General features: G+C 65.1%; 112 protein-coding genes and 1 tRNA gene (2 of these 113 cut by a window edge). 71 read left to right on the top strand and 42 right to left on the bottom strand.

Translation table 11 applies throughout. The features are described 5' to 3' along the window. The 17 genes from MLD63_RS01730 to MLD63_RS01650 form a co-directional block, all read left to right on the top strand. A protein-coding gene (locus tag MLD63_RS01730; RefSeq protein WP_255328484.1) for a branched-chain amino acid ABC transporter permease crosses the window boundary here: on the top strand, positions 1-869 show its 3' portion. It extends 118 nt beyond the left edge of the window; only the last 869 of its 987 coding nucleotides appear in the window; its start codon lies off the left edge, out of view; it ends in the stop codon at positions 867-869. Positions 870-874: 5 nt separating this feature from the next. Then, positions 875-1951: a branched-chain amino acid ABC transporter permease gene (locus tag MLD63_RS01725; protein WP_255328110.1), complete on the top strand. Its 1077-nt coding sequence runs from the start codon at positions 875-877 to the stop codon at positions 1949-1951. A 49-nt stretch (positions 1952-2000) separates the two neighbouring features. Continuing rightward, positions 2001-3284 (top strand): ABC transporter substrate-binding protein, encoded by a 1284-nt coding sequence (locus MLD63_RS01720; protein WP_255328109.1) that lies wholly within the window; start codon positions 2001-2003, stop codon positions 3282-3284. Between the two features lie 61 nt (positions 3285-3345). After that, entirely contained in the window at positions 3346-4167 is an 822-nt protein-coding gene (locus MLD63_RS01715) for an ABC transporter ATP-binding protein (RefSeq protein WP_255328108.1), read from the top strand. Positions 4168-4183: 16 nt separating this feature from the next. Then, the gene (locus MLD63_RS01710; protein WP_255328107.1) at positions 4184-5407 is read left to right on the top strand and encodes a phenylacetate--CoA ligase family protein; all 1224 of its coding nucleotides are present in this window, start codon (positions 4184-4186) and stop codon (positions 5405-5407) included. Between the two features lie 88 nt (positions 5408-5495). Beyond that, positions 5496-6257 carry a flagellar motor protein MotB gene (locus MLD63_RS01705; RefSeq protein ID WP_255328106.1) on the top strand — a complete coding sequence of 254 codons (762 nt, stop codon included), beginning with the start codon at positions 5496-5498 and terminating at the stop codon, positions 6255-6257. Positions 6258-6342: 85 nt separating this feature from the next. Continuing rightward, complete coding sequence (locus MLD63_RS01700) at positions 6343-7659, top strand: flagellar hook protein FlgE (protein WP_255328105.1); 1317 nt, start codon at positions 6343-6345, stop codon at positions 7657-7659. Between the two features lie 41 nt (positions 7660-7700). Then, positions 7701-9149, top strand: a complete 1449-nt coding sequence (flgK, locus tag MLD63_RS01695) for a flagellar hook-associated protein FlgK (RefSeq protein ID WP_255328104.1) — start codon at positions 7701-7703, stop codon at positions 9147-9149. Positions 9150-9151: 2 nt separating this feature from the next. Next, on the top strand, positions 9152-10168 hold the full coding sequence (locus tag MLD63_RS01690) for a flagellin (RefSeq protein ID WP_255328103.1): 1017 nt from the start codon (positions 9152-9154) through the stop codon (positions 10166-10168). Next, positions 10165-11265 carry a flagellar basal body P-ring protein FlgI gene (locus tag MLD63_RS01685; protein WP_439957605.1) on the top strand — a complete coding sequence of 367 codons (1101 nt, stop codon included), beginning with the start codon at positions 10165-10167 and terminating at the stop codon, positions 11263-11265. The genes MLD63_RS01690 and MLD63_RS01685 overlap by 4 nt, the downstream gene beginning before the upstream one ends. A 378-nt stretch (positions 11266-11643) precedes the next feature. Beyond that, the gene (locus MLD63_RS01680; protein WP_255328102.1) at positions 11644-12924 is read left to right on the top strand and encodes an ABC transporter substrate-binding protein; all 1281 of its coding nucleotides are present in this window, start codon (positions 11644-11646) and stop codon (positions 12922-12924) included. A 133-nt stretch (positions 12925-13057) separates the two neighbouring features. Continuing rightward, positions 13058-14053, top strand: a complete 996-nt coding sequence (locus MLD63_RS01675) for a carbohydrate ABC transporter permease (protein ID WP_439957604.1) — start codon at positions 13058-13060, stop codon at positions 14051-14053. Further along, positions 14050-14883: a carbohydrate ABC transporter permease gene (locus tag MLD63_RS01670; RefSeq protein WP_255328101.1), complete on the top strand. Its 834-nt coding sequence runs from the start codon at positions 14050-14052 to the stop codon at positions 14881-14883. Before MLD63_RS01675 ends, MLD63_RS01670 begins: the two co-directional genes overlap by 4 nt. A 6-nt stretch (positions 14884-14889) precedes the next feature. Then, positions 14890-15894 carry an ABC transporter ATP-binding protein gene (locus MLD63_RS01665; RefSeq protein ID WP_255328100.1) on the top strand — a complete coding sequence of 335 codons (1005 nt, stop codon included), beginning with the start codon at positions 14890-14892 and terminating at the stop codon, positions 15892-15894. A 35-nt stretch (positions 15895-15929) separates the two neighbouring features. Then, positions 15930-16715 carry a ThuA domain-containing protein gene (locus tag MLD63_RS01660; RefSeq protein WP_255328099.1) on the top strand — a complete coding sequence of 262 codons (786 nt, stop codon included), beginning with the start codon at positions 15930-15932 and terminating at the stop codon, positions 16713-16715. Positions 16716-16720: 5 nt separating this feature from the next. After that, complete coding sequence (locus MLD63_RS01655; RefSeq protein ID WP_255328098.1) at positions 16721-17785, top strand: Gfo/Idh/MocA family protein; 1065 nt, start codon at positions 16721-16723, stop codon at positions 17783-17785. 15 nt (positions 17786-17800) lie between these two features. Further along, entirely contained in the window at positions 17801-18967 is a 1167-nt protein-coding gene (locus MLD63_RS01650; RefSeq protein WP_255328097.1) for a Gfo/Idh/MocA family protein, read from the top strand. Between the two features lie 18 nt (positions 18968-18985). On the opposite strand, the gene MLD63_RS01645 is transcribed toward MLD63_RS01650, so the two are convergent. After that, the gene (locus MLD63_RS01645; protein ID WP_255328096.1) at positions 18986-20659 is read right to left on the bottom strand and encodes an NAD+ synthase; all 1674 of its coding nucleotides are present in this window, start codon (positions 20657-20659) and stop codon (positions 18986-18988) included. Positions 20660-20784: 125 nt separating this feature from the next. Here MLD63_RS01645 and MLD63_RS01640 point away from each other — a divergent pair, with 125 nt between their 5' ends. Then, the gene (locus MLD63_RS01640) at positions 20785-22161 is read left to right on the top strand and encodes an MORN repeat-containing protein (protein WP_255328095.1); all 1377 of its coding nucleotides are present in this window, start codon (positions 20785-20787) and stop codon (positions 22159-22161) included. Here the strand turns inward: MLD63_RS01640 and dinB are convergent. Genes dinB through MLD63_RS01625 form a run of 3 tightly spaced genes read right to left on the bottom strand, consistent with a single transcriptional unit; the run spans position 22158 to position 25761 of the window. Continuing rightward, on the bottom strand, positions 22158-23282 hold the full coding sequence (gene dinB, locus MLD63_RS01635; RefSeq protein ID WP_255328094.1) for a DNA polymerase IV: 1125 nt from the start codon (positions 23280-23282) through the stop codon (positions 22158-22160). The two genes, MLD63_RS01640 and dinB, sit on opposite strands and share 4 nt — an antisense overlap. Then, positions 23279-24001, bottom strand: coding sequence for a CAF17-like 4Fe-4S cluster assembly/insertion protein YgfZ (ygfZ, locus tag MLD63_RS01630; protein WP_255328093.1), 723 nt, complete (start codon positions 23999-24001; stop codon positions 23279-23281). Before ygfZ ends, dinB begins: the two co-directional genes overlap by 4 nt. Then, positions 24001-25761: an ABC transporter ATP-binding protein gene (locus tag MLD63_RS01625; protein WP_255328092.1), complete on the bottom strand. Its 1761-nt coding sequence runs from the start codon at positions 25759-25761 to the stop codon at positions 24001-24003. The genes ygfZ and MLD63_RS01625 overlap by 1 nt, the downstream gene beginning before the upstream one ends. 128 nt (positions 25762-25889) lie before the next feature. Here MLD63_RS01625 and MLD63_RS01620 point away from each other — a divergent pair, with 128 nt between their 5' ends. The 3 genes from MLD63_RS01620 to MLD63_RS01610 all read left to right on the top strand — a co-directional run bounded on the left by MLD63_RS01620 (position 25890) and on the right by MLD63_RS01610 (position 28788). Next, positions 25890-27086, top strand: a complete 1197-nt coding sequence (locus MLD63_RS01620; protein WP_255328091.1) for a pyridoxal-phosphate-dependent aminotransferase family protein — start codon at positions 25890-25892, stop codon at positions 27084-27086. A gap of 135 nt (positions 27087-27221) precedes the next feature. Beyond that, positions 27222-27698 carry a hypothetical protein gene (locus MLD63_RS01615; protein ID WP_255328090.1) on the top strand — a complete coding sequence of 159 codons (477 nt, stop codon included), beginning with the start codon at positions 27222-27224 and terminating at the stop codon, positions 27696-27698. Between the two features lie 28 nt (positions 27699-27726). Beyond that, positions 27727-28788 (top strand): TAXI family TRAP transporter solute-binding subunit, encoded by a 1062-nt coding sequence (locus tag MLD63_RS01610; protein ID WP_255328089.1) that lies wholly within the window; start codon positions 27727-27729, stop codon positions 28786-28788. Between the two features lie 13 nt (positions 28789-28801). On the opposite strand, the gene copM is transcribed toward MLD63_RS01610, so the two are convergent. Together copM and MLD63_RS01600 are read right to left on the bottom strand one after the other, a co-directional pair. Beyond that, positions 28802-29230 (bottom strand): CopM family metallochaperone, encoded by a 429-nt coding sequence (gene copM, locus MLD63_RS01605; RefSeq protein WP_439957603.1) that lies wholly within the window; start codon positions 29228-29230, stop codon positions 28802-28804. A gap of 68 nt (positions 29231-29298) precedes the next feature. Further along, positions 29299-29865: an RsmD family RNA methyltransferase gene (locus tag MLD63_RS01600; protein ID WP_255328480.1), complete on the bottom strand. Its 567-nt coding sequence runs from the start codon at positions 29863-29865 to the stop codon at positions 29299-29301. Between the two features lie 75 nt (positions 29866-29940). Here MLD63_RS01600 and MLD63_RS01595 point away from each other — a divergent pair, with 75 nt between their 5' ends. After that, a complete protein-coding gene (locus MLD63_RS01595; RefSeq protein ID WP_255328088.1) occupies positions 29941-30426 on the top strand; it encodes a peroxiredoxin in 486 nt (161 codons plus the stop codon). Positions 30427-30444: 18 nt separating this feature from the next. Here the strand turns inward: MLD63_RS01595 and hrpB are convergent, their stop codons facing one another. Then, on the bottom strand, positions 30445-32844 hold the full coding sequence (gene hrpB, locus MLD63_RS01590) for an ATP-dependent helicase HrpB (protein ID WP_255328087.1): 2400 nt from the start codon (positions 32842-32844) through the stop codon (positions 30445-30447). Positions 32845-32939: 95 nt separating this feature from the next. Here hrpB and MLD63_RS01585 point away from each other — a divergent pair, with 95 nt between their 5' ends. Both MLD63_RS01585 and MLD63_RS01580 read left to right on the top strand, forming a co-directional pair. Continuing rightward, positions 32940-34310 (top strand): YcjX family GTP-binding protein, encoded by a 1371-nt coding sequence (locus MLD63_RS01585; RefSeq protein WP_255328479.1) that lies wholly within the window; start codon positions 32940-32942, stop codon positions 34308-34310. Beyond that, positions 34307-35452, top strand: coding sequence for a YcjF family protein (locus MLD63_RS01580; RefSeq protein WP_255328086.1), 1146 nt, complete (start codon positions 34307-34309; stop codon positions 35450-35452). The genes MLD63_RS01585 and MLD63_RS01580 overlap by 4 nt, the downstream gene beginning before the upstream one ends. Here the strand turns inward: MLD63_RS01580 and MLD63_RS01575 are convergent. Continuing rightward, positions 35449-37413: a M10 family metallopeptidase gene (locus MLD63_RS01575; protein ID WP_255328085.1), complete on the bottom strand. Its 1965-nt coding sequence runs from the start codon at positions 37411-37413 to the stop codon at positions 35449-35451. The two genes, MLD63_RS01580 and MLD63_RS01575, sit on opposite strands and share 4 nt — an antisense overlap. Positions 37414-37596: 183 nt before the next feature. On the opposite strand from MLD63_RS01575, the gene rfbC reads away from it, so the two are divergent. Genes rfbC through rfbA form a run of 4 tightly spaced genes read left to right on the top strand, consistent with a single transcriptional unit; the run spans position 37597 to position 40926 of the window. After that, on the top strand, positions 37597-38157 hold the full coding sequence (gene rfbC / locus MLD63_RS01570; RefSeq protein ID WP_255328478.1) for a dTDP-4-dehydrorhamnose 3,5-epimerase: 561 nt from the start codon (positions 37597-37599) through the stop codon (positions 38155-38157). Then, positions 38154-39191, top strand: a complete 1038-nt coding sequence (gene rfbB, locus MLD63_RS01565) for a dTDP-glucose 4,6-dehydratase (RefSeq protein ID WP_255328084.1) — start codon at positions 38154-38156, stop codon at positions 39189-39191. The genes rfbC and rfbB overlap by 4 nt, the downstream gene beginning before the upstream one ends. After that, positions 39191-40048 carry a dTDP-4-dehydrorhamnose reductase gene (rfbD, locus tag MLD63_RS01560; protein WP_255328082.1) on the top strand — a complete coding sequence of 286 codons (858 nt, stop codon included), beginning with the start codon at positions 39191-39193 and terminating at the stop codon, positions 40046-40048. The genes rfbB and rfbD overlap by 1 nt, the downstream gene beginning before the upstream one ends. Further along, positions 40045-40926: a glucose-1-phosphate thymidylyltransferase RfbA gene (rfbA, locus tag MLD63_RS01555; RefSeq protein ID WP_255328081.1), complete on the top strand. Its 882-nt coding sequence runs from the start codon at positions 40045-40047 to the stop codon at positions 40924-40926. Before rfbD ends, rfbA begins: the two co-directional genes overlap by 4 nt. Position 40927: 1 nt before the next feature. Here the strand turns inward: rfbA and MLD63_RS01550 are convergent, their stop codons facing one another. The 10 genes from MLD63_RS01550 to MLD63_RS01505 all read right to left on the bottom strand — a co-directional run bounded on the left by MLD63_RS01550 (position 40928) and on the right by MLD63_RS01505 (position 46545). Then, positions 40928-41860, bottom strand: coding sequence for a glycosyltransferase (locus MLD63_RS01550; RefSeq protein ID WP_255328080.1), 933 nt, complete (start codon positions 41858-41860; stop codon positions 40928-40930). Positions 41861-41937: 77 nt separating this feature from the next. After that, on the bottom strand, positions 41938-42501 hold the full coding sequence (locus tag MLD63_RS01545) for a flagellar basal body-associated FliL family protein (protein WP_255328079.1): 564 nt from the start codon (positions 42499-42501) through the stop codon (positions 41938-41940). A gap of 10 nt (positions 42502-42511) precedes the next feature. Continuing rightward, positions 42512-43237: a flagellar basal body L-ring protein FlgH gene (gene flgH / locus MLD63_RS01540; protein WP_255328078.1), complete on the bottom strand. Its 726-nt coding sequence runs from the start codon at positions 43235-43237 to the stop codon at positions 42512-42514. Between the two features lie 15 nt (positions 43238-43252). Then, a complete protein-coding gene (gene flgA / locus MLD63_RS01535) occupies positions 43253-43672 on the bottom strand; it encodes a flagellar basal body P-ring formation chaperone FlgA (RefSeq protein ID WP_255328077.1) in 420 nt (139 codons plus the stop codon). After that, entirely contained in the window at positions 43669-44454 is a 786-nt protein-coding gene (gene flgG / locus MLD63_RS01530) for a flagellar basal-body rod protein FlgG (protein WP_255328076.1), read from the bottom strand. The genes flgA and flgG overlap by 4 nt, the downstream gene beginning before the upstream one ends. Positions 44455-44466: 12 nt before the next feature. After that, complete coding sequence (locus MLD63_RS01525) at positions 44467-45183, bottom strand: flagellar hook-basal body complex protein (protein ID WP_255328075.1); 717 nt, start codon at positions 45181-45183, stop codon at positions 44467-44469. Positions 45184-45186: 3 nt separating this feature from the next. Beyond that, entirely contained in the window at positions 45187-45453 is a 267-nt protein-coding gene (locus tag MLD63_RS01520) for a flagellar biosynthetic protein FliQ (protein ID WP_255328073.1), read from the bottom strand. Positions 45454-45461: 8 nt separating this feature from the next. After that, positions 45462-45737 (bottom strand): flagellar hook-basal body complex protein FliE, encoded by a 276-nt coding sequence (gene fliE / locus MLD63_RS01515; RefSeq protein ID WP_255328072.1) that lies wholly within the window; start codon positions 45735-45737, stop codon positions 45462-45464. 11 nt (positions 45738-45748) lie between these two features. Further along, complete coding sequence (gene flgC, locus MLD63_RS01510) at positions 45749-46141, bottom strand: flagellar basal body rod protein FlgC (protein ID WP_255328071.1); 393 nt, start codon at positions 46139-46141, stop codon at positions 45749-45751. Between the two features lie 11 nt (positions 46142-46152). Continuing rightward, entirely contained in the window at positions 46153-46545 is a 393-nt protein-coding gene (locus MLD63_RS01505) for a FlgB family protein (RefSeq protein ID WP_255328070.1), read from the bottom strand. Positions 46546-46643: 98 nt separating this feature from the next. Here MLD63_RS01505 and MLD63_RS01500 point away from each other — a divergent pair, with 98 nt between their 5' ends. Next, positions 46644-48005: a FliI/YscN family ATPase gene (locus tag MLD63_RS01500; protein WP_255328069.1), complete on the top strand. Its 1362-nt coding sequence runs from the start codon at positions 46644-46646 to the stop codon at positions 48003-48005. 82 nt (positions 48006-48087) lie between these two features. Then, entirely contained in the window at positions 48088-48819 is a 732-nt protein-coding gene (locus MLD63_RS01495) for a Crp/Fnr family transcriptional regulator (protein WP_255328068.1), read from the top strand. A gap of 3 nt (positions 48820-48822) precedes the next feature. Here MLD63_RS01495 and MLD63_RS01490 read toward each other — a convergent pair whose 3' ends face one another. From MLD63_RS01490 to hutC, 3 genes are all read right to left on the bottom strand, one after another. Beyond that, positions 48823-49830: an extensin family protein gene (locus MLD63_RS01490; RefSeq protein ID WP_255328067.1), complete on the bottom strand. Its 1008-nt coding sequence runs from the start codon at positions 49828-49830 to the stop codon at positions 48823-48825. Further along, positions 49830-51257: a L,D-transpeptidase family protein gene (locus MLD63_RS01485; RefSeq protein WP_255328066.1), complete on the bottom strand. Its 1428-nt coding sequence runs from the start codon at positions 51255-51257 to the stop codon at positions 49830-49832. Before MLD63_RS01485 ends, MLD63_RS01490 begins: the two co-directional genes overlap by 1 nt. A 116-nt stretch (positions 51258-51373) precedes the next feature. Beyond that, positions 51374-52060, bottom strand: coding sequence for a histidine utilization transcriptional repressor HutC (gene hutC / locus MLD63_RS01480; protein WP_255328065.1), 687 nt, complete (start codon positions 52058-52060; stop codon positions 51374-51376). A 273-nt stretch (positions 52061-52333) separates the two neighbouring features. Between hutC and MLD63_RS01475 the strand changes: the two genes are divergently transcribed. The 5 genes from MLD63_RS01475 to MLD63_RS01455 all read left to right on the top strand — a co-directional run bounded on the left by MLD63_RS01475 (position 52334) and on the right by MLD63_RS01455 (position 57367). Continuing rightward, positions 52334-53548 (top strand): MFS transporter, encoded by a 1215-nt coding sequence (locus tag MLD63_RS01475; protein WP_255328064.1) that lies wholly within the window; start codon positions 52334-52336, stop codon positions 53546-53548. A 581-nt stretch (positions 53549-54129) separates the two neighbouring features. After that, positions 54130-54609: an ureidoglycolate lyase gene (locus MLD63_RS01470; RefSeq protein WP_255328063.1), complete on the top strand. Its 480-nt coding sequence runs from the start codon at positions 54130-54132 to the stop codon at positions 54607-54609. Next, positions 54606-55238, top strand: a complete 633-nt coding sequence (gene rnhB, locus MLD63_RS01465) for a ribonuclease HII (RefSeq protein ID WP_255328062.1) — start codon at positions 54606-54608, stop codon at positions 55236-55238. Before MLD63_RS01470 ends, rnhB begins: the two co-directional genes overlap by 4 nt. 85 nt (positions 55239-55323) lie before the next feature. Then, positions 55324-56442, top strand: a complete 1119-nt coding sequence (locus MLD63_RS01460) for a site-specific DNA-methyltransferase (protein ID WP_255328061.1) — start codon at positions 55324-55326, stop codon at positions 56440-56442. 442 nt (positions 56443-56884) lie between these two features. Next, complete coding sequence (locus tag MLD63_RS01455) at positions 56885-57367, top strand: hypothetical protein (protein ID WP_255328060.1); 483 nt, start codon at positions 56885-56887, stop codon at positions 57365-57367. 61 nt (positions 57368-57428) lie between these two features. On the opposite strand, the gene MLD63_RS01450 is transcribed toward MLD63_RS01455, so the two are convergent. The 3 genes from MLD63_RS01450 to efp form a co-directional block, all read right to left on the bottom strand. Continuing rightward, positions 57429-58565 (bottom strand): alkane 1-monooxygenase, encoded by a 1137-nt coding sequence (locus MLD63_RS01450; protein ID WP_255328059.1) that lies wholly within the window; start codon positions 58563-58565, stop codon positions 57429-57431. Positions 58566-58597: 32 nt separating this feature from the next. Next, a complete protein-coding gene (locus MLD63_RS01445; protein WP_255328058.1) occupies positions 58598-59527 on the bottom strand; it encodes a class I SAM-dependent methyltransferase in 930 nt (309 codons plus the stop codon). 89 nt (positions 59528-59616) lie between these two features. Then, positions 59617-60180, bottom strand: a complete 564-nt coding sequence (gene efp, locus MLD63_RS01440; protein ID WP_255328057.1) for an elongation factor P — start codon at positions 60178-60180, stop codon at positions 59617-59619. A 343-nt stretch (positions 60181-60523) separates the two neighbouring features. On the opposite strand from efp, the gene MLD63_RS01435 reads away from it, so the two are divergent. After that, positions 60524-60847, top strand: coding sequence for a DUF6280 family protein (locus tag MLD63_RS01435; RefSeq protein ID WP_255328056.1), 324 nt, complete (start codon positions 60524-60526; stop codon positions 60845-60847). An 83-nt stretch (positions 60848-60930) separates the two neighbouring features. Here the strand turns inward: MLD63_RS01435 and MLD63_RS01430 are convergent, their stop codons facing one another. Then, on the bottom strand, positions 60931-61338 hold the full coding sequence (locus MLD63_RS01430) for a metallopeptidase family protein (protein ID WP_255328055.1): 408 nt from the start codon (positions 61336-61338) through the stop codon (positions 60931-60933). A gap of 78 nt (positions 61339-61416) precedes the next feature. Here MLD63_RS01430 and gltX point away from each other — a divergent pair, with 78 nt between their 5' ends. The 17 genes from gltX (at position 61417) to MLD63_RS01345 (ending at position 79836) form a co-directional block, all read left to right on the top strand. After that, complete coding sequence (gltX, locus tag MLD63_RS01425) at positions 61417-62742, top strand: glutamate--tRNA ligase (protein ID WP_255328054.1); 1326 nt, start codon at positions 61417-61419, stop codon at positions 62740-62742. A 114-nt stretch (positions 62743-62856) separates the two neighbouring features. Beyond that, positions 62857-62933 (top strand) — tRNA-Met (locus MLD63_RS01420). Between the two features lie 148 nt (positions 62934-63081). Next, complete coding sequence (locus tag MLD63_RS01415; protein ID WP_255328053.1) at positions 63082-63522, top strand: hypothetical protein; 441 nt, start codon at positions 63082-63084, stop codon at positions 63520-63522. Positions 63523-63530: 8 nt separating this feature from the next. Next, positions 63531-66704 (top strand): hypothetical protein, encoded by a 3174-nt coding sequence (locus MLD63_RS01410; protein ID WP_255328052.1) that lies wholly within the window; start codon positions 63531-63533, stop codon positions 66702-66704. A gap of 2 nt (positions 66705-66706) precedes the next feature. Beyond that, the gene (locus MLD63_RS01405; protein WP_255328051.1) at positions 66707-69460 is read left to right on the top strand and encodes a hypothetical protein; all 2754 of its coding nucleotides are present in this window, start codon (positions 66707-66709) and stop codon (positions 69458-69460) included. 104 nt (positions 69461-69564) lie between these two features. Next, positions 69565-70227, top strand: coding sequence for a molybdenum cofactor guanylyltransferase MobA (mobA, locus tag MLD63_RS01400; RefSeq protein WP_439957602.1), 663 nt, complete (start codon positions 69565-69567; stop codon positions 70225-70227). Positions 70228-70255: 28 nt separating this feature from the next. After that, positions 70256-71110, top strand: a complete 855-nt coding sequence (locus MLD63_RS01395) for a fumarylacetoacetate hydrolase family protein (RefSeq protein WP_255328049.1) — start codon at positions 70256-70258, stop codon at positions 71108-71110. A gap of 113 nt (positions 71111-71223) precedes the next feature. Continuing rightward, positions 71224-72822: an ABC transporter substrate-binding protein gene (locus MLD63_RS01390; protein WP_255328048.1), complete on the top strand. Its 1599-nt coding sequence runs from the start codon at positions 71224-71226 to the stop codon at positions 72820-72822. 105 nt (positions 72823-72927) lie between these two features. After that, complete coding sequence (locus MLD63_RS01385; RefSeq protein ID WP_255328477.1) at positions 72928-73920, top strand: ABC transporter permease; 993 nt, start codon at positions 72928-72930, stop codon at positions 73918-73920. After that, entirely contained in the window at positions 73917-74840 is a 924-nt protein-coding gene (nikC, locus tag MLD63_RS01380; protein WP_255328047.1) for a nickel transporter permease, read from the top strand. The genes MLD63_RS01385 and nikC overlap by 4 nt, the downstream gene beginning before the upstream one ends. Continuing rightward, entirely contained in the window at positions 74837-75721 is an 885-nt protein-coding gene (locus MLD63_RS01375) for an ABC transporter ATP-binding protein (protein ID WP_255328046.1), read from the top strand. Before nikC ends, MLD63_RS01375 begins: the two co-directional genes overlap by 4 nt. Before the next feature lie 5 nt (positions 75722-75726). Next, the gene (locus tag MLD63_RS01370; RefSeq protein ID WP_255328045.1) at positions 75727-76479 is read left to right on the top strand and encodes an ABC transporter ATP-binding protein; all 753 of its coding nucleotides are present in this window, start codon (positions 75727-75729) and stop codon (positions 76477-76479) included. 157 nt (positions 76480-76636) lie between these two features. After that, positions 76637-76819: a hypothetical protein gene (locus MLD63_RS01365; protein ID WP_255328042.1), complete on the top strand. Its 183-nt coding sequence runs from the start codon at positions 76637-76639 to the stop codon at positions 76817-76819. A 259-nt stretch (positions 76820-77078) separates the two neighbouring features. Then, complete coding sequence (locus MLD63_RS01360) at positions 77079-77219, top strand: hypothetical protein (RefSeq protein WP_255328041.1); 141 nt, start codon at positions 77079-77081, stop codon at positions 77217-77219. Between the two features lie 233 nt (positions 77220-77452). Then, positions 77453-78511 carry an aldo/keto reductase gene (locus tag MLD63_RS01355; protein ID WP_255328040.1) on the top strand — a complete coding sequence of 353 codons (1059 nt, stop codon included), beginning with the start codon at positions 77453-77455 and terminating at the stop codon, positions 78509-78511. A 57-nt stretch (positions 78512-78568) separates the two neighbouring features. Next, positions 78569-79504, top strand: a complete 936-nt coding sequence (locus MLD63_RS01350; RefSeq protein WP_255328039.1) for a DnaJ C-terminal domain-containing protein — start codon at positions 78569-78571, stop codon at positions 79502-79504. Continuing rightward, complete coding sequence (locus MLD63_RS01345; RefSeq protein ID WP_255328038.1) at positions 79501-79836, top strand: hypothetical protein; 336 nt, start codon at positions 79501-79503, stop codon at positions 79834-79836. Before MLD63_RS01350 ends, MLD63_RS01345 begins: the two co-directional genes overlap by 4 nt. Positions 79837-79840: 4 nt before the next feature. Here the strand turns inward: MLD63_RS01345 and MLD63_RS01340 are convergent, their stop codons facing one another. From MLD63_RS01340 to ccmI, 3 genes are all read right to left on the bottom strand, one after another. After that, a complete protein-coding gene (locus tag MLD63_RS01340) occupies positions 79841-80077 on the bottom strand; it encodes a DUF1289 domain-containing protein (protein ID WP_255328037.1) in 237 nt (78 codons plus the stop codon). An 84-nt stretch (positions 80078-80161) separates the two neighbouring features. Next, positions 80162-80629 (bottom strand): Holliday junction resolvase RuvX, encoded by a 468-nt coding sequence (gene ruvX / locus MLD63_RS01335; protein ID WP_255328036.1) that lies wholly within the window; start codon positions 80627-80629, stop codon positions 80162-80164. Further along, the gene (ccmI, locus tag MLD63_RS01330) at positions 80626-81855 is read right to left on the bottom strand and encodes a c-type cytochrome biogenesis protein CcmI (RefSeq protein WP_255328035.1); all 1230 of its coding nucleotides are present in this window, start codon (positions 81853-81855) and stop codon (positions 80626-80628) included. Before ccmI ends, ruvX begins: the two co-directional genes overlap by 4 nt. Before the next feature lie 184 nt (positions 81856-82039). Here ccmI and MLD63_RS01325 point away from each other — a divergent pair, with 184 nt between their 5' ends. From MLD63_RS01325 to MLD63_RS01290, 8 genes are all read left to right on the top strand, one after another. Next, positions 82040-83305 (top strand): sarcosine oxidase subunit beta family protein, encoded by a 1266-nt coding sequence (locus MLD63_RS01325; protein WP_255328034.1) that lies wholly within the window; start codon positions 82040-82042, stop codon positions 83303-83305. Between the two features lie 93 nt (positions 83306-83398). Beyond that, positions 83399-83674, top strand: coding sequence for a hypothetical protein (locus tag MLD63_RS01320; RefSeq protein ID WP_255328033.1), 276 nt, complete (start codon positions 83399-83401; stop codon positions 83672-83674). A gap of 113 nt (positions 83675-83787) precedes the next feature. Continuing rightward, the gene (locus MLD63_RS01315; protein ID WP_255328032.1) at positions 83788-84123 is read left to right on the top strand and encodes a TfoX/Sxy family protein; all 336 of its coding nucleotides are present in this window, start codon (positions 83788-83790) and stop codon (positions 84121-84123) included. Positions 84124-84126: 3 nt separating this feature from the next. After that, positions 84127-84450 carry a sarcosine oxidase subunit delta gene (locus MLD63_RS01310; RefSeq protein ID WP_255328031.1) on the top strand — a complete coding sequence of 108 codons (324 nt, stop codon included), beginning with the start codon at positions 84127-84129 and terminating at the stop codon, positions 84448-84450. Further along, positions 84447-87377 (top strand): sarcosine oxidase subunit alpha family protein, encoded by a 2931-nt coding sequence (locus MLD63_RS01305; RefSeq protein ID WP_255328030.1) that lies wholly within the window; start codon positions 84447-84449, stop codon positions 87375-87377. Before MLD63_RS01310 ends, MLD63_RS01305 begins: the two co-directional genes overlap by 4 nt. Continuing rightward, the gene (locus MLD63_RS01300) at positions 87370-87900 is read left to right on the top strand and encodes a sarcosine oxidase subunit gamma (RefSeq protein WP_255328029.1); all 531 of its coding nucleotides are present in this window, start codon (positions 87370-87372) and stop codon (positions 87898-87900) included. The genes MLD63_RS01305 and MLD63_RS01300 overlap by 8 nt, the downstream gene beginning before the upstream one ends. Positions 87901-88009: 109 nt before the next feature. After that, complete coding sequence (locus tag MLD63_RS01295) at positions 88010-88609, top strand: superoxide dismutase (RefSeq protein WP_255328028.1); 600 nt, start codon at positions 88010-88012, stop codon at positions 88607-88609. A gap of 150 nt (positions 88610-88759) precedes the next feature. Then, a complete protein-coding gene (locus tag MLD63_RS01290) occupies positions 88760-89749 on the top strand; it encodes a metallophosphoesterase (protein WP_255328027.1) in 990 nt (329 codons plus the stop codon). An 18-nt stretch (positions 89750-89767) separates the two neighbouring features. Here MLD63_RS01290 and MLD63_RS01285 read toward each other — a convergent pair whose 3' ends face one another. Beyond that, positions 89768-90655, bottom strand: a complete 888-nt coding sequence (locus MLD63_RS01285; protein ID WP_255328026.1) for a calcium-binding protein — start codon at positions 90653-90655, stop codon at positions 89768-89770. Between the two features lie 137 nt (positions 90656-90792). Between MLD63_RS01285 and MLD63_RS01280 the strand changes: the two genes are divergently transcribed. The 3 genes from MLD63_RS01280 to der are packed head-to-tail and all read left to right on the top strand — an operon-like array spanning position 90793 to position 94385. Further along, complete coding sequence (locus tag MLD63_RS01280) at positions 90793-91509, top strand: tetratricopeptide repeat protein (protein WP_255328025.1); 717 nt, start codon at positions 90793-90795, stop codon at positions 91507-91509. 31 nt (positions 91510-91540) lie between these two features. Further along, a complete protein-coding gene (locus tag MLD63_RS01275) occupies positions 91541-92899 on the top strand; it encodes a PQQ-binding-like beta-propeller repeat protein (protein ID WP_255328024.1) in 1359 nt (452 codons plus the stop codon). A gap of 10 nt (positions 92900-92909) precedes the next feature. Further along, a complete protein-coding gene (gene der, locus MLD63_RS01270) occupies positions 92910-94385 on the top strand; it encodes a ribosome biogenesis GTPase Der (protein ID WP_255328023.1) in 1476 nt (491 codons plus the stop codon). 1 nt (position 94386) lies between these two features. Here der and MLD63_RS01265 read toward each other — a convergent pair whose 3' ends face one another. The 3 genes from MLD63_RS01265 to MLD63_RS01255 all read right to left on the bottom strand — a co-directional run bounded on the left by MLD63_RS01265 (position 94387) and on the right by MLD63_RS01255 (position 97124). Then, the gene (locus tag MLD63_RS01265; protein ID WP_255328022.1) at positions 94387-95214 is read right to left on the bottom strand and encodes a TspO-related membrane protein; all 828 of its coding nucleotides are present in this window, start codon (positions 95212-95214) and stop codon (positions 94387-94389) included. 76 nt (positions 95215-95290) lie between these two features. Then, positions 95291-96583, bottom strand: a complete 1293-nt coding sequence (serS, locus tag MLD63_RS01260) for a serine--tRNA ligase (protein ID WP_255328021.1) — start codon at positions 96581-96583, stop codon at positions 95291-95293. A 97-nt stretch (positions 96584-96680) separates the two neighbouring features. After that, positions 96681-97124 (bottom strand): thioredoxin domain-containing protein, encoded by a 444-nt coding sequence (locus tag MLD63_RS01255; protein WP_255328020.1) that lies wholly within the window; start codon positions 97122-97124, stop codon positions 96681-96683. A gap of 154 nt (positions 97125-97278) precedes the next feature. On the opposite strand from MLD63_RS01255, the gene meaB reads away from it, so the two are divergent. From meaB to MLD63_RS01235, 4 genes are all read left to right on the top strand, one after another. Next, entirely contained in the window at positions 97279-98241 is a 963-nt protein-coding gene (gene meaB, locus MLD63_RS01250) for a methylmalonyl Co-A mutase-associated GTPase MeaB (RefSeq protein WP_255328019.1), read from the top strand. Positions 98242-98308: 67 nt separating this feature from the next. Beyond that, positions 98309-99376 (top strand): bifunctional transcriptional activator/DNA repair enzyme AdaA, encoded by a 1068-nt coding sequence (locus MLD63_RS01245; protein WP_255328018.1) that lies wholly within the window; start codon positions 98309-98311, stop codon positions 99374-99376. 159 nt (positions 99377-99535) lie between these two features. Continuing rightward, positions 99536-99835: a 50S ribosomal protein L28 gene (gene rpmB / locus MLD63_RS01240; protein ID WP_255328017.1), complete on the top strand. Its 300-nt coding sequence runs from the start codon at positions 99536-99538 to the stop codon at positions 99833-99835. Between the two features lie 142 nt (positions 99836-99977). After that, a complete protein-coding gene (locus MLD63_RS01235; protein WP_255328016.1) occupies positions 99978-100457 on the top strand; it encodes a copper chaperone PCu(A)C in 480 nt (159 codons plus the stop codon). Between the two features lie 7 nt (positions 100458-100464). On the opposite strand, the gene MLD63_RS01230 is transcribed toward MLD63_RS01235, so the two are convergent. Continuing rightward, entirely contained in the window at positions 100465-101130 is a 666-nt protein-coding gene (locus MLD63_RS01230) for an arylesterase (protein WP_255328015.1), read from the bottom strand. 129 nt (positions 101131-101259) lie between these two features. Between MLD63_RS01230 and MLD63_RS01225 the strand changes: the two genes are divergently transcribed. The 3 genes from MLD63_RS01225 to yghX are packed head-to-tail and all read left to right on the top strand — an operon-like array spanning position 101260 to position 103844. Next, a complete protein-coding gene (locus tag MLD63_RS01225; RefSeq protein ID WP_255328014.1) occupies positions 101260-101838 on the top strand; it encodes a L,D-transpeptidase in 579 nt (192 codons plus the stop codon). Position 101839: 1 nt separating this feature from the next. Beyond that, positions 101840-102901, top strand: a complete 1062-nt coding sequence (mnmH, locus tag MLD63_RS01220) for a tRNA 2-selenouridine(34) synthase MnmH (RefSeq protein ID WP_255328013.1) — start codon at positions 101840-101842, stop codon at positions 102899-102901. 55 nt (positions 102902-102956) lie between these two features. Continuing rightward, positions 102957-103844 (top strand): YghX family hydrolase, encoded by an 888-nt coding sequence (gene yghX / locus MLD63_RS01215; RefSeq protein WP_255328476.1) that lies wholly within the window; start codon positions 102957-102959, stop codon positions 103842-103844. Here yghX and MLD63_RS01210 read toward each other — a convergent pair. The 9 genes from MLD63_RS01210 to MLD63_RS01170 form a co-directional block, all read right to left on the bottom strand. Continuing rightward, complete coding sequence (locus MLD63_RS01210) at positions 103841-104641, bottom strand: purine-nucleoside phosphorylase (protein ID WP_255328012.1); 801 nt, start codon at positions 104639-104641, stop codon at positions 103841-103843. The genes yghX and MLD63_RS01210 overlap by 4 nt on opposite strands. Then, complete coding sequence (locus MLD63_RS01205; RefSeq protein ID WP_255328475.1) at positions 104625-105593, bottom strand: ABC transporter permease; 969 nt, start codon at positions 105591-105593, stop codon at positions 104625-104627. The genes MLD63_RS01210 and MLD63_RS01205 overlap by 17 nt, the downstream gene beginning before the upstream one ends. Before the next feature lie 65 nt (positions 105594-105658). Next, positions 105659-106756 carry an ABC transporter permease gene (locus MLD63_RS01200; RefSeq protein WP_255328011.1) on the bottom strand — a complete coding sequence of 366 codons (1098 nt, stop codon included), beginning with the start codon at positions 106754-106756 and terminating at the stop codon, positions 105659-105661. Next, complete coding sequence (locus MLD63_RS01195) at positions 106756-108405, bottom strand: ABC transporter ATP-binding protein (protein ID WP_255328010.1); 1650 nt, start codon at positions 108403-108405, stop codon at positions 106756-106758. Before MLD63_RS01195 ends, MLD63_RS01200 begins: the two co-directional genes overlap by 1 nt. Continuing rightward, positions 108405-109394, bottom strand: coding sequence for a BMP family lipoprotein (locus MLD63_RS01190; protein ID WP_255328009.1), 990 nt, complete (start codon positions 109392-109394; stop codon positions 108405-108407). The genes MLD63_RS01195 and MLD63_RS01190 overlap by 1 nt, the downstream gene beginning before the upstream one ends. Positions 109395-109471: 77 nt before the next feature. Continuing rightward, positions 109472-109891 carry a GNAT family N-acetyltransferase gene (locus tag MLD63_RS01185; RefSeq protein WP_255328008.1) on the bottom strand — a complete coding sequence of 140 codons (420 nt, stop codon included), beginning with the start codon at positions 109889-109891 and terminating at the stop codon, positions 109472-109474. Beyond that, positions 109888-110475, bottom strand: a complete 588-nt coding sequence (gene tsaB / locus MLD63_RS01180; protein WP_255328007.1) for a tRNA (adenosine(37)-N6)-threonylcarbamoyltransferase complex dimerization subunit type 1 TsaB — start codon at positions 110473-110475, stop codon at positions 109888-109890. The genes MLD63_RS01185 and tsaB overlap by 4 nt, the downstream gene beginning before the upstream one ends. After that, entirely contained in the window at positions 110468-111031 is a 564-nt protein-coding gene (locus MLD63_RS01175) for a NifU family protein (RefSeq protein WP_255328006.1), read from the bottom strand. Before MLD63_RS01175 ends, tsaB begins: the two co-directional genes overlap by 8 nt. Positions 111032-111373: 342 nt before the next feature. Next, a protein-coding gene (locus tag MLD63_RS01170; protein ID WP_255328005.1) for an aldehyde dehydrogenase family protein crosses the window boundary here: on the bottom strand, positions 111374-112210 show its 3' portion. 606 nt of this gene lie beyond the right edge of the window; 837 of the gene's 1443 nt are visible here — the last part of the coding sequence; its start codon lies beyond the right edge, outside the window; it ends in the stop codon at positions 111374-111376.

Raw genomic sequence — 112210 nt, 5'->3', positions numbered from 1 at the left:
ACTATGCGCAGGGCGTGCTGGCGCTGTTCGCGGCCTTGACCCTGGTCGGGATCCAGCAGGGGCAGGTGCCCTTCGCGCATCTGATCAATGCAATCTTCGGCACGCATGTCGAAAGCTTCGGATGGACCCTGCCGTCTATCGCGGCGATCGCACTGACCGTTCTGGTGATGATCGGCCTCGCGATCCTGATCGAGACGCTGGTGCTGAAACACCTCGTCGGGCAGGAGCCGATCATCCTGTTCATGGCGACAATCGGGCTTGCCTATTTCCTGGAAGGCCTGGGCGACGTGATGTGGGGCGCGGACATCAAGACGCTGGACGTCGGCTTGCCGCAGGGTATTTCGGATTCGGTCGAGGCGGTAACGGCCGAATGGTTCGGCTACGGCTTCTTCATCGACCGGCTGGACATCTGGGCGACGATGATCGCGGCGCTGTTGGTCGCGGCTCTCGTCGCGTTCTCGCAATACACCAAGCAGGGTCGCGCGATGCGGGCGGTCGCTGACGACCATCAGGCAGCGCTGTCCGTCGGCATCTCGCTGCGCTTCATCTGGATCATGGTCTGGTCTATCGCAGGCTTCGTTGCGCTGGTCGCGGGGATCATGTGGGGCACCAAGTCGGGCGTGCAGTTCAGCCTGTCCCTGATCGCGCTGAAGGCGTTGCCGGTGCTGATGCTGGGCGGCTTCACCTCGATCCCCGGCGCCATCGTCGGCGGCCTGATCATCGGCGTGGGTGAAAAGCTGTTCGAGTTCTGGGTCGGCCCGCTGGTCGGCGGCGCGACGGAAAACTGGTTCGCCTACGTGCTGGCGCTGCTGTTCCTCGTCTTCAGGCCGCAGGGCCTGTTCGGCGAGAAGATCATCGAAAGGGTGTAAGCGTCATGATCTACCGCGAGGCAGGCGACTTCAAGACCGGCTACCGCGAGGATGGCCAGACCTTCCCGATCCGGCTGGACCGCTGGGCCTATTACGCGCTGATCGCGGTCGCGGTTCTGGTCGTGCCATTCGTGATCGACGATTACTGGGCCAGCGCGGTGATCCTGCCGTTCCTGATCTATTCGATCGCGGCCATCGGCCTGAACATCCTGACCGGCTATGCGGGGCAGGTGTCGCTGGGCACCGGGGGGTTCATGGCGGTCGGCGCCTATGCCGTCTACAAGCTGATGACCGCCTTCCCGGAGATCAGCATCGTCATCCACATCCTGCTTGCGGGCGGCATCACCGCGCTGGTGGGGATGCTGTTCGGCCTGCCGAGCCTGCGCATCAAGGGGTTCTATCTGGCGGTGGCGACGCTGGCTGCGCAATTCTTCCTCGTCTGGCTCTTCAACAAGGTGCCGTGGTTCTACAACTATTCTGCCTCGGGGCAGATCACCGCGCCGACCCGGACCGTGCTGGGCGAGGCAGTGACGGGCCCTGCCGCCAGCGCACCGGCCAAATATCTCATCTGCCTCGGCTTCGTCTTCGTTCTGGCCTGGCTGGCGCGCAACCTGACGCGCGGGACGCTGGGCCGGAAATGGATGGCGATCCGCGACATGGACATCGCGGCCGAGATCATCGGGGTGAACCCGCTGACCGCGAAGCTGTCGGCCTTTGCGGTGTCGTCCTTCTTCGTCGGCATCGCCGGCGCGCTGCTGTTCGCGGTTTATCTGGGCGCGGCCGAGGTCGGCGAGGCGTTCGGCATCAACAAGAGCTTTCTCGTCCTCTTCATGATCATCATCGGCGGACTTGGCAGCATCTTCGGCAGTTTCGCCGGCGCGGCCTTCCTGGTCCTGATGCCGGTGTTCCTGAAGAACCTGATGACCGGCGGGCTGGGCTGGCCGACCGATCTGGCCGCCCATGTCGAGCTGATGATCGTGGGCGCGATGATCGTGATCTTCCTGATCGCAGAGCCGCACGGGATCGCCCGCCTCTGGGCGCTGGCCAAGGAAAAGCTGCGACTTTGGCCGTTTCCACACTGACATCGAAGAACCGGGACACCGGCATCATTTTCTCTGGGAGGAGACCTGAATGAAACGACTGACCCTGACCGCCCTCGCTGCCGCCGTCGCGCTGACCGCGGCCCCGGCGAGCGCCGACCTGATCGTTCCGAACCTCAGTTACCGCACCGGCCCCTATGGCGCGAACGGCACCCAATATGCGGACGGTTTCAACGACTACTTCACGCTCTTGAACGAACGCGACGGCGGCATCGGCGGCGAGCTGATCCAGGTCCCGGAATGCGAGACCGCCTACAACACCGAGAAGGGCGTCGAATGCTACGAGGCGACCAAGGAGGGCGCGCTGGTCTTCAACCCGCTGTCCACCGGGATCACCTACCAGCTGATCCCCAAGGTCGGCGTGGACAAGAAGGTCCTCTACACCCCCGGCTACGGCCGCACCTCGGCCAAGAACGGCAAAGTCTTCGAATGGGTGTTCAACGCGCCCGCGAACTACTGGGACGGCGCATCCGTCGCGATCAAGTATCTGCTGGATGAAAACGGCGGCGACCTGTCGGGCAAGAAGATCGCGCTGGTCTATCACAACTCGGCCTACGGGAAGGAGCCGATCCGGACGTTGCAGGAACTGGCCGAGAAGCACGGCTTCACCCTGTCGGAAATCCCGATCGAGGCGCCGGGCCAGGAACAGAAAAGCCAATGGCTGCAGATCCGCCGCGACCAGCCCGACTACGTGCTGATGTGGGGCTGGGGCGTGATGAACCAGGTTGCCATCCAGGAGGCCGCCAACATCCGCTTCCCGATGGAAAACTTCATCGGCATCTGGTGGGCCGGGTCTGAAATCGACGTGACCCCGGCCGGCGCGGGCGCGAACGGCTACAAGTCGATGACCTTCAACGGCGTGGGCATGGACTATCCGCTTTATGACGACCTGAAGACTCACGTCATTGATCCCGGCAAGGCCAGCCAGGGCGGCGAGCATGTCGGCTCTGCGGTCTATTCCCGCGGGCTTTACGCCGCCGTCGTGATCGCCGAGGCGATTCGCAAGGCACAGGAGCTGGCCGGCACCTCGGCCATCACGCCCGAACAGCTGCGCGATGGATTTGAAAACCTCGACATGACCGACGAACGGCTGACCGAGATCGGCCTGCCCGACTTCGGCCCCGCCTTCCAGCTCAGCTGCGCGAACCACGGCGGCAACGGCATGGCGCGCGTCCAGCAATGGGATGCCGAGGCGAAGACCTGGAACCTGATCACCGAGTTCACCGAGCCTGACAACGAGGTTCTGGACCCGCTGATCGCCGAGGATTCCGAAGCCTATGCGCAGGAAGCGGGCGTCACGCCACGCGACTGCTGAGGACCGATCAGTCCGGCGGCGGCAGCGCCGTCGCCGGGTTCCCGCACCGCCGGAGCATCAGATGTTCGACGTCGAGAATAGCGAAACCCTGCTTGAAGTGAACAATATCGAGGTGATCTACAATCACGTGATCCTCGTCCTGAAGGGGGTCAGCCTGTCTGTGCCCAAGGGCGGTATCATCGCGCTGCTTGGCGGCAACGGCGCTGGAAAAACGACGACGCTGAAGGCGATTTCCAACCTGCTCGCGTCAGAGCGCGGTGCCGTCACCAAAGGCAGCATCACCTATCGCGGCGCGCGTGTGGCCGACCTGAACCCGGCCGCCCTGGTGAAGCGCGGCGTGATCCAGGTGATGGAGGGGCGGCACTGTTTCGAGCATCTCACGGTCGAGGAAAATCTGATGACCGGCGCCTATACGCGCGGCGACGGATCGGCGGCGATCAAGGCCGATCTGGAGATGGTCTATGGTTATTTCCCCCGGCTGCGCGAAAGGCGACGTTCGCAGGCCGGCTACACGTCGGGCGGCGAGCAGCAGATGATCGCGATCGGCCGCGCGCTGATGAGCCGGCCCGAGACGATCCTGCTCGACGAACCCAGCATGGGTCTTGCCCCGCAACTGGTCGAGCAGATCTTCGAGATCGTGAAGGCGGTGAATGAAGGCGAGGGCGTGACCTTCCTTCTGGCCGAACAGAACACCAACGTCGCGCTGCGCTTCGCCCATTACGGCTACATCCTGGAAAGCGGCCGCGTGGTGATGGATGGCCCGGCAGCGGCTTTGCGCGAAAACCCCGACGTGAAGGAGTTCTACCTCGGCATGTCGGACGAGGGTCGCAAGAGCTTTCGCGACGTGCGCAGCTACCGTCGCAGGAAAAGGTGGCTGTCGTGACGGAAAGGACCGCGCCATGACAGGCTATTACGACGAGCTTGAAACTCGCGACCCGGAAGAGCGGACCAAGGCGCTGGCGAGCGCGCTTCCGCAGGCGATCCGTGATGCGCGAAAGGCGCCGGCAATCGCCGACCTGCTGGGCGACATCGATGCAGAGGCGATCACCTCGGTCGCGGCGCTGGCGACCTTGCCCTTGATCCGCAAGGCCGAATTGTCCGCAGCGCAGCGGACGTCGCCTCCGTTCGGCGGTTTTACCACCCGGCCTGCGGCCGAGTTCGAGCATATCTTTCAAAGTCCCGGACCGATCTACGAACCTGGCCGATCGGGCGGCGACTGGTGGCGGATGGGCCGGTTCCTGCATGCGGCCGGCGTCGGCAGCGGCGATATCGTCCACAACTGTTTTTCCTATCATCTCACGCCCGCAGGCATGATGTTCGAAGCGGGCGCACGCGCCGTTCACGCGTCGGTTCTGCCTGCCGGCACTGGCCAGGTGGACCTGCAAGTCCGCGCTGCTGCCGATATTGGGACGACCGTCTACGCAGGCACGCCTGACTTCCTGAAGGTGATTCTGGATCGCGCCGACGAGTTGGACGTGACCTTGGGCTTCCGGCGTGCGGTCGTCGGCGGCGGCGCGTTGTTCCCGGCGCTTCGCAGGACCTATGCCGATCGCGGCATCACAACGTTGCAATGCTACGCCACCGCCGATCTGGGCAGCATCGCCTACGAGACCGACGCGATGGAGGGGATGATCGTCGACGAGGGCGTGGTGGTCGAGATCGTCCGACCCGGCACCGGCGACCCCGTGGGCGAGGGCGAGGTGGGCGAGGTCGTCGTGACCACGCTCAACGCCGACTACCCGCTGATCCGTTTCGCAACAGGCGACCTCTCAGCGGTGATGCCGGGGATCAGCCCTTGCGGACGGACCAACACGCGCATCCGCGGCTGGATGGGTCGCGCCGATCAGACGACCAAGATCAAGGGCATGTTCGTGCGCCCGGAACAGGTCGCCGCACTGGTCGCTCGTCACCCCGAGATCGCCCGGGCGCGTGTCATCGCCGATCGCGAGGACGACATGGACACGTTGCTCGTCCAGCTTGAATCGCCTGGTGGCGTGATCGATGCCTATGCCGCCTCGGTCGCCGATACGCTGAAGCTGCGCGGCCGGGTCGAGGTCGTGGCGCCCGGCAGCCTGCCCAATGATGGGCTGGTGATCGAGGATCGCCGCCGCTACGAGGCCTAATGTCTCGCATTTGAGCCGTTAACTTGTTCCATCCCCCCACCCATGGGATTTTCGACGTGGGTGTACTGAACTTGACCGGGGTGGCGCGATGCCTGCTGCACGTAACGGCGCGACTGCGCCGATCATCATCAAGCGGGTGACTGTAGCGGGCGGGGGCGGTCATCATGGCGGCGCCTGGAAAGTCGCCTATGCCGATTTCGTCACCGCGATGATGGCTTTCTTCCTCTTGATGTGGCTGTTGAACGCGACCACCGAAAAGCAGCGTCAGGGACTGGCGGACTATTTCGATCCGACCATCGTCCAGACGACGAACGGTGCCGGCGACGGGCTGGAAAACGGCAAGGGGGAGGCATCGTCCGATCTGCCGGGCGGTGCCGACGATACAAGCTTCGAGCAGATGGCGCAGAGCATCCAGGATCAGTTGACCGGCTCGGGCGCGGAATCGGCGCAACTGACAAACCTGCTGCGTCACGTCGTTACCCGAATGACGGACGAAGGACTGGTGATCGAACTGACCGACCTCACCGAAGCGCCTCTGTTTCACGAAGATACGGCACAGCCGCAGCCAGCGATGCGCGATCTGATGATCATCGTCGCCAGCGTGCTGGGCAACGTCCGTAACGACATCGCAATCTCGGGGCATGTCCGCGCCTATCCGGATGTGCTGCGCCAGTCGCCGGTCTGGCCGCTTTCCGACGCGCGCGCGCACACGGTGCGTAACCTGATGGAGGAAGCGGGTCTCGACGCGCGCCGGATCCAGCGTGTCACCGGCTATGCAGACCGGCGCAACCGGTCCCAAAACCCCATGGACCCGGCCAACAACCGGATAGAAGTGATTTTACTCAGGTGATGGCCCGGTATCGAGGCGCGTTAGGCGAATCTTAAACGGAATCGCGCATGGTCCTGGAAACGACCGATCTGAAGGATTGCCATCCATGTCCATGTCGACCGCCCTCAGTGCCGGGGTCTCCGGCCTGACCGCCAATGCCACCAAGCTCGCCTCGATCTCCGACAACATCGCGAATTCCGGGACCTATGGCTACAAGCGGGTCGAAACGGGGTTCGATGCGATGGTGCTGAACCAGGTCCGGACCGCGGGCATCTATTCAGCCGGCGGCGTCCGCACCAGTACAGCGCGCATCATCGAACAGCAGGGTGGTCTGGCGACGACGTCGCATCCGCTCGACCTGGCCATCGCCGGGCGGGGCATGCTGCCCGTCACCTCGGCGGTCGACTTCAATAATGGCAGAACTGACCTGCCGCTGATGATGACGCGGACAGGCGCCTTCCGCGCCGATGCTGCGGGCGTGCTTAGAACGGATAGCGGCCTGGTGCTGCTGGGCTGGCCCGCGCAATCGGACGGAAGCATTCCGATCATGCCGCGTGACGCAATGGGGGGGCTGGAGCCAGTCCAGATCAGCGTGAACCAGACCGCGGGCGATCCGACGCGGAACATCAATCTTGGCGTGAACCTTCCCGCTACGGAAACCGCCGTCGGCGCCTCCGGTGCGCCGCTGGATCTCAAGATCGAGTATTACGGCAATATCGGAACGTCCGACTCGCTCGACGTCACCTTCCTGCCGCAGCCGTCGACGACCGCCGGCATGTCGAACACCTGGATCATGCAGGTCCGCGATTCAGCCATGGACCCCGCTTCGAACCTCGTCGCCGAGGTCGAGATCGTCTTCGACGACTCGGCGTCGCTCGGCGGCAGCATCGCCTCGGTCACGCCGCTGGGCGCAGGCGCCTATGACGCCGCGACCGGGCTCCTGACCTTCAACGTCCAGGGTGGCCCGATGAGCGTGGATATGGGGCGCCCAGGCGCCCAGACCGGGTTGCGCCAGCTGGCCAGCAGCTTCTCGCCCACCAACATCACCAAGGACGGATCGCCGGTCGGCAATCTGAGTTCGATCGAGGTGGATGAAAACGGCATGGTCCGCGCGACCTACGACACCGGTTTCATCAAGACGCTCTACCAGATTCCCCTGATCGACGTTCCCAATCCGAATGGGCTCATCTCTCTGGATAATCAGGCGTTTCAGGTCTCGCCTACATCCGGTTCCTTCTTCCTGTGGGATGCGGGTGACGGACCGACCGGCAGCGTCGTCGGCTACGCGCGCGAGGAATCGACCACAGATGTCGCAAGCGAGCTGACCGACCTGATCGTGACGCAGCGGGCCTATTCGTCCAACGCCAAGGTCATCCAGACCGTGGACGAGATGCTGCAGGAAACCACCAACATCAAGCGCTAAGGCCACGCCGCGCCCACCATCCGAAGCCGAGGATCAGATCCATGAGCATCACACGCGCCCTCTCGAATGCCGTCAGCGGACTCACGATGAATGCGCGTGGGTCGGAAACGGTCGCAAACAACATCGCGAACGTGATGACCGAAGGCTACGGTCGACGGGAAATGGGATTATCCTCGCAAGGCTTCACCGGTGGGGTGCGCGTCGACGGGATCGCGCGCGTGGTCAATTCGGCGCTGGTCGGCGAGACGCGAAACGCGCTCGGGTCCCAAACCGAGGCCGAAGGTCGCGCGGCCTTTCTCAGCACGATGGAATCGCTCATCGGATTGACGGGTTCACCGGGCTCGCTGGGAAACGCGCTGGGCGATTTCCAGTCGGCACTGGTCTCGGCCTCGGCAAAGCCTGATGAGGAATTGCGCCTGGCCAAGGTTGTGGCCAGTGCCGACACCCTTGCACGTCGGCTTAACGCGATCGGTGACGGGATCCAGACGGCCCGGTCCGAAGCCGATCATCAGATCGCCAGCGATGTCGCCAATCTCAACGCCAATCTGACGCTCGTGGCCGACCTGAACACGCGGATCGCGAAACTGTCGGCCAGTGGTGTTGACGTCTCGGCTCTGCAGGATCAGCGCCAAAACGTGATCGACCGCATCGCACAGATCGTTCCGGTCCAGGAGGCCGAGCGCCAGGGCGGCAAGGTGGCGATCTTCACCCTGGGTGGTGCGGTCCTGCTCGACGGGACCGAGCCGGTGCGGATTGATTTTTCGCCGGCTGGTCAATTGACGGCAGGGATGAGCGTCGGCACGCCTCCGGTCGGGCGACTGGTCGTCGACGGCAAGGAACTCCCCACTGAACGGATGTCGCTCTTCGCCGGTGGCTCGCTTGCGGCAGGCTTCGCCATTCGCGACGATCTGGCCCCCCAGTTTCAGCGTGAGATCGACGCGGTGGCGCTGGACCTGCACGACCGGATGGCCGACCCCGGTATCGACCTGTCGCGCGCGCCCGGCCAGCCGAGCCTTTTCACCGATGGCGGCGTCGGCGCAACGCTCGGTGCCATCGATGGCCTTTCGTCGCGGCTTGCGTTGAGCGACGCTGTCGATCCGTCCGCGGGCGGCGATGTCTGGAAAATCCGCGCGGGCCTTGGCGCGACCGCGCCCGGCGCAAGCGGCGATGCTGCATTGCTGGACCGTATGTCAGGTGTTCTCAGCGCCAGCCGCGCCATGGCCGATGGTACAACCTTTGCAGGCGCTGCCCGACTGGACGGTTTTGTGTCCCGTGCCGAGGCGCAGATCGCCACCCGCCGGGTCAATGCCGATGCCGATCTGGCAGCCCGCAGCGCCCGCGCCGGCACGCTTTCGACGCGCCTGATGGCCGACGGCGTCGACTCCGATGCCGAACTCAGCCGTCTGCTGCAATACGAACAGGCCTATGCGGCCAACGCGAAGGTCATCCAGACCATCGACGACATGTTGAACGCGATCCTGAGGATGTGACCATGGTGATGCGCACGATCGGCGATCAGGCCCGGGCCTACACGCTGCAATCTTCGTCCAGCCGGCTGAAGACTACCCTCATTACGCTGACCGACGAACTGACGTCGGGTCGCGTCTCGGACGTGGCACAACGTCTGGGTGGCAATACACGCGCGCTATCGGGTATCGAGAGCCGTCTTCAGGCCGTCACGGCCTACCAGCAACTTGAGGGCGAGGTCGGCGCAATCGCTTCGGCGCTGCAGACGGTTCTCGCCGAGTTGCGCGACACTGCGGATCAGCAGGTGAGCCGACTGCTGCTGAACGGCAGCTGGGGCACTGACCTGACTTTCGCCGATCAGGCCGCCGAGGCCGCGGCGGACTTTCGCGGAGCGATCTCGCAACTGAATACCGAGGTCCAAGGTTCGCATATCCTGTCGGGAACCGAAACGGATCGGCCGCCGCTGATCGATGCACAGTCAATCCTGGACGAGCTGGCGCTGCAGACGGCCACGCTACCCAATGCGTCGGACATCCGCCAGGTCGTCAGCGACTGGTTTGATGCGCCGCCCGGTGGCGGTGGTTTCCTTGATTTCGCCTATCGCGGAAGCATCGGCACAAGCCGCGAGATCACCGTCGCCGAAACCGAGCGGCTGAGCTTCACGACCGATGCCAGCGATCCCGCGATCCGTGCAACGCTGAAAGGTCTGGCGCTGTCTGCGGTCTCGGCGCAGGGCGCCGTCGCGGGTCGCGCGACGGAACAGCGGGCATTGGCCGACGCTTCCGCGTCGATCCTCATCGACGCGAGCGCGCGCTTGACCAGCGTTCAGGGACGCGTCGGTTCGCTGCAGGAACGCCTTGAAGGGGCAGCGACCGGAAACGCCTCTGCCCGTGCCTCTCTCGAGACGGCGCGTAACAACATCGTTCTCGCTGATCCCTATACCACGGCAAGCGCGCTGAAAGAGGTCGAGGCGCAGATGCAGACGCTTTACGCCGTCACTGCCCGATTGTCCTCCCTGAAGCTTGTGGATTTTCTGCGATGAACCGACTGATCGCCCTTGTCGCACTATGCCTGATGCCGCTGATGGCTGCGGCGACCCCAGTCCGGATCAAGGATCTGGCCAATTTTGACGGCGTGCGGGGCAACGATCTGGTGGGCTATGGCCTTGTCGTCGGGCTCGACGGCACCGGCGACAGTTTCCGCAACGCCCCCTTCGCGGAAGACATGCTGGCCGGTCTGCTGGAACGGCTGGGCGTCAATGTCACCGAGGATGCGTTGCGATCGAAAAACGTCGCCGCGGTGATCGTCACCGCCGATCTTCCTCCCTTTGCGCGGTCGGGAAGCCGCGTCGATGTCAACGTCTCGACCATCGGCGACGCCAAGAGCCTGCTTGGCGGGACGCTGGTGATGACGCCGCTGAAGGCAGCGGATGGAAACATCTACGCCGTCGCCCAGGGGTCAATCATCTCGGGCGGGGTCGCCGTCAGCGGCGAGGCGTCGCGCGTCGTCGAGGGCGTGCCCACCGCGGGCACGATCCCTGTCGGCGCCCGGGTCGAGCGCGAGGTCGATTTCGACTTCGCGCAGATTCAGGACATCCGCATCGCGTTGCGCAACGCCGACTTTACCACCGCAGCTCGGATCGAGGACGCGATCAACCGGGAATTCGGTGCCGGCATCGCCAGCGCGCTGGACGGGGGAACCGTCAGCGTCGATTTCCAGCGCCTTGGCCAGGTCAATCCGGCTAGGGTCCTGGGTCGGATCGAGAACATCGTCGTTCAACCCGAGGATCGGGCCAAGGTGGTGATCGACCACAGGTCGGGAACGATCGTGATGGGCGAGCGGGTGCGCATTTCGCGCGTCGCGGTCTCGCAGGGCAATCTGACGCTGAAGGTTGCCGAAACCCCGATGGTGTCCCAGCCCAACCCCTTCGCCGAAGGCGAGACGGTGACGGTGCCCCGGACATTCGCCGAGATCACCGAAGAGCCGGGTCTCGGCTTTGCGGAAGTCTCGGGAGAAACATCCCTGACCGAGGTCGTGGCCGGGCTTAACGCTTTGGGCGTCCGTCCCCGTGACATGATCGACATCCTGAAGACGATCCATTCGGCCGGCGCATTGCACGCGGAACTGATCGTCGACTGACCGACAATCCAGCAAGTCGGCCAACGCATACAAACGGTGTGTCCACCGAGGCGCGGTGCATCACGTCGGTGACGGCGCATCTTGGATCCCTCAGCTTGGATGCTGCCCTGCGCGCTCTGCCGATGCGGCGAGTCATTCAATTCACCCGCACAGATATCTGCCAGACGGGAAGTCATTCAGGAAGTTCGGTCGCTTCATTGCGCAGGCCGGCTAAACGAATGTTGCGCCATGGGCGAACGCGCCATATAGATAAAGTGTTAACGCTATCACGGGGCTGGGCTTTACTGTCCGGCGGGCGGATGGTTGCGGCATCGGGGGGATGCACCGGCAAGGAAGAGGCCGGATCATCTGTCCCGACAAAACCAAGGGGGGAAATTAATGTCCAAACGGCTTTCTCAATCTCTGCGCGGCGCTGGCGTCCTCGCATTGATGACGGTGATGGGTGCGCCCGCATCTGCCGAAGAGATCAATTATGTGATCGGCTCGGTCGGCAACGCCGTCGAGGCGTTCAAGGAAACCGTCAAGCCGTGGGAAGAAGAGACCGGCCACACGGTCAGTATCGTGACGATGCCGTCTTCGACCTCGGATCAGTTCGCACAATATCGGCTTTGGCTGGCAGCGGGCACCTCTGACATCGACCTCTACCAGACGGATGTGATCTGGGCCCCGCAGCTTGCCGATCATTTCGTCGACCTGACCGAAGCGGCAAAGGACCTTGCGCCGCAGCATTTCGAATCGGTGATCGAAAGCCAGACCTCGGACGGCAAGCTGGTGGCGCTGCCGCTCTTCACCGATGCTCCGGCGCTTTATTACCGCAAGGACCTGCTGGAAAAGCATGGCAAGGAGGTTCCGACCACCTGGGCCGAACTGACGGCGACCGCGCAGGAAATTCAGGACGCCGAGCGTGCCGAGGGCGCGAATGATCTGTGGGGTTTCGTCTGGCAGGGTAACGCTTACGAAGGACTGACCTGTGACGCGCTGGAATGGGTGAAATCCTTCGGTGGTGGCCAGATCGTCGAGCCCGACGGCACCATTTCGATCAATAACCCGCAGGCGGTCGCGGCCTTGGAACAGGCAGCGGCCTGGGTCGGAACGATCTCGCCCGAGGGGGTCCTGTCCTACCAGGAAGAAGAGGCGCGCGGCGTCTGGCAGACCGGAAACGCGGTCTTCATGCGGAACTGGCCCTATGCCTACACGCTGAGCCAGGGTGACGATTCTGCCGTGAAGGGCAAGTTCGACGTGGCTCCATTGCCGATGGGCGATGGCGAGGGCGCGCAATCCGCGGCGACACTGGGCGGCTGGAACGTGGCCGTGTCGAAATACTCGACCAAACAGGACATCGCGATCGACCTCGCCCTGTTCCTCGCCAGTCCCGAAACGCAACGCACCCGGTCGCTTCTGGAATCCAAGCTGCCGACCGTCCCTGAACTCTACGAGGATCAGGAACTGATCGACAACATGCCCTTCCTGCCCGCCTGGAAGGAAGTCTTCGAGAATTCGGTCCCGCGTCCTTCGGCGCCCACCAAGGGCAAATACAACGAGGTCTCGGCCAAATTCTGGTCGGCGGTGCACGACACCCTGTCGGGTCGCGCGACCGCGGCGGAATCGCTGGAGATCCTCGAGATCGACCTTGAGGACATCAAGGGCGGCGGCTGGTAGGCCCCGACGACGCAGCCGGGTCGCGCACACGCGGCCCGGCGATCCGTTCCGGTCGATGACCGGGTGTCGAAAGGCCGGATCCGACCCCCGCGCATGATCGCGGGGCCAAGGATCGGCGGGAAGGGACAGGATCATGCCGGACATCAACCCCAACACGGCGCCCGCCCTGGCGACGCCGGCCGAGCCGCACAAGGGCTCGCCCAGTCTGCAGCGCCAGCGTCAGCGCGCCGCCTTCTGGTTCCTTGCGCCGATGCTCATCGCACTGTTCTGCGTCGCCGCCTGGCCGCTGATGCGGACGATCTACTTCTCGCTGACCGACGCGACGCTGAGCAATCTCTACGACGCCAAGTTCATCGGCTTTCAGAATTACCTGCAGGTCCGCGAACTCAGTTCCGGCCGCACCATCTATCGCGGCACGCTGGTCGATCCCGACTGGTGGAACGCGGTCTGGAACACGGTCCGATTCTCGGTCGTCTCGGTCGCGTTCGAGACGGTCTTCGGCCTGATCGTCGCGCTGGTCCTGAACGCGGAATTCAAGGGGCGCGGCTTCGTGCGCGCCGCGATCCTGATCCCGTGGGCGATCCCCACGATCGTCTCGGCCAAGATGTGGGGCTGGATGCTGAACGACCAGTTCGGGATCCTCAATGACATCCTGCTAAACCTCGGGCTGATCAGCCAGCGCATCGCCTGGACCGCGAGCACCGAGACCGCGATGAAGGCGGTGCTGATCGTCGATATCTGGAAGACGACACCCTTCATGGCGCTGCTGATCCTCGCCGGTCTTCAGATGGTCCCGCGCGACATGTACGAAGCGGCCAAGATCGACGGCATTCATCCCGTCAAGGTTTTTTTCAAGGTCACCCTTCCGCTGATCCGCCCCGCGCTGATGGTCGCGGTCATCTTCCGGATGCTGGATGCGCTGCGCATCTTCGACCTCGTCTACGTGCTCACGCCCAACTCCTCGGCCACCAAGACGATGTCAGTCATCAGCCGGGAAAACATGATCGATTTCGACAAGTTTGCCTATGGCGCCGCGCAATCGACGCTGCTTTTCGGGATCATCGCGGTCTTCGTCGCGGCCTATATCTGGATCGGCAAGGTCGATCTTTCCGGGGAGAAGAGCAGATGAGCAATCGGTCCCTTCTCAACACGATGGGTTTCTACGCGCTGGTCGTCATCATCGTCGTGTTCGCCTGCTTCCCGTTCTATTACGCGATCGTCACCAGCTTCGCGACCGGAACGCAGCTGTTCCAGGTCCAGTACTGGCCGCAGCAGCTTTCGTGGACGAACTACAATGCGGTGCTGGGCAACAGCACCTTCGTGCGCTCGCTCTTCAACTCGCTCTTCATCGCGTCGCTCACGGTCGGCTTCTCGCTGCTGCTGGCGGTCACCGCATCCTACGCGCTGGCGCGGGTGCGGTTCCGGGGGCGCGGTCTTCTCCTGATGACCATTCTCGCGGTGTCGATGTTCCCGCAGATCGCGGTGCTGGCGGGCCTGTTCGAGTTGATCCGCTTCCTCGGCATCTTCAACACGCCCTGGGCGATGATCCTGTCCTACGTGATCTTCACGCTGCCCTTCACGGTCTGGGTGCTGACCACCTTCATGCGCGATCTGCCGGTCGAGATCGAAGAGGCGGCGATCGTCGACGGCGCCACCCCTTGGGTCATCATCAGCCAGGTCTTTCTGCCGCTTCTGTGGCCGGCGCTGGTGACGACGGGGCTTCTGGCCTTCATCGGCGCCTGGAACGAATTCCTGTTCGCGCTGACCTTCACCTCGTCTGAAACGCAGCGCACGGTGCCTGTCGCCATCGCCTTGCTGTCGGGGGCGTCGCAGCAGGAAATCCCTTGGGGGCCGATCATGGCGGCCTCGGTCATCGTGACGGTCCCGCTGATCGTCCTCGTCCTCATCTTCCAGCGCAAGATTGTGGCGGGCCTGACCGCCGGCGGCGTGAAAGGATAAATCCAGATGGCAAAGATCGAACTGAACAACGTCACCAAGTCCTACGGCGCCGTCGATGTCATCAAGGGGATCGACCTGACGATCGAGAAGGGCGAGTTCATGGTCTTCGTCGGCCCGTCAGGCTGCGGCAAGTCCACGCTTTTGCGCCTGATCTCGGGACTGGAGGAGATCACCACCGGCGACATGATGTTCGACGGCCAGCGCGTGAACAACGTCGTGCCGTCCGAACGCGGGATCGCGATGGTATTCCAAAGCTACGCACTTTATCCGCACATGAAGGTCTACGACAACATGGCCTTCGGCATGAAGCTCGCGAAATCCGACAAGGGTGAGATCGACCGCCGGGTCCGCAACGCTGCAAAGATGCTGCAGATCGATCACCTGCTGGACCGCCTGCCGCGTCAGCTGTCCGGCGGGCAGCGCCAGCGGGTGGCGATCGGCCGCGCCATCGTGCGCGACCCGCGTGTGTTCCTGTTCGATGAACCGCTGTCAAACCTCGACGCTGCGCTGCGGGTTCAGACCCGGCTGGAAATCGCGAAGCTGCACCATGACATGAATGACGTGACGATGATCTACGTCACCCACGATCAGGTCGAGGCGATGACGCTGGCCGACCGGATCGCCGTGCTGCGCGACGGCAAGCTGATGCAGGTCGGCACCCCGGCCGAACTGTACGACAACCCGAACTCGATCTTCGTCGCGGGCTTCATCGGCAGCCCGAAAATGAACTTCATCACGGGCGAGAAGGCGCAGGCCGAGGGCGCGACCACCCTGGGCATCCGCGCCGAACACATCGATCTGGACGAAGGCGGGCCGTGGCAGGGCGAGGTCGTCCATGCCGAGGATCTGGGCTCGGACCATTATCTCTTCGTCGATATCGGCACCGATGAGCCGGTGATCGTTCGCCGGTCCGGAAAGTTGAACGTGCCGCTAGGGACACGCGTTGGTCTGCGGCCGCGACCGCAGGACCTGCATCGCTTCGGGCCCGACGAAAAACCGATCCGGCGCTAGAAGCGCTGGAAGAAAGAAAACCGAAAGGAAGATCCATGACCATTCGCGTCACCGTCTGGGGCGAAAACGTCCACGAACACAAAAGCGACGTCGTGAAGAAGGTCTATCCCGACCTGATGCACGGCACGATCGCGGCCGCCCTGAACCGAGAGAACGGGATCGAGGCGACGACCGCGACCCTGCAGGAACCCGAACACGGGCTGACCAAGGAAAGACTGGCGCAGACCGATGTTCTGACCTGGTGGGGTCATGCCGCGCATGGCGATGTCGATGACGCCATTGCCGAGCGTGTCTGCGAAGCCGTCTGGGGCGGCATGGGCATCATCTTCCTGCATTCGGCGCATTTTTCTAAACCGTTCAAGCGGTTGATGGGAACGCCCTGTAACCTCTACTGGCGCGAGGCCGGCGAGCGGGAGCGGATCTGGACGACAAGTCGTAACCACCCCATCGCTGCGGGTGTGCCCGAATCCTTCGAACTGGTTAACGAAGAGATGTATGGCGAGCCCTTCGGCGTGCCTGAACCGATGGAAACCGTGTTCATCGGCTGGTTCCAGGGTGGCGAGGTCTTCCGCTCTGGCCTGACCTGGCGGCGTGGCGCGGGCAACGTTTTCTACTTCCAGCCGGGCCACGAGACCTATCCCACCTATCACGACGCCAACATCCAGCGGGTGATCGCGAACGGTGTTCGCTGGGCCTACAACCCGGCCAAGCGCATCGACGATCCGACCGTGGCGCCGAACCGTCCGGTCGATCAAGCGCCCGAGAAGATCACCGAACGCGGCCCCAAACTGCACAAGGCAGGCGAACAGGGGCTGCGGTAACGGCGATGGCGCACGACGATCCGATCAGGCTGCTGGTGCTGGGCACCGGCGGCATGGCCAAGAACCACGTCATTCACTTCAAGACCATTCCCGGTGTCGAAGTGGTGGCGGGCGTGGACCGCAACCCCGCGCAATTGCAGACCTTCTGTGACACGCACGAGATCGAACAGCGGTTCACCACGCTGGACGAAGCGCTGGATTGGGGGCAGTTCGACGCCGTCAGCAACGTGACGCCGGACGCTGTCCATTACGCGACCACGATGCCGCTTCTGGCGGCAGGCAAGCATGTGCTATGCGAAAAGCCCCTGGCCACGAACGAGGCACATGCCCGCGAGATGGCGGACGCCGCGGCCCGCGCCGGCGTCGTCAACATGGTTCACCTGACCTATCGCAAGGTCGCCGCCCTTCAGGCTGCCGCGCAGATGGTCCGCGAAGGCGCGATCGGCGAGGTGCGCCATTTCGAAGCGAGTTACCTTCAAAGCTGGCTGACCCAGCCCAGCTGGGGTGAATGGCGGACCGAAGAGCAATGGCTGTGGCGCCTGTCCAGCGCCCACGGGTCCAAGGGCGTGCTGGGGGATGTCGGTATCCACATCCTCGATTTCACCACCTTCGTCGCCGGGCACAATGCCGCCGAAGTGTCGTGCCTGCTCAAGACCTATGACAAGGCACCGGACGGGCGGATCGGCGACTATGTTCTGGACGCGAACGACAGCGCGACGATGCAGCTGGTGCTCGATAACGGCGCGATCGGGACGATCGCAGCGACGCGCTTTGCCAGCGGCTATCACAACGACCTTCTGCTGCGTGTCCACGGCACGCTGGGCGGCGTCGAGGTTACGTTCCGCAACAGGGTCAGTCACCTGCGCGCCTGTCTGGGTGAGGATCTGGCACCGGCGATCTGGAAGGACATCGAGACGCCGACGCCACCCGAGGTCTATGACCATTTCATTGCGGCGATCCGCGGTCAGGGTCCGATGGAGCCCGATTTCGCCCGCGGCGCGGCCTTGCAAAGATGGCTGGATCTGGCCGAACAATCGGCGATGGATGACGGCCGCAAGCAGCGGATCTGACGGAGAGGACTCGACATGGCTGACACGAACCAAAATGCGGGCCGTCCGGCCCGTGTCCGGCTGGGCATGGTCGGCGGTGGCCAGGGTGCCTTCATCGGGGCGGTGCATCGAATCGCCGCGCGTATGGACGACCAGTTTCAGCTCGTAGCGGGCGCGTTCTCGTCCGATCCCGATCGCGGGGCGGCCTCGGCCGCCGAGCTTGGGGTCGATCCGTCCCGATCCTATGCCGACTTCGCCGAAATGGCGAAGCGCGAGGCACGTCGCAAGGACGGGATCGAGGCGGTGGCGATCGTCACGCCCAACCACATGCATGTCCCCGTCGCGCTGGAATTTCTGAAGCGTGGTATCCACGTCATCTGCGACAAGCCGCTATCCGCAAGCCTGAACGATGCGCGCAAGCTGGTGCGCGCCTCGAAGGGCAAGGATGCGCTGTTCGTGTTGACCCATAACTACACCGGTTACCCGATGATCCGGCAGGCCCGCGCGATGATCGAAGCGGGCGAACTGGGCGAGATCCGCGTGGTGCAGGTCGAATACGCGCAGGACTGGCTGGCCGAGCCGTTGGAAGAGACGCAGGCCGTCTGGCGCACCGATCCCGAAAAGACCGGTCTGGGCGGGGCAACCGGCGATATCGGCACCCATGCCTACAATCTGGCAAGCTATGTCACCGGCCTGCGCTGTGAGGCGCTGGCGGCCGATCTTCAAGCCTTCGTGCCGGGGCGGCGCGTCGATGACAACGGCCATGTGCTGATGCGGTTCGAAGGCGGCGCGCGCGGGATGCTGTGGTGCAGCCAGGTGGCTGCGGGGCAGGAAAACAACCTGCGCCTGCGCGTCTTCGGCACGCGCGCGGGCATCGAGTGGAGCCAAGAGGACCCGAACTACCTGAGGGTCGGCGCGCTCGGTCAGCCGCGCTATCGCCTGTCCCGCAATGGCGCGGCGACGGGTCCGGAAGCAGGTCGCGTCAGCCGTATCCCGGCGGGGCACCCGGAGGGCTATCTGGAGGCCTTTGCCAACATCTACGCCGAGGCCGCGCGCGCAATCATCGCCCATCGCGACGGTTCCGCGCCAGACGCGGCGGTGCATTTCCCGGGCCTGCAGGAGGGGCTGGAGGGGATGGGCTTCGTCGATGCCTGCGTGCGATCGTCCAAGCGCAACGCGGCCTGGATCAAGCCCGCGTTCTGATTGCCGCAGCCTTCGTGCTTACAGCCGGTCGCGCCAGCGGTTGACCAGGGGATAGCGCCGATCCAGCCAGAACGCCTTGGTCGAGATGCGCGGTCCGGGCGCGGCCTGATACCGCTTCCATTCGCTGCCATAGAGCAGCGTCTCGACCTTCTTGACGGTCTCTTCCTCGAAGCCCTGCGCGACCAGATCGCTCAGCGACTGATCCTTTTCGACCAGACCTTCGAGGATCGCGTCAAGAATGTCGTAAGGCGGAAGTGAATCCTCGTCCTTCTGATCCGGGCGCAGCTCGGCCGAGGGGGGCTTTGAGATGATCCGCGGCGGGATCACCTCACCTTTTGGACCCATCATCCAGTCGCGGTGATTTTCGTTCCGCCAACGGCAGGTCTGAAAGACCCGGGTCTTGTAGAGATCCTTGATCGGGTTATAGCCGCCCGCCATGTCGCCGTAGATCGTGGCATAGCCGACCGCGACCTCGGACTTGTTGCCGGTGGTCAGCAGCATTTCCCCGAACTTGTTCGAAATCGCCATCAGCATCAGGCCACGCAGGCGGGACTGGATGTTCTCTTCGGTCGTGTCGGGCTTGGTACCTTCCATCAGGTGCGCCAGCGCGTCGCCCACGGCATCGCGCGCGCCCTCGATATGCACCGTGTCCAGCCGCACGCCGAGCCGCTTTGCGCAATCGGTCGCATCGTCCAGGCTGCCCTGCGACGTGTATTCGCTGGGCAGCATCACGCAGCGCACGTTGTCCGGTCCGATCGCGTCGGCCGCGATGGTCGCGACCAGCGCGGAATCGATGCCGCCCGACATGCCCAGCAGCACGCGACTGATCCGCGATTTGCGCAGATATTCGCGCAGACCCAGCATCATCGCGTTGTAATCCTGTTCCCAGGCATCGGGCTGCGGTGCCATCTTGCCGGGTTCGCACCGCCAGCCGTCGTCCGTCAGCGTGAAGTCCAGATGCGCCAGTTCCTCGGTGAAGGGTGCAAGCTGCACGACCTTGTCACAACCGCCGGTCTCGCCCGGATTCAGCACGAAGCTGGCCCCATCGTAAAGCTGGTCGTCCTGACCGCCGACGAGGTTCACATAGACCAGCGGCAAGCCGGTCTCGACCACGCGGCTGACCATGTGGCCCATGCGCAGGTCCAGTTTTTCGCGATGATAGGGGCTGCCGTTGGGCACCAGCAGGATCTCTGCGCCTGTCTCGGCAAGCGTTTCGGCTACGTCGGCATACCAGCTGTCCTCACAGATGGGCGAGCCGATGCGCAGCGGCCCGATCCGGTATGGCCCGCTGATCGGACCGCGATCGAACAGCCGCATTTCATCGAAAAGCTGCTTGTAGGGCAGGTGATGTTTCAGCACCCGCGCGGCGATCTTGCCGTGCTGCAGGATGAAATAGGCGTTGTAGAGCTTGCCGCGGTTTCGCCACGGACCGCCGATGCCGATCGCGGGACCGTCGGCGCAGTCGCGCGCCAGTGCTTCGATGGCCGCCACCGCATCTTCGGTGAAGGCGGGCTTCACGACCAGATCCTGCGTCTGGTAGCCGGTGATGAACATCTCGGGCAGGGCCAGCATCTGCGCACCTGCCGTCTTCGCCTGTTCCCAGGCCTCACGGGCGCGGTCGGCATTGCCTGCTAGATCGCCGACCGTGGCGTTCAATTGGCCGATTGTCAGGCGGAAGGTGTCGGTGCTCATCGCGTCTCTCCGGGCAGGCATTCCCCAGGTCGTGATAGGCGATGGGGGCCGCAAGGAAAAGTCGGCTTTGCCTGCGCCTGCTGGCTGCGCTACACCCGTTCGACGGGAAGTGAAGGTTCGATGGAATGCTGAAGGCAGCGATGGCGGGGCTGGCACTGGCGGCGATCACGGCCGCGCCGCTCGCGGCGCAGACCAGTGTCACCAAGCGCTACGACGATGGCAGCGTCTATGAAGGCGACAGCCGCAACGGGCGCCAGCACGGGCGCGGCGTCTACACGATGCCGAACGGTTATCGCTACGAGGGTGATTGGGTCGAGGGCCGAATTCAGGGTCAGGGCGTCGCACAGTTCCCGGACGGATCAGTCTATGAAGGCCATTTCGCGGACGCGCTGCCCGACGGTCGGGGCAAGATCACCTATCCCGGCGGCGGCAGCTACGAAGGCGAATGGGTTGCCGGCAAGATCCAGGGCACGGGCGTCGCCACCTATGCCAACGGCGCGGTTTACGAAGGCGAATTCAAGGACGGCCAGCGCGACGGCCAGGGCCGGATCGTCGAGACCAGCGGCTATCGTTACGAGGGCCAGTGGCGCAACGGCGAGAAGGAAGGCACCGGCCGCATCACCTATCCCGACGGCGCGGTCTACGAAGGCTCGCTGTTGTCGGGAATGCGCGCGGGCAAGGGCAAGCTGACCATGCCTGACGGGATGGTCTATGACGGTATCTGGGCCGCTGACCGGATGGAGGGGACCGGCACGCTGACGGAGGCGTCCGGGATCAGCTATACCGGCCAGATGGTCGATGGCCGGCGCGAGGGGCAGGGGGTCGCCACCTACGCCAACGGCGATGTCTATGAGGGCCGGTTCAAGGATGACAAACGCGACGGGCAGGGCACGCTGACCCGCGCGGACGGCTATGTCTACAGCGGTGGATGGGTCGACGGCGTGAAGCAGGGCGAGGGTCGCGTGACCTATCCCGATGGCGCGGTCTATGAAGGCCAAATGCAGGCCGACAAGCCACACGGGCAGGGCCGCATCACCTACGCCGATGGTGCGACCTACGAGGGCGAGTGGACCGAGGGTCGGGTGACCGGGCAGGGCCGCGCCACCTATCCCAACGGGATCGTCTACGAGGGCGCCTTCGTCGATGCCAAGGCCCAGGGGCGGGGCACGATGACCTATCCCGACGGCATGGTCTATACGGGCGACTGGAAAGCCGACCGCCGCGACGGGCAGGGTCGCGCGACCTATCCGGATGGCGCGGTCTACGAGGGGGGCTATGTCGCCGACCTGCGGGAAGGTCAGGGCACCTATACCGGCGCGGACGGCTTTACCTATACCGGCGGCTGGAAAGCCGGCGAGATGGATGGCGAGGGCCGGGCCGAATTCCCCAATGGCGATGTCTATGAAGGTCGGTTCGAGGCGGGCACGCTCGCCGACGATGGCGCACCTGATCAGCCGCCCGCGCCGGTCGCTGATAACGGTCCCCCGCCGCCTGCGCCCTAATCCTCGGCGAACAGGTCCAGCTGCCCGTCCTTGCGGGCCGGCGCGGGCTCATTTCGCAGCAGTCCCGACAGCGTCACACCCAGCAGGCGCACCCCACGGGGGTCCGGCATCACAGTGGTCGCGAGATCGATCGCGATGCTCAGCAATTCCGCCTCCGACTCGACCGGGTGCGGCAAGCTGCGCGCGCGGGTCAGCGTGGTGAAATCGGCATAGCGGATTTTCAGCGTCACCGTTCGGCCCTGAGTTTCATGCCGAACGGCATGGCGCCAGACTTTCGCGGCCAGATCGGCAAGACGCTCGCCCGCCTCTTCAAGCGTCGTCAGGTTCTCGAAAAAGGTGTTCTCGGCACCGATCGACTTGCGGATTCGGTTCGGCTTGACCTGCCGATGGTCGATCCCGTTCGAGATCGTCCAGTACCAGCCGCCGGACTTGCCGAAACGCTCGCGCAGCACCGCTTCGCCCAACGCGCGCAGGTCGGCGCCTGTGCGGATGCCGTGGGATTCCAGCTTGCGCACCGTCGCGGGACCGATGCCGTGGAACTTGCCGACCGGCAGTCCGGCCACAAAGTCCGGGCCACGCGCCGGGGTGATGACGCAAAGTCCGTCGGGCTTGTTCTGGTCGGACGCGATCTTGGCCAGGAACTTGTTGTAGCTGACGCCGGCGCTGGCGGTCAGGCCGGTCTCTGCGCGGATCAGCGCGCGGATCTCCTCGGCCGCAGCGGTCGCCGTCTGCCCCGGCGCCAGATGATCGGTCAGGTCCAGATAGGCCTCGTCCAGCGACAAGGGCTCGATCAACGGGGTGAAGCGGGCGAAGATGGCGCGGATCTGCTGGCTGACCTCGCGATAGGTGTCGAAGCGCGATTTCACGAAGATCAGGTCGGGACACAGCCGGCGCGCGGTGACGGATGGCATGGCCGAGCGGACGCCGAAGCGCCGCGCCTCATAGCTCGCGGCGGCCACCACACCGCGCAGGGACGATCCGCCGACCGCGACCGGCTTGCCGCGCAATTCAGGATTGTCGCGCTGCTCGACCGAAGCGAAGAACGCATCCATGTCGATATGCACGATCTTGCGGATCCTCTCCGCGTCGGGGGCCGGATCGTCACCAGCCCCTTCTGTCATGGCACGTGGATCTCGGCCTCTCCGGCCGTCATTCCGGGGCCCACCCGATCGAAGCGCAGTTGCGCAATCGCCTGACCGCCGCTTTGCGTGTAGAGCGTTCCGATCTCACGCTCGTCCTTCAGGATTGGCGTGCCGACTGGCGCCGACCCCTGGATCAGGACCGTCCGCAGGCCCTTTCGCAATTCGGTCTTGTGCTTCATCCGCGCCGTGACCTCCTGCCCGACGAAGCAGCCCTTGCGGAAATCGACGCCGTGCAGCCGCTCGAACCCGGCTTCGAGGATGAAGGTGTCGTTCGGGATCAGCTCGATCCCCGATTGCGGGATGCAATGGGCGACGCGAATGGCGTCCCAATCGGTCCCGTCGTCGCCGCCCTGATCACCATAAAGCCGCCAGCCGAGCGCGTCGTGGCGCGTATCAATGACAGCGCCCTTGGGCAGGTCGCCGGTGCCGCGCATGACCTTCAGGTCGCTGCCTGCGACGTCGACCTTGCTGCGCAACTTGTACATCGACAAGCGCCGCAGCAGGTCATCGGCCAGCCCCGAATCCACGTCCAACAGCAGCGCGTCGCCCCGGGGCACGATCAGGAAATCGGCCAGATATTTGCCCTGCGGCGTCAGCAGCGCCGCATAGCAGGGCGCGTCGCCGATACGATTGGTGACCAGTCCCTGAAGGAACTCGACCCGCTCGGGTCCGGTCACTTGCAGGATCACCCGTTCCATCAATCTTCCCCGAATTGCAGTGCCACCAGCCGGGCGTAAGCCCCGCTTTGCTCCATAAGCTGGTCATGGCTGCCTTCTTCGACAACCCTGCCGCCTTCGATCACCACGATCCGGTCGGCCTTTCGGATGGTGGACAGCCGGTGCGCAATCACCAGCGTGGTGCGATCCTGCGAGACGGCGTCGATCGCCTCCTGCACCATTCGCTCGCTGGCGGCATCAAGCGCACTGGTCGCCTCGTCCAGCAGCAGGATCGGGGCGTCGCGCAGCACCGCGCGGGCAATGGCGACCCGCTGGCGCTGGCCGCCAGACAGCGACGATCCGCGCGGACCGGCGGGCGTATCCAGCCCGCGCCCCGAAGCGTCGGTAAATTCGTCCACCCGCGCGGCGATGACAGCGGCACGCAGAGCGGCCTGATCACCGTCGGGGCGGCCCATCAGGATATTGTCGCGTATGGTCTCGTCGAACAACGCCGCGTCCTGCGCCACGGTCGAAAACTGGTCGCGCAGCACGTCCAGCCGGTAATCCGCAACCGGAACGCCGCCCAGTGTGACCTGCCCCCGATCCGGGTCGATCATCCGCGTGATGACATTGAAGATCGTCGATTTGCCCGCGCCCGACGGTCCGACGAAGGCGGTCGTCTCGCCCGCCTTCGCGGTCAGGCTCAGCCCTTGCAGGACAGGCTGATCATCATAGGATAGCCATACGTCCTCCAGCCGGATTGTCGTGTCGGACGGCGGCTCTGACCGGGTGCCCGAATGGATCGTCGGTTGCGTGTCGAAGATCTGGTAGATCCGCTCGAGGCTCGCGGCGGCGATCTGCCAGGTGCCGGTCAGGACGCCCAGGCGGCGCAGCGGCTGGAAGGCCAGCGACAGCGCGGTGAAGAAGGACATGAAATCGCCGACCGTGCGCTCGCCCCGCGTCACCTCTGCCCCGCCAAGCGCCAGGACGCCGACGAAACCCAGCCCGGTGATGATGTCGATCAGGGCCGGGATCGTGGCGCCGGTCGCAGCCATCTTGACCTCGGCCCGGCGGATCCGCTCGACGATGGTGCCGAACCGGTCCATCTGCGCCTCTTCCATCCGGTTCAGCCGGACGGAACGGATGCCGTGAAGCACCTCGTCCAGCCGCGTCGCCCGCGCGCTCGCATTGCTGCGGGTCTGGCGCATCTTGCGTCGGATGTAGCGCTGAACCGCGATGGTGGGCAGGATCAGGATGGGCGCGCCGACGACCGCGGCCAGCGTCCACCAGGGGTCGATCACGATCGCCACCGTGAACAGCGAGACCAACGCCACCACGTCGCGGCCGGCGCCGGCGATCAACGTGGACCACATCCCCTGCACGGCGATGGTGTCGCCCTGCACCCGCTCGATCAGGGCGCCGGGCGGATTCTCCTGAAAGAACCGCTGGTCCAGCGTCAGGATGTGGCGCAGCAGGTCCGACTGCATCTTGGTCGAGACGGACAGCGATACATGGGTCAGCATGCTGCGGTTGATGACCAGCGTTGTCGCGCGGATCACGAACAGGCTGAAGATGACACCCCCGACCCACCAGATCGCATCGGTGTCGCCGCCAACGAAGACCCGGTCGAACAGTGGCTTCAGCATCCAGGACAGGACCGCGAGCGTCGAGCCCTCGATCATCATCAGTCCGAAGGCCACCGACATGCGGCGCCAGTGCGCGCGCAGATAATCGCGCCACATCCGGGCAAACAGGCCGGTGCGGTCGGTCTCGGCCGCAGGCTGGGGGACGGTCGCGTTCATCGCCCCGTTCTTCCGCCAGAACGGCCTGTTAGGCAAGGCCGGGCGGTCGTTCGAGGCCGTCTCGGACGACAGATTGACGCCCCCGGCACACAGGCCTACCCATCGGGCATCCCCTGACAGGAGCCATCATGAGCCTTGGTACCGGACGCCCGATCGTCGCAATTCCCGGACCGTCCCCCACGCCCGAGCGGGTGCTGGCGGCGATGCATCGTCCCAGCCCTGACATCTACGCAGCCGAACTGGGCGAGGTGAACCGGAAGCTGATGGACGGATTGAAGCGGCTGGCGGGCACGCGCGCTAATGTCGCGCCCTATATCGGCAACGGCCATGCCGCGTGGCAGGCGGCCAACGCCAACCTGTTTTCGCGCGGCGATCGGGCGCTGGTCATCGCCTCGGGCCATTTCGGGCGGTCCTGGGCCGAATATACCCGCGCCCAGGGCGTCGATGTCGATGTGCTGGATTTCGGCGAGGCGCCGCCCGACGCCAACCGGCTGGCTGATCGTCTTTCGCAGGATCGCGACGGTCGCATCACGGCGGTGATGGTGTGCCAGACCGATACGGCCAGCTCCGCCGTTGCGGACATCCCGGCACTGCGGGCGGCGATGGGCGACCACCCAGCGCTCTTGGTGGTCGATGCCATCGCTTCGCTGGGTTGCTCGCCCATGTTCATGGACGAATGGGGCGTGGACGTGCTGATCTCGGCCAGCCAGAAGGGGCTGATGTCGGTGCCGGGCACCTGCTTCGTCTGGTTCTCGGACCGGGCGGCGCGGCGCGGGAGAACCGACAATTTCGCGCCCTATTGGGACTGGACGATCCGGGCCAACGCGACCGAGTTGTGGCAGTTCTGGGGCGGCACCGCGCCGGTGCAACAGGTCTTCGGCCTGACCGAGGCGTTGGCGATGCTGGAAAAAGAAGGCCTGGAAGCCGTCTGGGCGCGCCACGCAAGGCTGGCACGGGCCACGTGGGCCGCCTTCGATGCCTGGGGCGCTAAGGGTGGCGCCGACGGCGCGCGCATCGCGATGAACGTGGCCGATCCGGATCGTCGCGCCCATTCCGTCACCGCGGCCCGGGTGCCCGGCGCAGATGCGCTGCGGGCATGGTTGTCGCGTGAGGCGGGCGTAGTTCTGGGTGTCGGGTTGGGTGCGGCTGACCCCGCCAACGCGCTGCGCGTTGCCCATATGGGGCACCTGAACACCGCCACGCATCTGGGGGTTCTGGCGTCGATGGACGCCGGCATGCAGGCGCTTGACCTGCCCCATGGCCCTGGTGCGGTCGAAGCTGCGGTGCAGGTCATCGCGCTGGAGAACGTGTCAAAGCTGGCGTGAATTTGCGGACATATAGAGCATATTTCGTCGGCGTGACTTGCTAGGAGACTGATAACAAAAGCAAACGCGACGCGTATGATTTGACATATTGGTTAACGCGCCTCATGCTTTCGTGAACGAGTCGCGAGTATTGCCTTGTTCAGGATATCGACAGCCACCGGCATCATCGCCGCCGCTATCCTTTCGCTTCCGCTGCACGCGCAGGCGCAGCAGGCGGACTCTCCTGAGCGCTCAGCGGACACCACGACAGCGCCTGATGATGAAAACGCGGCGCTGCGAGCGGAACTGGAAGCTGCACGCGCCGAACTTGAAGCGCTGAAACGGCAGGCGCCAGAGGGGGCGACGGCCGCGCCGATTTCCACGGATACAGCGCCTACGGACGCTGACGACATTCCTGCCATTGAACTTGCGGCGGGCGAGCCGCGCGATGCCGCGCTGGTCGCCGGCGTGGTGGCCGACGCACCCGGCGCCCCCACCGACCCGGTGCTGCGAACCCGTCTGCACGACCTGCTGGTGCAGGGCGTCTGTGCGCCAGACGCTCTGGCGCAGGTTCAAGATCCAATCAACCGCCAGACGCTTCTCGCGCTGATGACGCGACTGCCGAGATGCTGAACCGGCCGCCCCCACGGAGAATGCCGTCATGATCGCCCTGCCGATAGCGCGCGCCTGCGCCGTTCTCTTCGCTGCCCTCTCCTTTGTTGCGCCGCCCGGCAAAGCCGTCGCGCAAGAGGCGCAGATGAGCATCATGACCGGCTCGCCCAGCGGAACCTATATCCAGTTCGGCCGCGACCTCAGCGGGCTGATGGAAACCTGTGGTCAGACGATGGAGGTCGTTGAATCGGCCGGATCGCTGGAAAATTTCCTCGCCGTCAGGCAGCGACCCAACACCCAGTTCGGCATCGTGCAAAGCGACGTGCTGGAATACATGCGGACCTTCGCCGCCGAGGATCAGGCCATCGCCCGGGCGGTCGCCGGGGTCCGTATCGCCGTTCCGCTCTACGACGAAGAGCTCCATATCCTTGCCAAAGCCGACATCGAGACGCTGGGCGACCTGGCCGGAAAACGCGTGGCCATCGGGGTCGAGAACAGCGGCACGTACCTGACCTCGTCGCTGATCCTGTCGCTTGCCGGGATCGAGCCGGCCGAGCGCGTTCTGCTGAACCCCGCCGAAGCATTGCCGCAATTGCAGGATGGCCAGATCGACGCGCTGGTCTATGTCGCGGGTGCCCCCGCCACGCTGTTCCAGGACGAATCCATAGACGGCGACACCCTGCATCTTGTCCCGATCACCGATGAGGTCCTGCGGTCGGTCTACAGCTGGTCCACGATCCCGGAAGGCACCTACGCGTTCCAGACCGGCCCGCTCGACACCGTCGCGGTCAAGGCGGTGCTGATGACCTACGATTACCAGCCGCGGCGCAACGCTTACCACCGTAGTTCCTGCGCCGCGGTCTCGGAAATGTCGCACCAGATTCTGACACGGCTGGATCAGTTGAAGGAAAGCGGGCATCCGAAGTGGAAAAGCGTCGATCTGGCCGACGTGCCGCCCGGCTGGGATATCGGGCAATGCGTGAACGCGGGCATTGCCCCCGACTACGTCTCGAACTGCACACCGCCAGCGACAGCGACCACAACACCCGCGCCGGAGAGCGAGGCCAACAGCGCCTATCGACGTAACATCTGTGCGGTGATGGGCTGCTAGACGCGTCTCGCGGTCAGTTGGATGGCGCGTTGACCTTCAGCCATGCCTGCATCGTCGCGATCTCGGCTTCCTGCGCGGCGATGATCTCTTCGGCAAGTGCGCGCATGTCGGGGTCGTCGCCGTGATCCAGCAAGACGTTGGCCATGTCGATCGCGCCTTGATGGTGCGCGATCATGCCGCGCGCGAAGTCGACGTCGGGGTCGCCGCTCAACTCGATCGCCATGCCTTCATGCATCTTTTCCATGGCTGCCTTGAAGGCCTGGTCCGCATCGGACAACGCACGCGCCGGCGGCGCCCCATCACCGGCCGATGTTTCAGCAGGCGCGGCCATCGTGTGACCGGCGTGATCGGCTTGCTCGGTCGTCTGCGCATAAGCGCCGAAGGCTAACGCGAACAGGACCGGGCTCATCTGTGCGGCGCGGCGGGCGGTGTGCAACGGCATCGAAAACTCCTTCGAAGTCATGCTCGAAGAACGCCATGATGCCGCGCATCCGGCAAGCCCACGATCTCTCACGCTTGCGGCATCGTGGCCAGCGTCACCAGCGTGTCGGCGTATCGCCGCTGATCGGTCTGGATCAGCGGAGCGGGGATCGCGGGCGGGACCGAATCCTCCCACACGATGATGGCGCCCGGTGCGATCCAGCCACCCGCAAGCGCCGAGGCGATCGCCCGCTCGCCCAGACCCGTGCCGTAGGGCGGGTCGAGGAAGATCAGCGTGTAGGGTGCGGCGCGGTTGGTCCCCAAAGCACTGGCATCACGGCGCCACAGGTCGGTCACGCCCATCGCCCGCGCCTTGTCGATGTTTTCGCGGATCAGCGCCCGTGCCTTCACGCCGTCATCGACAAAGGCCACCCGCGCCGCCCCGCGCGACAAGGCCTCGAGGCCCAGGGCGCCGGTTCCCGCAAACAGGTCCAGCACACGCGCGCCGGGCACCGGGTCGCGTCCGCGTCCGTTTGTTAGCAAGTTGAAGATCGCCTCGCGCACGCGGTCGGTCGTGGGGCGCAGATGCGCCGCCGTATCGCCTGCCCCGACCTCGGCCAGTTTCAGTCCCCTCAGGTTGCCGCCCACGATCCGCATCACCATGTCCCGCTGGCCCAACTCGCGCGGCGACCCTATAGTCCGGCCCGGATCGTTTCAACGAAGGAGGTTCCGATGCCGATCGAGGCCGGAGACAAGCTGCCCGACGCCAATCTGCTGCGCGTGGGCGAAAAAGGTCCCGAACAAGTTTCGACCAGCGAATTCCAAAGCGGGCGCGTGGCGATCTTCGCCGTGCCCGGCGCCTTCACGGGCACCTGCACCAACGCGCACATGCCCAGCTTCGTGCGCACCGCGCAGGCGTTCCGCGACAAGGGCGTCAGCCGCATCGTCTGCGTGACCGTCAACGATCCCTTCGTCGCGAAGGCCTGGTCTGACGCGACCGGTGCGGGCGATGCCGGGATCGAGGTCCTTGCCGATGCCGATGGCTCGTTCACCCGCGCGATGGGGCAGAATTTCGACGCGCCGCTAGCGGGCCTTCACGGCCGGTCCAAGCGCTATGCGTTGCTGGCGAGCAATGGCACCGTCGACGTGATCAATGTCGAAGAGGGGCCTGGCCAGTGCAGCGTGTCAGCCGGGGAATCACTGCTGGAGCAGGTCTAAGAAAAGGCCGCGCGGGCCTCAGGTTCCGCGCGGCTTGGCCCGCAGGGTCGGATCGGCTTCGGTCGGGTCCTCTGGCCAGGGGTGGCGCGGATAGCGGCCGCGCATGTCCTTCCTGACATCGGCATAGGAATTCGCCCAGAAGCCCGGCAGATCCATCGTCACCTGAACCGGCCGATGTGCCGGGGACAGCAGCGTGATCCGCAAGGGCCGCCCGCCGACGACGGGATGGCGCGTGACGCCGAACATCTCCTGCAGGCGGACGTCGATCGAGGGGTCTTCGTGATCGTAGTCGATCGGCACCTTCCGCCCCAGCGGCGTGGTGAATTGCGCCGGCGCGTCCCGATCCAGCCGCTGCTGACCATCCCAGCCGATCAGGGTAAGCAATGGCTCGCTGAGATCCAGCGCGCGCAGATCCGCAAGCGTGCGAACGCGGCCCAGCCACGGCAACAGCCAGTCGCCGTCAGCCAGCAGGCTTTCATCGTCCACCGCCGGCATGTCCGGGACGAGCGCGATCCGCGCCCGCAGCCGCGCGGCGTCTTTCGTCCAACTTAGTCCATCCTGCCGAAGACCGTCCCACGCTGCGGCGGCAATCGCATCCTCCGGCGCGTCGGTCCAGGCGCGGTCTGACAGCACCAGCGCGCCAAGCCGTTCCTGTTCGCGCGCCTGAACACGACCCTCGCGGCGTGACCAGTCGCAGATCCTCAACGCCTTGAACCGGTCACCGTAAAGCGTGCGCAGATCGTCCTCGGACAGCGGTGCGGCCAGCCGGATCCGGGCTTCGCGGGCGTCACCGTCCAGATCGACGGCGACGATCAGCCTGTCGTTCGCCAACGGATCGCCCGCATCCAGGACAGCGCCCTTGCCGCCCGACAGCACGAAGCGTGGCGCCTCGCCCTTGCGGCGCAACCCGATCCGGTCGGGATAGGCCAGCGCGGCCGTTGGACCCGGATTCAACGGTTCGGCCTGGCCCGAAATCATGCGTCGCAAGCGCCTCGCCTCAGCCCGGATGCGATGCAGTGCTCCCGGATCGGCCTGTGCCGCGACCGTCTCGCCACGGATCGCGCGCAGTCGCAGCGTCAGGTCAGCGGATGCGCCCCGAAGCGGATCGCGGTCGGATAGAAGTGCTGCGAGGTCGGCTGCCTGCGGACCCGCGACGGCCAGCATATGCGCAAGCCGCGGATGAAGGGGCAGCGTGGCCAGCGACTTGCCGTGATCGGTGATCCGCCCATCATCGTCCAGCGCGCCGAGGTCACGCAGCAGCGCGCGCGCTTCCGCCAGCGGCGCTTCGGGCGGGGGCGTCAGGAAGGCGAGATCGCCGGGTGCGGCGCCCCAAGCGGCCAGTTCCAGCGCGAGGCCGGTCAGGTCGGCGACTGCGATCTCGGGCGGGGCGAAGGCGGGAAGCGCGCCTTCCTCGGCCCGCGCCCACAGGCGGTAGCATGTGCCCGGCGCGACCCGGCCCGCGCGGCCCCGGCGCTGATCCGCCTCTGCTCGGCTGACGCGTTCCGTGACCAGCCGCGACATGCCGCTGCCCGGATCGAACCGGGCGCGGCGCGCGCGGCCCGCATCGACCACCACCCGCACCTCGGGGATCGTGAGCGAGGTTTCCGCGATGGCCGTCGCCAGAACGATCCGCCGCACCGCGCCAGGCGGTGCCAGCGCCGCGCGCTGCGCCTTGGCATCGAGCGCGCCGTAAAGCGGCAGCACCTCGCAGCCGAGACCCTCCAGCATCCGAGCTATGCGCCGGATCTCTCCTTCACCCGGCAGGAAGGTGAGGATCGTGCCCTCTGCGGTCTCGTCCTCGGCCTGCCTGATCAGCGCCGTCGCTGCATCGAGCCAACGAGCGCCGGCGGGCAGCGGCCTTTCCAGCCAACGCGTCTCGACCGGAAAGGCCTGACCCTCGGACCGGATGATCGGCGCGTCGTCCAGCAGGGTCGCGACGGGCTGTGCATCCAGGGTCGCTGACATCACCAGCACCGCCAGATCGGGGCGCAGCGCGCCCCGCGCTTCCCAAACCAGTGCGAGGCCAAGATCGGCGTTCAGGCTACGTTCGTGGAACTCGTCGAAGATCACGCAAGAGGTTCCGTCCAGCGACGGATCGGACTGGATCATCCGCGTCAGGATGCCTTCGGTCACCACCTCGATCCGGCTGCCCGCGACGCTGTCCCCGCGCATCCGGTAGCCGATGCGCTGCCCAACGGGCTCACCCAGCCCTTCCGCCAGCCGCTCGGCAGCGGCGCGCGCGGCCAGCCTGCGCGGTTCCAGCATCAGGATCTTGCCCTCTGTCTGCCCTAGCAGCGCCAGCGGCACGCGCGTGGTCTTGCCCGCGCCCGGTGGGGCCACCAGGACCGCGCGCCCGCTGGCCGCAAGCGCATCGCACAGGGCGGGCAGGACCTCATCGATGGACAGGCGCTCGGGCATCTGCCGCTTATGTCAAGGCAGACCGGTGCCGGGAAGCCCTCTGTTCAAGGCTGCCCCCCGTGCCTATCTTCCCCGGACGCGAGGAAGGGAGCGGCATGGGACTGGGCAGCGATCTGATGCAGGGCATTGGCCTGTCGGACCCCGTCGTCCGACTGGGCGTTACCGGGCTGTCGCGCGCGGGCAAGACCGTGTTCATCACCAGCCTTGTCGCCAATCTGATGGATCGGGGCCGGATGCACGCGCTGCGCGCGGCTGCCGACGGCTCGATCGTTTCGGCCTGGCTGCAGCCGCAGCCCGACGATACCGTTCCGCGCTTCGATTACGAACGTCACCTTGCGGCGCTGACCGGTGCCGACCCGCACTGGCCCGAGGGCACGCGCCATGTCAGCCAGTTGCGCCTGTCGCTGCGGATTCGGCCGCGCGGATTGCTGGGTGGATTGCGCGGGATGCAGACACTGCATCTGGATATCGTCGATTATCCCGGCGAATGGCTGCTGGACCTGCGGCTGATGGACCGCGATTTCGCGCAATGGTCGGCCGAGACGCTGGACCAGATGCAGGGCCGACCGCTCGCCGACGACTATCAGGCGGAACTGGCCGCGATCGATGGCGCGGCGCGGTTTGACGAGCCGCAGGCGCAGCGCCTCGCCACCGCCTTTACCGCCCATCTGCGCGCTGCGCGCGACGCCGGCTGGTCGGATTGCACGCCGGGACGCTTCCTGTTGCCGGGCGAGATGGAGGGGTCGCCGGCACTGACCTTCGCGCCGCTGCCCGAAGATCTGTCGAAGGGTCCCATCGGACGAGAGTTCCGCCGCCGCTACGACGCCTATCGCTTGCGGGTGGTGAAGCCGTTCTTCCGCGATCATTTCGCCCGGATCGACCGGCAGGTGGTGCTGGTCGACGTCCTAGGCGCGATCCATCAGGGCCCGCAGGCGGTCGAGGACATGCGCCGCGCGATGGCCGATATTCTCGGTGCCTTCCGTCCGGGCCGCGCCGGCTGGCTGGCGCAGCTTCTGGGCACGCGCCGGGTGGAGCGGATCCTGTTCGCCGCGACCAAAGCCGATCACCTGAACCACGTCCAGCATCCGAAACTGGCCGCGATCCTGTCGGCGATGCTGCGCGAGGCGCGCGACCGCGCCGATTTTTCCGGTGCGCGGACCGAGGCGATGGCGATCGCCGCCTTGCGAACAACGACCGAGGACGTGATCCATCAGGATGGCGAGGATCTGCCGGCGGTGCGCGGCACGCTGATGGATGGGCGGCAGGCAGCCTTTTATGCGGGCGAACTGCCCGGCAATCCATCCGATCTGCTGCGTCCTGCCGCCGAAGGTTCGACCAACTGGCTGGACGGAGATTTCGCGGCGATGAACTTCGCCCCCGCTGCGGACACCGCCCGACCCGGCGACGGACCGCCCCATATCCGGCTGGACAAGGCCGCCGAATTTCTGATCGGGGACCGGCTGTGAGCGAGGATCGAAAGCGTCGCGGCCCTGTCGTACTGGATCTGGGCGATGGACCTGCGCGGACACCTCGCCCCGACCCGCGCCCCTTCGCAGGCGAGGAGCCGCCCCGAACCGAGGCGCCGAGGCGCGAGCGTGTGCAGAATGACGCCGGACCCAATCCCGCCGACGCGGCGCCGATCGACGATGGTGCAGGTCCGCTGCCGCGTCCCCGCACGATGGAGATGGTGCTGCGCCTGGCCGGTCGGGGACCATCAAGGCTGACCCGGTTCTTCATCAATACCGGCGTCGCGCTTTTCACCTTCCTTCTGTCGGTCGCGGCGCTGAACTTCATCAACAACCTGATCGCCCGCTATCCTCTGCTGGGATGGATCGGCGTGGCTTTGTTCGCGCTGTTCGCGATTGCCGCACTCGGCATGGCGATCCGTGAATACCGGGCCTGGGCGCGGTTCGGGGTGATCGATGCGATCCACCGCGATGCGGGCGCTGCCCTGGCCAAAAGTGATCTGACCGGGGCCAAGTCAGTGACCGACCGGATGCTGGCGCTCTATGGCAGGCGGACGGAAACGCAATGGGCGCGCGACCGCCTCGCCGAACGGCGTGGCGATGTCTTCGATGCCCAGACGCTTCTGGGTCTGGCTGAAACCGAGCTTCTGGCCCCGCTCGATCAGGAAGCCCGGCGCGAGATCGAGGCTGCGGCGCGCACCGTCGCCGCGGCGACCGCGTTGATCCCGCTGGCCTTGGCCGACGTGATGGCGGCCCTGGCGGCGAACCTGAGGATGATCCGACGCATGGCCGAGATCTATGGCGGGCGGGCAGGCGCCGTTGGTGGGTGGCGGCTTGCGCGGACCGTCATCACTCATCTTGTGGCGACGGGCGCCGTGGCAGCGGGCGATGACCTGATCCACACGGTGGCTGGTGGCGGGATGCTGGCCAAGGTCAGCCGTCGTTTCGGCGAGGGGGTCGTCAACGGTGCTCTGACCGCCCGCGTCGGCATCGCCGCGATGGAGGTCTGCCGGCCGTTGCCCTTCATCCATCAGCCGCGTCCCAAGGTCGGAAATCTGGTTAGCCGCGGTCTCGCTGGTCTGTTCGGCAGGACCGATGAGACGGACGGTCGCAACCCGCCGAAGGACGGCGCGCGCGACTAAAGCAGGAAATCCTGCGCCGTGATCGCGTCGACGTCGGACAGACACAGGCGCAGATTGGCGGTTCCGTCCCCGTTCGCATCGGCCAGAACGAACAGGTCCGCCCCCTCGGTTTCATAGCGCAGTTCCGCGCGATCTTCGCCGCTGAAAGCGGTCTGGCCACACCAGGTCAGCTCCATTGCGGTGAAATCCATCCGATCGGTCCCGCGCTGGAAATCGGCGATCGTGTCGGGCGCGGCCATACGGCTGTCGGACGCCGCGCGGAAGATGAAACGATCGGCACCCCCGCCCCCGATCAGCAGGTCGGCATCACCGCCGCCGTCGAGCGTATCGTTGCCGCGGCCGCCGTTGACCGTGTCTGCGCCGGCCCGTCCCCAAAGCCGATCGTTTTCCCAGCCGCCGCTCAGCCAGTCATCGCCGATCCCGCCATCGAGCCGGTCGTCATGCCGGTCGCCCATCAGGCTGTCGTTACCCGCGCCGCCCAGAAGAAGATCGTTGTGAAGACCGCCGTAAAGCGTGTCGTTTCCGTCCTCGCCGCGCAATGTGTCGGCGCCGTTGCCGCCGTTCAGGCGATCGTTCCCCGTGCCACCGTACCCGACATCGTTGCCACCGTAGAGGACCATCCGATCGTCGCCGACCCCCGAGAAGACGCGATCACGGTCGCCTGCGCCGATGATCGTGTCGTTACCATGGTTCCCCGCCAGCAGGTTCAGACCGCTGCCACCGTTTATCAGATCGTTGCCCGCGCCGCCGCTCAGCGTATCGTTGCCGGCACCGCCGATCAGCGTGTCCGACCCTTCCTGACCGTCGATCAGGTCGGCGCCGTCATGCCCGTTCAATCGATCAGCATCGGTGCCGCCCGCCATCGAGTCATTTCCGGCACCGCCCGACAGGGTGTCGCGACCCGCACCGCCCATCATTCGGTCGTTTCCAAGGCTGCCGATCAGCAGATCGTTGCCGGCATCGCCGGACAGCAGGTCATTGCCGTCGTCACCCAGCAGCGTGTCGTGCCCGCCGCCTCCGAACAGGCGGTCGTTGCCGACGCCGCCGCTCAGCGAATTGGCGACGATGTTGCCGATTACCGTATCATGACCCAGGCCCGCGCGGACATTCTCGATCACGGTTTCATAGGCGATACCCAGATTGCCGGTTTGGCCCAGTACGTCCGAAAAGCTTTGCGCTGCCAGAGAGATGCGCTGATCGAACCTGTCGCGAGACAGGTCCAGGGTGTCGATGCCGCCCTGATCATAGATCGTCATCATGATCGGGTCTTTCAGTGTTCCTGCGGTCAGCGCGCGCCCGATATAGCCGTGGATGCCGCCGGCATTGCTGTTCCAGCCGTAGGTGGTCGCGCCGTCGTTGACGCCGGTGGGTTTGCCGTAAAGCTGGTGGATCGCGACGATGTCCGCCGGCATCGGGGTGATTGCCCAGCCGTAAGACGCGCGCACGGCAGGCGCCTGCGTGGGTGCGAAGTAGGACATCACCGACATCTGCCAACTGTCGTTGTCGTAGAAGTTGTCGATGCCCCACGTGGCCTGGCCATTGTAGGGGCCTGCATGTCCTAGCCCCAAAGCGTGGCCCAGTTCATGGACCAGAGTCTGCATGTAGTAGCTGTCAAGCGTGCTGCCGTAATACAGCGACCAGTTCGACGCCATGGTGACGTCGGACCGGATCAGCGAACCATCGGCGCGATACTGGAAATCCGCGTGGCTGGACGAACCTTCCTTGTTCAGCGTGATCTGGGCCGCAGCCTCGTTCGCCACGGTGCGAAACTGGATCCCGCTGACCGAAGTCCAGGCCTCCAGCGCGATCCGGGCCAGCGTGCCCTCGACCCCCGGCAATGTGTTCGAAACGTTCAACGTGTCGCCCGCACCGATCCGCCAGAAGGGGGCGGTCATGCCAACATCCTGCCAGAAGCCCGTGGTCAGATAATCCGCGACCCGGGCGGTGCTCGCAATTGCCATGAAACGATTGTCCTTCGCCCGTCCTTCGCACCGCTACAACTAGAAGGATAGGACACGCCCGGCAACGCCTTCGACGGGGAAGGCGCGGGATGCCGCCGAGCTGCGTCGCCAGTGCCACGGGGGGTGACAGTGGCGGGCCGAATTCGTATATCGTGCCGGCCTGACCGAAGAGTGATCCCGAAGATGCAGATAGAAGCGACGGCGATACCCGACGTGGTCGTCATCACCCCGAAACGCCACGGCGATGCGCGCGGCTTCTTCTCGGAAAGCTGGAATCGCAAGGCGCTGAGCGAGGCGGGGGTGGAACTGCCTGAATTCGTTCAGGACAACCATTCGTTGTCGACCGCGGTCGGCACGCTGCGGGGCCTTCACTACCAGGCGCCGCCCCATGCGCAGGGCAAGCTGGTACGCTGTGGGCGTGGCGCGCTTTACGATGTCGCCGTCGATGCGCGCCGTGGCAGCCCGACATACGGGCAATGGGTCGGCGAGGAACTGAGCTTCGAGAACGGGCGCCAGCTGTGGGTGCCGGCGGGGTTCCTGCACGGTTTCGTGACGCGCGAGCCCGACACGGAAATCATCTACAAATGTACCGACCACTACAATCAGGCGGCTGACGGGGCGGTGCGCTGGGATTCGCTCGGCATCGACTGGGGCGTCGAGTCGCCTCAGCTTTCGGACAAGGACCGCAAAGCGCCGGCATTTGCCGAATGGACCTCTCCCTTCGATACCGGGGATGCCGCATGAAACTTCTGGTGACGGGCGGCGCGGGCTTCATCGGCTCTGCGGTGGTCAGGCTTGCGGTCGAACGCGGACATGAAGTGGTGAATGTCGACGCGCTGACCTATGCGGCGAACCTTCAGAACGTGGCGGGCGCGGCGGGAAGCAACCTCTACAGTTTCGAAGAATGCGACATCCGCAACCGTGAGGCGCTAGATCGGGTCTTTGCCTTGCACAAGCCCGACGCGGTGATGCATCTGGCCGCCGAAAGCCATGTTGATCGATCGATCGACGGCCCCGGCGCCTTCATAGAGACGAACATCACCGGCACCTACAACATGCTGGAAGCCGCCCGAGCCTACTGGGTCGAGGCCGGCAAGCCCGATCATTTCCGTTTCCACCACATCTCGACCGACGAAGTGTTCGGCAGCCTCGGCGAAACCGGAAAGTTCACCGAGGATACGCCCTACGATCCGCGCAGCCCCTATTCGGCCAGCAAAGCGGGCAGCGACCATCTTGTCCGCGCCTGGCACGAGACCTACGGCCTGCCGGTCGTTCTGACAAATTGCTCCAACAACTACGGCCCTTACCATTTCCCGGAAAAGCTGGTCCCGGTGGTGATCCTGAAGGCGCTGTCGGGTCAGCCAATTCCGGTTTATGGCGACGGCGGCAATGTCCGTGACTGGCTGTATGTCGAAGATCATGCCGACGCGTTGCTGCTGGTCCTGGGAAAGGGGCAGGTCGGCCGCAGCTACAATATCGGTGGCGAGAATGAGGCGACGAATATCGACCTTGTCCGCACGATCTGCGCCCACATGGACGATCTGCACCCCGAAGGCGCGCCACACGCCGATCTGATTTCCTTCGTCACGGATCGTCCCGGCCATGACAGGCGTTATGCGATCGACCCGACGCGCATCCGCGAGGAACTGGGCTGGCGGCCCTCGGTGACGGTCGAAGAAGGGCTGCGGCGCACAGTGGAATGGTATCTCGCGAACCGCGACTGGTGGCAGCCGCTGCTGGCGCGGGACGGCGTTGGAAAACGGTTGGGAGCGGGTTGATGCAAGGACTTCTGGTATTCGGCAAGACCGGGCAGGTGGCCCGCGAATTGCAGCGGCTGGCGCCCGACGCGGACTATGCCGACCGCGAGCGCGCGGATCTGGCACGGCCGATGGATTGCGCGGCGCTGATCCGCGACGTGAAGCCGCGTCTGGTCATCAATGCCGCGGCCTTCACTGCGGTCGACAAGGCCGAGGACGATGAAGAGACGGCCCGTCTCGCCAACACGGAATCGCCCGCCGCGATGGCCGAGGAATGTGCCGAACTGTCGATCCCGTTTCTGACCGTTTCGACCGACTACGTGTTCGACGGATCGGGCGACCGACCTTGGCGCGAGGACGACGAGACCGGACCGTTGGGCATCTACGGGTCCAGCAAGCGCGACGGCGAAGCGGCCGTGGCCGAGGCGGGCGGTCAATCCGCGATCCTGCGCACGTCCTGGGTTTTTTCGGCCCACGGTTCGAATTTCGTCAAGACGATGCTGCGACTCGGCGCGGAAAAGGACGGCATCAACGTCGTCGCCGACCAGATCGGTGGCCCGACGCCTGCCGCTGCGATCGCGCGGGCGTTGCTGACGATGGGCGAGCAGATGATCGGGGACAGCGACAAGCGCGGCCTCTACCACTTCGCCGGCGGCCCCGAGACAAGCTGGGCGGGTTTTGCACGCGAGATCTTCGCGCAGGCCGGTGTGTCGTGTGACGTCAACGAGATCCCTACTGCGGACTATCCTACGCCTGCGCAGCGACCGCTGAACTCGCGGCTGGATTGCAGCCGGATCGAGGCTGATTTCGGCATCGCACGCCCGGACTGGAATGCCGGTCTTGCCGACGTCCTCGCCGAATTGAAGGATAGCGAATGAGCAAGGGGACAGGGCGCAAGGGCATCATCCTTGCCGGCGGGTCGGGCACGCGGCTGTACCCGATCACGATGGGCGTCTCGAAGCAGCTTCTGCCCGTCTACGACAAGCCGATGATCTATTATCCGGTCTCGGTGCTGATGCTCGCGGGCATCCGCGACATCGCAATCATCACCACGCCCGAGGATCAGAGCCAGTTTCAGCGTCTGCTGGGCGATGGCTCGCAATGGGGTCTGCATTTCGAGTGGATCGTGCAGCCCTCGCCCGACGGGCTGGCGCAAGCCTACCTTCTGGCCGAGGATTTTCTGGCCGGGGCGCCGTCGGCGATGGTGCTGGGCGACAACATCTTCTTCGGCCACGGCCTGAGCGAGTTGCTTGCGGCGGCCGACGCGAAGCCCGATGGCGGGACCGTGTTCGGCTATCGCGTGGTCGACCCCGAACGCTATGGCGTGGTGGATTTCGCGGACGACGGCAAGGTCCGCGCGATCGTGGAAAAGCCGTCGGTTCCGCCCTCACAATACGCGGTGACCGGGCTTTATTTCCTGGACGGCACCGCCTCGCGCCGCGCGGCAGAGGTGCAACCGTCCGAGCGCGGCGAACTGGAGATCACCTCGCTTCTGGAAAGCTATCTCGGGGACGGATCGCTGACGGTCGAGCGGATGGGGCGCGGATTCGCGTGGCTGGACACCGGCACGCATGGCAGCCTGCTGGATGCCGGCAACTTCGTGCGGACGCTGGAAAAGCGGCAGGGTCTGCAGACGGGCTGTCCGGACGAGATCGCGTTCGAGCAAGGGTGGATCGACGCGGACCAGCTGCGCGCGCGGGCGAAGACCTTCGCCAAGAACGATTACGGCACCTATCTGCTGCGGTTGCTGGGCTGATTCAGCCGCGCTGACGCAGTCGGCCCGCTGCGGCGGCAAGGTAGAGGGCGGCTGTCCCTGCCGCTTCGTGACGATAGAGCCCGAGCTGCGCGAAGCCCGCGGCGGCTTTGGGTCCGGACGCCGCAAGCAGCGATTGGAGGTGGGCGGTGATGTCGCGCGCCTCGGGTGTCAGCAGGTCGTCCGCGCCCTGAAGCGCGTTCACATTGGCCCGCATCCAGCGGCCGAAATCGCCGTCGAACAGCATCCCGAGCCGCTTGACCTTCGCCCGCCAGGTATCGTTGCGACCCATCTCGTTGCCACCATGCTGCCTGTATAAAAGCACCGGCTGGTCGTCCTTGAGAATGCTGCCGCCCGAAGCGGCGATCAGCTGATAGGCCCACCAATCATGGGAAACGACATCCGCTCGCCGCGCCGCACCGGCACCTGCACGCAGGATCGCGGCCGCGGACGGACTGAAGACGCTGGTATTTCCCGCCGTGCAGGCCTGAACCAGAGCGTTCCGCAATCCGAACGGACGGGTGAACCGCGGCGATGGTCCAAGAGGCTTCAGGTCAGGGCCGGCGATGATCGTGCGCGCCGAATAATGCGCCGCGCCCGCCCCATGTGAGGCCAGCGCGGAAGCGGCACGAGCCAGCTTGTCCCTCAGCCAGACATCGTCCTGATCGCAGAAGGCGAGGGCACAGCCTTCGGGTGCGGCGTCGACCAGATGCAGGAAATTGGCCGTCGCGCCCGCCCGGGGACCGTCGATCCGCCGCACGCGGCCGCCGGGCTGTGAGGCGGCGAAGGCGTCGACGATCTTGCGGCTGTCGTCGTCCGAACCGTCATCGCCGACGATCAAGGACCAGTCCTGGTGATCCTGCGCAGCGATGCTGTCCAGCTGTGCCTGCATGTGGCGGGCGCCGTTGTAGACGGCCATCAGGATGACGATCGGCATGTGCGGCATCGAAGAACCCGTCCCGTGATCGGCTCTTCGTAGTCGTCCGGCACGGTCGAGGGCAATCCCCGCAGGGATCAGCCCTCTTTCCGGGCGATATCCTCGATCAGCACGGCGTCGACACCGTCGCCCCCGGCTGAACGCGCGGCTGCCAGAAGCGCGTCGCGCAGCTTTCTCAACTGACCTTCCGATGTGTAATTGCCGTCGAAACCACCGGTATTGGCGTGGATGATCAACTGGCGCAGCATCGCGTCGCGCAAGCGATGTTCCAAGGCTTCGACCCCGGACAGCGCCTCGCCCGGCGTCTCCAGTGTCAGCGTCAGGATCATGGTGTAGTCGGTGTTGCCGTTGCGCACGACGGGCACGAAGAACTGACTCGGGAAGTTGAACCAGGCGACGGCGCCGCTTCCGGCCTCGCCGTGTCCGCCACCATGCATATCCGCCTTCGCGGTCTTCACCGGTGCTGCAGCCGGCTCGGCGTCGTGGCCGCCTGCCTCTGCCTCGGTCGCATGACCTTCTGCCGTCACCTCACCATGACCCCCGTCAATCACGGTTTCATCGCCACGGAGCATCGCGCCGCCGGCCGAGCCGCCAAGGAAGGCGGCGACCGGCAGCACGAGGAACAGGATCTTTCCGATCATCGCGCCGACCTCAGAACGGCAACAGGATGTCGGCGACCTGCTGGCCGTAGCGCGGCTGCTGGACATCGGTGATCTGACCCCGGCCACCATAGGAAATTCGGGCGCCCGCGATGCGGTCATACTCGATCTCGTTCTGTCGGCTGACGTCCGAGGGACGCACGAAGCCCGATACGGTCAGTTCGCGAACCTCAAAATTGACCCGTACCTCCTGCGTGCCCTGGATGTGCAGGACGCCATTCGGTAGCCGATCCAGCACCGTCGCCGCGACGCGCAGCGTGACCTTGTCGCGCCGCGCGATGTTGCCGCTGCCCTTGAAGGTCGAAGAGGCGTCGGCCTCCATCAGTTCGGCCATGCTCGCGCCTTCGGGTAGCTTGCGGTCCAGGCGTTGCGGGATGCCCGCCATCGCCGGGATGCCGGCGTTTTCCTTCGCGTTCCGCGACCGGCCCGAAGAATTCGAAATCTCTGCGCGGTCGTCGATCTCGATCACCACCGTCAGGATGTCGCCGCGGCTGGTCGCGCGGCGATCGCCCACCAGAGAGCTTTGCGAGGTTTCCCACAGCGAAGCCGCGGCTTCGGGACGGGCGCTGTCGGGGATCAGGTTCAGCTCGGGATTGGTCATGGCGAGGAACTCCTCCGTTTCGCGCGGCGGCGTCATGTCGGGCGCGCGCCCGACATTGGCGGCACGCGAACAGGCACCGAGCGCAAGGCAGAGGCAAAGGATGTGTATGGGCTTCATGGGTGATCCGTTCGTTCAGTTCGGCACGGTGACGGTGCCGTCGGGGTTGACCTGTGCCTCGATCGTGCTGCGCGAGGCGGTGTTCATGACGCGAAGCCGGTCGCCGGCGGCACCTTCGCCAAGCGCGCGACCCTCGGCCTCGATCTGCAAAGGGCCGGCGCGATAGATCAGGCGCACGATCTGGTTGCGCGAGACCAGGACCGGCGCGCGCAGTTGCGCGGGCAGGACCCGGCGGCCTTCGTAGATGGTGACACGCGTCTGCAGACCGACCATCGCGACGGCTTCGGCCAGCGGCGCGGGGGTGCCGGCTTCGGCCACCAGATCCTCGGGCGCGATGACGGTGCCGGCAGGCAACGTGCGTGCAGCGGCGTATCCGCCCGCCTGCGCCACTCCCGGCAGCAGGCAGACTGCAATGAGTGCGATCATCCGCATCATCGCACCTGCACCGTGGCGCCCATCATCTGATCAGCGGCGGTGATGACCTTGGCGTTCAGCTCGTATCCGCGCTGCGCCTTGATCAGCTCGGTGATCTCACGAACCGCGTCGACCGAGCTGTCTTCCAGATAACCCTGACGCAGGGTGCCCAGCCCCTCGATCCCGGGCGTGTTCACCTGTGCAGGTCCCGAGGCAGGCGTTTCGAGGAACAGGTTCGAGCCGACCGCCTCCAGCCCCTTCTCGTTGGTGAAACCGGCGAGCGTGATCTGGCCCAGCATCTCGGGTTCGACCTGATCGGTGAAATAGGCATAGACCTCGCCCGATCCGTTGATCGAGATCGAACGCGCGTCGTCGGGAAGCGTGATCCCCGGCGCGACCGGGTAGCCGTCGGACGTCACGATCAGCCCGTCGGGCGAGCGTTTTAGCCCGCCGTCGCGGGTATAAGCTGAAATGCCGGATGGCAGTGCGACTTCGAGATAGCCGAAACCGTCGATCGCCACGTCCAGATCGCCGCCCGTATTGGCAAGCGAGCCCTGCGCGAGGTTGATGGTCACGGCGGTCGGGCGCACGCCAAGGCCAAGTTGCACGCCTGCGGGCACCACGGTTCCATCGGATGCCGTAAGGCTGCCCGGGCGTGTCGCCTGCTGGTAGTGCAGATCGGCGAATTCGGCGCGCCGGGCGTTGTAGCCGGTGGTCGACATGTTCGCGAGGTTGTTGGAAATCACCTCGACGCGGGTCTGCTGGGCGCTCATGCCGGTGGCGGCGATCTGAAGGGCTCTCATCGGGCGAACTCCTTAACGGCTCATGGAAGAGATGACCGAGCGGATCCGCTGATCCTCGCGGTCAAGGAAGGTCTGGCCCAGTTCGTAGGCGCGCTGGACCTCGATCATGCGGCTGATCTCGAAGACCGGATCGACGTTCGATTCTTCCAGGAAACCCTGACGGACGCGCGGATTCTCGATCGCCTCGGGCTGGGTCTCGAAGGCGAAGGTGGTGCCGCCGTCATGAGTGATCTGCTCGCCCGGCGGCTCGGCGAAGACGCCGACCTGAGCGATGGGCTGGCCTTCGGCCGACAAGGTTCCGTCCGGTCCTATCGAAATCGGACCCAGCCCTGCCGGCACCACGACCGGCGCACCGCCGCCATCCAGCAAGCGGTGGCCATCCGCGTTCATCAGCTCGCCCTCGGCCGACGGCATGAACGCACCCGCGCGGGTCAGTCGGTCGCCATCGGGTGTCGCGACCATGAAGAAGCCCTCGCCCTCGATGGCCAGATCGTAGGCGCCGTTGGTCTGGGACAGGACGCCCTGGTGCAGGTCGATCATCCGGCCGCGGGCATCGGCCATCGAGAGCGTGTCGCCACGACGATCAAGCGCGGTCAGATGTTCCGCGAAGATCACGCCCTCGCGCCGGTAACCGGTCGTGTTGGCGTTGGCGATGTTGTTGGCGACCACGCGCATCTCGCGCATCAGTCCGGACTGGCGCGTCAGCGACGCGTAGATGGCGTTGTCCATGGCTCAGCCTCCGGCGATCAGCGGAATGATCTGACCGGTGTAGAAATCGGCCAGGGCGGTGGTCATGAAGCTCATCGAGACCCAGAAGACGATCAGCATCAGCCCGATCTTTGGCACGAAGGTCAGCGTCATTTCCTGCACCGAGGTCAGCGCCTGGAAAAGACCGATGATCACGCCGGCAACCAGGGCGACGAACAGAAGCGGGGCCGAGATGCGCACCGAGATCATCAGCGCCTGGCGCAGCATGTCGAAGAGGACAGCTTCCTGCATCGCCCGCCTCAGACCGGCATCCGCAGGATTTCCTGGTAAGCTTCGACGACCTTGTCCCGGATCGAGACCACAGCTTCCAGCGCCAGCTTGGTTTCGGAGATCTGGGTGACCAGATCATGGGTCGCGGTGGCGCCAGTCATGGCTCCCGTGGAGACCTGGTCCGCCTGCGCCATGACCTTGGCGAACCCGTCCACCGCGGCACCCAGATCGGGGCCGCCCTCGGACGGGGCGACCGCACGGCGGGCGGTGGCATAGGCGTTGGCGGCATTTACCGATGTAATCATCTGAAATCCTTTCAGCGACGAAGCAGATCGATGAGCGCGCTGCCCATCTGGCGGGATTGTTCGAAGACGCGGAGATTGGCCTCATAGCTTCGCGCGGCTTCGCGTGAATCGGCGATCTCCATCACCAGATCGACGTTCGAGCCGAGGTAGTAGCCGGTCTCGTCGGCCATCGGATGACTGGGATCGTAAATCTGAGGCAGCGCGGTCTGGTCGAGCATCGTGCGAGAGACCTGAACGCCGCCGGTGGGGCGGCCGTATTCGACCTGGCTCTCGAAGGCGACCAGCTTGCGGCGATAGCCGGGCGTATCGACATTGGCGATGTTTTCGGAGACGCGGCGCAGGCGTTCGCTCTGCGCCTTCATGCCGGAAGCGGCAAGCTGGGTGGCGGTGACGGGGTCGCTCATCACGGTTCTCCTCAGGCCCGGCGGCCAAGGCTGGTGCGCAGGATGTCGAGCCCGTTGCGATAGACGGCGAGCGCGAGGTCCTGTTCGCGCTTCACATCGGCCATCTTCACCATCTCATCCTCGATCGAGACGGCATTGCCGTTGGGCGAGGCGCCGGTCGCGTCCTCGACGAACTGGGTGCGGGACACGACCCAGCCGGGATCGCTCATGTGGCGCGGGTCGGTCGCCCGCATCTGGAAGCGGGCGGGGTCGCTGCGATAGCTTTCGGTGAAGCCCCGAACATCGGCGGCCGCGTATCCGGGCGTGTCCGCATTCGCGATATTGCGCGCCACGATCCGCTGCCGCTCGGCCGCGTGGTTCGTCATGGCCTTGGCCATCCGCAGCGTTTCGATTCTGTCAAACATGAGGCTTCTCCTCCGTTTCGATAAACCCGGTCTTAACCTCGATTGGTTTAAAAACCGTTTCGTGGAACCGGGATTTCGCGGAGCAGGAGGTTCGGGATTTGGATAAAGTTGAATCAGTCACCCATCGTATCGGCCAAGTACGCTTCGCCAGCCATCATGGTGAGGTACAGACGATCCGTGCCGGCCTGATCAGCGTCAGCGGCCTGAACGCGCACGCATCGGTCGGCGATCGCGTCGCCATCGCGATGCCTTCGGGGACCGTCGGGGGCGAGATTGTGGGCCTGTCACAGCGCCACGCGCAGATCTTGCCCGAAGGCCATGTCGAGGGGCTGTCGATCGGGGCCGAGGTCACGCTGGAATATGCGCCAGCTATCGCGCCTTGCGATTTTTGGATCGGCCGGATCATAGACCCTCTGGGCCGCCCGCTGGACGGCAGACCCCTGCGGCAAGGCATCGTCAGACGGCCCTTCCGCCCCGACGCGCCGCCGGCAGTTCGCCGCAAGCGGTTGGGCGCGCGGCTCGATACGGGGTTTGCAGTCTTCGATACGATGCTGCCGCTGGTGCGCGGTCAGCGGATCGGCCTTTTCGCCGGCTCGGGCGTGGGCAAGTCGACGCTGCTGTCCGGCCTCGCACGCGGGGTTCAGGCGGATGTCGTGGTGATCGCGATGATCGGCGAACGGGGGCGCGAGCTTCGCGAATTCGTGGAGCGGACGCTGGGACCTGAGGGGATGGCTCGGGCGGTTGTGGTCGCCGCGACATCCGACCTGTCACCCTTGATTCGGCGTCGCTGTGCCTGGGCCGCGATGAGCGTGGCGGAGCATTTTCGCGACCAGGGCAAGCACGTCCTATTTCTCGCCGACTCGATCACCCGATTCGCCGAGGCTCATCGGGAAATTGCGCTCTCCGCAGGAGAGGCCGCCAGCTATCGCGGCTTTCCTCCCTCGGTCTCGAACCTGATCATGGCGCTTGCCGAACGCTCGGGGCCGGGGCTGGAGGGGACGGGGGATATCACCGGCATCTTCAGCGTTCTGGTAGCCGGATCGGACATGGACGAGCCGATTGCGGACATCCTGCGGGGCGTGCTGGATGGTCACGTGGTGCTGGACCGGACGATCGCCGAACGCGGACGTTTTCCGGCGATCGACGTCGTCCGCTCCGTCTCTCGCGCGTTGCCTCACGCGGCAAGCGAGGCCGAGAATGCGCTGATCGGTCGCGCGCGCGCCGCGATGGGTGCCTATGCCGAATCGGAGCTGATGATCCGTGCCGGTCTCTACGCGCCCGGCGCGGATCAGGCGCTGGACGAGGCGGTCCGACTGTGGCCGCATCTCGATACTTTTGTCAGCCGAAGGACCTCTGACGCCTCGGCGAGCTTCGCGGCCTTGGGTGATGCCTTGCGTGGCCTGCCGCAAACGGCCGCGACACGGCGCGCCGTTTCGACGAAGCAGGCGGCAAGTCATTGATCTAAGTTAGCCTCGCGGTTGTTGCCAGACAGCGGTATCTTTTGATTTAACAAGGCTCTGCCGCTGTCGGGTTGGGGGAAAAATGGCGATCAGCGAATACTTCATCCGCTATCTTCAGCGGCGTGACACGCTGTCGGACCGCGATCTCGCCCGACTTCGCGCGATGAAGACCGAACAGGTCAGCTACGCACCCGGCGAGACGATCGTCCCGATCAACCGTGTGACTGAACGCAGTTGCCTGATGCTGCGTGGCATGTCCGCGCGGTCGCATCCGCTGGCCGGGCGCCCCGAGGATCGGGTCATCACCGCATTGCACGTTCCCGGCGACTTCGTGGATCTGCACGGCTTCGTTCTGGCGGGATTGGAACATTCGGTCGTGGCTCTTGGTCCGGCCGAGGTTGAATTCGTCAGCCATGCGGAACTGGTCGAGGTGACCGAGAATTTTCCGCGTCTGACCCGGCTCTTGTGGATGGCGACGCTGATCGACGCCGCGGTGCATCGGCAGTGGTTGGTGGCTGCGGCATCGTTGCGATCCAGCGCGCATCTCGCTCATCTTCTGTGCGAGCTTTACACGCGGTTGAACCTGGTCGGGGCGGCAGACAAGCTGCGCTTCACCCTGCCGCTGCTGCAGCGCGAACTGGCTGACATCCTTGGCTATTCGCCGATCCACATCAACCGGGCCGTGCGTGATCTGCGCGATCGTCGTCTGATCCGATGGACCGGGACCGAGGTCGAGATCATCGACTGGCCCGGTCTGGTCAAGCTGGCGCGCTTCGATCCTTCCTATCTCGACATCGAGCGGGTCAATCGCTGAGCGTCATTCGCAAAGACGCCAACCGCCGTTCCGCGCCGCGATGTCCAGATGCAGATGATCGTCATGCGCCTCGTTGGAACCGGGGCCAAGGACGGTGGTGAAGAACAGGCAGGCGCTGCCGCGCACGGCGCGCTGGAACGCTTCCGCCATGTCGCCGCTTTCGGCGCGCGGGGTGACGACCAGCGGCTCGCCCTGCTCGAACGCAAAGGCCATGATGTCGATGGCGTTGCCAAGCGCATGCTCCGACAGTTTCGGTGCTTCCGCTCCGGTGCCGACGCGCCCGCGACAATCGTAGGTGCTGCCGAGCTGCAAGCCGGTCAGACGCGGCGAATCCGGCAGGCGGCGGGCGGCGGGCAGAACGAAGTCACGAGTCCATTCGGCCAGGGCGAGCGCCGTCTCGCAGCGCATCGGCGCGCCACCTTCCAGGGTGATGCCGCCGCGCAGCGTCTCGACCTGTAGTGGACGAGCGATGCCGCAGTCGCGGTCTTCGGGGTCAGTGATCGGTTCGATCTCCGTATACCCCACCCCCAGACGGTCGATCTTGCGCAAACAGGCAGCGTAGTCCGCGTCGCTTTCGCGCAACGTCGCGGGGATCGAGGGTGTCGCCGGCACCGAGCCGCCCTGAGCCAAGGCCAAGGGCGCTTCGGTCGGCAGCGTCAGCTGGGAGCCCAGCGACAAGGGCGACGGCTGGGCGGGCAAAGGGGGAACTGCCGGACTGTCATCGTCTGCCACCGGCTCTTCCGGCGTTTCCGGCGTTTCCGGCGCCGCGGGTGGTGGCGCCGCCTCGGACTCCTCTGGTCTGACGGGCGGTCTTGCGTCGTCGACACGGCTCGCGGGTGCTGCCTCGGGTGCGGGCGCGGAAACGGTGTCTGGCGCGGCTTCGGGCCGGTCCGGCAGCGGCTCTTCGACGGTCGGCGGTCGGTCTGCCGGCGGTTCCTGTGCGACGGCGGCGGTCAGGCCCAGTGCGCCGACGACAATCCAGACGACAAACGCGGGGGCCCGCGCGCGCATCAGTACTGAGCCTCGGGAACAGAGCCGTCGGGCAGATTGCGCAAGGCGTTGTTCAGCGCATCAAGCAGCGGGTCGTTCGTGAGATCGGCAGGGTCGGTATCGATCTCGGTCGTGTCCTCGATCACATTGCCTGCGGGGCCGACCGTCTGATCCGGCAGCGGGACGACACCGGGATTCGGTGTGCCTTCGCCGCCATCGGCGGGCAGGGGTGTGATGTTGCCGGGCAAGGGGACTGCGGTGACCGCGCCTGGATCGGGCAGCGAAGGGGTGTTCAGCGTTGCGTCTGCCAGCGTCCCATCATCGGCCGGCACGCCGGTCTCGGCCGCAGCCGTTGCGGCACTGGGCGCATAACCGGTCACGTCCGCGATGGTCACGCCGGGATTGAGGAATTCGACCCGTGTGACGCCAGGCTTGACCATCTTTGCCAGCTCCTGTGCGTCCCAGTTTGTCAGCCGCACGCAGCCGTTCGACTGGTTGCGGAACAATTGCGAGGGCGTCGGCGTGCCGTGGATCCCGTAGGTCGGCTTGCTGAGGTCGATCCACACAGAACCCACCGGACCGTTGGGCCCGGGTGGGATGGTCAGAACCTTGTCGTTTTCGCCCTGCTTGAAGTTGACGTTGGGGTTGTAGGTGTAGTTCGGATTGAACGCGGTGGTGACGACCACATGATCGCCCGTGGGCGAAGGCGTCGCGTCGGATCCGATGGTCGCTGGATAGTCGACCAGCATCTCTCCGTCGGCACTGTAGCCCGCAACGCGCCGCGTCGCTTTGTCCACGATGATGCGCGCGACCTCTCCCTTGAGGGGGGCCGAGGGGGCCATCACCTTGATCGTGACCCCCGGCGCCAGCGTCACGCCGGGATTCAGCACACCGATGAACTTTTCATCCATGTGGAACCGCTCGCCCAGCTTTTCGGCGATGCTGGTATAGCCCAATTCCTCCATCTGAGCCTTCTCGGCGTAGTCGACGGGTATGGAATCGACCAGTCCTTGCGCGTCGGCCTCGGTGATCGTGTAATCCTGCGTGACCGGGCTTGCCGCGTAGGGCAACAACAGATCCCAGACCTGCTGGTCCAAGCGGCCGTCCATCGGCAGGCGGGCGCGACGTTCGAACGCCATGATCGCGCTTTCGCTCATCCCGCCCTTGAAACCGTCCACGACGCCGGGCGACGTCCCGGAGCGGTCCAGCATGATCTGCACCTTGGCGGTCAGCGCCGACCGGCCTGACGGAAGGTCCTGTCCGGTGAAGGTCGCGGCCTCGATATCTGCCGCACTGAAGACCTCATCGATCGGCGCAGGTGCAGTCGTCGTCGCAGGCGCGGCTGCGGCGGGCACGGTGCCGATGGGAGCGATCGCCTGCGCAAGACCCGCAGCAGGCAGGAACGCCGGGCAAGCCGCGAAAACAAGGGAAAAGGTGCGCAGATTCATCGAACTCTCCGTCAGTCTTGACGTGAGAATCCCCGTTTCGGTGTGACGGCGCCAGCCCCATCGCGGCAGAGCCTGCTCACAATTCGGTCAGGTCGGCGGCGCAGTCGTGCAGCGGATCAGTCTTCGGACACCAGCCGATGACCGGGACCGTAGAATTGCCGCGCGAAAGACACCGGCACCAGATCGGACCAACTGATCCGCTCGATCGCGAGGACCGGGGTGCCGGGCCGCACGTCGAGGCTGCGGGCGCAATCGCCCGTCGCGCCTTCGGCGAGAATCGTGAACTGTCCCTGCGTCAGCGCGACGTTGCGGCCCAGCCATTCATGCGGTGGTTCGCGTTCAAGGTCACGCCGATCGATGTCGGGCAGGACGGCCGGGTTCAGCCAGACCACTTCGCAGCAATGGGTGCGGTTGTCGGCGAAGTGCTGGGTCTTGACGGACAGGACAGGGTCGCCCTGTCGAACCTGAAGCGCATCGGCGACGTGGCTAGGGGCGGGCAGCGTCTCGAACCGCGTCATCTCATAGCGGTAATGGGCCCCCATCGCCTGGATCTCGTGCCGGATGACTGACATTTCCAGCGTCGTGCGGCGCGACGGCGTCGTTGCGACGCGGGTCCCGACCTTGCGCCGGCGCTCGACGATGCCGCTGTCGGCCAGATCGCGAAGCGCGCGGTTGACGGTCGCGCGGGCGCAACCAAGCTCACGAGCAAGCTCATGCTCGGTCGGTATCAATCCACCTGGTGCCCATTCGCCGGACCTGATCCGCGCCAGAACCTCGGCGCGGACCGATTGCCAGGTGTTCATCCGCTTCCTTGCGGCATCGGCTTGAACACCACGAAGAGGGCGTGGGATCGCCTGTCCGTCAACTTTCACAATCGTCTCAATCGTTACAAACACATATATGCAAACTATATCGCCTGCGACAGGTTGGGAAAGCTGTCCTTAAAGTCAATTAAACCTGCCAATAGCGGGAAAACCGGCGCCGTTCCGCCGCTTCGGACGGGTTTTCTGAGCCATTCCCAATCTGCTTGATGACTGCTAGGTCCTTGGACATCGCAACGCGGTCGGGGGCTGCAGATGAGCGCCGGGGCAGGGCGGATCCAGGGGTCGACACCAAGCGCATCGGGCAGCGGGACGACCGCGTGGACGGTGCTGGCGGCAATCAGTCTTTGCCACCTGATCAACGACGTGATGCAATCGATGCTGGCCGCGATCTATCCGCTGCTGCAGATCGAATTCGCGCTGAGCTACAAACAGATCGGGCTTCTGACGCTGGCCTTCCAGCTGACGGCGGCGCTGCTTCAGCCGCTGATAGGGATGGCAACCGACCGCCGCCCGCAGCCGCGCTCGCTGGCTTTCGGCATGGGTATGACGATGCTGGGCGTGCTGCTGCTGGCACATGCCGGCAATTACGGCGCACTGCTGGCGGGGGCGATGTTGATCGGGCTGGGTTCAGCCGTCTTCCACCCCGAAAGTTCGCGCGTGGCTAGGATCGCCTCGGGCGGGCGTTTCGGGACCGCACAATCGGTGTTCCAGTTGGGCGGAAATCTGGGGCAGGCGTCGGGGCCGCTGCTCGCTGCGTTCATCGTCGTACCCTTCGGCCGTCCGGCCGTCACCTTCTTCGCCGCAGCGGCGGCCTTGGGCGCAGTGATGCTGTACCGTGTCGGGGCCTGGGCCGAAGGTCGCCGCCGCGCGACCAGCGTGTCGCACCGGACCGGCGCGACGCTGCCCCGGGGTGTCATCATCCGCACGATCGTCGTTCTCGCCGCGTTGGTTTTCACGAAGCAGGTCTACACCGCGGCGATGACCAGCTATTTCACCTTCTACGCGATCGAGACCTTCGGCCTTGGCCCCCAGGGTGGACAGATCATGCTGTTCCTCTTCCTCGCCGGCATGGCGATTGGGGTCATGGCGGGCGGGATCGTCGGCGACCGCATCGGCGCCCGTCGGGTGATCTGGGTGTCGATCCTCGGCGTGCTGCCCTTTTCGCTGGCGCTGCCGCATGTCGGGCTGATCGCCACGGGCGTGCTGGCTGTCGTGATCGGGATCATCCTCGCTTCGGCCCTGCCCGCGATTATCGTCTTCGCGCAGGAGCTTGTGCCGGGCCGCACCGGGCTGGTCGCGGGTCTGTTCTTCGGCTTCACCTTCGGCATGGGCGGAATTGCCGCCGCGATGTTGGGCGTTCTGGCCGATGCGCGCGGTATCGAGTTCGTGTTCCTTCTGTGCTCGTTCATGCCGGTGCTCGGCATCCTGACATGGTTCCTGCCGCGTGATGCGGCGACAGGCGGATGATTCCGTCGTCCCCGCCGGTCGGCGTGCAGAAATCCCCAACGCGGAAATTCTTTCATATCACCCCGGACTGGTGCGGCGAGGCTCGGGTCACGCAACTGTTCCGGCTGAATCGCCATTCATCGGCCTGGGGTCGCAGCCTGCCGTGTCTCGGGGGTCGCAAGCCAGTTCGGCGCCCTGAAGGGTGCGCCTGTCGGGCCACCGATCCTATGCGACAACAGGCGTGAGGGCGCGCGCAATGCGGTCCTGTGGCCACTGCCGGGGTTTCACGCGATCGGCCTTCCGGGCTTTGCGACCACCCAGATACCGGACCACACGTCGTGGGAGCACAAGGCGGACCGCCTGGTCTTTGGGAGGTCTATTATTCCGGCCGGTTTCCACCGTGAAAGCACTACATTCCGATCCAGCGCTTCGCGCCCGACCTGGCCGAGAAGCTCGATTGGGCACGGGCGCATCCCGACCGGTGTCAGGCCATGTCGCGGGCAGCGCGCGCCGAGATCGCGCTGCTGGCCGATCGCGATCTGCAGCGACAGATCATGACGCGGGTTCTCGACGGCATTCGGGAGGCGGTATAAGGTCGCGCCATGACCAACATCCGCGCCCTTCCGATCACACCCGAAGCCTTTCAGCCCTTTGGCGAGGTGCTGATGCCGAAGGCCGCGCCCGACAAGCTGATCAATGCGGGTCGATGCGAGCGGCACCACGCCTTGGCGACCGTCGAGCGCGGCGATGGCGAGGCGATCCTGTCGATCTTTCGCAGCGAAGCGATCAGCCTGCCTTACGATTGCACCCTGCTGGAACGGCATCCACTCGGTTCGCAGGCCTTCATGCCACTCGGCGCCGATCCCTGGCTGTCGGTGGTCGCGCATGACGATGACGGCCGTCCCGGCCAGCCGCTTGCCTTTCTGGTGCCGGCGGGCGTGGGCGTGAACCTGCGCGCGGGTGTGTGGCATGGCGTGCTGACGCCGCTCGACAACGCTGCCGATTTCCTGGTGGTGGATCGCGAGGGCGAGGGCGTGAACCTTGAGGAAGTCACCATCGCACCGGTGACGATCACCGCATGAACGGCCCCGACGGCAGTTTCGAGATGGCGGCCTTGGCCCGCGGTGCGCGGCGTGTTGCCGGCGTCGATGAGGTCGGGCGTGGTCCGCTGGCCGGACCGGTGACGGCTGCGGCGGTTGTGCTGGATTTGTCGAACCTGCCCGAGGGTCTGGACGACTCGAAAAAGCTGACCGCTGCGCGGCGCGAGGTCTTGGCCGACTGGGTGATGACACGCTGCGACTGGTCGGTCGCACATGTCCCGGTCGAGGATATCGACCGGCTGAACATCTACCACGCGGCGCATCTGGCGATGTGTCTCGCCATCGCCGGGCTGCGCACTCCGCCTTGTCACGTCCTTGTCGATGGCAATCGGGTCCCGCGCGATCTGCGTGTGTCGGCCGAGGCGGTGATCGGCGGCGATGCCCGCTGCCTGACGATCGCCGCAGCCTCTATCGTGGCCAAGGTGTTGCGCGATCGCATCATGGTGGATTTGGCGCAACAGCACCCCGGCTACGGTTGGGAAGTGAACGCAGGCTATCCGACGCCCGCCCATAAGCGGGCCCTGCTGGATTTCGGCCTGACCCCTCACCATAGGCGATCATTCAAGCCCGTCCACAACATCTTGTGTCGAGATGAAATCGCAAGTGCTTGATTCAATAAAGAAATTGACGGCGAATCCGCTCTGACTCATGATTTATCCACAGACCGGCACAAGACCGGCCAATGTGGGCAGAGTGATGACGACGACGAAGGACGAGCGGACGACGGTGCCGCTTCCGCTGAACCGGATCCTGGCCGGTGACTGCATCGAAGAAATGAGGGCGTTGCCGGAAGGCAGCATCGACCTGATCTTCGCCGATCCCCCTTACAACCTGCAGCTTCGTGGCGAATTGCATCGTCCCGACAACAGCCGGGTCGATGCGGTCGATGATCACTGGGACCAGTTCGCGGGTTTCGCGGCCTATGACACCTTCACCCGCGACTGGCTGGCGGCGGCGCGTCGGCTGCTGAAACCCGATGGGGCGATCTGGGTGATCGGGTCCTATCACAATATTTTCCGCGTCGGCGCCGAATTGCAGAACCAGGGGTTCTGGATCCTGAACGACGTGGTCTGGCGCAAGTCGAACCCGATGCCGAATTTCCGCGGCAAGCGTTTGACCAATGCGCATGAGACGATGATCTGGGCCGGCAAGTCCGAGAAGTCGAAATACACCTTCAACTACGAGGCGCTGAAGTCGCTGAACGAAGGCGTGCAGATGCGCTCGGACTGGGTGATCCCGCTTTGCACCGGCGGTGAGCGTCTGAAGGATGCGGCGGGGGAAAAGGCGCATCCGACCCAGAAGCCCGAAGCGCTGCTGCACCGCGTGCTGGTCGGCACGACCAACCCGGGCGACGTGGTGCTGGACCCGTTCTTCGGCACCGGCACGACGGGTGCGGTCGCGAAGATGTTGGGTCGTGATTTCATAGGGATAGAGCGCGAGGCGTCCTATCGCGAGGTTGCCGAGAAGCGATTGGCCAAGGTGCGCAAGTTCGACGCCGAAGGCCTGGCCACGACGCGGGCCAAGCGGGCCGAGCCGCGCGTCCCCTTCGGTCAGGTGATCGAGCGCGGGATGCTGCGTCCGGGCGAGGAACTGTATTCGCTGGGCAGCCGCCACAAGGCCAAGGTCCGCGCCGACGGCAGCCTGATCGGCAACGACGTGCGCGGTTCGATCCATCAGGTCGGCGCCGCGCTGGAAGGCGCGCCGTCCTGCAATGGCTGGACCTACTGGCACTTCAAGCGAGAGGGCAAGATGGTCCCGATCGACATCCTGCGCCAGCAGATCCGGGCCGAGATGGACGACACCCGCCCCAACTGAGATTTCCCGGTTCGCCAGAGTTCCGCAGCCCGCCGCGCGATGCCGCGGCGGCCGCCGGAACCGCCTTGCCCCGCCGTCCGATGGATGGCGGGGTTTTTTCGTTAACTTTTGGGACGCGCATCAAGCGCACGGTGGGTGCGCAACAGCGCAACACCGTAAGGCGTCACAAACCCAGCAAATGCTGGCTGGGACGCATCACAGCCCGTACACCGCGCGTACACAGGCTGTACACAACCTGTACACAGGCTGCGAACGTGCGGTTAGGGGGCTGTTAGGCATTGTTGCGTGTTTCGGACGGCGGCCTTGAGCCCAACTTGCGCCTGCTCTGCAGTTCAACGAATGTCGACCTTTGACAGATCAACGACACCGGCCGCATCAATATTTTGGGAGCAACGTCAAGATGGTAGAGATTGGCCCTCTAGCGCTGACAGTAGTGGTTGGGATGTCTGGCAGCTCGGCTGTTGCGCAAGACGGTCTGGGACAGGCATGGGTGGAGGCCATGAATGCCTGCGAAATGCTGATTTCCGATCAGTCATTCAGCGGTTTTCAAGGTTATACCAATTCGCAGTCGATCCTGAATGTCGAGCCTCGGCTCGAACGCGGCTTTCGCCACCCTGAATTTGAAGTGAATGCAAGCGCGATCTCCGACGGCTCCGAATGGTTCTTCTGCCAGGTCACGGGCGAAACCGAGGCTAATCAGTTCTCAACCTTAGGGACCATTATTGGAACACTCGCTGGTCAAATAACAAAACACGGCGATTATTCCCTAATGTTTGAAGATGAGAAGTATTTTCCGCCAGGCCGTATCATTTGCCGGGGCGGGGGGAAACTTACCTTGGTTTTTACACACTACGGTGAAGGAAAAGGCTTGAGAGTCGCTGCAACAAACATGCTACCAAACGGCGGAATTAGTCCCTGCAAGTAAGGGCAGACATTCGAAGTCGATTTCGAAACGGCAGCAAGGTGCGGAACGCAAACACGCCCCCTCACAGCGCCCCCCGCGGCATCGGTATTTCGCCGCTATTGTAGGGACCCCAATCCTCGATCTCGGGGTAGAATTGCCGTCGCCATGCCCGCACGCGGGGGTTCATCCGGCGGCGCCAGAGGGGCGGGGCCATGGCGAGGAAGGTCATTGCCGGATAGCCCAACGGCAGTTGCGGGGCCTCGTCCTCGGTATAGGTCTGCAACAACGGGTAGCGGCGGTCGGGCTTGACGTGATGGTCGGAATGGCGCTGCAGGTTGATCAAGAGCCAGTTCGTAGCGCGATGGGCCGCGTTCCAGGAATGGCGCGGCTTGATGTGTTCGTAGCGGCCTTCGCCCAGATGCTTTCGGGAAAGGCCGTAATGCTCGACGTAGTTGGTCAGCTCCAGCTGCCAGATGGCGACGAAGGCCTGCAGCAGGAACAGCGCGACACCCTGCCAGCCGCCGATCAGGGCGGCGGCGAGCAGCATCGCGGCTTGCAGCGCGGCGTAGCGCCAGAACGGGTTGCGCGGGTCGGTGGGGCGTCGTTTGGCCCGCGCCAGCAGGCCGCGTTCCGCGCGCCAGGCGCTGCGCGGTCCTTCCGTCAGGACCCGCAGGAAAAAGCGATGGAAGCCTTCATTGTAGCGGGCCGAAACGGCGTCGCGCGGCGTCGCGACCCAGGAATGATGCACCAGCAGATGCTCGCTGCGGAAATGGCTATAGAGGACTGAGGCCAGCAGCAGGTCACCGAGCCAGCGTTCCAGCGGCGTTTTCTGGTGCAGCAGTTCGTGGGCGTAGACCATGCCTATGGTGCCGGTCGCGACGCCGATGCCGAAGAAAAGCCCGAATTTTTCCCATCCCGACAGATGGCCGGGCAACGCGGCCGCCCACAATGCGGCGAGCAGAAGGACAAGCTGCACCGGCACCCAGATTATGGTGATGGCGCGGTGCCAGAACAGCGCCTGGGTCGAGACCTCGGTCGGAGGATTGGCCGTGCTTTCGCCCAGCACCGCGTCGAGACCGGTCACCAGATACCACGCGTAGAGCGGCATCAGGACCCACCACCAGCCGCCGAGCGTCATCGCGAGGATCGCAAGCGGGACCATGCCCAGCGACATCCAGAAGGGCAGCGCTGAGGGAACGGGGGAAGCGGATTCGCTCATCCCGCCAGTCTAGGTCCGCGCCCGTGGCCAGATCAATCCGCGGTTGCAATCCGGGCGGGGTCACGACGCTTGCCAGGCGCGCGCGGTGACGGGGCCTTGCGAAGGATCGCCACGAATTCGACTCGTCCTTCCGGCGTCTCATGCACCCGTTCGACCGCGAAGGGCGAATAGCCGGTTTCGTGCAGCGTCGAAAGGATCTCGGCGAAGCTTTGCGGGGTGAAACGCCAGGCGTGGGCGTCGATATATTCACCCTGATGATTGTCGAAATAATCGATCGCCGCGGCGATCCGCCGCGTCATGCCGGCGCGGTAGCCGGGATTTTCATGATCGCCCGCCCAGTGTCGCTTGACCTCATTATGGGTCGCAAGCGCCTTGTGGTTCAGGACGGAGGAGAGAGTGTGAAGACGATTGCCGCGTGCCGCGATCGCATCGGCGACAGAGCTTTGCGGGATGAAATGGTCGAAGCAATAGCGCTTGTCTGGTACGGCGAGGACATAGAGCCCGCCATCGTGAAGCAGGCGGCCGAGATCGGTCAGATGCGCGATCAGGTCGGGCTGGTGTTCGATGCAATGCGCCGAACAGGCGGCAGCGAAGCGGCCTTCGACCACCGAAAGGTCGCCGGTGGGCGATACGAAATCGATATGAGGGACGGTGCCGGTGCGCCGCGGGTTTTCAGCAGCCTTTTCGCGCAGGCCTGCCTGATCGAGCACGTCGAAATAGGCGACATGGGGACCCTGGACCATGGGGCGGTCGAAGGGCCCGATTTCCAGGATGGGCTGCAGCCCCTCGATCGCGCGCATCAACTGTCCGCGGCCGGCAGGGAATGCCACCGCCGGATGGCGGTAGCCTTGGGGACTTGCGGCATGTTTGGCAGCGGGGGCGGGCCGCGCCGGCGTCGGCAGGGCGCGGCGCAGGGCGCGTTTCACGGCGGTCGGGATCAGATCACGGGGCGATGGTGGCAAGGTGCTCCTCCTTCAACCTTGCCATCAAGACCCTGCCCGCCGTCGTCTTGCAAGCGGATCGCGTCGCGCGTCGGCGCGATTGCCGCCGTTCAGGCCCGTTCGCTGTATTCGAAGACTTCGGTGTTCACGATGATGTCTTCGCCTTCGCCGACGAAGGGCGGGATCATGATGCGTACGCCGTTGTCGAGGATCGCGGGCTTGTAGCTGTTGGCGGCGGTCTGGCCCTTCACCACAGGCTCGGTCTCGGTCACCTTGCAGGTCACTTTCTGCGGGATCGAGACGGACAGCGCTTCGTCGCCGTAATATTCGATCGTCGCCGTCATGCCGTCCTGCAGGAACGGGCGGCGGTCACCCAGCAGATCGGCGTCGAGTTCCGTCTGTTCGAAGGTTTCGCTGTCCATGAAGACCAGCTTGCCGTCGGTTTCGTACAGGAACTGCTGATCCTTCTGGTCCAGACGGACGCGCTCGACCTTGTCCTCGGACCGGAACCGCTCGTTCAGCTTGCGGCCGTCGCGGAGGTTCTTCAGCTCGACCTGCGCGAAGGCGCCGCCCTTGCCGGGCTTGACGTGGTTGACCTTGACCGCGGCCCAGAGACCGCTGTCGTGTTCCAGCACGTTGCCGGGACGGATTTCGTTGCCGTTGATCTTGGGCATGGGAAGCACCTTGAAGAAGAAGACGATACGCGGGCCCTGAGCGGGTTGACGCGTTTTCGCGCGCACCTATATCGGCAGGGCGTGATGCTGGCAACCGAAACGCTTTTGCGGCGTTGTCAAGAACCTGTGGCAAGGTGTCGCCGCGTCATTCGCAGCGGGAATACAAGCCTTTGGCGCAGGCCATGCAAGATTTGCATAGGTGGGTTGCGGCCAAGGTGATATCGAATCGGTCAAGCGATGGGCTATGCCGGGTGCCTCGCTTGTGTAGACGCCCGGCGTTCAGGCGACAGGCTCTCGACCTGCACCGATGCGGTCGATGAGGAAGCAGGACAGGATACGAGATATGCGCGATTTTGTTGATGGCTCGGCCTTCAATTTCGAACAGGGCCAGCGGTCCCGGAAGCTGTTTGCCGCCGTCGTTCTGGCGGCGCTGGATGATGCGATCGCAGACGATAAGAAGTACGGCAACGGCCCGGACCAGATCGCCCGCTGGGCACGCTCGCGCGATGGGCGCGAAGTGTTGTCCTGCGCGGGCATCGACCCGAACGAGCGGGTCGTGAAGGGGCTGATGGAGTTCGTGTCGAAGGGCGTGCGCACCTCGGTCGCGTTGTCGCGCGAGGAAAGCGAACGTCGCATGGCCGCCGAGGAAGAGGCGGAAGCCGCATAAGGTTTTGCGGCATGCGGATCAGGGCCGTCCTTCGGGGCGGCCTTTTCGTTTGCGGTGTCAGGCGGCCGCGTTCAGCCTGACCGTCATTCCCACCAGCGGTCGATGCGGGCGATCTGTTCGTCGGTCCAGCCGAAATGATGGGCCAGTTCGTGGATGACGATGTGCTTGACCAGATCGTCCAGCGCCACGTCCCCACGCGAGGCCCATTCATCGAGGATCGGGCGGCGGAACAGCCAGATGATGTCAGGCCCGGCAGGCTGGTCAACGACGGATTTTTCCGTCACGGGAATACCGTCGTAGAGGCCGGTCAGTTCGAACGGGTCGTCGATCTGAAGTTCGTCCAGGACCTCTTCGCCCGCGAAATCCTCGATCCGGATCGCCACGTCCTGAGCATGGCCGGCGAATTCGGCCGGCAGCGTCGCCAGCGCATCGCGCGCCATCGCCAGAAAGTCGTCATTGCCGGGCGCCTCGACGCCGTTCCAGTCGCTCATCGCACAATCCCCTGTCCTGACGCCTGATATGGACAAGAACCGGCGCCTGTGAAAGAGCAAGCGCATCAGGAGTGACCCATGACCACCACCCGTTTCGCACCCTCGCCCACGGGCAACATCCATGTCGGCAACCTGCGCACGGCGCTGTTCAACCATCTGATCGCAAAGAAGGCGGGGGGCACGTTCATCCTGCGTCTCGACGATACCGATCAGGCGCGCTCGAAAGAGGAATATGTCGACGGGATCAAGCGCGACCTGGAATGGCTGGGCCTGACCTGGGACCGTGTCGAGCGGCAATCGCTGCGCCTGGACCGCTATGCGGAAGCCGCCGACCAGTTGCGCGCGGCAGGGCGCCTGTACGAGGTCTTCGAGACGCCGACCGAACTGGACCTGAAGCGCAAGAAGCAGCTGAACATGGGCAAGCCGCCGGTCTATGACCGCACCGGGCTGTCGCTGTCGGATGACGACAAGGCGCGGCTGCGGGCAGAGGGGCGCGAAGGCTATTGGCGGTTCCGGCTGGACCATGAGCGGATCGAGTGGGCCGACGGGATTCTGGGCGACATCTCGATCGACGCGGCTTCCGTCAGCGATCCGGTGCTGATCCGCGCGGACGGACAGGTGCTGTACACGTTCGCCTCGTCCGTGGATGACGCCGACATGGGCGTAACCGACATTGTGCGCGGCGCCGATCACGTGACGAACACGGCGACCCAGATCCAGATCATTCAGGCATTGGGGGCGACCCCGCCGAATTTTGCCCATCATAGCCTGCTGACCGGCGCGCAGGGTGAGGAATTGTCGAAGCGTCTTGGCACGCTGTCGATCAAGGACCTGCGCGAGGCCGGGGTCGCGCCCGAGGCGCTGCTGTCGCTGATGGCGCGGCTCGGGTCGAGCCAGCCGGTCGCACTGCGCATGAGTGTGGACGAACTGGCCGAAGGCTTCGATCTGTCGCAGTTCGGTGCCTCGCCCACCAAGTTCGACGCCGAGGACCTGTGGCCGCTGACGCGCGAGCGGAACCAGCATCTGCCCTTGTCGGCGGTGCGCGATCGGGTCGCCGCTTTGGGTGTCCCCGACGATCAGGCGGAACGGTTCTGGTCGGTGGCACGCCAGAACATCACCAAGCTGGACGATCTGGGTGATTGGTGGCGGATCATGCACGAGGGCGCCGTGCCCGAGATTGAGCCCGAGGATGCCGATTTCATCGCGCAGGCGATGACGCTGCTGCCGCCACCGCCCTATACCGACGCAACGTGGGGCGAGTGGACCAGCAAGGTGAAAGAGGCGACCGGCCGCAAGGGCAAGGGGTTGTTCATGCCGCTGCGCAAGGCGCTGACCGGACAGGCGCACGGGCCTGAGATGGCCGAGCTGATGCCGCTGTTGCAGGTGGTCCGCGCGCGGGGCTGAGGCGGAAGTGCCGGTCCTTGGCAACGCGCGGAAGACCGCGGATGCGCAACCCGATTCGGCTTGACGCGACCGCAACCCCGCCTTACATCGCGCGGACCCGCGACGCGGTTCGGGGGCGGAGTAGCTCAGTTGGTTAGAGCAGCGGAATCATAATCCGCGTGTCGGGGGTTCAAGTCCCTCCTCCGCTACCACAAATCTCCCAATCCTGATGGTCCGACGCCGCGCGCCCAGCGCGCGTTGCTTGTCCGTCATGCGCAACCCGCGGTTCATCCGTGTAGGTTCAATCCCGGTCTCTCGCGCCGGTCCCGTCGGCGCCGCGTACGCTGACAGGAGGTTGGGATGATCCAGACCGTGCAGATCAACGGCAATTTCGACAGGCAGGACGGTACCAGCGCGGTGTCGGGGGAGCTGTTCTTCACGCTCAGCAAGCGCGATTTCGATGGCGCCACCATCGTTGAGCCAATCACCCAGGCGGTGACGCTGGATGCGGACGGCGCTTTTGCGGGCGTGACGATGTGGCCGAACGATCGAGGTCGAAGCAACAGTAGGTATATCGTCGAGTATCTGCCCGAGGGGGCGGCCCGACGCGAGCTTATCACCAAGACGATGTTCGTCCCCGAGGCGGGCGGGCCGCATGAACTGTCGGACCTGCTTCTGGCCGCAAATCTGGCGACGTCGCTGAACCTTGACCGGGTCGTGCGGATCAGTTCGTCGGACTACGATCAGCGGCTGAGCGCGGGGACCCTGACCGACGGTTTGTATCTGGTCGAAGGGGCCTGACGATGGGGATGGAAGGGTTCATCGGCCAGTTCCAGGCCGCCCATCTGGTCCGAAGCGGCCGGACCACCGAGGTGGATTTCCGCAGCATGGACGGGACCTCGATCCTGCGGCAGGCGCCCGGCCCGGTACTGGTGCCTGTAGTGGTGGCGCCGGTGGGCTGGTCGGGGATCGCCGCGCCCGGAGAGACGATCGAGATCATCGGCGGCCGCTATGACGGGACACCCGAGCCCAGCGTGACGATCGCCATCCAGCGCAAGGGCGGCAGCGAGGAGAGGCTGGAAGAGCCTTGGTTCGTGCTGCGCGCCAGCGATCTGGGTGCTTCGGTCACAATCATTGAGCGCGCCACGAACGAGCATGGTTCCGTCAGGACCGAGGCCGTTGTCGAGGTGGCGCGCCACGCGCCGACCGAGATCACGTTCTCTGGCCTTGTCGATGTCACCGTCGGCAGCGCGCTGCCGGTTCCGATCGCGCGCCTGTCCGCGGATGGGACGGCGCCGCTGGACTGGGCGATCACCGACGGCGGTGAGGGGATGGCGCTGGACCTGTCGGGCGAGACGCCGGTTCTGCGCCTGGTCGCAATGCCCACGGTCGGCGTGCATTCGGTCACCGTGACCGCGACGAATGCCGCCGGATCTGTCAGTGCAGACATGCAGCTTGAGGTGCTGGCCAGTGTTGGGGCGCCCCAGGCGATAACCCTCTCGGCGCTGACACGCGACATGACCCAGGATGAAGCCCTGCCGGTCGATCTGGCCGAACTGTCTTGCGAGGGTGGTGGAGAGGTCAGTTGGTCCGTGCCCTCGGGCGGCGAGCGGTTCGTTATCGACACGTCTGGCGAGACGCCCGTGCTGCGCCTCTTCAGCATGCCAGAGCCGGGCAGCCACGTGATCGAGATCGAGGCCTCCAACGACAGCGGCACGGCGAACGCGCAATTCGTCTTGAACCTGGGGGCGGGCGCGCTGCCGACCACCCAGATCACGCAGAACCCACCCGGCGCGACGCTGGTCAGCGATGCGCAGGTGCCCACGTTGCTGTCGATCCTGACCGCCGACGGAACCGCACCGGTGGCCTGGAGCCTGGTCACGGGCATCGAGTTTTGTGCGCTGCAGCCGAACGGGTCGCAGGCGCTGCTTCGGCTGATTGCCATGCCGCCTGTGGGAGAAAGCTCGGTGACGGTCCGGGCCGAAAACGCCACGGGTGCGACCGAGACCGCGTTTGCGCTGATGGTTCAGGCGCCCGTCGTCGCGCCGCACGATCTTCAGTTGAGCGCGCAGACTGTAACTGTGGATGGCGACGCGACGCTGCCTCGCATCCTCGCGACGCTGTCGGCGGCCGGAACCGCGCCCATGACCTGGTCGCTGGTCGACGCAGAACCCTATTTCGACATCGATCTGACCGGTGACGTGCCGACGCTGGTTCTTGTCGAGATGCCGGGGGAGGGACGCTATTCGGTCGAGGTAGAGGTCGCGAATGCCGCTGGACGCGAGCGGGCCATCCTGGACCTGACGATCGCCCCGCCGATGGTTGCGCCGGGCGTCGTCATGATGGAACCGGATCATGCGACCATCGGCGCCGGGCAGGCGCTGCCGGTGACGCTATCGGTGCTGGACACCGACGGGTCGGGCCCGATCGTCTGGACCGTCGCCGCGGGCGGTGATCACTGCGCGATCGCGACAGAGGACGGAGAGACGCGGCTGATGCTAATCTCGCGCCCCGCAAGCGGCGTGATCCCGGTCCAGGTCGAGGCGCGAAACAGCGCGGGTCTTGCGCGCGGGACCTTCACCCTGACCATGAGTGCGGACGTGACGGTGGCGCCCTCGGCTGTCGCGTTGTCGACCAATGCGCTTGTCGTGCAGACTTCGGACAGCCTGCCGCTCATGCTGGCGGAGGCCGAGGCGGATGGGACCGCGCCTCTGACCTGGCGGCTGATTGCGGGCGAGCCTTACGTTTCGCTTGACCTGGCAGGCGACAAGCCGACGCTTCGGTTGATCAGCATGCCCGCTGTGGGATCGACGACAATCCAAGTCGAGGCCTCGAACGGCGCTGGCGTCGCGACTGCTAGCTTTTCGCTGGAGGTGCGGGCGCCAAGTGAGGCGCTGGTCACGGTGAATCGCGGGATGGTCGTCGGCGCGACGCGTAACGCTGACGGAAGTGTTTCATTCGCGCTGTCCGGGACCGATCATGACGGCGATTATGTCATCGAGGCTGCCGCGATGCGCGACGGCCTGCCGTCCATCCTGGTCGCGCCGAGCGTCAGCGATGACGGATCGACTTGGGCGGTATCCGATGACGGGCTTTACGCATGGCCGGTGGACGACGAGGCCTCGCTGCTTGTGCAGTGGGAGGCTGAAGGAAAGAAGGTCGGTGCCGGTGCCAGTTTCACGCGACAGCCATTGCTGTCGGATGCGCGGATCACGGCGGTGATCCGCCTTGCGAACGTGGCGTCGGAGACAGCTCAGCGATCCGTGGCAGCCCGGATCGAGGTGCAGGCCCCGACCATTTTCCCGACCAGACCCATTGTCTATTCCAGCACCAGCGCCAGGGCGACATTGCCGGTTGTCGGACAGGCACAACCGCCTTCGCTTGTCATCGGTATCTGGGGTCGTGTCCTGAACATCGAGGCAAACGGCGACCCGCTTTGGGGGCCAGGGAACGGCGGCACGAATACCTATATCCGCTTCTTCAACAAGACGATGACGATGGCGACGTCGACAATCAACGGCGGGATCGTCAGCGGTCACGACGATTCAGCTTCGTTGGCGTCCTGCGTACCGGGCGATCGGTTCTTCATGCTGTTCGCGATCAAGCCCGGCCAAGCGTCACAGCTGTGCTTCTCCAAGAACGGAGAGGAATGGGTGCGACGGCAGAAATACGCGATTCCAGCCACGGCCACCATTCCGCTCAATATCCCGACGCTGAGACTGGAAGGCTGGAACTTCGTTCGTGATCGGATCGCCATCTGGGGACCGCAAACACTGCCGAATTTCGACGATGTTCTGGTGCGCAACGAACTGCTCGATCTTGGCGGGCGGCCCAAGGATCCGGGGCGCGCCGACGCGATCTTGGGCGTTCCCCTGCTGGATGACCGGGGAAATGCGGGAGAATTCAACTCCGGCTATCATGCCGGGCTCTGGAACAACGGCGCCTGGACCGTCTCGCGTCCCGCCGTCGATCATCAGGTGTAGCCATGACGATGCATGTGACGTCCATCGCCCCCGACACGACGGCGAACCTGGTGTTCGATCGGCGTGGCGAGGGTCATCAGGTCGAGCGCAATACCGCGACGATCGGCAGCTTCGGCAACATCGTCAATCCGGGCGGTTCGGGTATGCTTCGCATTGTCGCGCCGCGCTATACGACGAATCTGTCGATCAAGTCGGTCGCAGGCAATGTGCTGACTGGTGAGAACCTCAACTTCTTCGACAGCTGGGTCGCGGCCTTCTATGTCGGCGGATCACTGACAGCCCTGCGCAACGTCAATGACGAGCTGGTCGAGATCGGCACGACGACGATCACGGCGGCCACGTTGAAGAAGCGGTTCTCGCTCTATGAGGGTCAAGGGATTGCCGCGGGGCAGTCGAGCCTTGTCACGGGACCGGAAGGATGGGAGCAGCCGGGTGCCACGAAGTATTTCGTGCTTGCGTCGGTCGATGCGAGCGGCAAGCGCTCTGCCTGGTCCGCACCTGTGGCGTACCAGTTCGGCGCTTCACTGACCGGCTCGCCGACCCGGACTGGGACGCTGGTCAGCGTGTCGGGTATCGATAGCCGCACCGAAGACGGCACCCTGCCGGTACCGCAGAACGTGATCGCGACCGCGATCGATGGGGGCCGCAACGTTCGGATTACCTGGACCGCCCTTCCGGGTCACAGCGTCATCGTGGGGTGGGGCTGGCACAACGATGTGAACGTCGTCGATCTCGAAACTCTGACCGTGGCGGATAGCGGACTGATCGGGCCCGGCGATTTGGTCTGGTTCAAGAAGGTCTTCGATCACACGACCACCAAAGCAGTCTTGTCGCCGCGCATGTTCAACGTGGGTGCGACACTGAGCCGCTTTCATCCTGAAACCGGCTTCTTCAACGGATCGCATCCGCAGGGCGTGACCTATGCCTACATGAACGAGGGTGGAAAGGATTTCATTCGTCTGACCATCCCCTCGGGCGTCACCTACAGCATGGGTTTCCACGCACTCTCAGGAACGACGCAGGCATGGTATCACGTCCCCGAGGCTGGAAAGGCCTACGCGCTGAGGGCAGAAGTCAGGGTCAATACCGCGCGAAACGGCACGCTTTATTGCCGCGGAGCGGACGCCGATACCTTGTCGGTTCCGTTCTCGACCTCTTGGCAGGTTCTGTCGAGGCAGTTCGTCTACAGCACGACGCCGACATCCAGCGCCCCGCTTTATCAAAGCGTCGGTGCGACGGGACCGTGTCAGTTGGACATAGCCTCGTTTTCCTTCCACGACCCGATCGCCGGCCCGATGGAGCTAAGCCCGAGCGTCGAGAAGATGGCTGTCGACAGCGGCATCCTGAGCCTGCGGATGCATGCCACCTGCAAGACCCGTCCGTGGTCCTATAACATGGCCGAGCTGCTGGGACGTTTCGGGACGCGATCGACGGGCGGGAACAGTATTCCCCAGAGCTTCAACAACCTCAAGCGCGCGCGCGAGCAGAACGGGTTGTCGGGGCAGCTGAACCCCTGGATCCAGGTCGAGCCGCACATGTCCAACCGAGAGCTGCAGCTTCTCGCCGGTTACATGTGTGCAGCCTATGATCCTACGGCCCCGGCCAGCGCCTACAAGGACGGCGCCGAACTTCGCCATTCGCAGGGTCAGATTGAGCCGTGGCAGAACGTCTTCGAGCGCACGACGCTAGAAGTCGGCAACGAGCCGTGGAATCCGATCGGAGAGTTTTTCACTCTGCCCGCGGTGAACGGGAAATCGCCGGGGTGGGTGAATGGCAAGCTGCTTGACCGCTTCGCGGGCGCGATCATGGCGGCGCCGGGATACGATCCGACGCGCTGGAAGTTCTATCTGGGCGGTTGGCTGGTCAGCGAAGGCTGGAACCGCGATGGGATAGCTGCCTCGAAACATGCGGACTTCATCGGCGGCGCGGATTACAACGGTGGCTGGGACAGCGGCCTTACCGCAGCCCTGGATGCCGACGATCCGCAGGGTCTTTTCAACACGCTTGCCAATTCCAGCATCCCGCTACTGGGTGGAGTCACGCGCAAGCAGCGAATGCGTGGCATGTCGACCCTGTGCGCGTCACTGTCCGTCGGACGGGCGAAGCCGATCCAGCTGATGCATTACGAAAGCGGACCCGGATATGTCCTGAACGGACTGAATGGCGCCAGCGTGACACCGGCGCAGGCGGCGAGCCAGGAACGGCTGATGAAGTCGGTCGCCAGTGGGACTGCGACCCTAGACGCGTTTATGACCTGTGCAGCGGAGGGGGTCATGTCGAACGACTTCTTCACGCTTGAGGAGGGCGAATATTGGAAGGCCAAGGCGACGCCGATCAACGGTGGCGCCTATAACCCGCCGTTCATGTGGTTCAGCTTCATCAACCGGCATCTGGTCGGCAAGGTCCGTGCGATGGATCTGACCGAGGGCGAGCCGCTGGTCGATCCGGCGGGGATCAGGCGGGGCGAGGCATTCAGGGCCTATGCGGTCGATCGCGAGGACGGCAGCGTCGCCTATGTGCTGTGCAACCTCGATCCGTCGACAAGCCGCAGTATCAGGCTGAGGCGCGCTTCCGGTGCGGGTCGCTGGATGCGCTACAGCATGACGGGTGACGCAAAGGCGACGAACAACACCGCTGCGACGAAGGATGTGATTGCGATCATTGCGCAGGAAATGCCGGAAGGCTTCGGTCTTGTGCGGCTGGATGTGACCATTCCGCCCGGCAAGGCTGAGGTCTATATCGCGCCCCCGGCCTGATCCGGAATCCATTCAAGATACCAACCCCCGACGGGCCGATGGCTTGCCGGGGGTTTTTTCGTATGTGCCTTGCGCCAACGATACGCTCGGGCGAGGGTCCGGCCATGTCGGTTTCCTCACATTCTCTACGATCAGCGTCGTCGCGATTGGACGCTGTGCCGGGTGTGATCCTGGCGGGCGGACGGGCCAGCAGGATGGGGGGCGGTGACAAGGGCGAGCGTCTGATCGCCGGCGCGTCGCTGATGGAGCGCGTGATCGCGCGGCTTGGCCCGCAATGCGACGGGCTTGCGATCAACGCGAACGGCGAACCTGCGCGGCTGGCAGCCTATGGCTTGCCGCTGTTGCCTGACACGATCGCGGATCATCCGGGTCCGCTTGCGGGCGTGCTGGCGGGGCTTGACTGGGCGGCGCATCGGGGTGCGGACGCCGTCGTCACGGTCGCGGTCGATACGCCCTTTGTGCCCCGCGATCTCGTGGCAAGGCTGCAGGCTTCCGCTGGCGACGAGGGGCTGGCGCTGGCGGCCAGCCCGGGTGCGGATGGTGTGATCCGCCGGCACCCGACCTGCGGCCTGTGGCCCGTCGCCCTGCGCGAAGATTTGCGCGCAGCGGTGCAGGGCGGACTCGGCAAGATCGTGCTGTGGACCGACAGGTATGGGGCAGGGCGGGCCGAATGGCCCTCGACGCCGGTCGATCCGTTCTTCAATGTGAACACGCCCGAGGATCTGGCCGAGGCCGAGCGTCTCGCCGCCATCCTGGGCAAGATCTGACAAGACGCGACCCGGGGGGAAAGCCGCGATGAAATTCATGTCCTATGCCAAGGATCGCGCCCGCGGGCTTGCGGTCGAGACCGATGAAGGCTTTCGCGGCCTGCCCGTCAGCGACCCACGCTTTCCCGGCAATCTCAAGGTACTGATCGCCGAGGATCGCCTGACCGAGGGCGCCGAGATCCTGGCCGACGGTGCGCCGATCGATCCCGACGCGGTCACGGTTCTGCCGCCGATCCCCGACCCCGAGAAGATCCTGTGCATCGGGCTGAACTATCGTGACCATGCCGAAGAGGCGGGGATGGCGCTGCCTGAATATCCGGCGATGTTCACCCGCTTCAATTCAACGCTGATCGGTCACGGTCAGGGCCTTTTGCGCCCGCGCGAGTCCGAGCAATTCGACTATGAGGCCGAACTGGCAATCATCATCGGGAAGGGCGGTCGCCACATCGACGAAGATCGCGCGCTGAACCATGTGGCTGGCTACTCGATCTTCAACGATGCGAGCCTGCGTGATTATCAGATGCGGTCGGGCCAGTGGACGCCGGGCAAGAACTTCGATGCGACCGGCCCCTTCGGACCTTGTTTCGTCGCGGCCTCGGCACTTCCGCCGGGCTGCGCGGGGCTGCGGCTGCAGGCGCGATTGAATGGCGAAACCGTGCAGGATGGCAACGTGGACGATATGGTGTTCCCGCCTGCGCGCATCGTGTCGATCGCGTCCCAGATCATGACGCTGAAGCCCGGCGACGTCATCATCACAGGCACCCCCGCGGGTGTCGGAATGGGACGTAACCCGAAGCTGTGGATGAAGGCGGGCGACACCGTCGAGATCGAGATCGACGGCCTGGGCATCCTGCGCAATCCCGTGGCGGACGCGCCGGTCTGAAGACGGGTCCCAGGCTTCCCCTTGTCACCTTCGCTTGCATGCGACACTCTCGCGGCATGGACGCCCCGCGGGACAGGCGGGGAAGATCTGACACGCACAGGGAGCTTCCTTCGATGAACATGCAAACCAATCTGCGCGCGCTGCTGCTGGCATCGGCCGTGGCCTTCGCGCCTGCGGCCTATGCCGAGACGCCGGCCGACGCGCTGGTCGTTGCCGGCTCGATCAACGACATCATCACGCTCGATCCCGCTCAGGCGTTCGAGTTTTCCGGCAACGACGTCAACCAGAACACCTATGACCGGCTGGTCGATTTCGACCCGGCCGATCTGGACGCCGGTTTCCAGCCGAGCCTTGCCGAAAGTTGGGAGGCCAGCGAGGACGGCACCAGCATCACCTTCACCATGCGTGAGGGCGTGACCTTCCATTCGGGCAATCCGGTCCGTGCCGAGGATGCCGCCTGGTCGCTGCAGCGCGCGGTCAAGCTGGACAAGACCCCGGCCTTTATCCTGACACAGTTCGGCTTCACCCCGGACAATGTCGATGAAATGATCACCTTCGACGACACCACGCTGACGCTTCAGCTGGATGCGCCCTACGCGCAATCCTTCGTGCTGAACTGCCTTACCGCCAACATTGCGAGCGTGGTGGACAAGGAACTGGTCATGCAGAACGCCGAGGGCGACGATCTTGGCAACACCTGGCTTGCCACGAACGACGCGGGTTCGGGCCCTTACGTTCTGGCCGGCTGGCGCGCGAATGAAGTCGTGCAGCTGACCGCCTACGAGGATTATTTCCAGGGCGCACCCGCCATGAAGCGTGTGATCGTCCAGAACGTCGAGGAATCCAGCGCGCAGCGTCTGCAGCTTGAGCGTGGCGATATCGACGTGGCGCGTGACCTGTCGCCCACCGATGCCGACGCCGTCGCCGAGGCAGAGGGCGTGAAGATCGAAGAACAGCCGCGCGGCCGCATCCTCTACATGGGTCTGAACCAGAAGGACGAGCTTCTGTCCAACCCGGCCGTGATCGAGGCGATGAAATATCTCGTCGATTACGAAGGCATCACCTCGAGCATCCTCAAGGGTGAATTCGTCACCCATCAGTCGTTCCTGCCCAAAGGCTATCTGGGCGCGCTGGACGAGACGCCGTGGACCTACGACGTCGAGAAGGCCAAGCAGATCCTGGCCGACGCGGGGATCGAGGGTGGCGAAGTCACCACGATCGTGCGTGACCTTCGCGAATACACCGACGTCGCGCAGGCCCTGCAGGGATCGATGGCGGAAGCAGGGCTGACGCTGAACATCGAGCAGATGACCGGCGCGCAGGTGCTGGACGCCTATCGCGCGCGGGAAGTGCCGATCTTCCTGGGCGAATGGGGGCCGGACTATTCGGACCCGAACACCAACGCCGCGACCTTCGCGTATAACCCCGACAACAGCGACGAGGCGAACGCGACCGGTCTTCTGGCCTGGCGGAACGCCTACGAGGTTCCGGCCGAGATGAACGAGGCGACCCTGGCCGCGACGCAGGAACAGGACAGCGACGTTCGCGCGCAGATGTATCAGGACATTCAGCGTCAGTATCAGGCCGAAGCCCCGATCATCCCGCTGTTCCAGCGCATCGAACGGGCCGGCCTGCGCGAGAACGTGAACGGCTGGCAATCGGGCGGCGCGGTGACTTCGGTCATCTATCGCGGCGTCACCAAGGGCGAATAACCCTTGTCCGCGAGCGATATCGACGCAGCCGGGGGGCGGGAAACGCCGTCCCCCGGCGACCAGCGTCCCGCCGCCCCCTCGGCGACGCGCAGACGAGCCAAGCGGATCGGCGGGGTGATTCTGTCGCTTGCGCTGACGATGCTGGGACTGATGCTCGTCACCTTCATCATCGGTCGGGTCATGCCCATCGATCCGGTTCTGAAGGTAGTGGGCGAACGCGCGACGCAGGCGCAGTACGACGCGGCCTATCAGGCGATGGGTCTCGACGATCCGCTGATCGTGCAATTCCTGAACTACATCCGTGACGTCATCGAGGGCGATTTCGGTCGTTCGATCTCGACCGGGCAACTGGTCCTGAACGACATCAAGCGGGTATTCCCGGCGACGGTCGAACTGGCGACGCTGGGCACGCTGATCGGCGTCTTCGTGGGCGTGCCGCTTGGCGTCATCGCAGCCGCGAACCGCGGCGGCATCATCGATCAGGTCGCTCGCGTGCTGGCCATCGTCGGCTATTCGGTGCCGATCTTCTGGCTGGGCCTGATGGGCTTGCTGATCTTCTACGGCATTCTCGGCTGGGTCGGCGGGCCGGGTCGACAGGACATCATCTATACCGGGATGGTCCCGACCGTGACCGGCTTGCTGCTGGTCGATTGCCTCATCGCCGGGGACTGGGGCGCGTTCAAGGATGCGTTTTCGCACATCATCCTGCCCGCCTCGCTGCTGGGCTATTTCAGCCTCGCCTATATCAGCCGCATGACCCGCAGCTTCATGCTGGAACAGTTGTCGGCCGAATACGTCACCACCGCGCGAGTCAAGGGCCTGTCCGAGCGCGCCGTGATCTGGGGTCATGCGTTCCGCAACATCGCCATTCCGCTGGTCACGGTGATCGCGCTTTCCTTCGGCTCGCTTCTGGAAGGATCGGTCCTGACCGAGATCATCTTCTCATGGCCCGGCCTTGGGCAATACGTCACCAACGCGCTGCTGGCGGGCGACATGAACGCCGTGCTGGGCGGGACGATCGTGATCGGCACCTGCTTCGTCGCGCTGAACCTGCTCAGTGATCTGCTGTATCGCGTGCTGGACCCGAGGTCGTCATGAGCATCGCCGAAGAAACCCCGCAAAGCCGCCGCGACTGGCTGCTGTCGGATGCGCCGACGACCCGACGCCAGGCGCGGCTAGGCGCGATGTATCAGGGCTGGCTGACCTTTCGCGGCAACAAGCTTGCGATGTTCGGGCTGGTGATCCTGATCCTGCTGATCGCGATGGCGATCTTCGCGCCCTGGCTGTCACCGCAAAGCCCGTTCTCGCAGAACCTGACCGACCGGCTGCAGCCGCCTTCGGCCGCGCACTGGCTGGGAACCGACCATCTGGGGCGCGACATCCTGTCGCGGCTGATCCACGGGTCACGGATCACGCTGTTCATCGTGGGCACGGTGGCGTTGATCGCGCCGATCATTGGTCTGTTCATCGGCACCGTTGCGGGGTTCGCGGGCGGTTGGGTCGATCAGGTGCTGATGCGGATCACCGACATCTTTCTGGCCTTCCCCAAGCTGATCCTTGCGCTGGCCTTCGTCGCGGCGCTTGGCCCCAGCATCGGCAACGCGGTCCTCGCACTGGCGCTGACCGCCTGGCCACCCTATGCGCGCCTCGCGCGGGCCGAGACGCTGACCATCCGAAACGCCGATTTCATCGCCGCCGCGCGCCTTCAGGGCGCCGGCCCGCTGAGATTGCTGATCGGGCATATCTGGCCGCTCTGCATTTCCTCACTGATCGTGCGGGTCGCGCTGGACATGGCGGGGATCATCCTGTCGGCCGCCGGGCTGGGCTTTCTGGGCCTTGGCGCGCAGCCGCCGATGCCGGAATGGGGCGCGATGATTTCCGACGGACGGACCTACATTCTCGATTTCTGGTGGGTCGCGGCGATGCCGGGGATCGCGATCTTCGTCGTCAGCCTCGCTTTTAACCTGCTGGGTGACGGGCTGCGCGACGTTCTGGACCCGAAAGGCGCGAAGGAATGAGCGAGACACTGCTTTCCGTCCGCGACCTGCGTGTCGCCTTCCCGACCCGGCAGGGCGTGTTCGAGGCGGTACGCGGCGTCAGCTTTGATCTGGGTCGTGAACGGCTGGGCGTGGTTGGCGAGTCAGGCTCTGGCAAGTCGATGACCGGTCGCGCGATCCTGGGGCTGGTGCGGCCGCCCGGCAAGGTCACGGCGGACCGGCTGACGCTGGACGGCCAATCCATCCTGAACCTGCCCGAACGAAAGATGCGCGCGATCCGCGGCAGCCATATCAGCATGGTGATGCAGGATCCGAAGTTCAGCCTGAACCCGGTGGTGAAGATCGGGGACCAGATTATGGAGGCCTATCGCCTTCATGCCGGGCGCGGCAGCGGAAACGCCCGCGACAAGGCGCTGGAGATGCTGGCAGCGGTGCAGATCCGCGACCCCGAGCGGGTGATGGATGCCTATCCGCACGAGGTTTCGGGCGGAATGGGTCAGCGCATCATGATCGCGATGATGCTGGCGCCCGACCCGGAAATCCTGATCGCGGACGAGCCGACCTCGGCGCTGGACGTGTCCGTCAGGACGGAGGTTTTGAACATCATGGATCGCCTGGTGCGCGATCGCGGCATGGGCCTGATCTTCATCAGCCACGACCTGAACCTTGTCGCGCAGTTCTGCGATCGGGTGCTGATCATGTATGCCGGGCGGATCGTCGAGACGATCGAGGCGAAGAACCTTCACAACGCGCGGCACCCCTATACGCAGGGGTTGTTGAATTCGTTGCCCCGGCTGGACCAGCCGGTGAAACATCTGCCGGTGCTCGAGCGGCAGGATTCCTGGCGCGACGCGCCCCTGATCGATGAAAGCATGGAAACAGAATTGCCGGGGGGCCTGTGAGCGCGATGCTGACCGTCGAGGGGCTGGACGTCTGGTTCGGCTATCCGCCTGACCGGGTGGACGCGGTGCAAGACGCATCCTTCACCGTGGCCCAGGGCGAAAGTTTCGGGCTGGTGGGTGAATCCGGCTCGGGCAAATCCACGATCCTGCGCGCCATCGCCGGTCTGATCGACACGTGGTCCGGTCGTATCGTCGTTGACGATCAACAGGTTGAAGGCCGCAGGCGCGATCGCGCCTTTCACAAGACCGTGCAGATGGTCTTTCAGGACCCCTACGCCAGCCTGCATCCCCGCCATTCCGTCGATCGTGTGCTGTCTGAAACGCTGAAACTGCAGGGCATGGACGATATCGACCGTCGCGTGCAGCGTTTGCTCGACGATGTCGGGCTGGGGCGCGGCTTCCGGTTTCGCTATCCTCATCAGCTGTCGGGCGGGCAGCGCCAGCGCGTCGCCATCGCTCGTGCCCTTGCTGCCGAGCCCCGGCTGCTGCTGCTGGATGAACCCACCAGCGCGCTGGATGTCAGCGTGCAGGCCGAGATCCTGAACCTGATGACCGATCTGCGCGCCGAACATGGCCTGACCTACGTGATGGTCAGCCACGATCTTGCGGTCGTAGGGCACATGTGCGATCGGCTCGCCGTGATGCAAGGCGGACGAATCGTCGAGGTGATGAAGGTCGAGGATCTGCGACAGGGTGCGGCAAGCGAGGCGTATACGAAATCGCTGATCGAGGCCTCTGCCGGTTACGTGCGCGCCTGATATTCCCTATAAGTCTGGTCATCGTTAACCACACGCTTGCGTGTTATTGCGACGTAACGGCAACACGTGGAATTTGATTGCGTTCCGCTTTTACTTTTTAATAAAAAATTATATCGTTGCGAGGTTAACTGGTGACGAGATCAAAAGGTTCACGAGAATGACACAGCATTGGACCGACGCTCTGCGTCGCGGCCTCAACAACACCTCCGACAGCCCCAGAATCGATGCGGCAATGGACTGCCCGCCCTGCAGGGGCAGGGCGGAGATCGGTTTGCGTGATGGTGGATATCCGATCCAGCAGATGGGGCAGTCGAATTTCGACGACGTTCAGGCAGCGTAGCGCGGCTAGGTTCCATCGCGTCGCGCCTGCGGAATGATCTCGGGGTTTCGGTTAATCCGGAGATTGAATGATGTGGGGATGCGAGCTGTTTCCTAGGGTGCTCCGGAAGCCTGCCGCATTTGAAACAGAATGACGGTGAGTGCGCCGACACTCGGTGCGATCAGCATACCGCACCGGGTTTTGGCGTCGGCAGGCTGACAAGGTTTCGACGACGGCACCGGGCATCCAAGTCCGGCCGCCATTCCAGGGAAGTGACGCTATGACGAAGGCGAGACATCGTATTCCCGATCACGCCCGCAAGCCCGGCGGGGCGCGGATGGAACCGCACCCGTTCTACGGTCCGACCGTCGCGGCCGCGATCCTTGCCGCCTCGGCGCTGATCGCGCTGGCTGCGGGCTGAAAGACCGACCTGTCCGCCCGTATCGGCGGCACCGTGCAATCGCGATCTGCGCGATCCGCGAAGTCGGGCTTGGTGCTTCGATCCTTCCTCAACGTTCCTGACCTACCCTCCCTCGCTTGACGCCGTCTGCGTGCCGACGCAAGGTCGCGCGCGGCGTCCGGCCGACCCTTCGTGAAACGGTGTCGCCCGGGCCTGCCAGTTGATTCCGGTCCCCGAGCTACGAAGGACAATCCATGACACGAGTGAATCTCGGTGCCAGCGCGGTCGAGGTCAGTGCGATCTGCCTTGGCACGATGACCTACGGCAACCAGACGGACGAGGCGGGCGGACACGCCCAGATGGACCGCGCGCTGGATGCCGGCATCACGTTCATGGATTGCGCCGAGATGTATCCGGTGAACCCCGTGCGCCGCGAAACGGTGGGGCGGTCCGAGGAAATCATCGGCAATTGGCTTTCGCGCACAGGCAATCGCGACCGGGTCGAGATCGCGACCAAGATCACCGGTCCCAGCCAGGCGGTGAACGATATGGCCCCTTATGACGGGGTGGCCATAACCGAAGGCATCGAGAAATCGCTGCGTCGTCTGCAGACCGACCGCATCGACCTGTACCAGCTTCACTGGCCGGTTCGCGGATCCTACGCGTTCCGGCAGAACTGGACTTTCGACCCGTCCGGTCAGGATCGCGAAAAGACGCTGGATCACATGCGCGACGTTCTGGGTGCGCTGGATCGCGCCGTGAAGGACGGCAAGCTGCGCGCGGCAGGGCTGTCCAATGAAAGCGCATGGGGTCTGACCCGCTGGATCGACGTGGCCGATCAGGACGATCTGCCGCGGATGGCCGCGATCCAGAACGAATACTCCCTGCTCTACCGCCTCTACGACACCGACCTGGCCGAGGTCGCGGTGAACGAGGACGTGACGCTGCTCAGCTATTCGCCGCTGGCGGCAGGGCTGCTTACCGGCAAGTACCGTGATGGAGCAATGCCCGAAGGCAGCCGTGCATCCGTGGACAAGGCGGCGGGTGGTCTGGGCAACCTGGGCGGGCGCAAGACCAAGCGCGCGCTGGCTGCGACCGAGGCTTATCATGCGCTGGCGGCGGAACACGGGATCGACCCGGTTCACATGGCGATCGCGTGGCAGCGGACGCGGCCGTTCAAGGTCATCCCGATCATCGGCGCGACCACGCTGGATCAGCTCGATCACCTGATCAGCGGTCTCGACCTTCGGCTGGACGAGGATCCTGTGAAGTCGATCAACCGTCTGCACAAGGATCACGGGCAGCCCTATTGATGGAACGCGCCGCCGACCTATCTGGTTGATAAGCCAGCAACAGAAAGGCGTCAGTGAATGGCGGGCGATCCCTATGAGGCCCTTGGCCTGACCAAGTCCGCAAGCGATGCGGAGATCCGAAAGGCCTATCGCCGCATCGCCAAGGCGGATCATCCCGACCTGAACCCCGACCCCGCTGCCGCCGAGCGGTTCAAGGCCGCCTCTGTCGCCTATGATCTGCTGAAGGATGCGGAACGCCGCCGCCGTTTCGACGCGGGAGAGATCGACGCATCGGGACAGGAGCGTCCTCAACATCGGACTTATCGTCCCCATGCAGAAGCTGCGGGCAATCCCTACGCGCAAGGCTACGGCTTTGAAGGCGACCCAGACCTGTCCGACGTGTTCGAGGATCTGTTCGGCCGGCGCTCACAAGGGCGCACAGGCGGCTTTTCCGGCTTCGGTGGCAGTGCTGGTCGCGGCCAGCCTTTCGACATGCGCGGACAGGATCACCGATTTAACCTGCAGGTGGACTTTCTGACCGCGGCGCGCGGCGGCAAGACCCGGATCACGCTGCCGGATGGCGGTGATCTTGAAGTGACGATCCCCAAAGGGGCCGAGGATGGTCAGACGATCCGGTTGAAAGGCAAGGGTGGGCCAGGCAGCGGCCGTGCCGGTCCCGGCGACGCCTACCTGACCTTGTCGGTCGCGGATCACCCGACCTTCCGGCGCGAAGGCGACGATATCCTCGTGACGCTGCCGATCACGCTGGATGAGGCTGTGCTGGGCGGAAAGGTCGCGACGCCGACGATCGACGGTTCGGTCAACCTGACGATTCCCGCGGGCGCGACATCGGGCCAGCGTCTGCGCCTGCGCGGACGCGGGGTGAACGGCGGCGATCAGCAGGTCGAGCTGCGCGTCGCAATGCCATCCAAGGTTGACGATGAATTGCGCGCCTTCATGGAAACCTGGCGCACGACGCATGGCTATGATCCGCGCAAGGGAATGGCCCGATGACCCGCACCTATACAGAGGCAGAAACGATCGCTGCCATCGACGACCTGACGGGTGAGCGACTGGTGACTTTCGTCCGCGCCCGGATCGTGCAGCCGGTCCATGCCGAGGGCGGTCCCCGCTATCGCGAGGCAGATCTGGCCCGGTTGCAGCTGCTGTGCGATCTGGCCGAAAGCTATGACCTGCAGGACGAGCCCATGTCGCTGGTGATGTCGCTGATCGATCAGTTGAACACGATGCGGGGTGACATGCGCGCCTTGATCGAGGCTGTGGCGGCCGAACCCGATGAGGTCCGCACCCGCATCCATACGGTGATCCGGCAGCGTCGCGGTTGACCGCTTAAGGGTCGCGGCGTCCGTCGCGGCCGCCGCGGCGCTTCTTCAGTCGCGGCTTGCGGTCGGGGAGTTCGGCGATCACCGCGCGACGCGCATCGGCCGACATGCCCGACCAGCCCGCGATCTCTTCCAAGGTGCGATAGCAGCCGACGCAGATCCCTTCGTGCGGATGCATGACGCAGATATTGACGCAAGGGCTCTGCGGTTCCATGCGGGTCCAGACCGGGGCGGCATCGTTCATGCGGCGCACCATGGTGCCGCGCCGCGATACTTGCAAGCGGGCGTCGATCGGCCGAGGTGGCTCAGCATCGATACGGTGTCCGGATCAGCCGAGATAACGCAACCGGTCCAGCGCGCCTTGCAGGATCAGCCCCGCCGCGACCTGGTCGATCACTTCTGCCCGCCTGCGCCGTGAGGTGTCGCCTTCCAGCAGCGCGCGCTCTGCGGCGACGGTCGACAGACGCTCATCCCAGAACGAGATCGGCAGGGGCGTCATACGTTCAAGGTTGCGCGCGAATGCGCGGGTCGATTGCGCGCGGGGCCCTTCGGAGCCGTCCATGTTCAAGGGCAGGCCCAGCACCAGTCCCGCCAGATTACGCTCGGCGGCGATCGCCAGAAGGGCCGTGGCATCCAGCGTGAACTTGAGGCGCTTGATGGTTTTCAGGGGCGATGAAACCTGCCGCAGCCCATCGCTGACCGCGACGCCGATGGTCTTGGTCCCAAGATCCAGCCCCGCAATCGCACCGACCGCGGGGATGGCACGGGCGAAATCCTCCATCGCTGGGCAGATCATTCGGTGATCCCGGCCTGCTCGGCGGCTTCGCGGATCGGTGCGATGGCTTCGGGCGTACCGCCGAAACGCGCCTGAGCCTCTCCCCAGATCGCAGTCGCATGGTCGGTCCGACCCAGAATGCCCAGTGACGCAATCAGGCGCGCCCATTCCTCGGGGGCGCCGCCCTCTGTCGCAAGTCGCGATTCCAGTTGGGCGACCATGCCTTCTATCATCTGCTGGCGATCCTCGGGCGTCATATCCTCGGTCGCCGCCATCGCGTCGGCGGCGGGGCCGGGCAGGGCCGGCATGCCGCCGGTCGAATCGGGCATGGCGTAGTCAGGCTCACCTGCGAGCCAGGCGAGATCGGGAATGACCGCGCGGATCGGCGCGATCCAGGGTGCGTCGGGCGGACCCTCCTCCAGCAAGCGCGCCCAGATCGGGAAAGCGCGGTCGGGGCGTCCGTTCTGGACCTGGAGCATCCCCGCCATGTAACGGGCGCGGGCGTTACGCGCATCCTTCTGCAGCGCACGGGACAACATGTCTTCGGATTCAGGCGTGATGATCCCGCCCGCCTGATCGATCATCAGCGCAGCCAGCTGCGCCAGATCCTCGGCGCTGACCTGGTCGCCACGCAGCGCGACCAGACGTTCCTGCGCGTCACGGGCGGCTGCGAAATTGCCGATCCGCGCCTCGTTCTGCGCCAGCAATGTCAGCCCCTGCGGATCGTCGGGACGTTGCTGCACCGTCTCGCGAAGGCGGTCCATCAATGCCGCGAATTCGGGGTCAAGCTCTTCAGGCTCGGGCAGCTGCGCCGCTGCCTCCGCTTCTGCCTGCGTGGGCCGTGCGTCATAGGCTCGCTGCGCCGCCGACAGTCGTTCGGACAGCGGCAGGTCGGGAAAGCCGGGCGCGCCTTCGCGCCAGTAAAGCGCGACTGCACCCAGCAGGGCCAGCGCCACAGCCAGAGCAGGCACCACCAATCCGCCGTGTCTGGTCGATCCCGTCGTCTCGGCCATGCGCCGATCTGCATCCAGAACCTTGCGCCCGATCTCGATCCGCAGCCGCTCGGCTTCCTCGGGGGCGATCACGCCGCGCGCCAGGTCGTTCTCGACCTCGTTCAGCTGGTCGCGGTAGACGCGCAGGTCGTAGGCGGCCGCCGGCTCGCTGGAGGTCGCGGCGCGACGACGGAACGGCGCCAGCAGCGCCAGCGCGACGACGGCCAGCATGGCTGCGGCAAAGAACCAGAACATCGCATCTCCCTCGACCTGTGGTCGAAGTAACCGCTTTGCGGTGTCCTAGAAAGGCCCCACCGCTCAAACCCGCGCGAGTCATGTCGCATTCCGCATTGTTCTGCCGCTATGGGTCTTGAGCCGTTCTGACGGCGCGGCCATTCTGCGGCCGACGAGGGCAACCCCCGGGACAGATTGCACGACCATGGCTGACCATACCCCTTCCCGACGCTACTCCGCCTTTGCGATCGCGCGCGAGGCGCTGCGGATGCACACCGGCTGGAAACGCGCCTGGGCCAAGGCCACGCCCAAGGACCGCTACAAGGTCGTGGTCGTCGGCGCAGGGGGGCACGGTCTGGCGACGGCCTATTACCTTGGCAAGAATTTCGGCATCCGCGACGTCGCGATCATCGAGAAAGGGTGGCTGGGCGGCGGCAACACGGGCCGCAACACGACGATCATCCGCTCGAACTATCTGCAGGACCCGTCCGCCGCGATCTACGAGAAGTCGCGCAGCCTGTATGAAACGCTGAGCCAGGAGTTGAACTACAACATCATGTTCAGCCCGCGCGGCCTGATCATGCTGGCGCAGACCGAACATGAGGTGCGCGGCTACAAGCGCACGGCGCATGCGAATTACCTGCAAGGCGTGGCGACCGAGTGGATCGACCGCGATCGGGTCAAGAAGCTTTGCCCAATCATGAACATCGACGGGCCGCGCTATCCGGTTCTGGGCGGACTATATCAGGCCCGTGGCGGCACCGCGCGGCATGACGCCGTGGCCTGGGGCTACGCGCGCGCCTGTTCCGACATGGGCATGGACATCATCCAGAACTGCGAGGTGACCGGGATCGAGACGGTGGACGGTCATGTCACGTCGGTCAGCACCAGCAAGGGCAATATCGGCTGCGAGAAGCTGGCCTTGGTCGTTGCGGGACATTCCAGCCAACTGGCCGGTATGGCGGGCTTCCGCATGCCGATCGAAAGCGTCGCGCTGCAGGCGCTGGTGTCAGAGCCGATCAAACCCTGCATGGATGTGGTCGTCATGGCCAACACTGTTCACGGCTACCTGTCGCAATCCGACAAGGGCGAGATGGTGATCGGCGGCGGGACCGACGGTTTCAACAACTTCACCCAGCGGGGATCCTGGCACCATATCGAGGAAACCGTTCGCGCGCTGGTCGAGACCTTCCCGATGCTGTCGCGCCTGAAGATGCTGCGGCAATGGGGCGGGATCGTGGACATGACCGGCGACCGCTCGCCGATCCTGTCGACCACGCCGGTCGGCGGCATCTTCGTCAATTGCGGTTGGGGCACGGGCGGATTCAAGGCGATCCCCGGGTCCGGTTGGGCGATGGCGGAACTGATCGCCAAGGGCACGCCCGGTCCGCTTTCGGCGGAATTCGGCCTGAACCGCTTCCGCGAAGGACGGTTCATCGACGAATCCGTCGCCGCTGGCGTCGCGCACTAAGGGGGCGGCGGTGATGATTTTGAATTTGCATGGAACTTTCCGCGCGGCATGGAAATTGGTGGGTCGGATGATCCAGCCAATCAGGGAAACACCATGGCAAACGGGAACAACAACAACGGCCTCTACTTCATCGTCGGCGGCATCGTCGTCGTGGTGGCGTTGCTCTTCTGGTTCATGTCGGGCGATCCCGACATGGCGGATGGCGACACCACCAACGTCACGGTCGAAGGAACGGCTGACGGCGCGGCGGATGCCGCGGAAGACGCAGCCGATGCGGCGGGCGACGCTGCAGCGGATGCAGCCGATGCAGCAGGCGATGCGGCTGACGCCGCTGGCGACGCAGCGACGCAGCCCGCTCCGGCCAACTAAGACAAGCTTACGGCTATCGGCGCGCGGGTCGCGCCGAGTGTCCGACCATCACGACCAAGTCCGGGATGCGGCGTTGACCGCGTCCCGGACGTTTCATGTTCGGGGGGCAACCTATGGCAGCTGATCCCGGCTCGGTTGTCCTGATGCGCGATGACCTGTGCCATCTGGGCGATTTCTCCGAGAAGGCGATGTTCGGCGGCATGGGGTTCATGCGTGACGGGCACATGCTGGCCGGCGTTATGTCGGACGGCGGGATGATGTATCGCGTCGGCAAGCCCCGTGAGTCCGAGGCGCTCAGGCTGCCGGGTGTCGGCCCGATGCAAAGCGGCGCACGACGCATGGGCGGTTTTGTCGTCATCAGCGGATCGCAGCTCGCTGACGACGACCTGCGCCGACGCTTGCTGGATCTGGCGCTGACCAACGCCACCGAACTACCCCTGAAGGACTAGTCCATGCTGATCCTGACCTGCCCTTATTGCGGCGTCCGCGCCGAGGAAACGGAACTTGCCCCCGGCGGCGAGGCGCATCTGAAGCGCATCGGTCCCGACGGCAGCGACGAAGCCTTCGAATCCTACCTGTTCGACCGCACCAACACCAAGGGCGTGCAGCTTGAACGGTGGCGCCACGCCTATGGCTGCGGCAAGTGGTTTCTGGCCGCGCGCGACACCGTGACGATGCAGGTCTACGGCACCTATGAGGCGCAGGCCTTCGGCCCGAACGAGGATGTTCAGGCCACCGTCCGCGTCCGCCACCCCGACTGGAGCTACAAGCTATGAGCGAAACGGGCCCTTTCCGCCTGCCACAGGGCGGGCGGCTGATCGACCGCGCCTATCCGCTGGAGTTTCGCTTCGACGGGCGCCCGCTGCGCGGGCTCAGGGGCGATACGCTTGCATCGGCCTTGATGGGGTCTGGCGTGATGCTGATGGGCCGGTCCTTCAAGTACCATCGCCCGCGCGGCCCTATCGCCTCGGGCGCCGAAGAGCCGAATGCGCTGCTGGGCCTGGGACAGGGCGGTCGGTTCGAGCCGAACCAGCGCGCCACAACGACCCAGCTTGAGCAGGGGATGCGGCTGACCGGGCAGAACGCCTGGCCGTCGCTGTCGGTCGATGTCGGCGCGGTCAATTCCTGGCTCTACCGCCTGTTTCCGGCGGGCTTCTACTACAAGACCTTCATTCTCCCCCGCGCGGCGTGGAAACACCTGTTCGAGCCTGTGATCCGACGCAGCGCGGGTCTTGGCCGGGCACCGAAGGACGTCGATCCCGACCGCTACGAACAGGCCTATGATTTTGCCGAGGTCGTGGTTGTGGGCGGCGGCATCGCCGGCCTGCAGGCAGCGCGTGACGCCGCCGAGGCTGGTGGGCGCGTGCTGGTTCTGGAACAGGATCCGCATTGGGGCGGGCGGACCCCGGTCGATCACGGTCCGGCGGGGCAGGGCGCCATCGATGCGCTGCTGACGGATCTGCGCGGGCGTGACAACGTCACCATGCGTCGCAAGACGATGGCGACGGGTCTATACGATCACGGCTATCTGCTGGCGCGCGAGGCGCTGGCCGACCACGATCCCAATCAGGGCATCCCACGGCAGCGGTTGTGGCGCATCCGCGCCGGCCGCATCGTCACCGCGACCGGCGCGCTGGAACGGCCGCTGTCCTTTGCGATGAACGACGTGCCCGGCGTGATGCTGGCCAGCGCGGTCCGTGATTACATCGTGAACCACGGCGTGGCGCCGGGCCACCGCATTGTCCTCGTGACCAACAATGACGACGCCTATCGCACGGCGCTTGCCGCGCAGGAGGCAGGGCTGGACGTCCCTGCGATCCTCGATGCGCGGCCAGCAGCGGATGGTCCCTTGCCCAAGATGGCGCGTGACCGGGGTATCCGGGTCATGACCGGGACGGGCATCGCCAAGGTCAAGGGTTCGCGCGCGGTGGAGGGGATCGTCACCTGTGCGCAGGCCGGGCAGGGGCAGCCGATCGAGACGATCGATTGCGATGCGGTCGCGATGTCGGGCGGCTGGTCGCCGGTCGTGCATCTGTGGTCCCACTGCGGCGGCAAGCTGACCTGGGATGACGCACAGGCGCTGTTCCGCCCCGATCCGGCGCGGCCGCCGCTGGGCGCCGACGGCGAGGGCAACGTCACTGCCGTCGGCGCCGCCTATGGTGATCTGCGCTGCGCGGGCGAGCTGGAGCGCGACGAAGCCGCGATGCAGCCGGTCTGGGTGATGCCCGCGCAGGCGACCCGCAAGGCGCGCTACAAGATGTGGCTCGATTTCCAGAACGACGTGAAGGTATCCGACATCGAGCTGGCTGCGCAGGAAGGCTATGAGTCGGTCGAACACACCAAGCGCTACACCACCCTTGGGATGGCCACCGATCAGGGCAAGGTCAGCAACATCAACGGTCTTGCTGTGTTGTCGGGCGCGCTGAACCAGCCGATCCCGGCGACAGGGACGACCACGTTCCGCCCGCCTTACACACCGCTGACGCTGGCCACGATCGCCGCCGATGCTCGTGGTGACGCCTTCCAGCCGCTGCGCAAGACGGCGATCGACGGCTGGCACGTGCTGAACGGCGCGAAATGGGAGCCGGTCGGCCAATGGCGCCGGGCCTACTGCTACCTGCGGGGCGGCGAGGATGCCCATGCCGCCGTCGCACGCGAGATCAAGGCGGTTCGCGGCGGTGTCGGCACGCTCGACGCATCGACGCTGGGCAAGATCATCGTGAAGGGCCCCGACGCGGGCAAGTTCCTCGACATGATCTATACCGGCGTGATGTCCTCGCTGCCGGTCGGCAAGTGCCGTTATGGTCTGATGTGTTCGGAAAACGGTTTCCTGATGGATGACGGCGTCGCCGTGCGCCTGTCCGAGGACACCTGGCTTTGCCACACGACCACCGGCGGCGCCGAGCGCATTCATGCCCATATGGAAGACTGGCTGCAATGCGAATGGTGGGAATGGAAGGTCTATACCGCCAACGTGACCGAACAATGGGCGCAGGTCGCCGTTGTCGGCCCGAAGGCGCGGACGCTCCTGGAACGGCTGGGCGGGATGGATGTCTCGGACGACGCGCTGCCCTTCATGGGCTGGGCCGAGGGTGAGATCGCGGGCATTCCCGCACGCATCTACCGGATCAGTTTCTCGGGCGAGTTGTCGTTCGAGGTCTCGGTCCCGGCGAACCGGGGTCTGGAATTGTGGGAAGCGCTGCACAAGGCCGGCGCCGATCTGGGCGTCACGCCCTATGGGACCGAGGCGATGCACATCATGCGCGCCGAAAAGGGCTTCATCATGATCGGGGATGAAACCGACGGCACGGTGATCCCGCAGGATCTGGGCCTTGGATGGGCGATCAGCAAGAAGAAGCCGGACTACATCGGCAAGCGCGCACAGATGCGCAGCCACATGACCGACCCGGATCGCTGGCAACTGGTCGGGCTGGAAAGTCTGGACGACCGGATGATCCCGGACGGCGCCTATGCGGTCGCCGAAGGCACGAACGCGAACGGCCAGCGTAACGTGCAGGGACGCGTCACCTCGACCTACTATTCGCCGACGTTGGGCCGCCCCATCGCGATGGGTTTGGTCCGTCACGGACCGTCACGGATGGGCGAGGAGCTGGATTTCCCGCTATCCAACGGTCCGGCGGTTCGCGCGAAGATCGTCGAGCCGGTGTTCTACGACAAGGAAGGGGCGCGTCTGAATGGCTGAAACCTTGGCAACGATCCGGCGGGCGGCGCCCTGCGCGATGATCTCGATCCGCGCCGATCTGGGTCGCGCAGGCGATGCGCTGGCCGAGGCGACTGGGCTTGCGATGCCAGAACAGGTTCGCATCGTGACAGATGGCAGCCGTGCTCTGGGCTGGATGTCGCCCGACGAATTGCTGCTGATCGGGCCGCTGGATGCGCGCAACGAGATGCGCGACGCCTGCGATCAGGCGTTGGCGGGCGAGCATGGGCTGGTTCTCGACGTGTCGGACATGCGCGTCATGTTCGCCATCGAAGGTCCGCGCGCGGATGACGTGATCCGCAAGCTGTGCCCCGTCGATCTGGACGCCATGCCGCAGGATGGGATGCGTCGCACCCGCGCCGCGCAGGTGGGGGTCGCGATCTGGCGCGAAGGGGACGGCGGGGGTCGCGGATGGCGGCTGATCTGCTTTCGATCGGTCGCCGATTATGTCGAAACGATCTTGCGAAACGCTGCGATTCCCGGTGCTCATCTGGCGCCGCGCTAGGGTCTGACGTTTCCTTTTCCGTTTGGAACCATGGGGCTGGCCTTGCGTTGGTCGGGCAACGCGGGGCATTGTCCCCGCCGACGACCCGTCATCATTGAAAGGACAGGACATGGCTTTCACGCTTCCCGATCTTCCCTATGCCCACGACGCTCTTGAAAGCGCGGGCATGTCGAAAGAGACGCTGGAGTATCACCACGACAAGCACCACAAGGCCTATGTCGACAAGCTGAACGAGCTGGTGGCCGGGACCGAGTGGGAAGGCAAGTCGCTGGAAGAGATCGTCAAGGGTACCTACAAGAAGGACGCCGTCGCGCAGTCGGGCATCTTCAACAATGCCAGCCAGCACTGGAACCACAGCCAGTTCTGGGAAATGATGAGCCCGGAAGGTGGCGAAATGCCGTCCGAGGTCGAGAAGGCCCTGACCGACAGCTTCGGCTCGGTCGACGAGTTCAAGAAGAAGTTCAGCGAAGCCGGCGCGGGCCAGTTCGGTTCGGGCTGGGCTTGGCTGGTCAAGAACAGCGATGGCTCGCTGGAAGTCACGAAGACCGAAAACGGCGTGAATCCTCTCTGCTCGGGTCAGACCGCGCTTCTGGGCTGCGACGTGTGGGAGCATTCCTATTACATCGACTTCCGCAACGCGCGCCCGAAATACCTCGAGAACTTCCTCAACAAGCTGGTGAACTGGCAAAACGTGGCATCACGGATGTGATCGCCAGAGGATGATACGCAAAGGCCCGCCAATCCGGCGGGCCTTTCGCTTGCAGCCCCGGCACACGGCGACCTAGGGTGACTGTCTGGAAAGAACGCCGTGCGATCGCTTGTCGTATCAAGTTTATCGGTTCAGGTATCGGAGTTTCTGATGCGTCTCAAACCCCTCCATCTCGGTATGGCGGCTCTGGCCGGCTTCGGGGCGTACTCCCTGTGGTGGGAACCGGCGATGATGATGAACGTCGCCCGCTACAGGGTCGGGCTGGAAGAATGGCGCGGGCGAAAACCGATGCGCCTGGTCATCATCAGCGACCTTCACGCCGGTTGGCCGCACATCTCGCTGAACCGTGTCAGCCGGATCGTGGATCGCGCCAATGCGCTGAAACCGGACGTGGCGATCCTGTTGGGCGATTATTCGGCTGCGCACCCCTTCACCTGGGGTCATACCGGCAAGCGAGAGATCATTCAGCGTCTGAAGGCGTTCACCGCGCCCCACGGGACCTACAGCGTCATCGGCAACCATGACTGGTGGCAGGATGCCAAGGCCCAGTTGAGCCGTCACGGTCCTGTCGAGGCCGAACGCGAACTTCGTGTGGTCGGCATTCCGGTGCTGAACAACCGATCCGTCAGGATCGGTGATGAAAAGACCGGCTTCTGGCTGGCCGGTGTGGATGAGCAGCGTCCGTTCGATGAAGGCCCCGATGGTGAGGGTATGGACGATCTGGAAGCCGCGCTGAACGAAGTCACCGATGACGCGCCGATCGTGCTTTTGGCCCATGAACCCGATCTGTTCGACCATCTCGGCAAGGCATCACGCCGCGTTTCCCTGACTATCTCGGGCCATACGCATGGCGGGCAGATCCGTGTCAGGGGTAGTGCCCCGCTGATCATGGCCAGCGACAACGAAAAGTGGTCGCACGGTCGGTATGACGACGAGGACGGACGGGCGCTGATCGTCTCGGCCGGGATCGGTTGCTCGGTCCTGCCGATGCGGCTTGGCGTGCCGCCCGAGCTGACCGTGATCGAGTTGTGCGAACCTGATCCCGAAACCGAAGAAGAGGCCGATGAGGCCGAGGAAGAGTTCGAAGAACTGGAGTCCGAAGGAAAGCTTCCGACCGGCCCCGGTGGCTTGGGCGACTGAAGCGCGGCGTCTCTAAGTTCAGAGGTCGTCCACCACGCGCCGCAGATCAATCAGGGCAGGATCCGTGACGCCCTCGACGCGCGCAACGGGCACGTCGTCGGCGAGGATTGTGGTATAGCCGCCAGCGGCGTTCCCGATTGCGCGCAGTTCCGGCGCGACGAGACCACCTGACGCCGAATCGAAGCTCGACCGCACATAGACCACCACGGCGTCATCGCCGGGCGTGTAGTCGGTGATCATCGCAGGATCGCCCGGCTGCAGCACGCGGTGATCGACCGCGAAAAGATCCGCACCCTCGCCACCCGTCGCCGTGTCTTCGGCCGAGATCCACAGCGTGTCGTCGCCCATCCCGCCCAACAGGGTATCGCCGCGATCTTCCAGCGACTCGCTCAGGCTGGACGGGGCTGCGCGCGACTGGCCCAGACCCGACAGCACATCGTTGCCCGCCCCGCCGATGATCCTGTCGGCACCGGTTCCGCCGGCAAGCGAGTCGTCGCCGGCCTCGCCCAGGATCACGTCGTTATCCTCTCCGCCGTCGATGACATCCTCTCCTGCACCGGCGCGCAGCGAATCGGCACCGTTCGCGCCGGAGATGGTGTCGTCCCCTTCGCCGCCCAGAACGTAATCCGCCTGGTCGCTGCCGTTCACCCGGTCATCGCCATCCAGTCCGGCAATGGCACTCGCCGTGCCAGGGTCGGCCGTCAGCGCGTCATCGCCGGTTGTGCCGATCCGCTCTTCGCCAAACCGAGACGGGTCATAGCCCGGCGCATCCTCGAACGGTTCGGGATCGGCCTCTGGTTCAGGCGCGACGGACGATTCATCGTCATTGCTGCCGATCAGCGCCATCAGCGCTGCGCTGCCAAGCGCCAGCCACAAAAGCGGCGCCTGGATCGTCAATTGGTCCATCGTCCAGTCCCTGCGCGAACCGGCATGTCCCAAAACCTCACCCATCATGACCTTAGCGAATCTGCCGCGGCATTGGCAAACCCCGGATTGGCCGTGTAAGAAGCGGCGCGACAGGATCAGGACAGGCGGCAATCTCCGTGGCCAACCAGAACGACAGTTTCATCGACGAAGTCACCGAAGAACTGCGCCGCGACCGGCTTTATGGCGCGTTTCGCCGTTACGGCTGGATCGGGATCGCCCTGATCGTGCTGATCGTCGGTGGCGCGGCTTGGCGGGAGTGGAGCCTGTCGCGCCAGACCAGCGATGCACGCCAGTTCGGTGACGCGGTGCTGGCCGCAGAACAAAGCGCCGGTCCGGTCGATGCGTTGTCCGAGCTTGCCGAGAATTCGGACAGCGGGCATGCGGTCATCGCCGGGCTTCTGGCAGCCGGCGCTGCGGCCGAGATCGGCGAGGATCAGCGCGCCGCCGAGCGGCTGCAGGAGGTCGCGGCGACCGCCGGAGAGGATGATCGGATCGCGCGTGACCTGGCGCGTCTGAAACTGGTCCTGGCCCAGGGTGACGCAATGAATCCGGCCGATCGCGATGCGGCCTTGGCGGAACTGGCGCAGCCGGGTGCCCCGTTCGAGCTGCTGGCACTGGAACAGCAGGCGGTGGCGCTGATCGGGGCAGGCCGTGTCCAGGATGCCGTGACCCTGATCCGCCAGATCCAGCAGAAGGACGGTTTGACGCCAAGCTTGCGCCGCCGGCTTTCCGAGATGATGATCGCCCTCGGGCAGGACGAGACGCCGGACGATTCAGAGGCGGCGACCGCCGGTGCGGAAGCAGTGCAGCTTCCCGACGCACCGGTCGAATAGAACCCTGCAAAGCAGCCGTGACGGCGCGACCATGAAACGAGGGAACGGCACGATGAGCTTTCTGTCCGCCGCAACGATCCGCGCGATGCTGGGCGCGGCTGCCCTGATAACGGTTGCCGCTTGCGGCGAACGCGGTGTGATCCTGCCCGGCGAGCGGCTCGATCCGCTGGCCGTGACCTCCCCTGAGGGTCCGGCGATCGAAATGCCGGTTCCGGTCGCGGCGACGGCGATCGGACTGCCTGCGCCGCGCGGAAATGCCGAATGGACACATCGCGGCGGCAACGCGGCCCATCTTGCAGGGCACGTGGCCCTTGGTGCCGGCACGAGCCGGATCTGGAGCGCGAATATCGGCCAGGGCGCGGATCGCCGCCACCGGATCGTCGCCGATCCGGTCGTCGCGGCCGGTCTGATCTTCACGCTGGACAGCCGCTCGCGTGTGACGGCAACGGCGCCGAATGGCGGACAGGTCTGGACAGCCGATCTGACGCCGCCCAGCGACAGCCGTGACAGCGCCTCGGGTGGCGGTCTCGCAGCCGAGGGCGGACGGCTTTTCGCGACCACGGGCTTCGGCGAACTGGTGGCGCTGGACATCCGCACTGGGGGCGTCCTGTGGCGCCAGCGCGTTGACGCCCCGGTCGGCGGCGGCCCGGCGGTCGAAAACGGCGTGGTCTACGTCGCGGCGAGAAACGCGGTCGGCTGGGCCGTCCGGGCCGAAGACGGTCGCGTTCTGTGGCAGACATCGGGCAACACCTCGACCGCGGGCGTGATGGGCGTTTCGGTCCCCGCCGTTTCGGGAAGCACAGTGGTCTTCCCGTTCAATTCGGGCCAGATGCTCGCCGCCGATACCCAGTCGGGCGGGACCATCTTCAGCGCACAGGTCGCGGGCACACGCACGGGTCGCGCCATCGCCGCGATCCGTGACCTGACGGGCGATCCGGTGATTGCGGGTGACACGCTTTACGGGGGTTCTTCCTCGGGACGGATCTCGGCCTTCGACATGGGCACCGGGGCGGAGCTTTGGTCGGCACGTGAAGGCGCGAACTCGCCGGTCGTCCCCGTGGGCGGGTCGATCTTCGCCGTCAACGATCAGTCCGAACTGGTCCGTATCGATGCCGCGACCGGCGGGCTGATCTGGCGGATGCCGCTGCCCTATTTCACCGATCAACGGGTCCGGCGTCAGGACAGCATCCACGCCCAATATGGTCCGGTCCTGGCTGGCGGGCGACTCTTCGTCGCGGGCTCTGACGGTCAGTTGCGGGCCTTCGATCCGTCATCGGGTGCGATGGTCGCGCAGGCGGCGATCCCGGGCGGCGCCGCCGCTGCACCCGTCGTCGCTGGCCAGACGCTGTACGTCGTCAGCCGCGCCGGCCAGCTTCACGCTTATCGGTGAGACTGCGCTGATGAGCTTCACTCTGGCCATTGTTGGCCGTCCCAATGTCGGCAAGTCGACGCTGTTCAATCGTCTGGTCGGCAAGCGTCTTGCGCTGGTCGATGACCAGCCGGGCGTCACTCGCGACCTGCGCGAAGGCGCGGCGCGGTTGGGCGACCTGCGCTTCGTGGTGATCGACAGCGCGGGCCTGGAAATGGCCGAGGATGACAGCCTTCAGGGCCGGATGCGCCGCCTGACCGAACGCGCCGTGGACGAGGCCGACATCTGCCTGTTCGTGATCGATGCGCGTGCAGGCGTGACGGCTGCCGACGAATATTTCGCCGACATTCTGCGCAAGCGCGCGCGCCACGTCATCGTCGCCGCCAACAAGGCCGAGGGTCGCGCGGGCGAGGCGGGCGCGCTGGAAGCCTATGCCCTTGGTCTTGGAGAGCCGCTTCGGATCAGCGCGGAGCATGGCGAGGGGATGGACGACCTTTACCGGGTGCTGGTCCCCTTGTCCGACGAGGTCGAGGCGGCGCGGCCCGCGCCAATCGAGCCGGTGACGGATGTCGACGTCGGCGAGGAACCGGCCGAGGGTGAGGAGGCCGACTGGCGTCCATCGGCTGACCGACCGCTGCAGCTTGCGGTCATCGGGCGGCCCAATGCGGGGAAGTCGACGCTGATCAACAAGATCATCGGCGAGGATCGGCTGCTGACCGGACCGGAAGCGGGCATCACCCGAGACTCGATCAGCGTGACTGCTGATTTCATGGGTACGCCCATGCGGATCTTCGACACCGCCGGCATGCGCAAGCGCGCCAAGGTCACCGACAAGGTGGAAAAGCTTTCCGTTGCGGACGGGCTGCGCGCGGTCCGGTTTGCCGAGGTCGTCGTGGTGCTGCTGGACGTGGCGATCCCGTTTGAGCAACAGGACCTTCGCATCGCCGATTTCGCCGAGACCGAGGGTCGTGCCGTCGTGGTGGCCGCGAACAAGTGGGATCTGGAAGACGACAAGCCCGAAAAGCTGAAGACGTTGCGCGAAAGCTTCGAGCGGTTGCTGCCGCAGTTGAAGGGCGCGCCGATGGTCACGGTCTCGGCCAAGACCGGCAAGGGGCTAGACAGGTTGCACGCGGCGATCCTGAAAGCGCACGAGGTCTGGAACCGGCGCGTTTCGACCGCGCGGCTGAACCGCTGGCTGGGGGTGATGACCGAAAGCCATCCACCGCCCGCGCCGGGCGGGCGCCGGATCCGGCTGCGATACATGACGCAAGTCAAGACGCGGCCGCCAAGCTTCGTTGTCAAATCGACGCATACCGACAAGCTGCCGGAGAGCTATCTGCGCTATCTGGTGAACGGTTTGCGCGCTGACTTTGACATGCCGGGCACGCCGATCCGGTTGATGCTGCGCGATCAGGGCGAAGCGAACCCCTATCGCCGCAAGGCCCAGAAGATCAGCCAGTCAGGCGCATTGGCCAAGCACAAGAACCGTCAGAAGCCCAAGAGCTGAGCTAACTGGCGGCGCGCACCAGCATCACGATCATCGCGGTGATGCCCAGAACGGCAGCGTTCGCGACCATCGGGTCGCTTGCCATGGCTGAAATGGACAGTCCGACCAGCGCCCAGATCAAGGCGATCGAGAAGCTGGTAGCGCGTCCAAGCTGCGCCTGAACGATGATCCCGACACCCGCGCAAAGCACCATCGCGATCACAGCCGCCAGACCCGGCGTCACGCCTAGGTCCGTCGTCAGCAGCGAGGCGAAGGACGCATAGGTTACGGCGGTCGCCCATCCCGCGAAGATCGCGAAGGATCGATGATAGCGCAGGCGCTGTCCCTCGCGCTGACCCCTGATGACCGCGGTCAATGCCGCCAGCATCATGGCGGTGGTCAGCACGAAACCCGCCAGAGGTTGGCTCATCGAAACCCAGGGCCAGAGTGCGGCCGCGATCAGGGCCGCGGCGATCGGCGCAAGCTCCACTGGTCGCAGGTCTTCGGGTTTTGCCGCGGGCGGCCGCGCCCAAGGCGCTTTCTGCAGTGAACCATCAAGGCGGTGAGGGACCATGCGCGCGCGCATGACCAGGCTGCCCGCATAGATCGACAGTCCGCCCCAGACCGCGATGAGAAGCGCCCAGAGGACGATGTTGTCCGGCCGGATGAAGGCCTTTGCGGCATTATGCGACCATCCGACGTCCAGCGTCGCTGCGCTGGTCTGCGACAGTGACATGGCGAAGGGTCCGGCGAGCCCGACCGTGTCAACCTGTGCGACCATTCCGGCAGGGGTGAGAGTATGGACAAGGCTGCTGACGAAAAAGGCCGCCAGCGCACTCAGCGTCGTCATCACACTCACACGGGTCATTCCCGAGAACGCGCGAGCTTCGCGTTAGTTGCTCGCGGTTCAGCCTATGTTTGGGCGATCACGACAATGTACCATCGGCGCCAAGCCGCGTTGCGCCCCGCAGATAAGGGTGTAGTGCAGCGGGCAGATCGACCGAGCCATCAACCTGCTGACCGTTTTCCAGCACCGCGATCAAGGCACGTCCGACGGCAAGCCCCGACCCGTTCAGCGTATGGACGAATTCGGGCCGTCCGCCGCCTTCCGGGCGATAGCGCGCGTTCATCCGCCGCGCCTGGTAATCGCCGCAATAGCTGACACTGGAAATCTCGCGATAGCGGTCCTGACCGGGCAGCCAGACCTCCAGATCATGGGTGATCCGCGCGCCCGCCCCCATGTCACCAGAGCACAGTACAACGGTCCGGTAGGGCAGGCCGAGCGCTTCCAGCACCGCCTCCGCGCAGCGGGTCATGCGCTCGTGTTCGGCAAGGCCGGACTCGGCGTCGGTGATCGAGACCATCTCGACCTTCTCGAACTGATGCTGACGCAGCATGCCGGCGGTGTCCCGCCCGGCGCTGCCCGCTTCGGACCGGAAGCACTGACTGTGCGCGGTCATCCGCCGCGGCAGGCTGGCATGGTCCAGCAGCTCTCCGTGGACCGTGTTGGTCAACGTGACCTCTGATGTGGGGATCAGCCAGTAACCTTCGCGGGTCTGATAGCTATCCTCGCCGAACTTGGGCAGCTGCCCGGTCCCGACCATCATCTCTTCCAGAACCAGCACGGGGGTCCAGGTTTCCTGCAGGCCGTGTTTTTCGACATGCAGGTCCAGCATGAACTGCGCCAGCGCGCGGTGGATGCGCGCGACGCCACCCTTCAGCACGACGAAACGGCTGCCTGACAGCTTGGCGGCGGTTTCGAAATCCATGCCGGATTTGACGCCGCCGATCTCATAATGCTCGACCGGTGCGAAGTTGAAGCGGCGCGGCTCACCCCAGCTTCGGATCTCCTGATTGTCATCCTCGTCCTTGCCGTCGGGGACGCGGTCCAGCGGCAGGTTGGGAATGCCCATCAGCAGGTCGCGCAACTGATTGTCCAGCGCCGCGGCTTCCGCCTGCATCCGCGCAATGTCGGCCTTTGTTTCGGAGACCAACGCGCGCAGCCGCTCGAATTCGGCGTCATCGCCGCGCGCCTTCGCGGCGCCGACTTCCTTGCTCGCGCGGTTCTGTTCTGCCTGCGCGGTTTCCGCGGCTGCGATCTGCGCCCGTCGCTTTTCGTCCAGCGCCAGGATTTGGGGCGAGACGGGCGCCAGGCCGCGTCGGGCGAGCGCGGCATCAAAGGCCTGAGGATCGTCGCGGATCGTGCGGATGTCGTGCATGGGCGGGCCTCTTGGATCTGTCAGGCCACCGCATAGACCATGCGCGCGGGCCGGGGAAGAGAGGCGGACGGGGACGAACAGGCGCTCGCTGCGGTGATCAGTCGATAACGGCGGTCCCGGCGCCGGGCCCGCGCGACCGATCAAGGTCCGAGAAGGTTTCGCGCAGAACAGGGTAGAAATAGGCCTCTCCGACATAGCCGTCGATGCGGCCGACCTCGATCCCGTGATCCAGCAGGATGAAGGTGGGCGTGATGACGGGGCGCGGACCAATCGCCAAACCGTCCGGCCAGGGACCGTCGATATCGACGCGCAGCAGCGGCGCGGCGCGGCCTTCCTCGGACGCGGCATAGCCGGGGCCGATCTCTTGATCCCAGCGGGCGCAATAGACGCAGCCCCGCTGCTCGACCATCAGCAACCGCACTGGCGCAGCCTGCCAGTCAACTTCGTGCTCGCTTACGATCGGGGTTGTCGCCTGCCCGGTCCCCACCGTCGCGATCCCCAGCATCATAGCCAGTCTAAGTGCCACCAAGATGCGCCGCATCCAGTCCCGAGCCTCGTGTTGTGCTTGTCTCAGCGTAAGCACGCGCCTCGCGACCCGCAAGCAGGGCGGACCGCTTCGCTTGCCCTTGCGGGATCGCGCTTCTATCCATGAATGACGGCATGCGCTGGCAACTGCCGCAGGGTCGCGGGGCGGAATGGACGATCTTCTGGAACGACTGGCCGGGGGCGACCGGCGCGCCCTTTCCCGCGCGATCACGCTGATCGAATCGACACGGGCCGACCATCGCGAACGTGCGGTTTCGCTGTTGTCGAACCTGCCCGACCGGCAGGCGCTGCGCATCGGGCTTTCGGGAACACCCGGCGTCGGAAAGTCCACCTTCATCGAGGCGTTCGGAACGATGCTGACCGAAGCCGGGCTGCGGGTTGCGGTGCTGGCGGTCGATCCGTCCTCGACCCGGTCGGGCGGCTCGATCTTGGGCGACAAGACCCGGATGGAGCGGCTGTCGCGCGATCCAAACGCGTTCATTCGCCCTTCTCCGTCCAGTGCGGAACTGGGCGGCGTCGCCCGTCGCACGCGTGAGGCGGTGCGACTGTGCGAGGCGGCGGGCTTCGACGTGGTGCTGATCGAGACGGTCGGCGTCGGCCAGTCCGAGACCCTGGTGGCCGAGATGTGCGACCTGTTCGTGCTGCTGCTGGCGCCCGCGGGCGGGGACGAGTTGCAGGGCGTCAAGCGGGGCATCATGGAGATGGCCGATCTGGTCCTGGTCAACAAGGCTGACGGCGATCTGCTGGGGCCTGCACGTCGGACCGTCGCCGACTACGCCGGCGCGCTGCGGTTGTTGAGAAAGCGTCCGCAGGATCCTGACGGTTTTCCCAAAGCGTTGCCAGTGTCCGCGGTGTCCGGCGCGGGGCTGGCAGACGCCTGGCAGCAGATGCAGGATCTGGCCGACTGGCGCCGGCAGCAGGGCCATTTCGACCGGACACGCGCTGCGCAGGCGCGCCATTGGTTCGAGGCCGAGGTTCGGGCAGGTCTGCTGGCGCAGCTTGCATCGGGCGAGGCGCGTCGCAGGATGGATCAATTGGGTGAGGCGGTGGCCGAAGGTCGTGCCGCGCCGGGCGAGGCCGCCGCCGAGATGCTGGCCGCGTTGAGGGGCTGAGGCTTCCTGGAATAGACGCCCGATTCTGCGGCGCATGGCGGCCGCGATCGGCTTAGGGTGATGGCAGATGACCAAGGATGACGCCATGCTTGATATGCCAGACCCCGGCGCGCTTTACGCCGCGCTGACCGCCCGTGATGCCGCTTATGAGGGTCGTGCCTATGTCGGTGTGACCACAACCGGCATCTTCTGCCGCCTGACATGCCCGGCCCGCAAGCCGCGCCCCGAAAACTGCCGCTGGTTCACATCGCCTGCAGAGGCGGCGGCCGAGGGCTTTCGCCCCTGCCTTCGCTGCCACCCGACCGGTCCCGAGGCCGAGGGCCATCAGACCGTCGCGTCCCTGATCGCCGCGCTGAAAGCCAATCCAGACCGGCGGTGGAGCGAGGCCGATCTGGTCGCGATGGGGCATGACCCCTCGACCATCCGGCGTGCGTTCAAGCGGCATTTCGGGCAGACGTTTCTCGACATCGCGCGCAATATGCGCTTGCGCCAGGGGGTGAAGGGCATGACGGCAGGCCAGTCGGTGATCGATTCGCAACTGGATGCCGGCTTCGAATCCGCATCCGGCTTTCGTGAAGCTTTCGGAAGGCTGTTCGGTCATCCGCCGCAGCAGATGCGCGGCGCAGCCGACTTGCGCGCCGACTGGATCGACACGCCGCTGGGGGGCATGATCGCAATCGCTGATGCCCACACGCTGCACCTGCTGGAATTCATCGACCGCAAGGCGCTGCCCCAGGGACTCAGGCGGCTCTCGGGATTTGTCGGCGGGCGTATCGGTCTGGGTCGGACATCCGTGACCGACCGCACCGAGACGCAGTTGGCCGAATTCTTCGATGGGAACCGCCCACGCTTCGATCTGGACCTGCAGTTGCGCGGCACGGACTTCCAGCGCCGCGTCTGGCAGGGTCTGCGAGCGATTCCGGCCGGAGAGACGCGCAGCTATGCCGAACTGGCGCGTGACATCGGCAGCCCGACATCGATCCGCGCGGTGGCGAATTCCAACGCGAACAACCGTATCGCCATCGTCATACCGTGCCACCGTGTCATCGGTGCGGACGGGACGCTGACCGGCTATGCGGGCGGGCTGTGGCGCAAGCAGCGGCTGATCGAGATCGAACGGTCCTATGTCGCCTGAGGGCAGTTTTTGCCGATGTCCTGCCCGGGTTGGGCTTGACGGCATCCGTTCGAGCCAGTAATCACCCGCGAACGAATTTCGGGCGCTGCCTCGCGGCGCCTTTTCATATTGGGCGAAGCGGCCTCCGAATCGCCTGACCCGGAAACGAAGGAAACGAACATGTCGCGCGTTTGCGAACTGACCGGCAAGGGCCCGATGTCTGGCAACAACGTCAGCCACGCCAACAACAAGACCCGTCGCCGTTTTCTGCCGAACCTGAACGACGTCACGCTGACCTCGGAGAAGATGGGCCGCACGTACGCGCTGCGCATCTCGGCCGCGGCACTGCGCACGGTCGATCATCGTGGTGGTCTGGACGCGTTCCTGGCGAAGGCCAAGGACACCGACTTGTCGGCCCGCGCGCTGAAGATCAAGCGCGAGATCGCCAAGAAGGACGGCCCGGCCGAACTGCAGGCCTGAGCTGCTTTCCCTGACGGGACGTATGCACCCCGCCGATCTCGGCGGGGTTTTTGCGTTCGGGGCCGTCGGGTTCGGCAAATTTGAATGGCAGAGCCAAGGCACCCGCGCGATAGAGACGGGGCAATGCAAGAAGGACACGACTATGAAGACATTGACGCTTGCCTCCACCCTTGTCCTGCTTCCGCTTTCCGCGATGGCTCATGACGTAATGGCGGTGAAGGACGCCTACGCCCGCAGCGCAAATCCGATGACCGGCGGCGTGTTCATGCTTCTCGACAACCATCGCGAGGTCGATTGCACGCTGTCCGGCGTTTCCTCGGACGCGGCCGAGCGAGTCGAACTGCACAGCAACGAGGACGTGGACGGCGTCATGTCGATGCGTGAGATCGAGGAGGGCATCTTGATCCCTGCGGGCGAGACGCACGCGCTGGAACGCGGCGGCGACCACGTCATGCTGATGGGCCTCAAGGCGCCGATGGAAGATGGTGCGACGGTCGCCCTGACGCTGGACTTCGGCGATTGCGGCACGGTGGATGTCGAGGTGCCGGTCGACAATCAACGCGAACCGCAGCAGGCGGCCGACGGTGATGCAGCCGTTCCTGACGGCCACGCGGGTCACTGACGGCCGATTAGGCCCGCTGACCGATCCGCGCGATCAGGGCCTGAACCTGCGGTCCAAGATGTGGAACCAGCAGCCCGACGCCCTTGGCCGACGGATGAATCCCGTCGGCAAGCAAATAGTCGCCCCGCATCGGGCGTGGCAACTGCGCCAGGGGCGCGTAAAGATCGGGTAGCAGCAAGGTTCCGTGACGCTGGGCCAGTCGCGGCCATATCGCAGCCCAGCGGCGCCGCCAGTCCTGCCTTCGACCCGGCGCGTGGATCCCGACCAGCAGCACCGGCCGCCCCCCGGCTCCGGCAGTGGACAGGATGGAGTCGAGATTGGCCTCGGCCCGCTCGGGCTCCCATCCCAGCAGCATGTCATTGCCGCCCAATTCGACGATAACGGCGTCCGCGCCCCCGCGCAGCGCCAGCCCGATCCGCACGCGACCGCCCAGCGTCGTGTCGCCCGACAGGCCGCGGTTGACGATGGTCGCGGGTGTGCCCTGCGCCGCGAGCCAGTTCTGCAACTGGGGGACCAGCCCGTAACCCTTGGCCAAACCGTAGCCCGCGGTCAGGCTGTCGCCGAACGCGACGATCCGCGGCGATGCGCTTTGCGCCCTCGCGGTTAGCGGCAGCAGGGCGGCCCCCGCGATCAGGGCGCGGCGGCTGATGGTCGTGAGGGGACGCTTGCTCATCCACCCTGCCTGTGGCGATCGCGCCGCGCGATCAAGCGAAAACCCCGTGAATGACGCCGGATTGAGTTGTCGCGCGCCGTATGGGACATTAACTGCAAGATAAAACGAGCATTCACAGGAACCTTGCCAATGAACCGCCGTCAGATGATCTCGCTGGCTTTGCCGCTGATCGCCGCACCGTCGCTGGTGCTGGCGCAGGCAACGCCGCCCGCTCCGCAGACCGCCGAAACCGCGGCCCGCGACCCCTATGCCCCGACCGAGGTCGCCATCCGCGAAGGGTTCGAGGTCGGCAGCATCATCGTGGTCAGCCAGGACTTCTTCCTCTACCACGTCATCGCGCCGGGTCGGGCGATCCGCTACGGCGTCGCGGTCGGCAAGGATGAACTGGTGTGGAAAGGCCGCGCGACCATCGGCCGCAAGACCGAATGGCCCAGCTGGACGCCTACGGCCGACATGATCAAGCGCAACCCGACCGCCTACAAGAAGTATGAGGACGGGATGCCCGGTGGTCCGCAGAACCCGCTGGGGGCGCGGGCGCTGTATCTTTACAACGCCAACGGCCAGGACACCGCGATCCGCATCCATGGCACCACCGAACCTGGCAGCATCGGCCGCGCGGTCAGCAATGGCTGCCTGCGGATGCGCAACGAGGCTGTGATGAGCCTTTACGATCAGGTCCCGGTCGGCACGCCGGTCTACGTCTACTGATTTGACATTGCGTCTTGCGCGCGTCGCGGACCCCGCCCTGGCGGGGTTCGACGACATCATCGATGTGCGTTCCCCGTCGGAGTTCGCGGAAGATCACCTGCCCGGCGCGATCAATCTGCCGGTCCTGGACGATGCAGAGCGGGCAGAGATCGGGCGCATCTACAAGCAGGTATCGCCCTTCGATGCGCGCAAGAAGGGCGCGGCGCTGGTCGCCGCGAACGCCGCGCGGCACATTGCGGGTCCGCTTGCCGATCGTGACGGCAGTTGGCGCGCGCTGGTCTATTGCTGGCGTGGCGGTCAGCGTTCGGGCAGTTTCGCCACGATCCTGTCGCAGATCGGCTGGCGGATCGAGCGGATCGAAGGCGGCTACAAATCTTGGCGTTCGCTGGTCGTGGAGCGCGTTCAGGCTCAGCCGGTCGAGGCGCCCTTCATCGTCATCGACGGCAATACCGGCAGCGCCAAGACCGCGATCCTGCATCGGCTTGCCGCGCGCGGACATCAGGTGATCGATCTTGAAGGGCTGGCCAACCATCGGGGCAGCCTGTTCGGCGCGATGGCGGGTGGCCAGCCGGCACAGCGAATGTTCGAGGGGCGGTTGGCCTTTGCGCTGGAAGAGCTGGACCCGTCTCGGCCGTTGCTGGTCGAAGCTGAAAGCAGCCGCATTGGCGATTTGAACCTGCCCAAGATGATGTGGCAGGCGATCTGCGCCGCGCCGCGTCTGCGGCTGGAGGTGCCGGTGGCCGCGCGCGCCGCCTATTCGGCGCGCGATTATGGCGATGTCGTGGCCGAACCCCGACGGCTCGCCGGTATCATCGCCTCGCTTGCCGCAGTCCAGCCGAAAGAGCGGATCGCCGACTGGCAGGCCCAGGCAGAGGCGGGCGAATGGGCCGCGCTGGCCGAGGGCTTGATGCGCGATCATTACGATCCGCGTTATCGCAAGCATCGCTCGCGCTACGCTGACATGGAGCGGGCGGTGGTCGCGCTGGACGATCTGAGCGATCTCGATGCGGCGGCAGAGCGCGTCGAAACGGCGCTTGCCCGGATCGACCTCTCCCGATCGTGAAGCGGTCTCGCGTTCTTCGCGCTTAATCTGATCCCGCACAGGATGGGAGAGCATGATGACGCGGATGACGGCGAAGGATTTCGATCAGGGCCTGCTGGAGCTTTACGATTTCTACGCGCACGGTCGGATCACCAAGCGCGAGTTTCTAGATCGGGCTGGCAAGTACGCGGTCGGCGGTGTGACCGCGCTCGCGCTGCTTGACATGCTGAGCCCGAACTACGCCCTGGCCGAGCAGGTCAGCTTCAACGATGAGAGCATCCTGCCGGAATACATCACCTATGACAGCCCGAACGGCACCGGCGAGGTGCGGGGCTATCTGGTCCGCCCGGCGGGGGTCGAGGGTCCGCTGCCCGCGGTTCTGGTGATCCATGAGAACCGGGGCCTGAACCCCTATATCGAGGATGTCGCGCGCCGGGTCGCCAAGGCGGGTTTCATGGCGCTGGCGCCGGACGGGCTGACCTCGGTCGGCGGTTACCCCGGCAACGATGCCGAGGGGCGCGAGCTTCAGCAGCAGGTCGATCCCGAAAAACTGATGAACGACTTCTTCGCCGGTGCAGAGCATCTGATGGCGCGCGAGGATTCGACCGGCAAGGTCGGCTGCGTCGGCTTCTGCTATGGCGGCGGGGTCTGTAATGCGCTGGCGGTGGCCTATCCCGAACTGGCCGCTTCGGTCCCGTTCTACGGTCGGCAGGCGTCAGCAGAGGATGCGTCGAAGATCAAGGCGCCGCTGCTGCTGCACTACGCCGAACTGGATGAGCGGATCAACGAGGGCTGGCCGGCCTATGAGGCCGCGCTGAAGGAAGCGGGCGTGACCTACGAGGCCTACGTCTATCCGGGCGTGAACCACGGCTTCCACAACGATTCCACCCCGCGCTACGATCAGGAAGCGGCTGAACTCGCCTGGCAGCGCACGATCGACTGGTTCAACAAGTATCTGACCTAGGCGTCTCGCAGGAAGCGGCGCAGCACCCGTTCCAGTTTGGCCGCACCAAGGGGGGCCATCGCCTTGGTGTGGTCGTGGCTGATCGCCTCGTCCGACAGGCCCGCGCCCATGTTCGTGATGACGGAAATCGCTGCGCAGCGCAGCCCAATGAAACGGCCGAGGATGATTTCGGGCACGGTGGACATGCCCACCGCATCGCCGCCGATGATCTGCGCCATGCGGATCTCGGCCGGGGTCTCGAAGCTGGGGCCGGAGAACCAGCAATAAACGCCTTCAGGCAGGTCGATGCCCTCGGACTGCGCGGCGTCCTTTAGTCCGGCGCGCAGGTCGGGATCATGGGCGTCGGTCATCGGTTGGAAGCGGGCGTCCGTCTTCTCGCCGATCAACGGGTTCGCGCCCGACAGGTTGATGTGGTCCGACAGCATCATCAGCGAGCCGAGTGGCATCGTCTGGCGAAGCGAACCGGCGGCGTTGGTGAGGATGAGGCGCTGGCATCCGAGTCCCGCCAACACCTCCAGCGGAAACCGCATCGCATCGGCGCGCCCGGATTCGTAATAATGTGACCGCCCTCCGAAGACCGCGACGCGCTTACCTTCCAACCGACCGATCACCAGTTCCGAGACATGACCAGAGACACCCGCATGGGGAAAGCCCGGCAGGTTGTCATAGGGGATCGCCACGCCCTCGACCGTGCCCGACAGGTGCCCCAGGCCGGAACCGAGGATCAGCCCGAATTCCGGCGCCTCCTCCCCCGCGCGGTCGCGGATCAGCGCGAGTGCCTCAGCGTTCTTTGACATAAGGCTCTCCGCCCGCACGCGGCGGGATCGCGCGGCCGACGAAGCCTGCGAGAATGATGACGGTCAGGATGTAGGGCAGCGCGTTCATGAACATCGACGGGATGGTGATGAAGCCCAGATCGAGATTCGGATACTGATTCGCGATGGCTTCAAGCAGTCCGAAGAGGAAGGTGGCGAACAACGCGCTCCACGGCCGCCACTTGGCGAAGATCAGCGCGGCCAGCGCGATGAAGCCGCGGCCCGCCGTCATCTCTTTCACGAACCCCGCCGACAGGCTGGTTGCCAGATAGGCGCCTGCGATCCCGCACAGAACGCCGCAGATGGCGATCGCGGCGTGGCGCAGCCGTGTGACCGACACGCCGGCCGTATCGACGGATGCCGGATTCTCGCCCACCGCGCGCAGGCGCAGGCCGAACCGGGTCCGGTTCAGCACCCACCATGTCAGCGGCACAAGAAGCAGCGCGATGTAGACCAGGATCGAGTGACCGGACAGTAGGTTGGAATACAGATCCCCGATCACCGGCACGCCGCGCAGGGTTTCCGCCAGCGGCAATTCGATCGGCTGGAAACGTGCCGCGCCTTCCAGTGACGGCGTGCGGCCGCCAAGCTGAAAGATCTTGATCCCCAGAAGCACCGTCAGTCCCGAGGCGAGGAAGTTGATCGCCACGCCCGAGATCAGCTGGTTGCCCCGGAAGGTGATCGAAGCGAGCCCGTGGATCAGCGACAGCGCCATCGACCCCGCAATCCCCGCCAGCAGCCCGATCCACGCGCTGCCAGTCAGGTAGGCGACCGTCGCGGCCGAGAAAGCGGCCATCAGCATCTTGCCTTCCAGCCCGATGTCAAAGACGCCCGAGCGTTCGGAATAAAGCCCGGCAAGGCAAGCAAGCAGCAGCGGCGTCATCAAGCGCAGCGCGCTGTCGATGCCTTGTACCGCGCGACCGGAATCAACCATCGCCCAAATCACGCAGATAGCGAGGACGAGGATCGGGGTCAGCGCCTCATTCAGCGAACCAAGCTTCATGCGTCGCCCCGCTTGCGCATCGAAAGGAACATCCGCTCCAGCGGCATCCGCACCATGTTGTCCAACGCGCCGGTGAACAGGATCACCAAAGCCTGGATGACGATGATCAACTCGCGCGGGATCGAGGTCCACAGCGCCAGTTCACCCCCGCCCTGATAGAGAAAACCGAACAGAAGCGCGGCCAGGAACACGCCGAACGGATGGTTGCGGCCCATCAGCGCGACGGCAATGCCGATGAAGCCGGCACCCTCGACCGCGTTCAACACCAGCCGCTCGCTTTCGCCCATCACGTTGTTGATAGCCATCAGCCCGGCGAACCCACCGGAGATCAGCATGGCGAGCACGGTGATCTTCACGGGGCTGATCCCGGCGTAGAGTGCGCCCGGCTCGGACCGGCCCAGAACCCGGATCTCGTAGCCGAGACGTGTGCGCCAGATCAGCAACCAAGTGAGGAAACAGGCGAGGACGGCGATGAAGAAGGTCACGTTGACGGGCGTATGTTCGCCCCAGGTCATGCCGAAGGTGGCCGCCAGGTCGGTGATCTTGGGCAGATGTGTGGCATCGGGGAAACGCGCGGAGGCCGGGTCCATGCTGCCCACGGGGCGCAGCAAGTTGACCAGAACGTAGTTCAGCAGGGCGGCGGCGATGAAGTTGAACATGATCGTCGTGATGACGATGTGGCTGCCGCGCTTCGCCTGCAGCCAGGCGGGGATGAAGGCCCATGCCGCGCCGAACGCCGCCGCGCCGATCATCGCTACGGGGAGTGCGATCAGCCAATGCGGCAGGGGCAGGTAAAGCAGCACCAGCGCCACGCCAAGCCCGCCCATCGCTGCCTGTCCTTCGCCCCCGATGTTGAACAGGCTCGCATGGTAGGCCACCATCACCGCGAGCCCGGTGAAGATGAAGTTCGTCGCGTAATACAGCGTGAACCCCCAGCCGTAGCTGGACCCGAGCGCGCCCGTCACCATCGTCTTCAGCGCCATCCAGGGATTTTCACCGATGGCGAGAATGACCAGCGCCGAGATCGCGAAGGCCAGGAGGACAGAGATCAGCGGCGTCAGGATTACGTCGGCCCATTTCGGCATCTTGTCCATCAGACGCGCTCCTCGGGGGTGGTCTCGACATACTGGTGTTCCGGCGGGATGCCCTCGGCCGGGTCGTGGCGATCGGTGTCGGTGATGCCCGCCATCAGCAGGCCCAGTTCGCCCGTCGTCGTCTCGGACGGCAGGCGTTCACCCATGATGCGGCCGTCGAACATGACCGCGATCCGGTCCGACAGCGACAGGATTTCGTCCAGCTCGACAGAGACCAGCAGGATCGCCTTTCCGGCGTCGCGCAGTTCCACGATGCGCTTGTGAATGAACTCGATCGCGCCGATGTCCACCCCGCGGGTCGGCTGGCCGATCAGCAGCAGGTCGGGATTGCGCTCGATCTCGCGCGCGACGACCAGCTTCTGCTGGTTCCCGCCCGAGAAATTTCGCGCCGCAAGATGGCAGTTGCGCGGGCGGCAGTCGAAATCCTCCATGTATTTCTGCGCATCGCGACGGATCGCGTCGTTGTCCATCAGCCAGCCGCGCTGGTATTCGGGTTTGTCGTGATAGCCGAAGGCGATGTTTTCCCAGGCAGTGAAGTCCATGATCAGGCCTTCGGTCTGCCGATCCTCGGGGACATGGCCGATGCCGCGCTTGCGCCGCGTGCGGGCGTCGGATCTGGTGCCGGTCACGTCCAGCGGCTCGCCGTTCATGTGGATCGTGCCGCTGACCGTGCTGCCCTTTTCGGGGTAACCGCCCAGCAGTTCCAGTAGCTGCGTCTGACCATTGCCCGAAACCCCCGCGATGCCCAGGATTTCGCCAGCACGGATGTCGAAATCGATGCCGCGCAGTCGCTCTACGCCTTCGTCGTCGACCATTTTCAGGCCGCGCACCTCCAGCACCGGGGCGCCGGGGCTGGCAGGCCCCTTCTCGACGTTCAGCAGGACCTTTCGACCGACCATCAGCTCTGCCAGTTCCTCCGGCGAAGTTTCGGCGGTGCGGACGCTGGCCACCATCTCGCCGCGCCGCATCACGCTGACATTATCGGTGATCTCCATGATCTCGCGCAGCTTGTGGGTGATCAGGATGATCGTCTTCCCCTCGGCCTTCAGCCCTTCGAGGATGCGGAACAGGTGATCGGCCTCGGCCGGGGTGAGCACGCCGGTCGGTTCATCCAGGATCAGGATGTCGGCCTGACGGTATAGCGCCTTGAGGATCTCGACCCGCTGCTGGTGGCCGACCGAAAGCTCCTCGATCCGCTCGTCGGGATCGACGTTCAACTGATATTCCTCGGCCAGGCGACGCAGGACGCCGCGTGCCTTGGCCAGCGCGGGGCGCAGAAGGCGGCCGTCCTCGGCCCCGAGAATGATGTTTTCCAGCACGGTGAAGTTCTGGACCAGCTTGAAATGCTGGAAGACCATTCCGATGCCCGCGCGGATCGCGGTCATGGAATCGGTGATGCTGAGCGGCTGTCCGTTCACCTCGATCGTGCCGCTGTCGGGTTTGTAGAATCCGTAGAGGATCGACATCAGCGTCGATTTGCCCGCGCCGTTCTCGCCGATGATGCCGTGGATCGTGCCCCGTTCGACCCGCAGGTCGATATCCTTGTTGGCCTGCACGGGCCCGAAGGCCTTGGAGATGCCGGTCAGTTCGATGGCGGCGGGGGCGGCCGTTGCCGACCGCCCCCCCAGATGTTGCGCGGGCTCGGCCATCACTCGACCGGGCAGGTGTTGTCGGCCATGTAGTCGTGAACCTCGATGCTGCCGTCGGCAATGCCGGCCTTGGCTTCGTCGACCGCGGCCTGCATCTCGGGCGTGATCAGGTCCTGGTTGTTCTCGTCCACTGCGACGCCCACGCCTTCGGCGGCGAGATCCATGACCTTCACGCCCGGTTCCAGGGCATCGCCCGCGGTGAACGCGTCGAAGACGGCGTTGTCCACGCGCTTGACCATCGAGGTCAGCATCTGGCCCGGATGCAGATGGTTCTGGTTGCTGTCGACGCCGATGCCCAGCTTGCCTTCGTCGGCGACGGCCTGCAGGACGCCGATCCCGGTGCCGCCGGCGGCCGCGTAGACCACGTCGGCGCCCTGGCTGATCTGCGCCTTGGCAAGCTCGCCGCCCTTCACCGGGTCATTCCACGCCGCGGGGGTGGTGCCGGTGTAGTTAATCAGCACCTGACCGTCCGGCTTGACCGACTTGAAGCCCTGGGCATAGCCGCATTCGAACTTGTGGATCAGCGGGATATCCATGCCGCCGATAAAGCCTACGGTCCCGGATTCCGATGCCATCGCGGCCATGATCCCGGCCAGATAGCTGCCCTCTTCCTCGGTGAAGACGACGGATTGCACGTTCGGCTGTTCGACCACCATGTCGATGATCGCGAATTTCACGTCGGGATAGTCGGGGGCGACCTTGTTCAGGACGTCGCCGAAAGCGAAGCCTGTCATGACGATCGGGTTGGCGCCGGTTTCCGCCAGCCGCCGCAGCGCCTGTTCGCGCTGCGCCTCGGACTGCATCTCCAGTTCCTTGTAGGTGCCGCCGGTCTCTTCGACCCAACGCTGCGCGCCGCCGAACGCCGCCTCGTTGAAGCTTTTGTCGAACTTGCCGCCGAGATCGTAGATCAGCGCCGGTTCGGCCGCCGCAAGACCCGCCGAAAGCGCCAGCGCGGTCGTTCCTGCGAACATGCGTGTCATCATCGTCATCTGATACCTCAACCCTGTTTTGGGGCCCTGCGGCGGGCCCGAAGATGCAGGGATTAGGGATCAAGCGGTGGTAGCGGTCAACCGTCTTTTTCGTGCGATTCAAGGTCGATCCGCAGCACCAGCGCGTCCAGATCGCGCGCGAAATAGCCGCGTCTCAGACCCGCTTCACGCCAGCCGAGACTGGCGTATAGCGCGCGTGCGGCGGTGTTGTCGGATGCGACCTCGAGAAAGACCTGCGCCGCGCCGCGCGACGCCGCGGCATGCAGGAAACGCCGCGTCAGATCGGCACCGATGCCCAGTCTTCGGGCATCGGGATCGACGGCGAGCGTCAGAAGTTCGGCCTCGTCCGCGATGACCCGTCCGATCAGGAAGCCCTGGGCGTGCGAGACGAGGAAGGCGCCGGTCGTGCCGAGGATTTCGGCGATCTCGTCCGCGGACCAGGGGCGGGGACGGGTGAAGGCGCGCGCGTGAAGCGCGGCCATCTGGTCGAAGGTCACGGCAGCATCACCGGTCCACGGTCGCGCGCGGGTGCTGCGTCGGCGGGACGCAGGTAGATCGGCGCGGGGCGCGGATGGGGTCGATCACGACGAGCCAAGGCGAGACGCGCGATCGCGACAGGCAGCGGGACGACGGGATCGCTGGGCGCCGGGCCGGGGGGCAGGGTATCTGATTGCTGCGGCGCGGTGACTTCCGCATCGTCGCGAAAGTTCTGCCAGATCAGGTGATTGGCGCGGGCCGGGATGACGATGCGGCAGGGGCGCGGCAGGTCCAGCGCCATCGCTTCGGGAACGGAGATGCCGATCGCCGGGATGCCGAGCGACAGGGACAATCCGCGCGCGGCGGCGACGGCGATGCGGATGCCGGTAAAATTGCCGGGGCCGGTGCCGACGCCGATGACCGACAGGTCGGACCAGGTGATGCCGGATTCGACCAGCAATTCCTCAATGATCGGAAACAGGCGCTCGGCCTGGCCCTTGGCCATCGGTTCGATGCGCTGGGTCAGGATGTCGTCGCCGGACAGCAAAGCGGCCGCGCAATGCGCGGCCGATGTGTCGAAGCCGAGACTGACCCCTTCAGGCAACCGGGCGGACCTCGGTCACTTCGGGGATGTAGTGACGCAGCAGATTCTCGATCCCCATCTTCAGCGTCAGGGTCGAGGACGGGCAGCCCGCGCAGGCGCCCTGCATGTGCAGGTAGACGACGCCGCGGTCGAAGCCGTGGAAGGTGATGTCTCCGCCATCCTGCGCCACTGCCGGACGCACGCGGGTGTCCAGCAACTCCTTGATCTGGACGACAATATCGCCGTCGGGGCCGTCATGGGCGGCGTGGCCGCCGTCACCGGCGCCGGCGTTCTCAACGACCGGGGCGCCGGACTGGTAATGCTCCATGATCGCGCCGAGGACCGAGGGCTTCAGGTGATCCCACTGGGTCGCCTCGGCCTTGGTGACGGTCACGAAATCGCTGCCCAGGAACACGCCGGTGACGCCGGGGACACCGAAGATGCGGCTGGCCAGCGGCGAGGCGCCGGCGGTGTCGCGGTCGGGGAAATCGGCGGTGCCCGCTGCGCCCAGCACGGTTTCGCCCGGCAGGAATTTCAGCGTGGCGGGGTTCGGCGTGGTTTCGGTCTGGATGAACATCGGCGGGCTCCTTGTTGGTCCAGATATGGGCGTCGAGGGCCGTCGGGTCAAGCGAAGGAAGGTTAAGGAACGGTTAAGATCGGACGGCGCATCAAGCGCACGGTGGCTGTGCAACAGCGCAACGGGCGGCGGGTCGTTCGGGCCAGCGTTTGCTGGGTCTGACGCGTCACAACCCGTACACCGCGCGTACACAGGCTGTACACAACCTGTACACAGGCTGCGAACGGGCGGTTCAGGAAGCGTTAAGGGGTTCGGGCTGCGCCCGAATGCCTCCGGCGGGGATATTTGTGTAAAGAAGAAAGGGCGTCGCCCGCGCTGGCACAGGCGCGGGGTCGTGCAACCCTAGCCGTGATGGGCGGCGACGGTCTTGAGGGTCGAGAAGCCGTAGAGCGCCTCGAACCCCTTTTCGCGGCCGTGACCTGACTTGCCGATCCCACCGAACGGCAGCTCGACCCCGCCGCCGGCGCCGTAATTGTTGAGGAAGACCTGACCCGAGCGGATCGCCTTGGCCAGACGCATCGCGCGACTGCCGTTCTCGGTCCAGACGGAGGCCACGAGGCCGTAATCGGTCCCGTTGGCGATCGCGATGGCCTCGGCCTCGTCGTCGAAGGGGATGACGACCTGAACCGGGCCGAAGATCTCGTCACGCGCGAGCGGATGGTCGGGCGACACCTCGGTCAACAGGTGCGGGGCGAGGTAGTTGCCGCCTTCCGGGGCGCCGTCCACGATCTGGCCCGTGGCAGCGATGGTCAGGTCGCCCGCGCTGTCGAGAAAGCCCTGAACGATCTCTTTCTGCCGCGCCGAGATCAGGGGACCCACGTTCAGATCGTCCATCGCCGGACCGACGCGCAGCTTGCGGTAGGCGTCGGCCATGCGCGCGACCACCTCGTCATGGACACCCCGCTGAACGAGGATGCGCGAGGCGGCGGAACAGGTCTGGCCGGCATTCTGGATGCCGGCGTTGACGAGGAACGGCAGCGCGCGGTCGAGATCGGCGTCGTCGAAGACCAGTTGCGGCGACTTGCCACCCAGTTCCAGCGTGACCGGGACGACGTTTTCGCCCGCGGATTGCTGGATCAGCTTTCCGACGCCGACCGAGCCGGTGAAGGACAGATGATGGACGCCCGGATGCGACGAAAGCGCGGCCCCCGCTTCTTCGCCCAGACCCGTGACCACGTT

Source organism: Paracoccus albicereus (genome assembly GCF_024359525.1).
Classification (GTDB): domain Bacteria; phylum Pseudomonadota; class Alphaproteobacteria; order Rhodobacterales; family Rhodobacteraceae; genus Paracoccus; species Paracoccus albicereus.
Note: the sequence above shows the minus strand (reverse complement) of the source record. Positions and strands in the feature narration are given on the sequence as shown.

What these genes read in the sequence shown, in the direction of transcription:
- MLD63_RS01690 (WP_255328103.1), top strand. Translation starts at nt 9,152, where the DNA reads ATGGTGATGCGCACGATCGGCGATCAGGCCCGGGCCTACACGCTGCAA.
- MLD63_RS01640 (WP_255328095.1), top strand. Translation starts at nt 20,785, where the DNA reads ATGCTGAAGGCAGCGATGGCGGGGCTGGCACTGGCGGCGATCACGGCC.
- MLD63_RS01360 (WP_255328041.1), top strand. Translation starts at nt 77,079, where the DNA reads ATGACGAAGGCGAGACATCGTATTCCCGATCACGCCCGCAAGCCCGGC.
- MLD63_RS01405 (WP_255328051.1), top strand. Translation starts at nt 66,707, where the DNA reads ATGACGATGCATGTGACGTCCATCGCCCCCGACACGACGGCGAACCTG.
- meaB (WP_255328019.1), top strand. Translation starts at nt 97,279, where the DNA reads ATGGACGATCTTCTGGAACGACTGGCCGGGGGCGACCGGCGCGCCCTT.
- MLD63_RS01450 (WP_255328059.1), bottom strand. Translation starts at nt 58,565, where the DNA reads ATGAGCGAATCCGCTTCCCCCGTTCCCTCAGCGCTGCCCTTCTGGATG.
- MLD63_RS01285 (WP_255328026.1), bottom strand. Translation starts at nt 90,655, where the DNA reads ATGGACCAATTGACGATCCAGGCGCCGCTTTTGTGGCTGGCGCTTGGC.
- MLD63_RS01715 (WP_255328108.1), top strand. Translation starts at nt 3,346, where the DNA reads ATGTTCGACGTCGAGAATAGCGAAACCCTGCTTGAAGTGAACAATATC.
- MLD63_RS01275 (WP_255328024.1), top strand. Translation starts at nt 91,541, where the DNA reads ATGAAACGAGGGAACGGCACGATGAGCTTTCTGTCCGCCGCAACGATC.
- serS (WP_255328021.1), bottom strand. Translation starts at nt 96,583, where the DNA reads ATGCACGACATCCGCACGATCCGCGACGATCCTCAGGCCTTTGATGCC.
- MLD63_RS01675 (WP_439957604.1), top strand. Translation starts at nt 13,058, where the DNA reads ATGCCGGACATCAACCCCAACACGGCGCCCGCCCTGGCGACGCCGGCC.
- rnhB (WP_255328062.1), top strand. Translation starts at nt 54,606, where the DNA reads ATGAACGGCCCCGACGGCAGTTTCGAGATGGCGGCCTTGGCCCGCGGT.
- MLD63_RS01255 (WP_255328020.1), bottom strand. Translation starts at nt 97,124, where the DNA reads ATGCGGCGCATCTTGGTGGCACTTAGACTGGCTATGATGCTGGGGATC.
- MLD63_RS01245 (WP_255328018.1), top strand. Translation starts at nt 98,309, where the DNA reads ATGACCAAGGATGACGCCATGCTTGATATGCCAGACCCCGGCGCGCTT.
- MLD63_RS01505 (WP_255328070.1), bottom strand. Translation starts at nt 46,545, where the DNA reads ATGTTTGACAGAATCGAAACGCTGCGGATGGCCAAGGCCATGACGAAC.
- MLD63_RS01435 (WP_255328056.1), top strand. Translation starts at nt 60,524, where the DNA reads ATGCGCGATTTTGTTGATGGCTCGGCCTTCAATTTCGAACAGGGCCAG.
- MLD63_RS01520 (WP_255328073.1), bottom strand. Translation starts at nt 45,453, where the DNA reads ATGCAGGAAGCTGTCCTCTTCGACATGCTGCGCCAGGCGCTGATGATC.
- MLD63_RS01485 (WP_255328066.1), bottom strand. Translation starts at nt 51,257, where the DNA reads ATGAATCTGCGCACCTTTTCCCTTGTTTTCGCGGCTTGCCCGGCGTTC.
- MLD63_RS01295 (WP_255328028.1), top strand. Translation starts at nt 88,010, where the DNA reads ATGGCTTTCACGCTTCCCGATCTTCCCTATGCCCACGACGCTCTTGAA.
- MLD63_RS01600 (WP_255328480.1), bottom strand. Translation starts at nt 29,865, where the DNA reads ATGCGGATCGTGGGCGGCAACCTGAGGGGACTGAAACTGGCCGAGGTC.
- efp (WP_255328057.1), bottom strand. Translation starts at nt 60,180, where the DNA reads ATGCCCAAGATCAACGGCAACGAAATCCGTCCCGGCAACGTGCTGGAA.
- MLD63_RS01455 (WP_255328060.1), top strand. Translation starts at nt 56,885, where the DNA reads ATGTCTGGCAGCTCGGCTGTTGCGCAAGACGGTCTGGGACAGGCATGG.
- MLD63_RS01550 (WP_255328080.1), bottom strand. Translation starts at nt 41,860, where the DNA reads ATGCCGATCGTCATCCTGATGGCCGTCTACAACGGCGCCCGCCACATG.
- MLD63_RS01415 (WP_255328053.1), top strand. Translation starts at nt 63,082, where the DNA reads ATGATCCAGACCGTGCAGATCAACGGCAATTTCGACAGGCAGGACGGT.
- rfbD (WP_255328082.1), top strand. Translation starts at nt 39,191, where the DNA reads ATGCAAGGACTTCTGGTATTCGGCAAGACCGGGCAGGTGGCCCGCGAA.
- flgA (WP_255328077.1), bottom strand. Translation starts at nt 43,672, where the DNA reads ATGATGCGGATGATCGCACTCATTGCAGTCTGCCTGCTGCCGGGAGTG.
- MLD63_RS01305 (WP_255328030.1), top strand. Translation starts at nt 84,447, where the DNA reads ATGAGCGAAACGGGCCCTTTCCGCCTGCCACAGGGCGGGCGGCTGATC.
- flgK (WP_255328104.1), top strand. Translation starts at nt 7,701, where the DNA reads ATGAGCATCACACGCGCCCTCTCGAATGCCGTCAGCGGACTCACGATG.
- dinB (WP_255328094.1), bottom strand. Translation starts at nt 23,282, where the DNA reads ATGACAGAAGGGGCTGGTGACGATCCGGCCCCCGACGCGGAGAGGATC.
- MLD63_RS01235 (WP_255328016.1), top strand. Translation starts at nt 99,978, where the DNA reads ATGAAGACATTGACGCTTGCCTCCACCCTTGTCCTGCTTCCGCTTTCC.
- MLD63_RS01355 (WP_255328040.1), top strand. Translation starts at nt 77,453, where the DNA reads ATGACACGAGTGAATCTCGGTGCCAGCGCGGTCGAGGTCAGTGCGATC.
- MLD63_RS01620 (WP_255328091.1), top strand. Translation starts at nt 25,890, where the DNA reads ATGAGCCTTGGTACCGGACGCCCGATCGTCGCAATTCCCGGACCGTCC.
- MLD63_RS01365 (WP_255328042.1), top strand. Translation starts at nt 76,637, where the DNA reads ATGACACAGCATTGGACCGACGCTCTGCGTCGCGGCCTCAACAACACC.
- MLD63_RS01350 (WP_255328039.1), top strand. Translation starts at nt 78,569, where the DNA reads ATGGCGGGCGATCCCTATGAGGCCCTTGGCCTGACCAAGTCCGCAAGC.
- nikC (WP_255328047.1), top strand. Translation starts at nt 73,917, where the DNA reads ATGAGCATCGCCGAAGAAACCCCGCAAAGCCGCCGCGACTGGCTGCTG.
- MLD63_RS01700 (WP_255328105.1), top strand. Translation starts at nt 6,343, where the DNA reads ATGTCCATGTCGACCGCCCTCAGTGCCGGGGTCTCCGGCCTGACCGCC.
- hutC (WP_255328065.1), bottom strand. Translation starts at nt 52,060, where the DNA reads ATGAACACCTGGCAATCGGTCCGCGCCGAGGTTCTGGCGCGGATCAGG.
- MLD63_RS01655 (WP_255328098.1), top strand. Translation starts at nt 16,721, where the DNA reads ATGGCGCACGACGATCCGATCAGGCTGCTGGTGCTGGGCACCGGCGGC.
- MLD63_RS01470 (WP_255328063.1), top strand. Translation starts at nt 54,130, where the DNA reads ATGACCAACATCCGCGCCCTTCCGATCACACCCGAAGCCTTTCAGCCC.
- MLD63_RS01680 (WP_255328102.1), top strand. Translation starts at nt 11,644, where the DNA reads ATGTCCAAACGGCTTTCTCAATCTCTGCGCGGCGCTGGCGTCCTCGCA.
- MLD63_RS01265 (WP_255328022.1), bottom strand. Translation starts at nt 95,214, where the DNA reads ATGACGACGCTGAGTGCGCTGGCGGCCTTTTTCGTCAGCAGCCTTGTC.
- rfbB (WP_255328084.1), top strand. Translation starts at nt 38,154, where the DNA reads ATGAAACTTCTGGTGACGGGCGGCGCGGGCTTCATCGGCTCTGCGGTG.
- MLD63_RS01665 (WP_255328100.1), top strand. Translation starts at nt 14,890, where the DNA reads ATGGCAAAGATCGAACTGAACAACGTCACCAAGTCCTACGGCGCCGTC.
- MLD63_RS01490 (WP_255328067.1), bottom strand. Translation starts at nt 49,830, where the DNA reads ATGCGCGCGCGGGCCCCCGCGTTTGTCGTCTGGATTGTCGTCGGCGCA.
- MLD63_RS01710 (WP_255328107.1), top strand. Translation starts at nt 4,184, where the DNA reads ATGACAGGCTATTACGACGAGCTTGAAACTCGCGACCCGGAAGAGCGG.
- MLD63_RS01290 (WP_255328027.1), top strand. Translation starts at nt 88,760, where the DNA reads ATGCGTCTCAAACCCCTCCATCTCGGTATGGCGGCTCTGGCCGGCTTC.
- MLD63_RS01225 (WP_255328014.1), top strand. Translation starts at nt 101,260, where the DNA reads ATGAACCGCCGTCAGATGATCTCGCTGGCTTTGCCGCTGATCGCCGCA.
- flgC (WP_255328071.1), bottom strand. Translation starts at nt 46,141, where the DNA reads ATGAGCGACCCCGTCACCGCCACCCAGCTTGCCGCTTCCGGCATGAAG.
- MLD63_RS01460 (WP_255328061.1), top strand. Translation starts at nt 55,324, where the DNA reads ATGACGACGACGAAGGACGAGCGGACGACGGTGCCGCTTCCGCTGAAC.
- MLD63_RS01195 (WP_255328010.1), bottom strand. Translation starts at nt 108,405, where the DNA reads ATGGCCGAGCCCGCGCAACATCTGGGGGGGCGGTCGGCAACGGCCGCC.
- MLD63_RS01370 (WP_255328045.1), top strand. Translation starts at nt 75,727, where the DNA reads ATGCTGACCGTCGAGGGGCTGGACGTCTGGTTCGGCTATCCGCCTGAC.
- MLD63_RS01705 (WP_255328106.1), top strand. Translation starts at nt 5,496, where the DNA reads ATGCCTGCTGCACGTAACGGCGCGACTGCGCCGATCATCATCAAGCGG.
- flgH (WP_255328078.1), bottom strand. Translation starts at nt 43,237, where the DNA reads ATGAAGCCCATACACATCCTTTGCCTCTGCCTTGCGCTCGGTGCCTGT.
- MLD63_RS01430 (WP_255328055.1), bottom strand. Translation starts at nt 61,338, where the DNA reads ATGAGCGACTGGAACGGCGTCGAGGCGCCCGGCAATGACGACTTTCTG.
- MLD63_RS01390 (WP_255328048.1), top strand. Translation starts at nt 71,224, where the DNA reads ATGAACATGCAAACCAATCTGCGCGCGCTGCTGCTGGCATCGGCCGTG.
- yghX (WP_255328476.1), top strand. Translation starts at nt 102,957, where the DNA reads ATGACGCGGATGACGGCGAAGGATTTCGATCAGGGCCTGCTGGAGCTT.
- flgG (WP_255328076.1), bottom strand. Translation starts at nt 44,454, where the DNA reads ATGAGAGCCCTTCAGATCGCCGCCACCGGCATGAGCGCCCAGCAGACC.
- MLD63_RS01645 (WP_255328096.1), bottom strand. Translation starts at nt 20,659, where the DNA reads ATGAGCACCGACACCTTCCGCCTGACAATCGGCCAATTGAACGCCACG.
- MLD63_RS01175 (WP_255328006.1), bottom strand. Translation starts at nt 111,031, where the DNA reads ATGTTCATCCAGACCGAAACCACGCCGAACCCCGCCACGCTGAAATTC.
- MLD63_RS01545 (WP_255328079.1), bottom strand. Translation starts at nt 42,501, where the DNA reads ATGATCGGAAAGATCCTGTTCCTCGTGCTGCCGGTCGCCGCCTTCCTT.
- MLD63_RS01575 (WP_255328085.1), bottom strand. Translation starts at nt 37,413, where the DNA reads ATGGCAATTGCGAGCACCGCCCGGGTCGCGGATTATCTGACCACGGGC.
- MLD63_RS01685 (WP_439957605.1), top strand. Translation starts at nt 10,165, where the DNA reads ATGAACCGACTGATCGCCCTTGTCGCACTATGCCTGATGCCGCTGATG.
- MLD63_RS01585 (WP_255328479.1), top strand. Translation starts at nt 32,940, where the DNA reads ATGGGACTGGGCAGCGATCTGATGCAGGGCATTGGCCTGTCGGACCCC.
- ccmI (WP_255328035.1), bottom strand. Translation starts at nt 81,855, where the DNA reads ATGTTCTGGTTCTTTGCCGCAGCCATGCTGGCCGTCGTCGCGCTGGCG.
- MLD63_RS01210 (WP_255328012.1), bottom strand. Translation starts at nt 104,641, where the DNA reads ATGTCAAAGAACGCTGAGGCACTCGCGCTGATCCGCGACCGCGCGGGG.
- MLD63_RS01320 (WP_255328033.1), top strand. Translation starts at nt 83,399, where the DNA reads ATGGCAAACGGGAACAACAACAACGGCCTCTACTTCATCGTCGGCGGC.
- MLD63_RS01650 (WP_255328097.1), top strand. Translation starts at nt 17,801, where the DNA reads ATGGCTGACACGAACCAAAATGCGGGCCGTCCGGCCCGTGTCCGGCTG.
- MLD63_RS01625 (WP_255328092.1), bottom strand. Translation starts at nt 25,761, where the DNA reads ATGAACGCGACCGTCCCCCAGCCTGCGGCCGAGACCGACCGCACCGGC.
- gltX (WP_255328054.1), top strand. Translation starts at nt 61,417, where the DNA reads ATGACCACCACCCGTTTCGCACCCTCGCCCACGGGCAACATCCATGTC.
- rfbA (WP_255328081.1), top strand. Translation starts at nt 40,045, where the DNA reads ATGAGCAAGGGGACAGGGCGCAAGGGCATCATCCTTGCCGGCGGGTCG.
- MLD63_RS01595 (WP_255328088.1), top strand. Translation starts at nt 29,941, where the DNA reads ATGCCGATCGAGGCCGGAGACAAGCTGCCCGACGCCAATCTGCTGCGC.
- MLD63_RS01725 (WP_255328110.1), top strand. Translation starts at nt 875, where the DNA reads ATGATCTACCGCGAGGCAGGCGACTTCAAGACCGGCTACCGCGAGGAT.
- MLD63_RS01340 (WP_255328037.1), bottom strand. Translation starts at nt 80,077, where the DNA reads ATGAACGATGCCGCCCCGGTCTGGACCCGCATGGAACCGCAGAGCCCT.
- MLD63_RS01395 (WP_255328049.1), top strand. Translation starts at nt 70,256, where the DNA reads ATGAAATTCATGTCCTATGCCAAGGATCGCGCCCGCGGGCTTGCGGTC.
- hrpB (WP_255328087.1), bottom strand. Translation starts at nt 32,844, where the DNA reads ATGCCCGAGCGCCTGTCCATCGATGAGGTCCTGCCCGCCCTGTGCGAT.
- MLD63_RS01375 (WP_255328046.1), top strand. Translation starts at nt 74,837, where the DNA reads ATGAGCGAGACACTGCTTTCCGTCCGCGACCTGCGTGTCGCCTTCCCG.
- MLD63_RS01345 (WP_255328038.1), top strand. Translation starts at nt 79,501, where the DNA reads ATGACCCGCACCTATACAGAGGCAGAAACGATCGCTGCCATCGACGAC.
- rfbC (WP_255328478.1), top strand. Translation starts at nt 37,597, where the DNA reads ATGCAGATAGAAGCGACGGCGATACCCGACGTGGTCGTCATCACCCCG.
- MLD63_RS01310 (WP_255328031.1), top strand. Translation starts at nt 84,127, where the DNA reads ATGCTGATCCTGACCTGCCCTTATTGCGGCGTCCGCGCCGAGGAAACG.
- der (WP_255328023.1), top strand. Translation starts at nt 92,910, where the DNA reads ATGAGCTTCACTCTGGCCATTGTTGGCCGTCCCAATGTCGGCAAGTCG.
- MLD63_RS01475 (WP_255328064.1), top strand. Translation starts at nt 52,334, where the DNA reads ATGAGCGCCGGGGCAGGGCGGATCCAGGGGTCGACACCAAGCGCATCG.
- MLD63_RS01315 (WP_255328032.1), top strand. Translation starts at nt 83,788, where the DNA reads ATGGCAGCTGATCCCGGCTCGGTTGTCCTGATGCGCGATGACCTGTGC.
- ygfZ (WP_255328093.1), bottom strand. Translation starts at nt 24,001, where the DNA reads ATGGAACGGGTGATCCTGCAAGTGACCGGACCCGAGCGGGTCGAGTTC.
- MLD63_RS01230 (WP_255328015.1), bottom strand. Translation starts at nt 101,130, where the DNA reads ATGAGCAAGCGTCCCCTCACGACCATCAGCCGCCGCGCCCTGATCGCG.
- MLD63_RS01610 (WP_255328089.1), top strand. Translation starts at nt 27,727, where the DNA reads ATGATCGCCCTGCCGATAGCGCGCGCCTGCGCCGTTCTCTTCGCTGCC.
- mobA (WP_439957602.1), top strand. Translation starts at nt 69,565, where the DNA reads ATGTCGGTTTCCTCACATTCTCTACGATCAGCGTCGTCGCGATTGGAC.
- MLD63_RS01190 (WP_255328009.1), bottom strand. Translation starts at nt 109,394, where the DNA reads ATGACGATGATGACACGCATGTTCGCAGGAACGACCGCGCTGGCGCTT.
- MLD63_RS01205 (WP_255328475.1), bottom strand. Translation starts at nt 105,593, where the DNA reads ATGGTTGATTCCGGTCGCGCGGTACAAGGCATCGACAGCGCGCTGCGC.
- fliE (WP_255328072.1), bottom strand. Translation starts at nt 45,737, where the DNA reads ATGATTACATCGGTAAATGCCGCCAACGCCTATGCCACCGCCCGCCGT.
- MLD63_RS01670 (WP_255328101.1), top strand. Translation starts at nt 14,050, where the DNA reads ATGAGCAATCGGTCCCTTCTCAACACGATGGGTTTCTACGCGCTGGTC.
- ruvX (WP_255328036.1), bottom strand. Translation starts at nt 80,629, where the DNA reads ATGATCTGCCCAGCGATGGAGGATTTCGCCCGTGCCATCCCCGCGGTC.
- MLD63_RS01300 (WP_255328029.1), top strand. Translation starts at nt 87,370, where the DNA reads ATGGCTGAAACCTTGGCAACGATCCGGCGGGCGGCGCCCTGCGCGATG.
- MLD63_RS01495 (WP_255328068.1), top strand. Translation starts at nt 48,088, where the DNA reads ATGGCGATCAGCGAATACTTCATCCGCTATCTTCAGCGGCGTGACACG.
- MLD63_RS01410 (WP_255328052.1), top strand. Translation starts at nt 63,531, where the DNA reads ATGGAAGGGTTCATCGGCCAGTTCCAGGCCGCCCATCTGGTCCGAAGC.
- copM (WP_439957603.1), bottom strand. Translation starts at nt 29,230, where the DNA reads ATGCCGTTGCACACCGCCCGCCGCGCCGCACAGATGAGCCCGGTCCTG.
- rpmB (WP_255328017.1), top strand. Translation starts at nt 99,536, where the DNA reads ATGTCGCGCGTTTGCGAACTGACCGGCAAGGGCCCGATGTCTGGCAAC.
- MLD63_RS01525 (WP_255328075.1), bottom strand. Translation starts at nt 45,183, where the DNA reads ATGGACAACGCCATCTACGCGTCGCTGACGCGCCAGTCCGGACTGATG.
- MLD63_RS01720 (WP_255328109.1), top strand. Translation starts at nt 2,001, where the DNA reads ATGAAACGACTGACCCTGACCGCCCTCGCTGCCGCCGTCGCGCTGACC.
- MLD63_RS01660 (WP_255328099.1), top strand. Translation starts at nt 15,930, where the DNA reads ATGACCATTCGCGTCACCGTCTGGGGCGAAAACGTCCACGAACACAAA.
- MLD63_RS01325 (WP_255328034.1), top strand. Translation starts at nt 82,040, where the DNA reads ATGGCTGACCATACCCCTTCCCGACGCTACTCCGCCTTTGCGATCGCG.
- MLD63_RS01200 (WP_255328011.1), bottom strand. Translation starts at nt 106,756, where the DNA reads ATGGACAAGATGCCGAAATGGGCCGACGTAATCCTGACGCCGCTGATC.